Here is a 113,141-nt window from a genome sequence, read left to right as displayed (position 1 = left end):
GATTGAGTGCCCGGGGTTTTGGTGGGTTTAGCCGTGTTTCGGCGGTGACGCGCCGCTTTTCCACAGTCCGGGACAGTGGGGCGGGAGAAGGGCGGGATATGAGATTGGCCGGGGAGCCCGCGCAGAATTTGGCAGGATTTGAGAGAATTGATTTGTGACTGTTATAGACATCCCCAGCAGCGATACAAAACTGGACCTCCCGCCCCTGAAACTCGGCAACATTACGGTGGACACCCCCGTGATTCTTGCCCCCATGGCCGGGATTACCAACACCGCGTTCCGCCGCCTGTGCCGAGAGCACGGTGGCGGCGTTTTCGTGTCCGAAATGGTGACCTCCCGCGCCCTTGTGGAGCGCACCCCGGAGTCCATGCGGCTCATCAGCCACGACGACGATGAGCAAATCCGCTCCGTCCAGCTGTACGGCGTGGATCCCGAAACCGTTGGCAAGGCCGTGCGCATGCTGGTCGAAGAAGACCACGCGGACCACATTGACCTGAACTTTGGTTGCCCCGTGGCGAAGGTGACCCGCCGCGGAGGAGGCGCCGCGCTGCCGTGGAAGCTGGACCTGTTCACCTCGATTGTTCAGACCGCTGTCCGTGAAGCCTCCAAGGGTGGACTGCCGCTGACCATCAAGATGCGTAAAGGCATCGACGAGGACCACCTCACCTACCTTGAAGCTGGCCGCATTGCGCGCGACGCCGGTGTTGCTGCGGTAGCGCTGCACGGACGCACAGCCAACCAGTTCTACTCCGGCCAGGCCGATTGGGACGCCATCGCCCGCCTGCGCGAAGCTCTCCCGGATGTTCCCGTTCTGGGTAACGGCGATATCTGGAGTGCCGAAGACGCGATCGCCATGGTGCGTCAGACCGGCGTCGACGGCGTAGTAGTAGGCCGAGGTTGCCAGGGCCGCCCGTGGTTGTTCGGTGACCTGATGAACGCTTTCGAGGGCAGCGATGCCCGCCATAAGCCCGGAATGGCTGAAGTTTCCGCTGCCGTATACCGTCATGCCGAGTTGCTGGTGGACACCTTCGATGACGAAAATAAGGCCCTCCGCGATATCCGCAAGCACATGGCGTGGTACTTCAAGGGCTATGTGGTGGGCGGAGATCTGCGCGCCAAGTTGTCCTGCGTGCCCACTCTTGAGGTGCTTCGCGAACTGCTGGATCAGTTGGACATGTCAGGGGAGTACCCCGGCGTTGACGCTGAGGGCCCCCGCGGCCGTGCAGGCACGCCCAAGCGCACAGCACTTCCGGCCGGTTGGCTGGATGAGCGCACCTTGAGTGGATCGCAAAAAGTGGAGCTCGTCGGCGCTGAGTTGGACGTCTCCGGCGGCTAATCCCCCGCCGTATCACCCAACATCGATCCGTTAGATAATGTCGCTTAGAAGCTTCTAAGCGACATTATCTAACGGATCGATGTTGGCTGGCGGGGTGGAGGACTGGCCAGCCTGCGGACTTCCGTCCCCGGACCGAGTTGCATTGGCCCTAAACTGGGTTTTATGTCCAATGAATTGCAGTCCGTGTACCTTCCCCACGATCAACAGCGCTGGGTGCCGGAAGCTCCGAAAACAAGTTTCCGCACAGTGTTTGAACGGGACCGGGCGCGAGTGCTGCACTCCTCGGCGCTGCGCCGGCTGGGCGCCAAAACTCAGGTAGTGGCCCCGGACACCGACGACTTTGTCCGCACCCGCCTGACCCACAGCCTGGAAGTAGCCCAGATTGGTCGGGAACTCGGCGGCACGCTGGGCTGCGATCGTGACGTTGTGGACACGGCCTGCTTGGCCCACGATCTCGGCCACCCACCCTTCGGGCACAATGGAGAATCGGTTCTCAACGACCTGGCCCATTCCATTGGCGGCTTCGAAGGCAACGCCCAAACCTTGCGCCTATTGACTCGCCTCGAGTCCAAGGTCTTCACGTCCGACGGCGGTTCGGCCGGCTTAAACCTGACCCGCGCCTCCCTCGACGCCTCAGCGAAATACCCATGGCTGGCCGTGGATGCACCCCTGATCAATGGCCTCCGCACGGGGAAGTTCGGCGCCTACACCGACGATCTTCCCGTGTTCAACTGGCTGCGCGAAGGCGCCCCAGCCGGTAGAACCTGCATCGAGGCACAGGTCATGGACCTCGCCGACGACATCTCCTACTCGGTCCACGACGTCGAAGATGCCATTGTTGCAGGGCATGTGCAGCTCAAATGGCTCGCCAACCAAGACCAGCGCAACCGGGTCCTGGGCTACACCCAACAGTGGTACCTGCCCAACGTGGACGTGGCCGAAATCGATGCCGCACTCAAACGTCTGGAAGCCACGGATGTGTGGGTGCGCCGCGCCGACGGCAGCCGCCGCTCCATGGCTGCGCTGAAGGACATGACCAGCCAACTCATTGGCCGCTTCTGCCAGAGCGCCGTCGCCGCGACCCGTGCCGTGCATGGCACTGGAGCCTTGGCGCGCTACGCCGGCGAGGTAGTGGTGCCGCACGAAACTCTGCTGGAAATCGCCGTCATGAAGGGCCTGGCCACCACCTTCGTCATGACCACCGATCACCGCCAGCCCATCTACCAGCGCCAGCAGGACATCCTCAGTGAATTGGTCGCTGTCCTCAGTGTCACCGGCGACGCGCATCTGGAAACCATGTTTGCCGCCGATTGGCGTGACGCGCACGACGACGCGTCCCGGCTTCGGGTGGTCATCGACCAGATCGCTTCACTGACTGACGTATCGGCGCTTGCGCTGCACGAGCGGCTCGTGGGCACCGAACGGACACTGCTCTAAGACCCCACCGGTTCGGCCCAGCCGGGGCGGGAGATAAGACAGAACGGGTGGCCGGCAGGGTCTGCGAACACCGTTGGCTCGGGCACCGGCTCCAGCGCCACTGCTCCCAGGGCGAGCACTTGGGTCCGGGCCACGGCGAGATCCTCCACCATGACATCCAAGTGCATTTGCTGTGGATACTGCGGATCTGGCCAGCGCGGGGCACGCAGCTCCCGGGCACGCTGAAATGCCAATCCGGAGCTGTGATCGTTCTTGGCCACGACAATAAAGTCGAGGGAACGGTACGTGATGGGTTGGCCGAGCAGCGCCGCATAGAACCTGGCCAAGGCTGCCGGATCGGGACAATCAATCACCAGATGGTGCAGACGGCCGATCATGGGATTCAGGCTAGCACCAGCGTGGCGGCGTGGCGGTGTGGCCACGTGGTTTTTGGCCGGTGCCGGCCACAGGCGCTTCCTGCAGGTGTTTCGTGTCACCGTTTCCGAGGCCTGTAGTTCCTCCACAGCCCCAGCTGGCCGGGCAGCGGCACCCAGTGTCGGGACCCCTGGTCATCGGCGTCGCCAACTCACGTAAACTGGCCCAGTGGCTGGCCTGATTAAACGTGAAGATATTGATGAGGTGCGGAATCGCACCGACCTCAAGGAAATTGTTGACTCTTACGTCACCTTGAAATCGGCGGGGATCGGTTCCTTCAAGGGTCTGTGCCCCTTTCATGACGAGCGCAGCCCCTCCTTCCATGTCCGCCCGCAAATGGGTTATTTCCATTGCTTCGGTTGCCAGGAGAGTGGCGATGTCATCTCCTTCATTCAGAAAATGGATCACATTTCATTTTCTGAGGCAGTGGAAAAACTGGCCGGCCGTATTGGCTACGAGCTGCGCTACGAGGACGGCGGAACCGGACCGCGCCGCGAAGATGTAGGTAAGCGGCAGCGCCTGCTGGACGCCCACAAAATCGCCGGTGAATTCTTCCGCGCCCAACTTCTCACCCCTGCCGCCGCCGCTGGCCGGCAGTTTCTGGATGAGCGCGGCTTTGACCGCGAAGCCGCTGAACGCTTCGGCGTGGGCTTTGCCCCGCAAGGCTGGGACGCCCTCCTCAAACACCTGACGGGCAAGGGTTTCACCCAGGATGAGTTGAAGTTGACCGGCATGTTCTCCGAAGGTCAACGCGGCATTTACGACAGATTCCGCGGCCGCCTGATCTGGCCCATCCGCGACATTGCCGGGGACACTGTGGGCTTTGGTGCCCGTAAACTTTTTGACGATGACCAAGGCCCTAAGTATCTGAACACCCCGGAGACCAGCCTCTACAAGAAGTCGCAGGTGCTGTACGGCATCGATTTGGCGAAGAAGTCCATCGCCTCCAAACGCCAGCTGGTAGTGGTGGAAGGCTACACGGACGTCATGGCCTGTCACCTGGCCGGCGTGGACACCGCCGTGGCCACCTGTGGCACCGCCTTCGGTACCGATCACATCAAGGTCGCCAGGCGACTGCTCTCCGACGACGGGACCGGCGGGGAAGTGGTGTTCACCTTCGACGGCGACGCGGCCGGCCAGAAGGCTGCGCTGAAGGCCTTCGATGAGGACCAACGTTTCACCGCACAGACGTTTGTAGCCGTTGAGCCCTCCGGCGCCGATCCCTGTGAGTTGCGTCAACGAAAGGGCGATGAAGCTGTCCACGCCCTGATCCGCTCACGGCGACCACTCTTTGAATTCGCCATCCGCACCACCTTGGCCAAGTTCGATCTGAGTACGGTTGAGGGCAGGGTCAGTGGCCTACGCGCCTCGGCCCCCGTGGTGGCCTCAATCCGCGACGCCTCCACCCGGATGGGTTACAGCCAGGAACTTGCTGGCTGGCTCGGCATGGCAGATCCCAACGAGGTGCTGCGGGCGGTCAAGGGTGCCGAGCGTCGTGCCCACGCCCAGCCCGGCAGTCAAGGTGCGGGGCAGGGGAACTTCAGGAACGACGTCGCCCGTCATCAGCAGATGCCGGCAGCCGAGGTGGAGCAGGCGCCGCCTACAGTAGCTAGGCCGGATCCGCGAGATCCGCAGGGGCGCATGGAGCGGGAGGCGTTGGAGGTTGTTTTGCAGCATCCTGGGTTCTTGTCCGCGGGGAACTGGCAGCATTTCGCCGCGACGGAATTTGTGGTGCCGGCGTACAAGGCTGTGCAGCAGGGGATTTATCAGGCAGGGGAGTCGCAGGTGGCGTCCTCGCAGTGGCTGGAGGCGGTTCGGGAGCATGTTCCGCCTGAGCTGGGATCGCTGTTGGCTGAGCTGGCGCTGAGCCCGTTGCCGGCCACTCGTGAAGAGACGTTGATGCGATATTGCCGGGATATTTTGCGCCGGCTTTTTGAGCTGCAAATCACACGGCTCAAAGAGGAGCGCTTGGGGGCCCTGCAGCGCATGGATCCGGCTGTTGATCCGGAGAGCTATAACCTGCTCCAGCGCGAGTTAATGGAGCTGGAAACGGCGCGTAGACAGCTTCGTGGGGACGGTTAGGGAGCCTAGAGCGGCCCGATTTCACAACTTGGCAACCCTTTGTTATTGTTGTTCCTGCACGATCCCCTATAGCTCAATTGGCAGAGCGTTCGACTGTTAATCGAAAGGTTCCTGGTTCAAGTCCAGGTGGGGGAGCCAAGACAAAATTGTCTCCGGTCCTATCTGTGGGCCGGAGACAATTATTGTGTTGAGTGTGCGGAAATGATCGGTTTTGATCTAATTTGATTTCAACTGTGAGTTACTGCTAAGATTTACTTGCCGCATTCCCCTATAGCTCAATTGGCAGAGCGTTCGACTGTTAATCGAAAGGTTCCTGGTTCAAGTCCAGGTGGGGGAGCTTTCATAAAAAATCCCCGTACTCCATGTGAGTGCGGGGATTTTTTATTAGCCGCTAGCGCTAACCCCTAACACCTTCTTCCGATCGACATCTTCGAGTCGCCATATCTGGCCCCGAAAATGCGATTAAACGGGCCATATGTGGCGACTCGAGTGCAGGGGTTAGCGGCCAAAATGTGTGTACGGCCCGGGCATGTCAGTGGCTCGTTTCAGTGGCTTCTGCTTCGAAACTGCAGATGATGCGCTGAACCTGTTCGAGACTGCAGAAGACGCGACAAATTCGCGATTTTCATCGCATCATCTGCGTTTTCAAATCTGGGTGGCGTTCTCATATGTGGTGTTCGGTGTTCGCCACGCCGCGCCACGCCACGGCTGGCACAGCATAAAAAGAACCGCAGTCCCCGCCTCAGCAGGGACTGCGGTTCTTTTCGTGGGACTAGATCGCCGGGACCATTCGCGGACGCACAATCACCCAGAGCGCGGTCATCGCCAGCAAGATGGAGCCGCCCATGATGATCGCCATGGGGGTGGCGGTGGCGACGCCGATGAAACCCACGACCGGAGTGATCAGGCCGGCGAAACCAAAGGTTACGGCGCCCAAAAGCGACGCGGCCGTGCCAGCTTGCTTGCTATTGCGCGCCAGACCCATGACCTGGACTGAGGGGAACATGAACCCGGTGGCGCATATGAAGAACCACAGGGGAACAATGACGCCCCACAGACCAAGACCGAGCTGGTCGCCAATAATCATGGCTAAAGCCGCCGCAACTTGAGCCACCGTGGCCCACGCAATGACCCACTGGGGGCCTGTGTGGCGCATGATCCTGGATGCGATTTGGACACCAAGCACCACTCCAACTGAGTTCACCGCGAAGAGGTAGCCATATTGTTGCGGGGTGAAACCGAAGGTGTTTTGGAAAAGGAACGTTGAGGCAGACAGATAGGTGAACAGTGCAGCGAAATTAAACCCGCCCACAAAGAGTGTGCCGACAAAGATTCTGTCGCTGAACACGGCCTTGTAGCGGTCGGCGACAGTCACGCCGTCGGACTTCCGCCTTTCAGGTGGCAGGGTCTCAATGATGAAGACGGAGGCTGCCACAACCACGAGCGCGCCGTACGCGGCCAAGAACCAGAAGATGCCCGGCCAGTCCATGATGCCCAAGAGCTGGGAACCAACCACGGGAGCCAAGATCGGGGCCATGCCGTTGACCAGGGCCATGCGGGAGAGCATGCGTACCAGCTGGTAGCCGCCGAAGAGGTCGCGGACCATGGCCATTGCCACAACACCGCCACCGGCGGCGCCGATGCCCTGGAGGACACGGAAAACGCCCAACATGGTGATGTCGGTGGACATGGCCGCGCCAACAGACGCACCGACATGCAACGCTGTGGCCAGGATCAACGGCATCCGGCGTCCGAATTTGTCGCTGAAAGGGCCCACGACCAGCTGGCCAGCTGCAAAGCCGATCGTCGTTGCGGTCAGGGTCAGCTGGACGGCGGTGGCGCTGACTCCGAACTCCTCGCCGATGATGGGAAATGCGGGGAGATAGAGATCAATGGTGAACGGGCCAAGAGCGGTCAGTAGCCCCAGCACGAGAATATAGATTAGTTTTTGCCTGCGTGACAGGGAGTCGCCGGGGTGAACAGTGCTGGTCAAGTAGAGAATCCTCAAAAATGTGGTGTGCGCGTTGGGTGGGAGAGCGGTGAGAAAGTGCCACCCCCTGAATTATGTTATGCGCTTGTGAAACGGTGCAACTGTGGTCCACTCGGGGCAGATTCGGCCACCTGGGCGGCAGGAAAATCGAGAGCTTTTCCAATCCGTAACGTTGCCGCGGCAGGTGGGCGCCCGCTGCTGGGGTGATGGATGGTAATTTTGTCATTACGGTAGTGCCACCGCGGAGGAGGCGCTACAAAGATTTCGGGTTCGTGACGGTCTTTACCCTTCGACACGAACACACACGATGGAGGCGGACTCAGTGACGGTTGTGGATAAGGATCTGCATATCGCGGCGGACGAAAACTCAAAGGACCACGGTTCTGCCCTGATTGAAGCAGCGAAGACGGCTTCCCGGCTGCTGCCGCGGCAAATAAACGATGAAATTGCTTTGGCCAAGCTGGAGTTGGAACACAAGAAGGCCAAGGTGGGGGGTGTGGCAGTCTTTGCCGCACTGGCTCTGGTGTTCACGGTGTTGCTGGTTATTGCCCTCGTGGTGGCCGCCATCGCTGGCTTGGCCACCGTGGTGCCGCTGTGGCTCTCAGCGCTGATCGTCTGCGGGGCCCTTCTGGTGGTTCTCGGTGTCAGTGCACTCATTGGCTACCTGAAGTTCAAGTCGCTACTGCCGTTGCTGCCCAAACAGGCTTGGCGTGGGATTCGTCACGATATCGGCATCATCAAAGAGGGCCGTGAGTTTGACCCGGCTACTTTGGACCCGGCTGAGCTGAGCAAGGAAGAGAAGAAGGCCGCCGCCGCAGAAGCTGACGCCGCTGCAGCCAAGGAGAAGGCTGAACGCGCTGCCAAGGAAGCCGAGCACGGGCCCAAGGCCAGCGAGAACGAGCTCTTGGCACGCACTGCCGCCCGACGCGAACATCTCTTGGGACTGCGTGAAGAACTCGTCTCCGAGGCCGATGTGAAGAAGCAGGCCACGTACTTGGTGGACACCGCCAAGAATCGTGCGCGGGAGACCATCAATCAGGCCGCCGCCGGTGCGGCCGGCCAGGTAGTCGAAACGGCGAAAGAGCGGTGGAAGCCCTTGGCTGTCTTTGCCGTGTCTGCCACCATTTGTGGACTGCTGCTGCGAAAGTTGTTGAAGAAATAATCCGCGCCCATAGTATGGCGATTCACGGGAGAGGCAGATTCGGTGCTGCGCCAGCAGTCCGAGGTGCTTGTTCCGGGGGAGGTGAGCGACATGGCCGACAGCTCAACAACGCACATTGACTCGTCCAACGCCATTGTCACCATCCCCAACATCATCACGGTAGTCAGATTCCTTGGCACTCCCTTGTTTGTCTGGTTGGTCTTGGCCAAGCAGGAGTATGGCTGGGGAGTCTTTGTGCTGGCCATGATGGGTTGCACCGACTGGATTGATGGCTTTGTTGCGCGCAAACTCAACCAGACCTCGCAGCTGGGCCGGATCATGGATCCGCTGGCCGACAGGGTCGCCCTCGTGGCCGTCACCATCACCTTGGTGCTGGCTAAGATTCTGCCATTGTGGCTGCTATTGCTCTTGGTGATTCCCGACGTCGTTCTGCTGGCGGCAACGCTGTACTTCTTCCGCGGAGACGCGGACCTCAAGGTCACCATGTTGGGGAAGACACGCACGGCTGCGCTCATGGTGGGTACGCCCATGCTGCTGCTGGCCAAAGCCTTGGACTCCGATTTCACGTTTGTGATGGCTTGGGTGATCCTTGCCTCCGGAATGGTCATGCACGTGATTGCCTTCAGCCAGTACATGGTGGCAGTTTTCGCCAAACACCGGGCACTGCATCTGCCGGCTGGCTCGGTTGGCTCGGACGGTTCTGATGGTTCAGACGGTTCTGGCAGTTCAGGCGGTTCAGGCGGTTTAGATGGTTCTGTTGAGGGCCGCCCATGATGTGGGTTGCCGTCTTGTGCGCCGTGGCGGGTGCTTTCTTCCTCGCGTTTGGCGCGCAACGCCAGGGTAGTGCAGTGAAAAACAACACGGGCGGGCTCGCACTGGGCGGGTCCGGTTTTGTGCGCCTGCTGACTAACCCCCGCTGGGTATTGGGTCTGACGCTGCTGGGTATTGGCACAGCCTTGAACGTTGTGGCCCTGACGCTGGGGACCTTGACGGTGGTGCAGCCGATCGGTGCGATAGCTCTGGTGATTACCACCATTGTGAATTCGCGCGATGAAGGGATCCGGCTCAACCGTGCCACGGTGGTTTCTATTACCGCCTGTGTTGCCGGGAGCGCCCTGTTCGTGCTTCTGGCCGTCAATGCGGTCAAGGAGAATACCCACGTCACAACCACTGAAGAACTGACTGTGGTGATGTTGCTAGCTGTGGTTGTCACCATTTTCGGTGGCGCCTTCATCCTGTTCAAACGGCGCCTGAAATCATTTTTCTACATTGTTGGCTCCGGCATGCTCTTCGGATTTGTCGCCGTCTTGACACGTATCATCTCCAAGCAGATCTTCGATCCCAACGGACTGTATCTTCTCAACGTGCAGTGGTATTCGGTGATCGCCATCGCCGCCGCTGGGGGATTGGGCAGCTGGTTCGTGCAGAGCGCGTACGCCAGCGGACCACCTGATTTGGTGATTGCCGGGTTGACTGTCATTGACCCCATAGTGGGAATTGCCATCGGAATTGCCATTTTGGGTGAACTTCATGACGATGTACCCGCCGTGCTGGCGATTGCCATGGCTGGGGCGGCGATCCTTGCTATCGTTGGGGTTATCGCGTTGTCCAGACATCATCCGGATGTGGTGAAGCGGCGTCGAGCTGCAAAGAAATAGCAACGTAAATAATTGAGCCGGCCCGCTGGCCAGTGAAGAATCCACCAGGAGTTTTATCCGTGTCATCAACCCCGAGTGAAAGCGCCCAAAAACCGCTTACCATTTTGATTGCGGCAGATACCTATCCGCCCCACATCAACGGGGCAGCACAGTTCTGTTTCCGCCTAGCGACAGGGATGAAGGCCAGAGGCCATAATGTGCATGTGATGGCATGCCGCGCCGACAGTGGCCCCATGTTTACCGAACAGCGTGCCGAGGCTACTGTGCACAGGCTCCGCTCTCGGTCTGTTCCCACCCATGAGTACTTCCGGATTAGCCTTCCCTGGGAAATCAAGCGAGACATCAAAGCACTCTTTGATGTGATCAAGCCTGATGTGGTGCATGTCCAGAGTCACTACATGATCGGTGAGCACGTTGTGTACGAAGCTGCCCGACGCGGCATCCGAATTGTTGCCACCAATCACTTCATGCCGGAAAACCTCAATCCGTTCCTACCGTTCCCGCAGTGGTTCAAGAACATTGTTGGCAGGGTTTCCTGGCGGGACATGGGCAAGGTCATGAGCCGTGCCGATGTTGTCACAACTCCGACGCCGCTGGCCGCCAAAGCCATGCATGAGCACGCGTTCCTGCGTAAGGTGCTGCCATTGTCCAATGGTATTGAATCGGGCAACTATGAATTGGCCGAGGGCGAAACCATTCCCCGCAACCCCTACCCGACCATCGCCTTCGTCGGTCGCCTGGCTGAGGAAAAACACATCGACGTGCTCATCGATGCCTTGGCCAAGACACCTGCCGATCTGAACCTGCACCTCGTGGTTGTGGGTGGCGGCGAAGTCAAGAACGCGCTCAAGGCTCAGACCGAAAGGCTGGGACTGTCTTCGCGGGTCACCTTTACAGGACTGATCAGCGACGAAGAATTGCGAGAGGTTTACCTCAAAGCCGATCTCTTCGTCATGCCCGGGACCGCAGAACTACAGTCGCTCGTGACGCTGGAAGCCATGAGCGCCTCCACGCCGGTGGTCTTGGCCAACGCCATGGCACTGCCGCACCTAGTGGACGACGGCGTCAACGGCTACTTGTTCACGCCGAACGACAGTGATGACCTGAAAGAAAAGATCACCACCATCATGCGGCTGTCACCGGAAGACCGGGCAGCCATGGGTGCGGCGAGCCACTCGATGGTGGCCCGCCACGGGCTCACCAAGACGCTGGACACCTTCGAAGACATTTATCGTGGCGGAACTTACGAGGATCACGCGGTTTAGCTTCTCATCCTCTAAGATCGTAAGAGTGCTTTTCCCTTGGACCAGATGGTCAACGGGCGAGGCACCTTGCATGGGGCCATAGCTCAGCTGGTTAGAGCGCGGGACTCATAATCCTAAGGTCCTCGGTTCAAGTCCGAGTGGCCCTACATGTAGAGCCGCAGGTCAGAGACTCTTTCGGGAGGAACTGGCCTGCGGCTTTTTCGTTTTGGTGAGAGTTTTGGCCGCTAACCCAGAGTTTTGGTGGGAATCTCGGCTCTGACGCCGCCTCCGTGTTGCCTGTGCCACATCAGATACGGTAAGTTACTCATCAGTAACAAGTTTGGTTTTCCGCCGAACAGCTGGTGTTTACCGATGAGAACAAGCAAAGGAATTTCCGTGCCCAAGGCTGCAGTAGATATTAACAACCTCCCCTACGCCGATGGTGACTTCTATGGATTTGAGCAGCTGCTCTCCGAGAAGGAACGCGGACGCTTGCAGGAACTCCGTGAATTCTTGGCCAAGGAAGTCAAGCCGATTGCCACAGACTGCTGGAACCGCGGTGAATTCCCCATGGAGATCATCCCCAAGTTGGCCCAGTTTGACATGATGAGTCCCGTTCACCGCCAGGGATATTCAAGCCTCTTTGCTGGATTGGCTCATGCAGAATTCACCCGCGCCGACGCCTCGATTGCAACGTTCATGGGCGTCCATGACGGACTGTTCACTGGCTCAATTGAAGCGCTGGCCTCCGAAGAGCAAAAAGCTGCTTGGCTTCCGGACATTTACGCATTGAAGAAAATTGGCGCGTTCGGACTGACCGAACCCCTGGGTGGGTCTGATGTGGCCGGCGGAACCCGAACCACTGCTGTGCGTGACGGCGACAACTGGATCCTCAACGGCGCCAAGCGCTGGATCGGCAACGCTACGTTCTCCGACTGGGTAGTCATTTACGCTCGCGACGTGGCCGATAACCAGGTCAAGGCCTTCATGGTGGACACCACGCTCGAGGGCTACAGTGCCACGAAGATCGAAAATAAGACGGCATTGCGCACCGTCCAGAACGCAGACATTGTTCTAGAGAACGTGGTGGTCCCGCACGATTTCAAGCTGGCTGGTGGCAACAGCTTCCGCGATACCAATAAGGTTCTCAAGGTCACCCGTCTGGCCGTTGCATGGCAGGCAGTCGGTCAGCAGCTGGCCGCCTTTGATGTGACCCGCCGCTACGCCATTGAACGCGAACAATTTGGCCGCCCCATCGCTTCCTTCCAGATGGTGCAGGATCAGCTGGTGAAGATGTTGGGCAACATTGTCGCTTCCACCGGCATGATGGTCCGGCTCTCACAGCTGGAAGACCTTGGTCAGGCTAAAGACGAGCAATCTGCACTCGCCAAAGCCTTCACCACGGCACGCATGCGCGAGACGGTTGCGATGGGTCGCAGCCTCTTCGGCGGCAATGGCATTGTTACCGACTACGAAATCGCCAAGATCTTCGCAGACTCCGAGGCCATCTACTCCTACGAAGGCACCTACGAGATCAACACGTTGGTTGCCGGACGAGCCATCACCGGAATCTCCGCCATCGTATAGCCCGACAGCAGTGTTTATGCGAATTAAATAGAACGCAGAAATAGAACGTAGATGAGTATGGCGCCAGTGAGCAACTGGCGCCATACTCATCTACGTTCCAGTGCGTAAGGAGCCGCAATTGTGCGACGTCTAGTCTGTTGATCATGAGTCGTGCGGCGATGCTCAGTCGATCAATGGCAGCAATACGGATGGGCGCAGATCGAGGATGAACTGAAGGGGATTGAGGTACTGGTCCCCGCGGCGAACGCCCCAGTGGAGGCACGACAGAGTCACGGATCCGTCGCAATGCGTGGGCCCCTCTACATGGCCGATCTCTTGTCCGCGCGTCACGGAGTCACCGGCCTTGAGGGACGTGGTTACGGGCTCAAAACTTAGCCGCAGGCCGTTGTTCACCACGATAGTCACTACTGACCTATTAACTACGACGCCGGCAAAGGTCACTACTCCTGATGCTGGCGCCAGCACCGCTGATCCTTGGGTGGCGGCTAAGTCCACGCCCCGATGGCCCGCCAACCAGGGCTGGGCAGGCGGGTCAAAAGCGTGCACCACCAACGGCTTGCCCACCAGTGGCCAACCCCAGGCGAGGGTTGCCGGGAGGGGAGTGGCCGACGTCGGACTTGAAAGGGGAGCTAGCGAAACGGCCGGAGTGGCTGGCGCGGATCCCGGCAAGAAGACCAGCCCCAGCAATGTGCTGAGAAGAAGTGGCAAGCGGCTGAAGGTGAGGTGCATTTACCTAGCGTGCGCCGAGAGTGGACCCTCCGCGAGGGGAGCATGGGCAAATGTGAGTGGTGCCCCGAAAAAGCGTGCCTGTGGGGGAGTGAAGGTGGTAAGTCGCTAGGGCCGCCTTGTAGTAACATTGACAGAGCAGTGTGCTGTTTGTGCACTGACTACGCGCACCCCACCCTGACGAGGCATCCAAGAATGATCTTGGATCCTGCTGATGGATTGTGCCCATACGGTCCGCCTCACGGCGGTTCATGGAATGCACGATGGGTGCCAGGAGCAAAGGAACCTGACCGGGAAACCGGCGGAACCAAGGCTAAATAACCGTAAATTATCAAAAAGGAGCGTCGGCATGCCCGTCGTAACAATGCGCCAGCTGCTTGACAGCGGCGTCCACTTTGGACACCAGACCCGTCGTTGGAACCCGAAGATGAAGCGATTCATCCTCACGGAGCGCAACGGCATCTACATCATCGACCTGCAGCAGTCACTGTCTTTCATTGACCGCGCATACGAGTTCACGAAGTCCACCGTCGCACACGGCGGAACCGTACTCTTCGTCGGTACCAAGAAGCAAGCTCAGGAAGCCATCGCAGAGCAGGCCACCCGTGTTGGCATGCCTTACGTAAACCAGCGCTGGTTGGGCGGTATGCTCACCAACTTCCAGACGGTTTCCAAGCGTATTGCTCGCATGAAGGAACTCGAAGAGATCAACTTCGAGGACGTTGCTTCCTCGGGCCACACCAAGAAGGAGCTCTTGCTCCTCAAGCGTGAACTGACCAAGCTGCAGACCAACCTCGGTGGTATCCGCAACCTGACCAAGGCACCGTCCTTGCTCTGGGTCGTTGACACCCCGAAGGAACACCTCGCCATCGACGAGGCACACAAGCTGAACATCCCCGTTGTTGCCATCTTGGACTCCAACTGCAACCCTGACGAAGTTGATTTCCCGATCCCGGGTAACGACGACGCCATCCGCTCCGTTGCACTGTTGACCCGCGTTATCGCTGATGCTGTTGCAGAAGGCCTGATCGCCCGCAACAACAAGGCAACCGGCAACACCGAAGCACCGGCTGAGCCCTTGGCTGAGTGGGAGCGCGAACTCCTCGAGGCACCCGCCGCCGAAGCCGCTGTTGAAGCTCCGGCTGAAGCTGCTGAAGAAGCACCGGTCGAGGCTGCTGTTGAAGCACCCGCCGAAGCTGCTGCTGAAGCTGCAACCGAGAAGTAAGAATCTTTTCCCGGTAACTCCGATGGATTCATCCGTCGAAGCTGCCACCTGAGGAACCAGACGCTGGCAGGATCGCACCGCTCACAAGGCAAAGTGGTCCTGCCAGAACTGGCCTAAAACCGATTTACATACTCAAACATTTATTCTGAGGAGTTCATATGGCGAACTACACCGCCGCTGATATTAAGGCTCTGCGCGAGCGCACGGGCGCAGGCATGATGGACGTCAAGAAGGCTCTCGACGAGGCGAACGGCGACGCCGACAAGGCGATGGAGCTCATCCGCATCAAGGGCCTTAAGGGCGCCACTAAGCGCGAAGGCCGCTCAACCGCTGAAGGCCTCGTTGCCGCAGCTGTTGACAACGGTGTTGGCGTCATGGTTGAAGTCAACTGCGAAACTGACTTCGTTGCCAAGGCTGCTCCCTTCATCGAATTCTCCAACAAGGTTCTGGCCACGGCCATCTCCTCCGGTGCAACCGATGTTGAAGCACTGCTGGCCGTTGACGTAGACGGCAAGCCCATGTCCGAGGTCGTCATTGAAGCCGGTGCACTCTTGGGTGAAAAGGTTGCCATCCGCCGCCTTGCACGCGTTGAAGGTGCAACGGTTGACGCTTACCTGCACAAGACCTCCAAGGACCTCCCGGCCCAGGTTGGCGTGCTGTTCGCCGTTGACGGTGACAACCAGGAAGTCGCTCACGACGTAGCCGTGCACATCGCTGCTATGTCCCCGACGTTCCTGACCCGCGACGAAGTTGCTGCTGACGTCGTTGAGAGCGAACGCCGCATCGCCACCGAAACTGCACAGGCAGAAGGCAAGCCTGAAGCGGCCATGACGAAGATCGTTGAGGGTCGTTTGACCGGCTTCTTCAAGGAAATCGTTCTGGTTGACCAGTCCTTCGCCAAGGATGCCAAGAAGAGCGTTGCCGCTGTTCTTTCCGAAGCGGGCGTCAAGCCTGTTGCCTTCGCACGTTTCCGCGTCGGAGCATAATTCTACGTTTCTGAGTTGCACGACTCCGTGCAGCAATCAGGATGTGACGAAGAAGGGGTGGCCGCAAACTGCGGTTGCCCCTTCTTTGCGCCCAAGCATCGGATATGATCTTAGACGCACCCCTACAGTCGACACCGCCCCGGCAGAGTACATCTGCACGAGACATTAAAAGCACAACGGCACGCAGCCGTTGGTGTGAAGTAAACACCTACACCAGCAGCCAAGAATCTGTACCCACGGAAGGCACTATGACCACGAATATTTCGCAGACAGAGCAGAGCAGCGCAGCACCTACAGCGGGGGTGGCCAAACGCCGTCGTGTGCTGTTGAAGCTCTCCGGCGAGGTCTTTGGCGCAGGCAAGCTCGGTGTTGATCCGGAGACCATCCGCGGCATCGCCAAGCAGATTGCCAGCACTGTTGGCCAGGTCGAGGTGGCCATTGTTGTAGGCGGTGGAAATTTCTTCCGGGGCGCCGAACTCTCCGCCTCCGGGATGGACCGCTCCCGCGCGGACTACATGGGCATGCTGGGCACCGTCATGAACTGCCTGGCCCTGCAGGACTTCCTCGAGCAGGCGGGTGTGGATACCCGTGTTCAGAGCGCCATCACCATGGGCCAGGTCGCAGAAGCCTACATCCCACGGCGTGCCATTCGCCACCTCGAGAAGGGCCGCGTGGTCATCTTCGGCGCCGGCGCCGGCTTGCCGTACTTCTCCACCGATACTGTTGCCGCCCAGCGCGCGCTGGAAGTCCACGCCGACGAGGTACTCATGGCCAAGAATGGTGTTGATGGCGTCTATACCGCCGATCCCAAGAAGGACCCCACCGCCGTCAAGCTCGATAGCCTCAGCTATGACGAAGCCATGGCCCGCGACATCCGTGTCATGGACCAGACTGCCTTCAGCTTGTGCAAGGACAACAACGTGAACATGCTGGTCTTCGGCATGGAAGGCGAAGGCAATGTAGCCCGCGCCATTCTCGGTGAAGAACTGGGTACCCGGGTCACCCCGTAAATATCGCTAGACCTGCCCAGTGGCGGGGCGCTGTGGCGCGCCCGTCACGGTAGGATGGGTTCAGAATTGCCGTGGGCATGTGCCGCGGAAAGAAGTAAAGACACTTATTGAGGGAGAGACGCGTGATTGAAGATACCTTGCTCGAGGCTGAGGAAAAGATGGACAAGGCCGTTGAGGTAGCCAAGGAGGAATTCTCTGCGGTGCGCACCGGCCGAGCCAACCCCGCCATGTTCCATAAAGTCATGGTGGAGTACTACGGTTCGCCCACCCCCTTGCAGCAGCTGGCATCCTTCGCAGTGCCGGAAGCTCGCACCTTGCTCATCACACCGTTCGACAAGACGGCGTTGCATGACATTGAGCGCGCACTGAGCTCATCCGAGGTTGGCGCAAACCCCTCCAATGACGGCAATGTCATCCGCATCATGATGCCGGAACTGACGCAGGAACGCCGCAAGGAATACGTCAAGATTGTCCGCACCAAGGGTGAGGATGCCAAGATATCGGTCCGCAACATCCGCCGCAAAGCCAAGGAGCAGCTGGACAAGCTGGTCAAGGATGGCGATGCCGGTGAAGACGAGGGTAACCGCGCCGAAAAGGAATTGGATGCGCTGACCAAGGCCCACACAGACAACATCGATGAGTTGCTTAAGCGCAAGGAAGTCGAGCTTCTCGAGGTCTAATGAAGGACCCAAAGCGCACGCCGGCAGGCTCTGATCAGGAGCCTGCCGCGGCAAAACCGGACGTCCGGCTGGTGCCACCGCCAGCTGACTATCAATTTCCCACGCGGAAAGCGCGCCGTCACGCTGAGCTGACCGGCATGATTCCCATTGTCGTGCCCAAAAATAGCGTGCATGAAGCTCCCGTGGTCGCCGAACCGGTGACTGCGGAGCCTGAAGCAGCGGACCAGGAAAGTTCTGCGCAGGAATCAGTCACGTCATCATTGCAAGAGCAGGCGGAACCAGCAGTAGCCGGAGACGCTCAGGCCAGCACCGATGACAACTCTGATTCCAATGCTGCCAGCAGCACCGATAGCACTGACAGCTCGGACAGCTCGGACAACGCTGATAGTGCGGCTCAGCTCGACGTCGGCGAGTCCGCCCCGGGCAACACCGCCCCGGGCAACACCGCTGCGCCAATGGTCACCGTTCCCCATGTCATCGACGATGACACTCAGGAGGGGCAAGCTGAGGCAGCAGCTCCGGATGAGCTAACTCCCGCTTTGGCTGCCGCCGCTCCTGAGCCGGTATCGGCTTTGCAGGTGACGGGGCTTCCGCTCATACCGGTTCCGGCAGGTCCCATCGCTGCGATGCCTTCCGATGCCACCGCGCTGAAGGCGCCGAGGACTCCCAAAGCAGGACGTGATCTCCCAGCAGCTATCACTGTGGGCGTCATCTTGTTGGTGCTGGTCATCGGCTCGCTGTTGTTCTACCCGGTCGCTTTTGTTGCTCTCGCTACGGTGTTTGCTTGTGCCGGTGTTTGGGAAGTGACCCGTGCAGTGGCCGGTAGGGGGATCAAGGCCCCCCTGACTCCTGTCATGGTGGGAGCTTTGGCGATGCCATCCGCGGCGTACTTTGCCGGTTCTGAGGGGCTGTTGTTCGCCCTCGTTGCCAGCGCTGGAGCCACCGTCTTGTGGCGTTCTTTGGATCCTGAACCGGGTGCTATCAAGAGCATTCTGGCGGGTCTGTTCTCCCTCATGTGGATACCGTTCTTACTCAGCTTCGTCTTCCTCATGTTGCGTTCTGACAATGGCGCCACGCTTGGAATGACGCTGGATCTTGCACATATGAACCCCGGTGTAGTGCAGGTGATCATCATGCTCTTGCTGGTGGTTGCCAATGACACCTTTGGTTACCTAGTGGGTGTGTTGTTTGGCAAGCACCCCATGGCCCCAAAAATCAGTCCGAAAAAGTCCTGGGAAGGGTTCGCCGGATCGTTGGGTGGAGCCACCTTGGTGGCCATTCCTGCGACGGTGTTCTTGCTCGATCAGCACTGGTGGGTAGGCTTGGCTCTGGCCATCGGCATGGTCTTTGCCGGAACCGGAGGAGACTTCGCCGAATCCATGGTGAAGCGAGAACTCGGTGTCAAGGACATGAGTAATCTTCTACCCGGACATGGCGGCGTCATGGATCGGCTGGACTCAATTTTGTTTGCTGCCCCCGTGGCATACGCGATCTTTACTGTTTTAGGCCGGTTCTAACACCAGGTCCCCGTGCCATGCAGCGTGAGTTGCACCTCGTAACGAGACAAGTTCAAGGAATGACTGTGACTGTGGAAGAAAAACCCCGGACCACCTCCAAATTCAAATTGGTGGGTCCCAAGGAAGTTGGCTACAACGTCAAGCAAGTGGACGTGTTCTTAGAACGTGCCCGCGCCTACTTCCTGAACACAGACAGCCACGGCAAGGCCATCACCAGCCACGACGTGCGTACGGCGTCCTTTGACCCGGCCCGAGGCGGCTACAGCGCCCAAGCCGTGGATGCGGCGATGGATCGGATTGAAGACGAATTTGTGCTCCGGGAAAAGGAACTCCTCATCGCAGCCGAGGGCGAAAAAGCCTGGATGATGAAGATCGGCAAAACCGCTTCCGTGCTGAGGGCCCGACTGCACCGCCCCGACGGGGAACGCTTCCGCCGCCCCAGCAGACGAAACGCACAAAGCTACAGCGTCGAAGACGTGGACCTACTATGCCGTGAACTCCTGGTCTACGTGGAAGACAACGGCGAGCTCAGCGTCGATGTAGTTCGACGGGCAGTATTTGCCACAGCAAAGGGCGCCGACGGCTATGAGGAAAGCCAGGTTGACGCGTTCCTGGATCGCGTGGTTGAGCTCATGGCATCGATTGACCCGGTACCAGGGAAGTAACCCACCACCCTCTATGACGCCCCAGCTGGCCAGGACGCTTAAACCGGCCTAAGCCCTGGGACTCTCCTGCGCCAAGGGGCGTTCTGGCACATGCAGTTTGGTCATGAAGCGGGAGACCGATGCGCTGCGCCGGTGCTTGGTTGCTCTGGAGACGATGATGGTGACCAAGAAAGCAGCCGGAACGGTCCACGCGGCGGGTTGGGTTAGAAGATCGCGCCACGGTGAATCTGGATCCACCCGGACACCGGCCACAATCGCTGCACCACACAAGATGCCGCCCGTGGCCATACCGGCAACCGCGCCAGCATCGGTGAGTCCGCGCCACCAGATCCCCAGCAGCAGCAAGGGGCAAATGGTGGACGCTGTGAAGGCAAAAACGAGTCCCACACTGCCTGCCAGGGCCAGCGAATCGGTCATCATGGCAAAGCCAAAAGGTACGACGGCGGCCAGCACGGCCGCGAGCCTAAATCCCCTTACGCTTCCCCCCAGGAGGTCTTGGCTGATGACCCCAGCCAGTGAGACCACCAGTCCTGAGGTGGTGGACAAGAAGGCGGCGAAGGCGCCAGCCACGACCAAGGCAGAAAGCAAGTCACCGGCCATGCCGCCCACCAAGGTGCCAGGCAGCAGCAACACGGTGGCGTCGGGGTAGCCGCCCTCTGCCAGTTCGGGCAGGAACACCCGTCCCAGTACCCCGTAAATGGTGGGGAACAGGTAAAAGAAGGAGAGTAGTCCCAGCACGATCAAGGTTGTGCGGCGGGCTGCTGCGCCGTCGGGGTTGGTATAAAAGCGCACTAGAACGTGCGGTAGGCCGAGGGTGCCAAAGAGCAGAGCAATGAGCAGGGATAGCGTGCGGTAGGTGGAGTCTCCGGTAATGGGACTGGTGGGTGGGAACAGTTCCGTGCCAGCGGGGATGGTGGGTCCGGTGCCGCCGCTGAGCATCAGCAGGATGAAGATGGCGGGGACAGCCAGTGCTGTGAGCTTGAGCCAGTATTGGAAAGCCTGCACGAAAGTGATGGACCGCATGCCACCGGTGACCACCGTCAGGACCACCACCACCACGACTGCTCCGGCGCCAACCCACGAAGGCAGGCCCGTGGTGGTGCGGATGGTTAGGGCCGCCCCATGCAATTGCGGAACGATGTAAAACCAGCCCACCACCACTACCAGAATGCTCGTGACATAACGGGCCGTAGCAGATTCCAGCCTAGCCTCGGCAAAATCTGGGATGGTGTAGGCCCCCGAACGGCGCAGGGGAGCGGCCACGAAAAACAGCAGCATGAGGTAGCCGGCGGTGTAGCCGATGGGAAACCACAGGGCGTCGACCCCGGTCATGACGATGAGTCCGGCGATGCCGAGGAAGCTGGCGGCTGAGAGATATTCCCCGCCAATGGCCGAAGCATTCCACCATGGCTTGACGGTGCGTGATGCTACGTAGAAATCGCTGGTGGTCCGTGAGATTCGCAGCCCATAAAAGCCTATGACGGCGGTTACGACAGAGACGACGATGAGTGCCGTGTAGCCAATGGCAGGATTCATTTTTCCTCCACGAGGTCCCGGTACTGGGCCTCGTTCTTGGTGGCGGCACGGACATACAACCAAGCGCAGATCCCGATGATGGGATACGCGCCCACGCCCAGCAGCAACCACGGTGCGGGAATGCCCAAGATGCGCCAATCTGCGAAGAGCGGCACCCATCGGACCAGTGCCCAACACAGTAAGAGGGACGCCATGAACCCGGCTGTTACAACCAGAGCCAGCCGCAGTTGTGAACGAATCAGCGACTGGACCATGACCTCGCCCACGGCGGACTGTTCGGCAACTTCCTGCGAGACAGATGTTTGGGCGGGGATAGCCCGGGCTTGGGTGCGAGGGGCTGAGACCCGGACACGGCCTTGGGCCGGGGGACGGTTGGGACCGAAACTCATGGTGCAGGCCGTACCCGGGTGGCTTGTAAATGTTCACGCAGAACCGGCACATGACGGCGGCTCACTGGCAAGACGGAGTTGCCCACCAACACAGTGGGCTTTGCCGCGCTGAGTTTCAAAGCGGTCACAAAGGACATGCACACCAAATACGAGCGGTGAATGCGGATAAAACCGGACTCGGCCCAGCGTTGTTCCAAGTCTGCCAACGGCACCCTGATGAGGTAGCTGGCTTCAGCCGTGTGGAGCCGGGCGTAGTCGCCCTGGGCCTGCACAAATTTCACTTCATCGAGCCGGATGATTCGGCTAATGCCACCTTGATCTACCGTGATCATTTCGACTTCTTCTGCGGCGATGGCCGGTTGGGTTACCAGTTCCACGACCCGGTCCACGGTGCGAGTAAGGCGTTCGGTGCGCAGCGGCTTGAGCAGGTAGTCCACTGCCGCCAGCTCGAAAGCTTCCAGAGCCCGGTCGTCGTCGGCCGTTACAAAAACCACTACGGGAGGGTTGCTGCGTTTGCCAATCACTGCCGCTAGCTCCAGCCCGGAGAGGCCAGGCATGTGGATGTCCAGGAACACCGCATCAACGGTGTGCACCGCCAGCAGGTCCAAGGCTTCGGCACCGCTCATGGCTCGATGGATGGTGCCCACACGCGGGTCACGGCCCAAAAGAAACGCCAACTCTTCCACAGCGGGCAGCTCATCATCAGCCACCAGGACATTAATCATGTATCCAAGGGTACGGCTTGGCGCGGCGGAGGAAGGCCTACGCGTCATGGCCGGGCTGGTTCTTGGGTACTGTCATGGTGATCAACATGCCGTGTCCAACGCCGGTGTCGATGGTGAGGCCGTGCTCGTCCCCGTAAACCTGGCGCAGGCGGGTGTCAACATTCCGCAGGCCCACGTGCGTCCCATCATGTCGCCCAGCGAGAACTAGCCGCAGTTGCTCGGGATCCATCCCCACGCCGTCGTCCTCGATGGTGACCTCGGTGTAGGCGCCAAGGTCCCGGGCGCTAATTTGCACCAGCCCCTTGCCGGGCTTGGTCTCAAAGCCGTGCCGGACAGCGTTTTCCACGAGGGGCTGCAGGCTGAGGAAGGGAATGACCGTGCTGAGGACCTCCGGGGCAATCTGCAAGCTGACCTGGAGACGGTCCCCGAAACGGGCGTTTTCCAGCAGCAGGTACCGATCAATGCAGCGGAGCTCTTCGGCAAGGGTGGTGAAGTCCCCGTGCCGGCGGAAGGAATAGCGGGTGAAGTCGGCGAATTCCACCACCAGGTCACGGGCACGTTGCGGATCGGTGTTGATGAAGGAAGCGATGGCGTTGAGGGAGTTGTAAATGAAATGTGGGCTGATCTGGGCGCGCAGGGCTCGTACTTCGGCCTCTGCGAGCAAAGTGCGGGAGGCACTCAACTCGGCCAATTCCAACTGGGCTGAGACCCAGGCGGCGACCTCGTTGGTGGCCCGTACCAGGCCGGCAGTGGGCGATTTTGACAGGATCATGACACACCCCACGGCGCGCGAATCCACCTTGAGAGGGCAGATCACGGCTGCCTTCATATCGCTGTCCGGCGCCAACCCCAGGGCCTTGCGCAGCGCCGGATCCAGCGTTGCCACCTGGGTGCGGCCGTTGCTCAGCGCCTTGGTCACAAGGCCCATGACGACGTCGGAATCAGGTTGCCGGGACGCGGCGCCGGTGCCATCCCAGGCCAGCAGACGGGTGTCGTCGGTCATGGCGAACGCGGCACAGTTCAGCAGTGTGCGCAATTGCTTGCTGGCTTTGAGAGCTCCTGCAGGTTCCAGCCCGTCCCGGAGCTGTTCCCCGGCTGCGGCCGCTGAATGCAGGGCAGTAAACGTGGCGTGCTCAGCCTCCGTGCCCAATTCGCGGTGCGAACGGGAGAGCCGGAATCCGACAGCGGCTACCACTGCGGCAGCGGCTACCACCACGGCGATAGCTGTTATGAGCAGGAGTGTTGATTCGCTCAACAGGGGAGTGGACATGCTGTAAAGAATAGCCGCCACAGCACCATTCAGCGCACTGACAATGCCGTTCACCGCGGCGCCGTGCAAAGCACGCATGAATGTGAGCTGGGGCACTTCATAGTGAAAGAGATCACATCACTCAAGGAGGAATGATGGGTAATTCTGCCCAAGCAAGTCACGAAGGACCCGTGGACTTTATTGCTGAACAGAACTCGGAAGAGTTCAAGCAGCTCAAGAAGTCGCACCGGAACTTTGTCTTCCCCGTAGCCATCGGATTTTTGGTTTGGTACTTCGCCTACGTCCTTTTGGCCGCCTACGCCCATGACTTCATGTCCATCAAGGTCTGGGGCAACATCAACATTGGCCTCATCATGGGTCTGTTCCAGTTCGTCACCACTTTTGGCATCACCACTTGGTATGTCAGCTACGCCAACCGCAAGCTCGATCCCCAGGCTGCGGTCATTCGCACACGCCTGGAACGACAGATCGATGCATCCGGCATGACCAAGGAAGAGGTTTAGTACATGAGCCTGTCCTCAGCACTTCTCAACGTTGCACCACTGGCCAAGTCGCTCAGTGACCAAACGAAAGAGAACTCCTGGATCAACATTTTGATCTTTATTGCCTTTGTTGCCGTCACCATGATTGTGGTGTTCCGGGCCAGTCGCAATAACAACACCGCGGCCGATTACTACGCCGCAGGACGGTCCTTCTCCGGTGGCCAGAACGGTACAGCCATTGCCGGCGACTACCTTTCCGCCGCATCCTTCTTGGGCATTACCGGTGCCATTGCCATCAACGGCTACGACGGCTTCCTCTACTCCATCGGCTTCCTCGTAGCCTGGCTCGTGGCACTTCTTCTCGTTGCCGAGCTGTTGCGCAACACGGGCAAGTTCACCATGGCGGATGTGCTCTCCTTCCGTCTGAAGCAGCGCCCCGTGCGCATCGCCGCGGCAACCACAACCTTGGTGGTTTGCTTCTTCTACCTGCTGGCCCAGATGGCTGGTGCCGGTGGTCTTGTGTCCCTGCTCCTCGGCTTGGACAACTCCAACAAGGCCGGCCAGAACATTGTCATCGCCGTTGTTGGCGTCTTGATGATCGTGTATGTACTGATCGGTGGCATGAAGGGCACCACCTGGGTACAGATCATCAAGGCATTCCTGCTGATCATTGGTGCAGCCATCATGACGATCATCGTCTTGGCTATGCACGGCTTCAACCTCTCCACCCTCATGGATGCGGCAGTTCAGACCTCCATCAATGAAGGCGGTGTAGGTGAAGCACTGCTGAACCCGGGAGCCCAGTACGGTAAGGCTCCGCTGGACTTCATCTCCCTGGCCTTGGCTCTTGTGCTCGGTACCGCGGCTCTGCCGCACGTGCTGATGCGCTTCTACACGGTTCCCACCGCCAAGGAAGCTCGCAAGTCCGTGGTTTGGGCCATCTGGCTCATCGGTGGCTTCTACATCTTCACCTTGGTGCTGGGCTACGGTGCCGGCGCACTCATCGGCAAGGAAGCCATTCTCTCCGCTCCCGGTGGCGTGAATGCTGCGGCTCCGCTGCTGGCATTCGTAATCGGTGGCCCCCTCCTGCTCGGCTTCATCTCCGCTGTTGCCTTCGCAACGATCCTTGCAGTGGTGGCCGGCCTGACCATCACGGCGGCAGCTTCCTTCGCTCACGACATTTACTCCAATGTGATCGTCAAGGGCGAGCCAAAGCCAGAAATGGAAGTCAAGGTTGCCCGACGCACCGTCATCGTGATCGGCCTGGTCGCCATCGGCGGCGGCATCCTGGCCAACGGTCAGAACATCGCGTTCCTGGTTGCCTTGGCCTTCGCCATTGCCGCCTCCGCGAACCTGCCCACCATCGTCTACTCGCTGTTCTGGAAGAAGTTCACCACCAAGGGTGCACTGTGGAGCATGTACGGCGGCCTGGCCTCGGCCATCTTGCTGATCGCCTTCTCACCGGTGGTTTCCGGCAACGAAAAGGCCATGATCTCCGGCGCCGACTTCTCCTGGTTCCCGCTGGCCAACCCCGGCATCATCTCTATCCCACTCGCCTTCTTCCTGGGCTGGTTGGGCACTGTCATGGATAAGAACACCGAGGATCCGCGCATCCAGGCTGAGATGGACGTCCGTTCACTCACCGGTGTTGGAGCCGAAAAGGCTTCCGAGCACTAGCCCTGAGGCACAAGGCCCCGTTCACCGTCACTTTCTCAAGTACGACGGCGGACGGGGCCTTTTGCTGTCATCTCGCCTCGGGCGGCAAGCGAAAGGCGGGAGACTTTTTTAGTGGTGGTGTCCTTGGTCCTTGAGCCGCTGGAGGTTCTCGGGAATCACGTTGCTGTTATGGTCAATGTGGCCCGAACCGCCGGGACCGGAATCGCTGTGCCCCGAATGCGGTACAGCAAGCTCACCGGCCGTGGACGCCGCCATGCCGACGGTGGTCAACGCGGCAACGAACAGCGAGATGGCAAAGAGTGTCCCTACCACTGCAGCCGCCGTACGTGGCGTGGCCGCAGCTGACGAAGATCCGGCGACAGAATTTTTCTGGCCTTGGGGACTGCGTAGTGGGGCATTGAGGGCCCAGCCCAGAACTGCCGTCGCCGCGAGTTCCAGAACCAGCATTGCAGCGATCGTGATGTCAAAGGTACGCTCCGCCACCGGCATCCGCCACAACCCCAGCAACAAGCCGATGAGGTGGATGCCAGCGGCGATCCCCAGGGCAGGGTTCAGGACTTCAGGCCTGATGAGCTTTCCATGTCGCAATGCCAGAAGCCCATAGGCAAGCGCCGCTAGCCCGTACATGGCCGAGAGAACACCGGCTACCCCCAACAAAGGTCCGCCGAGCCCGCTAGCCGAGGGTCCGCCGTCGACCGCTTCACCGAAGCCGGGCAACAAACTAGAGGCTGCCGCACTCGATAAGGCGGCGATTCCCAGCAGAGCCACGCACGTAAACAGCCACGAGGGCTCATTGGCGGTTTTCATGGTTAGGCAGTCGCGGTGGAGGTGGCGCGGTCCTGTGAGAGGCCCACGGCCAGCAGGACGATGGCGCTTCCAAGGTGCAGCACGTTGTCTGCGCCGTTGAGGGCGATGATGTTCAAAGCCGTGCCTGGCAGGAAGAGTCCGGCGATTCCTACCAGCAGGTACACCGAACCCACGGTGGAGTTCATGGTCTTGGCAGCCTTGGAAGAGGCCAGCCCGGCGAACAGAAGTGCGGCCCCAATGGCCAAGTGAATCACGTTGTGCAGCGGATTGACCTCAAAGAAGATCAAATTCCGGCCTTCGGTGGCAAAGAATCCGATGCCGCTGGTGACGAAGAAGCCAAGGATTCCGACCAAAAGATAGACCGCGCCAAAGACGGTGGCCAGCAGCCTGTTCGGTGAAGTGCGCATGATGAATACTCCTTTTTTCGTAGACGAATCGCGATGATGATTCGTCCGTTCCTGATACAGGCTCATGGTGAACCCGTGCCAGTAGTTCGGAGCGGCGGCTGGTGTGGATTGGCGGGCTAGGACTATTTTTTCAAATCCCGTTCCAGCAGCGGCGTCATGCGGAAAGGGACCAACTCCTGCATGGACAGCGAGGTTTCGGTCCGTTCAACCCCGTCACAGGCCAAAATCTTGCCGTTGATCCGGAAGAGATCCTCGGCTCCGGTGGAAACCACCCGCACCAGAAGATCCGCACGGCCACTGAGACCATGGGCTTCCACTACTTCCGGAATCGCTGCTAGGGACGTGGCCAGAGCGCCCAGTTTTTGCTGTTGCACATGGACCGAAATGAACGCCGACAGCGGATAACCCAGCGTGCTGGCGTTGATGCGGTGGTCAAACGGTAGGAACGCTTTGCGCTTCTCCAGCGACGCCATACGGGCCTGGACCGTGTTGCGGGAGAGTCCCAATTGCGCGGCCATGGCAACTACCGTCTGCCGGGAATCGTGGATGAGCGCCAGCAAGATCCGGGCGTCTGTTCCGTCAAGTTCATTAAGATGAGGCATAGTGCGCAGATTAGCACGATAGCCTCGGCCCGCGCTTGGCACTATGCTCAATTATTTTCTTGGTTATTGCGCCGGATGTAGAGCGTGAGTAGGGTCACACTCATAGGGATTTATCCGGTCAGCACGCAAGGAGGCGAGCGCCATGAATGATTCGCGCCATGGGACCCCGGTCCCTGCAGGCATGCATATGCACCAACTCATTACGGCTACGGGGGAGCGCAACAGTGATGAGCTGTTGGATGAGTTTGTCAGCGATATTGACCATGAAGCGCTGCGTGGGTTGTACCGCGACATGCTAGTCATCCGTCGCATCGATTTTGAAGCCACAGCACTCCAGCGCCAAGGGCAGCTGGCCTTGTGGCCGCCCATGCTGGGACAGGAAGCGGCTCAGATTGGCTCCGTCCGTGCACTTGAAACGGAAGATTTCATCTTCCCCACCTACCGCGAAAACGGTGTCGCTTACATCCGTGGCGCCAACCTTGCCGGCATCATGAGCACCTGGCGTGGCAGCGCCAATACCGGCTGGGATCCGCACGAATTCAACATGGCCACCCCGCAAATCATCATTGGCGCCCAGACATTGCACGCCACCGGTTACGCCATGGGAATTGCTATGGAGGGCAAGGAGTCCTTGTCCATCGCCTACTTGGGTGACGGCGCCACGAGCCAGGGCGATGTCCATGAATCCATGGTTTTCGCAGCCAGCTTCCAAGCACCTGTGGTCTTCTTCTGCCAAAACAACCACTGGGCCATCTCCGAACCCGTGGGCCTGCAATCGCACCTCCCGCTGGCCGGCCGCGCCCCCGGCTACGGCATTCCCAGCCTGCAAGTGGACGGCAACGACGTCCTGGCCGTGCTAGCCGCCACTCGCTGGGCCGCCCGCCGCGCCCGCACTGGCGGAGGCCCCAGCTTCATCGAAGCTGTCACCTACCGGATGGGCCCGCACACCACCGCCGATGACCCCACCCGCTACCGCGGCGTCACCGAACTGGAGGAATGGGCCGCCAAGGATCCGCTCTCCCGCCTGCGGACCTACCTTCTTAATGCTGGAATGCTCGACGCCGAAACTGAGGCCGCGATCGCAGCGGAGGCTGACGCTGTGGCCGCCGAGCTACGGGATGGCTGCATCAACCTTGCCGACCCGGAACCCATGAGCTCCTTTGAAAACGTTTATGTAGATCCTCATCCTGTACTCGATCGCCAACGCGAACAGTACCGGCGGTACCTGAGCTCTTTCGAAGGGAGCGCATCATGAGCAAGCTGAGCCTGACCCAGGCCATCAACGCCGGACTTCGCAAGGCGATGGAAGACGATCCCAAGGTGGTTCTTTTAGGGGAAGACATTGGCACCTTGGGTGGAGTCTTCCGCGTCACCGACGGTTTGATGAAGGACTTTGGTTCCCACCGCGTCATCGATACTCCGCTGGCGGAATCGGCCATCATCGGCACTGCCGTGGGCCTGGCCTACCGGGGTTTTAGGCCCGTGTGCGAGATTCAGTTCGACGGTTTCATTTACCCGGGGTTCGATCAGATCGTCTCCCAGGTGGCCAAGCTGCACATGCGTACCCATGGTCAGGTGCGGATGCCGCTGACCATCCGCGTACCTTTTGGTGGCGGCATTGGCTCCCCGGAGCACCACTCGGAATCGCCGGAAGCCTATTTTGTGCACACCTCGGGGCTACGCGTCATCAGTCCCTCCAGTCCGCAGGACGCCTACACCATGCTGCGCCAAGCCATCGCCAGCGATGACCCGGTCCTGTACTTCGAGCCCAAACGTCGCTATCACAGCAAGGGCGAAGTGGACCTGGCTGCACCGCTATCTGCCGCACCCGCCATGGGTTCAGCGCGTGTTGTTTCCGCCGGCACCGATGTCACCTTGCTTGCCTACGGGCCCATGGTGAAAACGGCCATGGATGCTGCCAGTGCAGCGGCCGATGAAGGAATCTCAATCGAGGTCATCGATCTGCGTTCCCTCTCGCCCGTTGACTACCCAACGCTGCTGGAATCAGTGCGACGCACCGGGCGGCTCGTGATTGTTCACGAGGCCGGGCGGACCATGGGACTCGGGGCTGAAGTTGCCGCGACCATCACCGAGCGTTGCTTCAACTACCTGGAAAGTGCGCCGGTTCGCGTCACCGGATTCGATATCCCGTACCCGCCGTCCAAGTTGGAAAAGCACCACCTCCCGGACCTTGACCGGATACTCGACGGCGTAGACCGCGCCTTGGGGCGCACCAACTCACAGACCGGCATGGAGGACTAACATGATCGCTGAATTCAAACTCCCCGACCTGGGCGAGGGCCTCACGGAATCTGAAATTGTCAGCTGGCAGGTGGGTGTAGGGGACACCGTGACGCTGAACCAGGTTCTGGGTGAAGTAGAAACGGCCAAGGCCGTGGTGGAACTGCCCTCGCCTTATGCTGGCGTGGTCACGGCCATCACCCATGAGCCCGGCACCATGGTGGAGGTTGGTGAAGTCATCATCGCCTTCGAGGTGGCTGGTCCGGCAGGTGGTTCCTCACCTGCGAAGGGAACCGAGCCCGAAACCGAGGAAGCCCCGAAGCGGGTACCTACGCTTGTTGGCTATGGTGCTGATCCGGAAACCTCTGCACGTCCTGCGCGGCGGTCACGAGCATTTGCTTCTAACACAGCGACTTCCCATGAGGCGGAGGCCCCGGATGTCCGGATGCAGGCCGATCGGCCCAGGTCCACACCGCCGGTGCGCAAGCTGGCCCGGGATCTCGGGATTGAGCTGGATCTTTTGACAGGGACCGGCGAGAAGGGACTGATCACCCGCGAGGACGTGGTCACCTTCGCCGGGGACAAGTCCCAAGGTGCCGGGAGCCCGGTGGAGGGTCCGGCGTCGTCCGCTCAAGGCCAGGCGCCAAGCCTGCGGGAGGTGCGCACACCCATCAAGGGGGTCCGCAAATTCATGGCGCAGGCCATGGTGGAGAGTGCCTTCACGGCTCCGCACGTCACCGAATTTCTGACAGTCGACGTCACTGCCGGGATGGATTTCCTCGCTAGGCTGCGCACGTTCAAGGAGTTCGACGGCGTCAAGGTCACCCCGCTGACGCTAGCCGCCAAGGCAGTGACACTGGCTATTGCCAGGCAGCCGGCGCTGAACTCGCGGTGGGATCAGGAGCGCGGGGAGGTTGTCACGTACAACTACCTCAACCTGGGCATTGCCGCCGCCACGCCCCGTGGATTACTGGTGCCCAACATCAAGGATGTGCAGGATCTGGGGCTGCGCGCGCTCGCCGTGGCGTTGGGTGACTTGGCGAAGACGGCCAGGGACGGGAAGACCCCACCGACGGATCTGGCGGGCGGCACCTTCTCCATTACCAACATTGGCGTGTTTGGGATTGATGCCGGAACGCCCATCTTGAACCCGGGTGAGGCTGGCATTTTGGCCCTCGGTGCGGTGCGTCGCGTGCCATGGGAACACGAAGGTGGAATTGCCCTGCGGCAGGTTATGACGTTGAGCCTTTCCTTCGATCACCGGCTTGTGGACGGGGCGCAGGGATCACGCTTCCTAGCGGATGTCGGCGCCATGATGGCCGACCCCGCGATGGCGTTGGTTTTGGGCTAAGCCTTTTGGGGTAAGTATTGCAACCTTAGGGCTATGGTTCCGCGGGTAGTCACGGACGTATATTTTAAGTGACCCCCATTGTGGGAGCCAACTCATAAGGAGGTTGGTATCGATGAAGACGTGGAATCGCTGGCAAGATTATGTTGCCGTGATCGCGGGTTTGTTTGCTGCTCTGTCAACACTGTGGACAACTCAGCAGGCCGGATCCATGGTCATGATGATTGGTTGCGGCGTACTGCTGATGGCATCTGGCGTTTGGAACCTGATGAGCCCCGGGCAACCAGTGGGCGAATGGGTGCAGATTGTCCTAGCTGCACTGTTGTTTGTTTCTCCGTGGCTTGTTGGCTACACGGGACACAGCGGTGCCGCCTGGACGTCCTGGATTGCCGGCGGTGTGGCCGTAATTGTTGGGGTGCTCGCTCTGGCGCCAAGCATGCACGGGCATTCCGAAGGTCACCACGGGGGAGTAGCGGCGCACTAATTCTCCGCTAACCCGCAGGTGAGAACCACATGTAAAACCAGCAGCGCCGAGCTTGCTCGGCGCTGCTGGTGGTTGCAGCGGTGCTGGCGGGCGTAGTGCCTCGAATCGCGAAAAAGGACCCGGTCGCTGAGGTCTAAGTAGGCGCCCTGCCCGGTGGGCCGCCCGCGCTAGACCCCGGTCAACCCCGCCCACGCCATGGCTTCGAGTACCGGCCGGGCCGTGGCGTCTTGCTCGCCGTGAATGCGGACGCTGTACGGGGTGGAGTTGATCAGGCCGAAAACCGCATGGGCTTGCAGGCGGCGCACCGTCACTGCCCGCTCGGGGAACAGCCGGCCCAAAACCTCAACCCACAGCTCAACGTAAGCACGCTGCAAGGACCTCACCGCGGATCTGTCGGTAGCGCCCAAGCTGTCAAAGTCTCTGTCCTGGACCCGAATAACGTCAGGTTTGCTCAGTGCGAAGTCAACGTGGAAGGCCACCAGCGCTCGCAAGGAGGCAGCGTCGTCGTGCGTGGCATTGAGAACGGAACGGCCCCCGGTTAGGAGGTCCTCGCTGACCTCCACTAACAGGGCGCCCAGCAGTGCCTGTTTGCCGTCGAAGTGCCGGTAGACGGCGGGTCCGCTGACGCCGGCTGCGGCGCCCAGGTCCTCGATCGAGACGCCATTGAAGCCGCGCTGGGCGAACAAGGTCGCGGCGGATCGCAGCAGCACGGAGCGGCGTTCGGCCTTGGCTTGCGTGCGGGCTGTGGTTGGTTGTGAACTCATGGCTCCCCCTGTGCTGGACATCACAGAATAGAAAGACTAACCTGAAACTCAGTTAGTGGTTATTAACTTAGTGTAACGCTCACGGAGCAGATGAGGGTCGATGGAGACTTTGCAGAGCCAGATAGAGCCCGCCGGAGAGGCGTTCGCTCGTAACGATGCTGGGCAGCGCGCCTTGGTGGCGGAGCTGCGCGAGCGGCTGAGGGTGACGGCTCGCGGCGGTCCGGAGCATTCTCGCCAGCGGCATGTGGCGCGCGGGAAGCTGCTGCCCCGGGACCGGATTGGGCACCTGCTCGATGAAGGCAGCCCGTTCCTGGAGATTTCCCCGCTGGCGGCCCATGATATGTACGACGGCGCGTCCCCCGGTGCCGGTGTCATCGCTGGCATTGGTGTGGTTGAAGGCCGCCACGTCATGGTGGTCTGTAATGACGCCACGGTCAAGGGCGGCACCTACTACCCATTGACGGTGAAGAAGCATCTGCGAGCGCAGGAGATTGCGCTGGAAAACAGGCTGCCCTGCATTTATTTGGTGGACTCAGGAGGCGCGTTCCTGCCCAAACAAGATGAGGTGTTCCCGGACAAGGAACACTTTGGTCGGATCTTCTTCAACCAGGCCCAAATGTCTGCCCGGAAGATTCCGCAGATTGCCGCCGTCATGGGTTCCTGCACGGCGGGCGGCGCGTACATGCCAGCGATGAGCGATGAGAGCGTCATTGTGCGCAACCAGGGCACCATTTTCCTGGGCGGCCCGCCGCTGGTGAAGGCAGCGATTGGTGAGATCGTCACGGCCGAGGAACTCGGTGGAGGTGAGGTGCACGCGGGAATCTCGGGCGTCGTGGACCATCTGGCGGAGAACGACGAGCATGCCCTGTCCATCATCCGCGACATTGTGGCCACGTTGCCGCCCAACCCGGCACCGGCGTGGGCCATACAGGAATCGGTGAGTCCCGCCGTCGACCCGCAAGAGCTCTACGGCGCCGTCCCCACGGATCTGAACACGCCCTACGATATCCGCGAGATCATCGCCCGGATTGTGGATGGCAGCAAGTTCCACGAATTCAAGAAGAATTACGGCACCACACTGGTCACCGGCTTCGCCACACTGCACGGGCACCCCGTGGGCATCGTGGCCAACAACGGCGTGCTGTTCAGCGAATCCGCGCTGAAGGGGGCGCACTTCATTGAACTGTGCGATCAGCGCGGCATTCCCCTGATCTTCCTACAAAACCTCAACGGTTTCATGGTGGGCAAGGATTACGAACACGGCGGCATTGCCAAGCACGGCGCCAAGATGGTCACGGCCGTTGCCACAGCGCGCGTGCCCAAACTGACGGTCATTGTGGGCGGATCCTTCGGCGCCGGCAACTACTCCATGTGCGGGCGCGCCTACAGCCCACGGTTCCTGTGGACCTGGCCGGCCTCGCGCATCTCCGTCATGGGCGGCAATCAGGCTTCCTCGGTACTGGCCACCGTCAAACGTGAGCAGCTGGAAAAACGCGGTGAAGACTGGTCCGCCGAGGCCGAAGCAGAGTTCAAGGCGCCGGTCCTGGCCCAGTATGAGGACCAAGGTAACCCCTATTACGCCACCGCCCGGCTCTGGGACGACGGCGTGATCGACCCCGCCGATACCCGCACCGTTCTAGGCCTGGCCCTTGACGTGTGCGCCCGAACCCCGCTGCCCGAGACCGCCTTCGGCCTCTTCAGAATGTGATGTGAGCTCATGACTTCCCCTGCGACACCTCTAGTTGACACCGCCCCTTTTGATACTGTCCTGGTCGCTAACCGCGGCGAGATTGCCTGCCGCGTCATCCGCACCCTGCGTGAAAAAAGCATCCGCTCGGTTGCCATTTATTCAACGGCCGACGCCGGAGCTCGCCACGTGCGTGAAGCGGACGAAGCCGTGTGCATCGGTCCCGCCGCGGCGTCCGAAAGCTACCTCAGTATTGCGGCCGTCCTCGCCGCCTGCCGTGGCACTGGCGCCCAAGCCGTCCACCCCGGCTACGGCTTCCTGTCCGAAAACCTGGAGTTCGCTCAGGCCTTGGCCGATGCTGGCATCACGTTCATCGGCCCCAACATTGAGGCCCTGAACGTCATGGGCGACAAGATCCGCTCCAAAAACCATGTTGCCGCAGCCGGCGTCCCCGTGGTGCCGGGCATCTCCGAACCCGGGCTCACGGATGCTGACTTGATTGCGGCAGCTCCGGGCATTGGCTACCCGCTGCTCATCAAACCCTCCGCCGGGGGAGGCGGCAAAGGCATGCACAGCGTGTTCACTCCGGAGGAGCTGCCGGCCACGCTGGCCACGGCCCGACGTGTGGCAGCGGCCGCGTTTGGCGATGACACCTTGTTTCTGGAACGTCTGGTGGCCAATCCGCGCCATATAGAGGTGCAGATCCTCGGCGATAATTTTGGCAACGTGGTTCACCTCGGGGAGCGCGAATGCTCGCTGCAGCGCCGCCACCAAAAAGTCATCGAGGAGGCACCCTCGCCCCTGCTCTCAGGGTTGGCGGACGGTGCTGCCATCCGTGCGCGCCTTGGCGCCGCAGCCTGCGATGCGGCAGCCAGTGTCAACTACACGGGTGCCGGGACCGTTGAATTCCTTGTCTCCAATGACAACCCCGGTGAGTTCTTCTTCATGGAGATGAACACCCGCCTACAGGTGGAACACCCCGTCACCGAGATGGTGGCCCGCGTCCGGGGCGAGGCCCTGGACCTGGTGGCGTGGCAGCTGCGCATCGCCGCTGGGGAGAAGCTCGACTTCGGCCAAGCCGATGTCACGCTTGAGGGCCATGCTGTTGAGGCACGCGTCTACGCTGAACAGCCATCCGAAGGATTCCTGCCTGCCACCGGAACCGTGGTGGTGCTGGATGAGTCCGTGACATCGCGTCCTGGCGTCCGAGTGGACTCTTCGCTGGCCCGACGCTTGGAGATCTCGGCGCACTACGATCCCATGCTCTCTAAGGTCATCGCCTGGGGTACCGACAGGGCCGAGTCTCTTGAGCGCCTCGATGCAGCCCTGCGCGACTACGTGGTTCTCGGTGTCCCCACCAATGTTGAATACCTGCGCCTGCTGTTGGCCGATCCCGATGTCCAAGCTGGCCGCCTCGACACCAACATGATCGAACGTAAACTCCCCGACATGGCTTTCCGCACCGTGTCCGCCGACGAGTACGCCGCCGCGGCACTCGTGGCCCGGGCAGGTGATGCCGCGAAGCCCAATGCACTTGGCACGGAGTCGGCGGCATCCCTGTGGGCCCGCACCGACAACTGGCGCATCGGCGATCCCGCACCGTGGCGAATGACGTTCGCGGCACCCGGGCGCACCGGCGTGGTGACGGTCAGCGGGACGGAAGTCAACAGCGGCACCGAAGGTCCCGGCGTCGTCCATGTCACCGGACTGGGTGAGGCAGCACAGGAGGTGCACGGATCGTTCGAGGGCTACAGCGTGGCCATGTCCGGAGACACCGTGTTCCTGGGATCCGGCGGCTGGAGTGTTGCGCTGGAAAGGCTCGACCGGGACCAAGCAACGGCACGTATGCTGGCCGGGCTGGAGCGGACGGACGCCGCGGCCGATCCGCAGCTGCGCAGCCCCATGCCCGGCACCGTCACAGTGGTCAATGCGGCCACGGGCGACCGGGTCGAGGCCGGTGCTGTGCTGCTGGCGGTGGAGGCCATGAAGATGGAACACCAAATCATGGCTCCCATGGCCGGAATAGTGCATATTGCTGTCGCGGTGGGCGGGCTGGTCAAGGCTGACCAAATTGTTGCAAGCATCCAAGAAGATACTCCTGAAGGGGAATGACAGTGCCAAATTTTGAACTCAACGACGAGTACCAGGCCCTCAGCGACATGGTGCGCGAATTTGCTGACACCGTGGTGGCTCCGGTGTCCGCCAAGCACGACGAGGAACACAGCTTCCCCTACGAGGTTGTGGCACAGATGGGCGAGCTGGGCCTGTTCGGGCTGCCGTTCCCGGAAGAATTCGGTGGCATGGGTGGTGACTACTTCGCCCTGTCCCTGGCGCTGGAACAGCTGGGGCGCGTGGACCAGTCGGTGGCCATCACCCTCGAAGCCGGAGTCTCGCTCGGGGCGATGCCCGTGCACCGCTTCGGCACCCAGGCGCAGAAAGAGCAGTGGCTGCCGGAGCTGACCAGCGGTGCGGCGCTCGCAGGCTTTGGCCTGACCGAGCCCGACGCCGGATCTGACGCCGGCGGTACGGCCACCAAGGCTCGGGTCGAGAACGGCGAGTGGGTCATCGACGGTTCCAAGCAGTTCATCACCAACTCCGGCACGTCCATCACCAAGTTCGTCACCGTCACGGCTGTCACCGGCACCTCGGAGCGGCCGGACGGCTCGGTGAAGAAAGAAATCTCCACCATCATCGTGCCCAACGGCACTCCCGGCTTCACGGTGGAAAAGGCCTACAACAAGGTGGGCTGGAACGCCTCCGACACCCACCCGCTCACCTTTGCCGGAGCCCGTGTTCCGGAGGAAAACCTGCTGGGCGAACGTGGCCGCGGCTACGCCAACTTCCTGTCCATCCTGGATGAAGGCCGAATTGCCATCGCAGCACTGGCAACCGGAGCGGCCCAAGGCTGCGTGGATGAGGCAGTCCGTTATGCCAAAGAGCGCAGCGCCTTCGGGCACAACATTGGCCACTACCAGGGCATCTCCTTCAAGATCGCCCGCATGCAGACCCGCGCGCACGTGGCCCGACTGGCCTATTACGACGCCGCCGCACGCATGCTCGCCGGTAAGCCCTTCAAGACCGAAGCCGCCATCGCTAAGATGGTCGCAAGTGAGGCAGCCATGGACAACGCCCGTGACGCCACACAAGTATTCGGCGGCTACGGCTTCATCAATGAATTCTCTGTGGCTCGCCACTACCGCGATTCAAAGATTCTGGAGGTCGGCGAAGGAACCACGGAAGTCCAGCTGATGCTCATCGCCCGCGACTTGGGCCTCTAAGCCACCCGAAAGGCACCCGCCATGATCAACAAAGTAGTTGCATCCCCGGCCGCCGCAATCCACGACATCCACAATGGTGCCTCGCTTGCCGTCGGCGGTTTTGGCCTGTGCGGCATCCCCGTGGCGCTCATCCAAGCACTGCACGACGCCGGAACCTCCGGTTTGGAGACCATTTCCAACAACTGCGGCGTGGACGATTGGGGACTTGGCATCTTGCTCAGCGACGGGCGTATCCGCCGCACCATCTCCTCCTATGTGGGGGAGAACAAGGAATTCGCCCGCCAATTCCTCGCCGGCGAGCTCGAGGTGGAACTGACCCCGCAGGGAACCCTTGCGGAGAAGTTGCGGGCCGGTGGTGCCGGCATCCCCGCCTTCTACACGGCTGCCGGTGTGGGCACCCAGGTGTCTGAGGGTGGCCTGCCCCGAAAGTACGACGGCGCAGGCGGGGTTGCGATTGCCTCGCCGCCCAAGGAGGTGCGCACCTTTGGGACGGACGAGTTTGTGCTGGAGGAATCGCTCACCCCGGACTTTGCGCTGGTGCACGCGTGGAAGGGTGACCGTCACGGGAACCTGGTCTTCCACGCCACGGCCATGAACTTCAACCCGCTGTGCGCCATGGCCGGGAAGATCACCATTGCCGAGGTGGAGGAGCTGGTGGAACCGGGGGAGTTGGATCCCGAACACATCCACGTTCCCGGCATTTTTGTCCAGCGCGTGGTCCACGTACCCGCCGGTTCGCCCGGTAGCGAGAAGCGCATTGAAAAGCGCACCGTGACGGAACCGGCGTCGAACGTCTCAACAACCGCACAGGGAGCGTAACCGTGGCACTGACACGCAATGAACTGGCCGCTCGGGTGGCGCAGGAGCTACACAACGGGCAGTACGTGAATTTAGGGATTGGCATGCCCACGCTGATCCCCAACTACATTCCTGCCGGGGTGGAGGTGGTGCTGCATTCCGAGAATGGGATTTTGGGGACGGGACCCTACCCGGCCGAGTCCGACGTCGACCCTGATCTGATCAATGCCGGCAAGGAAACCGTCACCGTGAACAAGGGTGCCGCGTTCTTTGATTCGGCGCTGTCCTTTGGCATGGTGCGCGGCGGCCACGTGGATGTCGCCGTGTTGGGCGCCATGCAGGTTGCCGCCAACGGGGACCTGGCCAACTGGATGATCCCGGGAAAGATGGTCAAGGGTATGGGTGGTGCCATGGACCTGGTGTTCGGTGCCAAGAAGCTCATTGTCATGATGGAACACACCGATAGGGACGGCTTTCCCAAGATCGTCTCCGAGTGCACCTTGCCGCTGACAGGTAGGAAGTGTGTGGATTTGATCGTCACCGACCTAGCCGTCATTGAGGTGACAGCCGATGGTCTGGTTTTGAAGGAGCTGGCTCCGGATGTCACAGTGGAGCAGATTGTGGCTGCCACGGGAGCCCCGTTGAACTTGGAGATGCATGATGTGGACAACGTATGAGTGAGGGACCCGCAGGCTACCCGAAGGCCCCAGCGGTTCACGCTGCCCCGGTGGCTGGGCCTGTCGAGACCCAGCCCCCCGCCAACCCCAAAGTGGTGCTGCAGCGAGGGCTGTACTTCGAGGAGTTGCAGCTTGGTACGGTGTATCAGCACCGGCCCGGGCGCACCATGACGGAGGCAGATAACGTGCAGTTCACCACCATGACCATGAACACCCAGGCTTTGCACCTGGATGCCGCCTGGAGTGCCGAGCAGCCTTTCGGCCAAAGGCTCATGAACTCCATGTTTACGCTGTCCACCATGGTGGGCCAGTCCGTGGCCCAGCTGACGCAGGGCACCATCGTGGCCCAGCTGGGCATGACCGATATTTCCTTCCCGCACCCGCTGTTTCACGGCGACACCTTGTACACCGAGACTGTGGTGGTGGAAAAGCGGCTTTCGGCATCCCGGCCAGGACAGGGGATTGTGGTGATGGAACATACCGGGCGGAACCAGTCCGGCGTCGTGGTTGGAAAAGCCAGCCGCACAGCACTCTTTTGGCTGTTGCCCACCGAGCAGGATTAGGCTGCCGGCCCGCACCACCCGATTCCATCAAATTTTAGGAGCACACGATTTCTGAGAGCCAGCACTTCACCATGGGCCCCGCCTTGCTGTTCGCCCCTGCGGACCGGCCGGAGCGGTTTGCCAAAGCGGCCGACCGCGCCGATGCCGTGATCATCGACCTCGAGGATGCGGTGGCCCCGGAGGCCAAGGCGCAGGCGAGGGAGCACATGGTTGCCAGCGGGCTGGATCCGGCAACCACCATGGTGCGCATCAACGCCCTGGACACCCCGGACGCCGCCTTGGACCTCGCCGCGTTGGAGCTAAGCCCGTTCCGGACCATCATGGTGGCGAAGGCCGCCGATCCCGACGCCGTCGCGGCGCTCGCGGACTTCACGGTGGTGGCGCTGTGCGAAAGCGCGGCCGGCATCCTCGCGGCGCCCGCCTTGGCGCAGCTGCCGAACGTTGTGGCCCTGATGTGGGGTGCAGAGGACCTGGTGGCCTCCTTGGGTGGAACCTCAAGCCGCTTCACCGCCGGGCCGCGCACCGGAGACTACCGGGCAGTCGCCATGCAGGCGCGCTCGCAGCTGCTGCTGGCGGCCGGGGCTTCCGGGAAGGTTGCGATTGACTCCATCTATGCCGACTTTGCCGACCTCGACGGGCTGGCCGAGGAATCCGAGGACGCGGTGGCCAGCGGCTTTGGCGCGAAGGCGTGCATCCACCCGTCGCAGGTTGCCGTGGTCAGGGACGCGTACCGGCCCTCCGATGCTGCGGTTGCCGCAGCCCGGGAGTTGTTGGCGGCCGCGGACGCAGCGGGCACGGGTGTGTTTGCGTTCAAGGGCCAGATGGTGGACGGTCCAATCCTCCTCCACGCACGGCAAACTATAAGCCGCGCCGGACTGTAGTTCCAACGCTCCCAACTATTGCCCTACAGACGCTAGCGCAGCAATGGTCACTTTTTCCTCATCGCTAGCGCAGCAGTGGTGCTTAAACGCCGGACGCTCTCGCGGGAGATGCGAGAGCGTCCGGGAAAAACACGCCATTGCTGCGAGAGCGTCGGTGAAAAACCAGCCATTGCTGCGATAGCGATGGGAAGGTGGGGCGGTGATTAGACTGCAGCCAAGGCGCCGTCGCGGACGGTCTTCATGGCGTGGGTCCAGGAGATGAGCTGATCGAACATGGGCTCGACCGAAGCGGCCTGCTGCTCGGTGGGCTTGAAGACGGAGAAGTTCTCGAAGTCGGTGAAGAGGGAGAACATGCCGGTCTTCTGCACGTGAGCAACCTGCAGCTCGGAGAGGATGCCGCGCAGGTGCTCCATGGCGCGGACGCCGTATGCGGAGCCGTAGCCGACCATGCCGGCAGCCTTGTTGGCGAACTCTGCGTTCAGGTAGGAGATGGCGTTCGCCAGGGCAGGCTGTACCGAGTGGTTGTACTCGCCAGTGATGAAGATGTAGCCGTCGAACTCGTTCATCTTTGCAGCCCAGACCATGGTGTGTTCGTTCTGGTAGTTCTGGTAGGCGGCCGGGTAAGCCTCATCCAGAATCGGCAGGTTGAAGTCGGCAATGTCAACGAGTTCGTACTCGGCGTCTCCGCGGAGCTTAGCCTGAGCCAGAACCCACTGCGCAACACCGGAGTTGTTGCGGCCCGGGCGGGTTGAACCTGTGACGATGGCGATCTTGGTCATGTGAGATGCTCCTTGTGAGGTGGAGACCCGCACCCATAAGTGGGTGACGTGTCAACTAAAACTTGATGTTTCAATTATTGCGCGAGAAGATTGATGTGTCAACTAACTTTTCAGTGAATGTGAGCAACGCCATGACCGAGCCCCGTTGGCTTAGCGCCGAGGAGCAAATCACCTGGTTGGAGCTGCGTGAATTCAACTCCGGCTTGCCGCGCGCAACCGACAGGCAGCTGCATCAAGAAGCCGGGATGTCAGGCGGCGAGTATGCCGTGCTGGCTGCAGTCTCCGAGGCTCCTGCCGGCGGCGTCCGCTCGGGCGACCTCGCCAGGATTCTCGGGTGGGAAAAATCCCGCGTTTCCCACCTGCTACGCCGCATGGAAGCCAAAGAACTGCTGGAGCGGTGTGCTGTCAGCGCTGACGGACGCGGGCAGGAGATCACGCTGACACCCCAAGGTTGGGACGTTGTCAGGACCGCGGCGCCAGGCCATGTCACCATGGTGCGCGAAATAGTTTTTGACCCCCTCACAGCCGACGAGCAGCTGCAATTACGCAACTCCCTGCGCAAAATCCGCGACGCAGCCATCGAACGCGGCCTCTGGTAGGCCGCGACTAGCTAGGAAACCGGGGCTTGCGAAGCGATCGGCGACCACCAAAGCCCGCATCACGGCGCAAGTGCGGAATACTGGCAGGTATGCAACATCGCAAAGTGATCATCCTCGGCTCAACTGGTTCCATCGGCACGCAGGCGATTGACGTCGTCGACCGTGCCAAACTCCCCGACGGCGCCCCGCGCTTCAGTGTTACGGCCATCAGTGCCGGCGGCGGAAATCTGCAATTGCTGGCCCAGCAGGCCGTGCACCTGCGGGTTTTGGCCGTAGGAACTGCAGCGGACGACGCCGGGACCTTGCGTTCTCTGATTGAGGCAGCTGCCGCCGCCGCTGGCTTGGGTGACTTCACCCCTGAGATCTTCACCGGCCCGGATGCCTCAACCGTTATCGCGGCCTGGGGTGCGGGCTCAGGCGACGGGGCCGACGTCGTGCTTAATGGCATCACCGGATCCATTGGCCTAGCACCAACCCTCGCCGCGCTGGCTACGCCCGCCATTTTGGCGCTGGCCAACAAGGAATCGCTCATTGTGGGTGGAGCGTTGGTCAAGGACGCAGCATCGCCCGGGCAGCTGGTGCCCGTTGATTCGGAGCATTCCGCACTGGCTCAGGCGCTGCGTTCCGGGAGTGCAGGCGAGGTGGACAAGCTCATCGTGACGGCGTCGGGTGGACCGTTCCGTGGCCGCAGCCGGGAAGAGCTCGCCGATGTGACGCCGGCGCAGGCACTCAAGCACCCCACCTGGGACATGGGCATGATGGTCACCACCAACTCGGCAACGCTGGTCAATAAGGGCCTTGAAATTATCGAAGCCCACCTGCTCTTCGATGTTCCGTTGGATCGGATCGAGGCCGTGGTGCATCCCCAATCTGTGGTCCATTCCATGGTGCAGTTCACCGATGGTTCCACCATTGCGCAGGCCTCGCCGCCGGACATGCGCCTCCCCATTGCTTTGGGTATGGGGTGGCCGGATCGGGTTCCCGGCGCCTCTGCTCCGTGTGACTGGAGCAAAGCGGCAACGTGGACTTTTGAGCCACTGGATAACGTGGCGTTTCCCGCCGTCGAACTTGCCAAGGAGGCGGCCCGGCGGGGGAGCACCTGCCCTGCTGTGTACAACGCAGCCAATGAGGAGGCGGTCCATGCCTTCCATGCGGGGCGGATAGGCTTCTTGGACATTGTGGATACTATTGCGCAAGTTCTCAGTGAACACACACCCAGTTCGCAGCTGACGCTCCATACTGTGTTGGAAGCTGAAGTGTGGGCACGTGAACGAGCCAACGAGCTGCTGGCCACTAAGGGCTAAGACACTTATTTGGCCAAGAAATCTTGAACGCAGGAAGTAAATTGTGACTGTATTGCTTTTCATCGGCGGAGTGCTTTTTGTAGCCGTCGGCATTGCCCTTTCCATCGCGCTGCACGAGGTGGGGCACTTGTTGCCTGCCAAGCTGTTCAAGGTCCGGGTCACTCGGTACATGATCGGCTTTGGGCCAACCATCTGGTCGCGGAAAAAGGGCGAAACCGAGTACGGTGTCAAAGCAATTCCGGCTGGTGGCTATGTGGCCATGGTGGGCATGTACCCACCGAATCCCACCGACGGCAGTGTCCGGCCCTCCAGTACAGGCATGTTCCAGACCCTGGCCACCGAGGCCCGCAGCGCAGCCCATGAAGAAGTGGGGCCGGAGGATGCCAACCGGGTCTTCTACAAACTTCCCGTGTGGAAAAAGATCATCATCATGCTCGGCGGACCGTTCATGAACTTGCTCATCGGCGTGATGCTCATGGGTGTATTGCTGATGGGCTTCGGCATGGCCCAGCCGACCACAACCGTCTCGTCGGTCAACGCCTGCCAGGTGGCCTACGGCGAACCCGTGCCCGAAGATTTGACTAACTGCACCAAAACTCCGGCCGCTGCCGCCGGTCTGTTGCCAGGGGATGTCATCACCTCCTTCGACGGCAAAGCGATCACCGATTGGAATTCCTTCACAGAACAAGTAAGGGCTTCGGCAGGCAAAGCGGTGCCGCTGGTGTACGAACGCGCTGGCGAATCCGTTGCCACCACCATCACCCCCGTCCTGACCGCCCGTCCCGTCATAGGCTCCAACGGTCAGGCAGAAGTGGACGCATCGGGAACCGCGGTCACCGTACAGGTTGGCTTCCTCGGCGTTGGGCCGGCCTCAGCCATGGTGCGGCAACCGGCGTCGAGCGTTCTTCCTACGGTGGGGGAGAATATTGTCCAGATTGGCGGGGTTGTCTTCCAGCTGCCGCAGAAGTTGGTGGGCGTGGCTCAGGCAGCGTTCAGTGCAGAACCGCGTGACCCCAATGGGCCCATATCGGTGGTGGGCGTGGGCCGCGTGGCTGGCGAGGTCGCAGCCATGGAGCAGATTCCTTTGAGTTCGCGTGTCGCCACACTGATCAGCCTGATGGCCGGAGTTAACTTGGCGCTGTTCGTCTTCAACTTGATCCCGCTGTTGCCGCTCGACGGCGGACACGTCCTCGGCGCTCTCTACGAAGGTGTTCGGCGTTCTATTGCCAAGGTGTTCAAACGCAAGGATCCCGGACCGTTCGACATCGCCAAGATGCTGCCCGTAACCTACGTGGCTGCCGTGGTGCTGATCGCGATGGGTGCGCTATTGATCTACGCCGACATCGTGAAGCCGGTCAACCTGTTCGGCTAGGCACCTTCTCCGAATAGGAGTGGACGGGGGTGTGGGCGCAGCTTGGTTCCGAACCGAACCGAACTGACCGCCGGCCACAAAGCATCTTAAAATGGTTGATATATACGAAACAAACAATTATGGTTTAGTCATGTTTGTTTTGACCATTGACCAGCGTGGCAGCCGCACGCACGGCGACAGGGTTCCGAAGCTGTTGAGTCTACTTTCTGATTTAGACTCAGCGCTGGAATTTGAGCGTTCCGTGGGCGATGAAATTCAAGGTGTACTCACTGATCCTGAGGTGGTTGTCGAAACCGTTGCGCGGGTGCTCCGCAATCAGGACTGGTACATCGGCATTGGGATTGCTGCTGTTGATCTGCCGCTGCCGGAAAACTCCCGAGAAGCCTCGGGTGATGCTTTCATTGCGGCGCGGGAGGCGGTTGAATCCGCCAAGAAGACGGGGGGACGGGTGCCGCTGTGCGTGCGAACTCCAGTTCCGGCAGCAGCGCAATGGGCTGCCGCGGCGGAAGGAGTCCTCGTTCTCCTTGGAGATGTGGTTCGCAAACGCTCAGATGCCGAGTGGCGGGTCCTTGATGCACTGGATGCCGCACCTGGGTTAGCTCAAAAGGAAATCGCGCAGGGGCTCGAGATCAGTCCCCAGGCTGTCAGTAAAGCAATATACCGCTCGGGCCGACAGGAAGAGCTGGCCGGGCGGCGTGCCGCGGCACTGCTTCTCAGGGAGGCTCAACGGGCCATCAATGTCAGTGGCAGCGGCTAGATTTTAGGTAGGGCAATGTCAACGGGCGTCGCCGACGGTTGCTGATGCGAAGGAGGGTGCATGGAAGCGCTGTGGATAGCTACTGCACTAGTGGTGGCTGTTATGGGTGGGTGGCCCGTGACAGCCGGCATGCTCAAACTCGCCAGGTCCAAGACCGTGCGTGCTGCGGACGCGGCAGAAGCTACGCGCGGAGAACGAACTGAGACTGACGGCCTGGCCCTAACCCGGACCGAAACCCCGGCTAGCGAGGCCATTGAGGTTGAGGTTGAGGCCGTTGAGGCAGAAGCGCAGCCAGCACCACCAGCACCGAAAACGGAAGTGCTCCGTGGCGGCCTGCTGATCGGCTGCCTGGAACGTGCCGCCGTGGCGGTGGCGATCCTCGCCGGACAGCCAGTAGCCATCGCCTATGTGGTGGCCATCAAGGGCTTGGGTAGATATCCGGAACTCAAGGACACGCCAGCGGCAAGTGAGCGGTTCATCATCGGCACCTTGGCCTCAATGTTGTGGGCTGCCAGTGTTGCGGTCCTCGCGAAAGCTCTCCTGTTATAGGGTGAACGCATGTCTATCTTTGCTGTCGAGTATGTTTATGGTCCTGAAGCTGAAGCAGCGCGCGTGGAGCACCGCCCCAAGCACCGCGAATGGTTGTCTGCATTGGCAGAGGCCGATGTGGTTCTCGCATCCGGCCCCTACGCCGATGGGGCAGGCGCCCTGTTGATCTTCCGTGCCGAGAGCCAAGAAGCTGTTCAGGAACTGGTCGCCCAGGATCCAATGACCCTTGGCGGCGGCGTCACCGGATTGAAGATTTCGGGCTGGAACCCGGTGATTGGCAAACTCAGCGGCTACTTGGGATAAACCTCACTGATAACCAACCCCTGCCAGTCAGTGAAAAGCAGTCATCGAGCCTACAATCGAAGGTAGATGCTGCGAGATTCCTTTAGTGACGCCACTCAACGGCGCTACTGCCGCAACATTTGATTCGTTGAACTCCTAGGAGCATATTTTGACCTCCGTCAGTCTCGGCATGCCGCCGTTGCCACCGCCCGTTCTTGCGCCCCGCCGCAAGACCCGGCAAATCAAGGTCGGCCCCGTGGGTGTCGGCTCGGATTCGCCCATAAGCGTGCAGTCCATGACCACCACCCCCACCACTGACATCAACGCGACGTTGCAGCAAATTGCTGAACTGACCGCGTCCGGCTGTGACATTGTCCGTGTGGCCTGCCCTTCACAGGATGATGCGGACGCCTTGCCCATCATTGCCCGTAAATCACAGATACCCGTGATCGCGGACATTCATTTCCAGCCCAAGTATGTCTTTGCGGCGATTGAAGCTGGTTGTGCAGCGGTTCGCGTGAACCCCGGCAACATTCGCAAATTTGATGACCAGGTCAAGGAAATCGCCCGGGCCGCCAAGGACCACGGCACCTCCATCCGCATTGGCGTCAATGCCGGTTCGTTGGAGCCGGGCATCATGAAAAAGTACGGCAAGGCCACACCCGAGGCTCTCGTTGAATCCGCCGTCTGGGAAGCCTCGCTCTTTGAAGAGCACGGCTTCCACGACTTCAAAATCTCCGTCAAACACAATGACCCCGTCATCATGGTGGCCGCCTACGAGATGCTCGCAGAACAGGGCGACTGGCCCTTGCACCTCGGCGTCACCGAGGCCGGCCCCGCTTTCCAGGGCACCATCAAGTCGGCTGTGGCCTTCGGCTCGCTGCTCGCCAAGGGCATCGGGGACACCATCCGCGTTTCTCTCTCCGCTCCGCCGGTTGAGGAGATTAAGGTGGGTAACCAGATTCTGCAGTCGCTGAATCTGCGTCCGCGCAAGCTGGAAATTGTCTCCTGCCCCTCCTGCGGCCGCGCCCAGGTTGATGTGTACAAGTTGGCTGAAGAAGTCACCGCTGGCCTGGAGGGAATGGAAGTTCCCTTGCGCGTCGCCGTCATGGGTTGCGTCGTCAATGGTCCCGGAGAAGCCCGCGAAGCTGACTTGGGTGTTGCCTCCGGAAACGGTAAGGGCCAGATCTTTGTGAAGGGACAAGTCATCAAGACTGTTCCTGAGGATCAAATTGTTGAGACACTCATTGAAGAAGCCATGAAAATTGCCGAAGAGATGGAGTCCGACGCGGATGACACGACTCTCCAGGGCGGTCCCGTGGTCAGCGTCTCCTAGGAGACTCCGCCACGACCCGGTGCGCGTCCTCGGCCACGCCGACACGGACGCGCTCCGGCGCCTGATCGCGCGCGACCGGGTTGCTAACGTGTTCGCGGACTCGCTCATCAACCAGAACAACAGTGCCGTGCCCGGTATTCAAGGGGCCGTCATGTTGGGCTTTTTTATGGACGACGGCGTGAGCTTGGCTGCCGCTTGCTGGGTAGGCTCCAATGTGGTCCCCATAGAGGCCACGGCTGAGCATGCTCAAGCCTTTGGGCGTTGGATTGTGGATCATTGGCAGCCGCATGCCTCAATCTTTGGCCCGGCAGAATCCACCTTGGGCATCATGGAGGTGCTGCAAAAAGCTGGTATTTCAGCCCAAGAGATCAGGGCAAACCAGCCCTTGTTGAGTATTGCAGGCCCACCTCTCGTTGAACCCAATCCGGCTTTGATGGCCAGCCAAAGCGGACAGTTCAACGAAGTCCTCGTCGCGGCCGCGGCGATGTTTGAAGAAGAGGTTGGATACTCGCCGTTCCTAGGCGGCGAGGCCAACTATCGCCGGCGGGTTGCCTGGCTGATCAGCAGCGGATTCTCCTTTAGCGACGTCGAGCCTGAGGGAGAGGTCGTCTTTAAAGCCGATCTTGGCGCCGTGACACAACACGCCACCCAAGTCCAAGGCGTCTGGATGAATCCGCGCTACCGGGGTCGTGGCTTGAGCGCCGGATATATGGCCGCTGTGGTGGTCTTGGCACAAAAGTATGCACCGGTAACAAGCCTCTATGTCAACGACTACAACACTCCGGCCAGGGCGTTGTACGAACGTGTGGGCTTTGAACAGGTCGGCACCTTCGCCACAGTCCTGTTCTAGGCACTACGCCCTCCCCGACCTCACCGCCAAACCCGTCGAGTGTTCACTTGAGGTACTTTTTGCGCCCAAAAATGCCCGTAACCGTGCATTAGCTGCTCACTATCTGCGTACTCGGCAGGTCCTTAGATGTGATGCTGCTCCCATTGGGGCAATCGGTGCGATACGATTATGCAACTTGTTGCGCAAAGGAGTGCATTGATGAACGCTGGCCAGTACCCCCACCTCTTTACCCCTCTTGAATTGGGCTTCACCACCCTGCCCAACCGGGTGCTGATGGGTTCCATGCACGTCGGGCTGGAAGAGCTGCCCGGCGGTTTTGACCGCATGGCGGCGTTCTATGCCGAACGTGCCCGCGGGGGAGTGGCCTTGATGGTCACCGGTGGCATCTCACCCAATGAGGCTGGCCGGCCCATGAAGGGTGGAGCCAAAATTTCCACGCAGGAAGAAGCAGAACAACACAAAGTTGTCACCGCAGCTGTGCACGCCGAGGGTGGAAAAATTGCCCTGCAATTGCTCCATTTTGGCCGCTATGCATCGCACCGTGGCTTGGTCGCGCCCAGTGCGGTGCAGGCACCCATCAGTCCGCTGACCCCACACCCGCTCACGGGCGAGGAAGTGGAGACGACCATTGCGGACTTCGTGAATGCGGCGGCTCTGGCGCAATCGGCCGGGTACGACGGCGTAGAAATCATGGGATCAGAGGGTTACCTGATCAATGAATTCATTGCCAAGCGAACCAATCATCGCAGTGACGAATGGGGCGGGTCCTACGAAAACCGCATCCGCTTCGCCGTGGAGATTGTCCGCCGCGTCCGCGAACGTGTCGGGGAAAACTTCATCATCATCTACCGGCTCTCCATGCTGGATCTCGTTGAAGACGGCTCCACCTTGCCAGAAGTCATCACACTGGCCCAGGCCGTGGAAAAGGCTGGCGCCACTATCATCAACACGGGCATCGGGTGGCATGAAGCCCGCATCCCCACCATCGCCACCTCGGTGCCACGTGCCGGCTACGCGTGGGTGACCAAAAAGGTCATGGGTTCGGTCAAGATTCCCCTCATCACCACCAACCGCATCAACACCCCCGACGTTGCCGAGCAGCTCCTCGCCGACGGCACCGCCGACATGGTCTCCATGGCCCGACCATTCCTCGCCGATGCCTTCTTCATGCGCAAGGCCCGCGATGGTCGCAGCGATGAGATCAACAGCTGCATCGCCTGCAATCAGGCCTGCTTGGACCACACTTTCGTGGGCAAAACATCCTCTTGTTTGGTCAACCCGCGGGCCTGCCATGAAACAGAAATCATCATTGAAGCAACTCCAGCAACCAAGAAGTTCGCCGTAGTCGGTGCCGGTCCGGCCGGTTTGGCCTTCGCCGCAACCGCGGCCCAGCGTGGGCATGAGGTCACGATCATTGAGGGGTCCGGGGAGATTGGTGGACAGTTCAATATTGCCAAGCAGATCCCGGGCAAAGAAGAGTTTCACGAAACCATCCGGTACTTCAACCGTCAGCTTCAGCTGCTGGGCGTGGACGTCGCGCTGAACACGCAAGCCACGGTGGAGCAGCTTCTCAGTGGCGGCTTTGACGAGATCGTGCTGGCCACTGGTGTCACCCCCCGGGTTCCGGAGATCGCCGGGGTGGATCATCCCAGCGTGCTCACGTACCTCGACGTGCTCCGCGACAAGGCCGAGGTGGGCGCCAACGTTGCCATCCTCGGCGCCGGTGGCATCGGCTTCGATGTGGCCGAGTACATCACCGCGGGCGCTCCCAGTGCCACCCTCGTCCCCGAGAAGTTCTACCGGGAGTGGGGTATTGACACCGATTACGCCAACGCCGGCGGCATCACCGACCCCGACCCGGAGAAGCCACTGCGCCGCGTTGGCCTGTTCCAGCGCAAGGAGACCAAGGTTGGGGCGGGGCTGGGCAAGACCACCGGCTGGATCCACCGCACCGCCCTGAAGTACAAGGGTGTGCAGATGGTTCCCGGCGTGGAATACCAAAAGATAGACGACGCCGGACTCCACGTTCGCGTCAACGGCACCGACACGGTCCTCCCCGTAGATACTGTCATTTTGTGCACCGGTCAGGATCCCCGGCGGGAGCTGCAGGAGGGGCTGGAAGCCGCGGGCGCCGTCGTGCATCTTATTGGTGGGGCTGATGTGGCGGCCGAGTTGGACGCCAAGCGGGCCATCGATCAGGGCACGCGTTTGGCTGCGCGGCTCTAGTGTCGCTGACTCACGCAATCCTGACGTCGCTCTTGGAAAAGCCGTGCACGGGGGCCGAATTGGCGCGCCGCTTTGATAAGTCTCTGGGTTACTTTTGGCAGGCCACGCATCAGCAGATTTACCGGGAGCTGGGAAAGATGGAGCGTGATGGCTTGATCAAGGCTCACGGCTTGCCTACTACCCGAGGACAGCAACGCCACTTCGAGGTGCTGACCGGGGGGCGTGATGAGCTGGCCAGCTGGTGTGTGCAAGAGGGGGAGATGCGCCCCATCCGGGATTCCTTGTTGGTGCGGATGAGGGCGGCAGCCGTCCTAGGAACGGTGCAGGAATCCGTGGATGTCACGGATGAAATGCGGCGGCATCTGGGGCTTCATGAGCAGGTGTTGGAACGGTATGAGGCCATTGAGCAGCAGGATTTCCCCGCCGCTCAATCCGGTCAGGCACGGTCCACGGCGGAAGAATTGCAGCTGGCTGTTGTGCGAGCGGGCATCGCATATGAGAAGTCGTGGTTGGCATGGTGCCGGCACTCGCTGGCGGATCTCGGCCAAGAAGCTTAGGGGTTGACGGGCAGCCGGCGGGTGGGGATTATGCGCTGGCAGATTCTTGCTCAGCAGCCTGTGCCTTGATCAGCGCCGCGGTTTCTTCGAGCATAGTGGCCGTCTGGCTGATGACCGGTGAGTAGGAGGAACGCCAGGCGTGTTTGAAAACAAAGGCGTCCGGCCCTTCCCAGCGGAGGCTGCCGCTGATGCGTCGGCTTAGCTCGGAATTGACGCTTACCAGCACCGACCGGACATGTTCGAGTTCCCGGGCAAAATCCCGCAACTCCTCCGGGTCCCCGCCCTGCAGGTTGTTGCTCATTGACTCTCCTGCATTTGATGGTTCGCAAAGTGTATGGACCATGGCATTGTTGCCCGCCGTGGTGACATCTCAAGCCTAGGTCCACCCATGAGTTCGAAGCGATGGGCAGAGGTACCCATGAGCCGGTTTCAGGCTGTTTGTCGGCGCAGTGTCAAGGACGAAAACAGCAGCCCGGCTAGGACAAAACCGGCAATGACCAACAGATCCCGGACCAGCTGGGAGGTTGGATCGCCATTAGCGGCCACCTGTTGCAGCCCGTCAACGGCGTAACTGAGCGGCAGCACATTGGAGGCCGCTTCCAGAACGCTATTCATCTGGTCCCTGGCAACGAATAGTCCGCACAGCAGAATCTGCGGGATCACTACAATCGGCATGAACTGCACGGCTTGGAATTCGGTGGTGGCAAACGCCGAACACAAGAGACCCAACACCACACCCAAAACCGCTGTCAGCACCGAAATTAACACCACCCAGCCGGCGTTGCCAGCAATCTTCATGCCAAAGATCCAGTACGCCGTTCCCGTGGCGACCAGCGCTTGGGCCGTGGCCATGATGGAAAATGCCAGGGCGTAGCCAAAGAGAAGATCGGCCTTGTGAATGGGAGTGGTCAGCAACCGTTCAAGTGTGCCTGAGGTGCGTTCGCGCAACATGGTGATGGAGGTGACGAGGAACATCACCACGAACGGGAAGATGCCCAGCATCATGAGCCCCACCCGGTCAAAAGTGCCGGGCCTGCCGGGCGCCAGCGTTTCGTTTTGGTAGAGCCAATACACCAGCGCCAACAGTACGGCAGGCACCACCAGAATCATGGCGATGCTTCGGGGATCGCCGCGAAGTTGCAGTAGAACCCGCCGGCACGTGGACCACATCAGGGAAACGTTCATGATGCCGTCTTCGCATCGGATTCTGCCGACTGAATCAGCCGCAGAAAGGCCAGTCCCAGATCTTCTGTTTCGCCGTTGTGGCGTAACTGATCCGGAGTTAACTGTGCCAGCAGCATCCCCTCGCGCAGCATTAGCAGCGAATCACAGTGGCTGGCTTCCTCCATAACGTGGCTGGAAATGATGAGCGAGGTGCCCTCGGCAGCCATGCCCACAAACTGTTCCCACAGATCCGCCCGCAACACCGGATCAAGGCCCACCGTGGGTTCATCCAACACCAGCAGCCGGGGTTTGCCCACCAAAGCACAAGCCAAGGAGACCCGGCTGAACTGTCCACCGGATAAACTGCCCGCCTTGCGCTTGGCAAATTCAGAAAGTCCGACGGCGGCCAGTACCGCCTGCGCGTCCGCTCGGCTCCCGCCGTGGACAGATCCGAAATAGCGCACGTTGTCCAGAACACTCAAGTCTTTGTAGACGCTGGCCGCCTGGGTGACGTAGCCGACGTCGTGCCTGTTCTGGGGATCTCCGGCGCGGCGGCCCAGCACGGTGACGGTCCCGGCAGTGATTTTCTGGACCCCCACCAGCGCCCGCATCAGCGTGGTTTTGCCGCTGCCGGACGGGCCGAGGAGCCCGGTGATGCGGCCTTGCGGAATATTGGCGGTGATATTAGCCAGGACTGTTGCTTTCCCGCGGTGCACCCGCAGCCCTTCAATGCTGACGCAAAGGGGGCCCGTGGTGCCAGCAGGATCGGCTGGGACCGGGACCGGGGGAAGGGCCGGCATCGCTGCTCGGTGGGACATCAGTTCCTCCTGGGCTGCCGGTTCGTGGACGTCTGACTTCAAACTAGACCCGCAGTGGTGCTCTGTCCAGCGTCTATCCGCCTACCCGGGGAAGCTGCTGGGGAACGCTCGGGGGCAGCCGCCGGGAAGCCGCCAGCAAGCCAGGTGTGCAACGGGCGCGCCTGAACCGGTAGATTAGTACCTGTTCGTCCTGAATGAGGACGGCGCCCACCCACTTCAAGAAATGGAATATTTCGCGTGGCACTTCGCCTTTCCACCCTCTTTTTACGTACCCTGCGTGAAGATCCCGCAGACGCCGAGGTAGACAGCCACCGGCTGCTTCTGCGCGCCGGCTACATCCGCCGCGCGGCACCTGGCATCTACACGTGGCTCCCGTTGGGCCTGCGCGTGCTGCGCAAGGTTGAAGCCATTGTGCGTGAGGAAATGGACGCGATCGGCGCCCAGGAAGTGCACTTTCCGGCACTGCTGCCCCGTGAACCGTACGAGGCCACCAACCGCTGGCAGGAATACGGTGACAACCTGTTCCGTCTGCAGGACCGCAAGGGCGCCGACTACCTGCTGGCCCCCACACATGAGGAAATGTTCACGCTGCTGGTCAAGGACCTGTACTCCTCGTACAAGGATCTGCCGCTGAGCCTGTACCAAATCCAGAACAAGTACCGCGACGAGGCTCGGCCGCGCGCAGGACTGCTGCGTGGACGCGAATTTATCATGAAGGATTCCTACTCCTTTGACATGGACGACGCCGGACTGGACGCCAGCTACATGGCTCACCGCGGCGCCTACGTGCGTATTTTTGAGCGCCTCGGCTTGGAAATCATCCCCGTCACGGCAACTGCCGGTGCCATGGGCGGTTCCAAGAGCGAAGAGTTCTTGCACCCCATGACCGTAGGTGAAGACACCTTTGTGCGCTCACCCGGCGGTTACGCAGCAAACGTTGAAGCCGTGACCACCGTGGTCCCGGCCGAGATTGACTTCAGCAACGCGCCTGCAGCTCAGGTTCTGGACACCCCGGACACCGCAACCATCGCCACGTTGGTGGCTGCCGCCAACCAGCACGCTCCCCGCGCCGAAGGCGAATGGACGGCCGCTGACACGTTGAAGAACGTGGTTCTAGCTGTTGACCTGCCTACCGGCGAACGCCAGATCGTGGTGGTGGGCTTGCCCGGCGACCGCGATGTTGACCTCAAGCGCATCGAAGCCAACATTGGTGCACACCTGCCCATCGGCGGCGAAGTAGGCGTTGAAGCCGCTGGTGAAGCTGATCTGAAGAAGCATGCTCTGTTGGTCAAGGGTTACATCGGCCCGGGCCTGAGCCTGGACGCCGCTGTGCTCGGCACAGAAGCAGCCACCAAGATCTTGTACCTGGTTGACCCCCGCGTGGTTTCCGGAACCAGCTGGATCACCGGTGCCAACGAAGAAGGCAAGCACGTCTTTGGCCTCGTTGCCGGGCGCGACTTCAGCTGGGACGGCACCGTTGAGGCCGCGCAGGTTCGTGAAGGAGATCCCGCACCTGATGGTTCCGGCCCCCTTGAAGCTGCCCGCGGCATTGAAATGGGCCACATCTTCGCACTTGGCACCAAGTACGCCGAGTCCTTGGGCCTGAAGGTTTTGGACAAGAACGGCAAACTCTCAGTGGTCACCATGGGCTCCTACGGCATCGGCGTTACCCGCGCCGTTGCCGCTCTGGCTGAATCCAACCACGATGACAAGGGCTTGATCTGGCCCGCCCAGGTTGCTCCCGCTGATGTTCATGTTGTGGCTGTCGGCCGTGGCGATGAAATCTTCGAGGCAGCAGCCCAGCTCACCGCCGATCTCGAAGCCAAGGGACTGGACGTCATTTACGATGACCGCCCCAAGGTTTCCCCCGGTGTGAAGTTCGGCGACGCTGAGCTCATCGGTGTCCCCACCATCCTGGCAGTAGGCCGCGGACTGGTGGACGGCGTCGTGGAGATCAAGAACCGCGCCACCGGAGTTGCTGAAAACATCGCCGTTGCCGAGGCCGTGCAGTACATCCTCGACCAGCAGTAACCGTGCTCTGCGAGGGGCCGGGCCCTCAGCCCGGCCCCTTGGTCTGCGTGCCACACTTAGCTTAGGAACCCATGATCTCCGGTTTTGAGAACATCACGATGGCCACCATTTTGTTGATCATTGTGGCTGGTTTTGCTGCCGGCTGGATTGATGCCGTGGTGGGCGGGGGCGGGCTGATTCAGCTCCCGGTCATGTTGATGATCCCCGGAATCACGCCCGTGCAGGCGTTGGCCACCAACAAAATGGGGTCCATCTTCGGGACCGCTACCAGCTCCGTGACGTATTACCGGCGCGTGAAACCGGACATGCGCACAGCCCTGCCCATGGCGGGGGTGGCGCTGGTGGGTAGCGTGGGCGGTGCGGTGGTGGCCGCCAGTTTGCCCGGTTCAGTGTTCAAGCCCATCATTGTTGCTGCGCTGATTGCGGTGCTGCTGTTCACGGCGTTCAAGCCGAGCATGGGTGAGTTGACAGCCCTAAGACATTCCGGCCGCACGCACTACGTTGTCGCCGCATGCATCGGCGGGATCATCGGCTTTTACGACGGCCTGATCGGCCCGGGAACCGGATCCTTCCTCGTCATCGCCATGGTCAGCCTCATGGGCTACGCGTTCCTTGAAGCCAGCGCCAAAGCAAAAATCGTGAATCTGGCCACGAACGCCGGCGCCCTGATGTTCTTCCTCCCGCACGGCTCACTGCTCTGGGGGGTCGGCCTGATTCTGGGCGCGGCCAACATGGCTGGCGGCTACCTCGGAGCACGTACGGCCGTGAAGCAAGGCAGCAAATTCATCCGAATCGTCTTCCTCGCCGTCGTCGCCGTGCTCATCCTCAAACTGGGATTTGACGTGCTCAACGAGAATTTCCTCAACCGCTAGTTCAGATGCTCACCGAAATTTTTAGTGGAGAGCCTTGAGCTCATGCGCACCGGGCAGATCCGGCAATGTCGTGCCAGCCATGGTGCTCGCCACCCAGAGCGAGCGTTTGGCGTCGCCGCTGTGCCCCGCTTCCTCCAAATAGCTCAGCGCATTTTCCACTTCTCGGACCACTGCCCAGCCCGCCACCAAATCCTCGTCCAGCCCAGCTGATTGGGCCAGCTCTGAAGCACGACGCCGGAGCCCGGCTTCGGCGTTTCGGTGCGGCAAATCCTGCAGGCGGTTCCACAGACACGGGGCCACGGCGAATTCTGCGTCACCCACTTGGGCTTGCGGATCGATAGCCACATAGTCATCGGTTCCGGGCTTCGCCAGAATGTTCAGGTAGTGCAGATCTGTGTGGACCAATACCTCATTGCTGCTGCGGCGGGACACTGCTCCCCGGGTTTGGCAGAGCTCCAGCGCGGCTTCGAGCAGCCACCGTGGAAAGGGTTCAGCAAGATCGCTCCAACGCTGGGGGAGTTCGTCACAGTACCTTTCGGCGGTGTCTGCGATGTGCGGAAGGAGACGCCATTCGGGGCGGACGTCGGGACGAATCGCCAAATCCCGGGCTAGACTTCCCCACACCGCGATGGCCTCATCCATGGGGAGATCCAGGAGGGCGCGTGTTTGATCCAGACGTTCCAGCAACAGCGCCCCGCGTGGGGCGTCACTATCCAGTAATGCCACCGCGCCTTGACCGCCCCACAAAGTTAGAGCGAGAGGTTCTAGTGTGGACTCATCATTGGGGAAGGCGAGTTTTAGTGCCGCTTGGGTTCCATCACGGCTCAGTACTGGGACCACCACCGCCGTGTGCCCATACCAAGGCGTGGCTCCGGATGGCAGGTCAACAAGAAGCTGCCACTGTTCAAGGGACTCGTTCAGGAAACCGGGAAGATGCCCCAACCACGCCCTGCCCTCATGGCTCTGGCGGTACCTCCGCAATAGCGGCTCAGGAATCTCTAGGTTGATGCTCACAGCACTGAGCCTAGCGGCTGGCACCTAGGCCAGCCCATCGCCGTCGTACTTTTCAGTGGTGAGCACAGCCAGAACAGCGCTTACAGGGGAGCAACTGATTAGCCCACCAAGCCGCTGGAGCCTAGCAGGGTGCCGATCGCGAAGGTCGCCGCGAGGGCAAGGGCGCCGCCAAGTACCACTCGGACAGCTGCCTTGATGCGGGAGCCCCCGCCGATCATGGCACCGATCCAGCCGGTGATGCCCAGAGCCAGCAGCACGGCAGCGAAGGTCACGGGAACACTGACTGACTCAGGTGGTAGCAAGATTGCCAGCATCGGCAAGATGGCGCCCAGCGTGAAGGCGATGGCTGAAGCGAAGGCCGCATGCCAAGGGTTGGCAACGTCTTCCACATGGAGGTTGAGTTCGGCCGACAAATGTGCGCTGAGGGCATCGTGTTCGCTCAGCTCTTGGGCCACGAGGGTAGCGGTGGCGGGGGAGAGTCCCTTGTTCTGGTAGGCCTGAACCAGTTGGGCCTGGCTCTGTTCAGGCGCATGTTTGAGCGCGGCTTCGGTGGTGGCGATCATGGCTTTCTGGCTGTCGCTCTGGCTGCTGACGGAGACGTACTCACCCAAAGCCATGGAGATAGCTCCGCCCACCAGAGCTGCCATGCCGGCAGTGAGGATTGGGCCTGCGCCTTGGGTGGCTCCAGCAACACCAACGACGACGGCGGCCACGGAAACTATGCCGTCATTGGCGCCGAGCACCCCGGCCCGCAACCAATTCAGGCGCTGTGCGATTTCCCCTGTTTTAGAGAGCTCCCGGGGCAGTACCAGCTCTGGCGTTTGCTTCATGCTTCAAGCAAAGCACTGAGTGAAAATCTCCGCTAGCAAGGAAAGGATGTCCTCGCGAAGGCATGCCTGCCCTCAATTAACGGGCAGGCACTGAAGCGATTACCGGCTCTGGCGCGATGCTCGGTGCGATGCCTGGCAGTGCCTCCACTGATCCGCCCCAAAAGGTGTGTGCCTGGGTGGAGTCCAACAGCCACAAGACGGCCATCTCACGGAGATTGCTGCCGTTGAGAGGAAGTGGGGTGGCCTTGGATTCAGTGGCTACGGATTCAGGAGTAGAAGACGCCGGTGCTGCCGGCTCCGTGGTGTTGGGACTCTGGTCTGCACCCGGAGCGGTACTCAAAGCAGCCAGCTCACCATAGATGCTGCTCAGCTGAGTTTCCAAAATGCTGAGTGCTTGCTTGGGCAAGGTGGTGAAGGTGGAGTCCAGAGTGAAGCCTGCCACGGGTTCTGCCAAGGGGAGGCAGCGAAGGCGCAACTCTGCGTTGAGGAGTTTCAGCTTTTGCCGGTGTCGGGCCAACAATGTTGTGGCCTTGCTAAATTGCGGTTCGGTGAATCGGGTGGAAGCGGCTTGGTAGGCGTAGATAGCTTTCTGCTCGGCCTCGGCGGCGGCACTCAGCGCCGAGTCTACGGTGACACCGGGGCGCGGTTCCAGCGTAGAGGTGCAGGACGGGCCCGAAGCAGAAGGGAAGTCAACTGGTGCTGGCATATGCGCTGAGGTGGGAACGGTGATCCCCGCTACGGACGCCAGCTCGGCAGACTGCAGGAGTTGGCTGGTGCCCACGGAAGCAAAAACACGGCCCATGGAATGATCGGCGCTCAATGCGTTGTTCAGTAGTGCCTCGGCGTTGGCCGAAAGTTCCTGTACTAATCCAGTGATAGTCATCGGGGTTGGCGCTGATGCTGGCCCTGTTGCGGTGGGGGCTTCGGTGGGTAGCCCGTCACTCAGTGCTGAAGCGTGGAGTCCCAAGTTTGTAGCGGTGATGGACAACGCCTTCTGCAATTGGGGTGTGCTACTTGCATCGGCCAAATTGAGGGCCTCACCTTGCAACTTAGTAGTTGCTTCCCAGGCAGCCTGACGCTGCAACTGAGTCGGCGACTGGTCGCCAGCGTTCACCTCCGGCCCTGACAGCACCGTACCCATGGCGACCACGAGGGCTGAAATCACCACAAGAAAAAACAGTCCACGGAAGAAAGTCACGAAGCTATTGCGCTTCCTAGGTGGCTTCCCCGGGTTAGTGCGGCCCGAGTCAGGGGCTGGTTCTTCCGTGGAAGCCGAGCTTTCTGAAGTGAGGCTTCCTGAATCTGTGCCTTCTGCAACTGTCGTTGCAACGGCGGCTGAGGTGGTGTTGTTCTCGTCTTGCTGCTCGGCTAGGCGCCGTTCACGGCGCGATAAGGAGACTGGAGTTACCTCCGCAACGGCTTCAACCGTGGTGCTCGGGGTATCGCCCTCGTCCGCTGCAGCCATGCTGGGCAGTGAGTCCGATGGCGCAGGTTCAGGCTCGGACTCAGGCTCAGGCTCAGACTCTGATTTAGGCTCGGACTCAGGCTCAGGCTCAAGTTTCGGCGCGGACTCAGGCTCAGGCTCAGGTTCCGGCGCGGACTCTGATTTAGGCTCGGACTCAGGCTCGGACTCAAGTTTCGAATCCTCCGGTGATGCAACCAAGGATCCAGACGCCGGGGAAGGGGTATCGGCAGTAGCCGCGGTGTCAACGGACTTTGAATCAACCGGCCTTGACTCAATAACTTCTGACTCGACGGCTTCCGCCTCGACAGCCTCGACAGCTTCGAGAGCCTCGACAGCCTCCGGCTCAGCTAACGCTGACTCAGCCACCTCGAGAGGTGCGGCATCGGTGGCGGGGGACTTCTCGGCGTCGGAGGTGTCCTGTGCCTGAGCTGGGCGCTCAGTCTCGGGAGTTACAGGGGCCGGCACCATCATGCCATTGGCATCAATGACCAGAATGGCTGGAGCCGAAGATGCCACCGAAGCTGGTGCACCAGCAGCTGCCGTGGCGCGGCGGGGAGCCTTACGGGAAGGCTTGCCGGCTGTTCCGGGGGCTCCAGTAGCTGCGGGGGTAGCGGCGTCAAGGGTGGTGTCGGGCTCAGCCGTGGGATTGGGATGGGTCACAACCGTTGATCATCTCATGACTGCCCTGTACAGTGCACACTTTTGCCTACTAGCTGCCCCTCGGCGCTGACCAGTTCTCGTAAGCCGGGTGTACCGTCGCCAAATGCGTCCATACTCACACCTCTACGGTTCAGCGGAGGTGGCGGAAACTCGGTAGTCTGTATATCTACAACATCATCAATAGGGAGGCGTGCGTTTTTATGACGAAGCCGGACAGGCCCAAAATGGCCGCACGCTCAGGGAACACGCCCTCAGCCATGGACTCAATAGCTGAAGCCCAGAGGCTGCACGTGTTTCTCGCCCCCACAGTGGCTGCCGCCGGACTGTTCCTTGAAGAAGTCAAGGTTCACTTTGCTGGCACCCACCGCACAGTTTCAGTGATTGTCGACCTTGTTGACGGCGAAAGCGGCGGTGTGGGCCTTGATGCTATCTCCGCCGTTTCCCGGGTGCTTTCCGACGCCATGGATGCAGACCCCAACGATGACGGCCAAGCCTACGATTTGGAAATCTCCTCCCCTGGAGCCACCCGGCCGATCACAGAGCCGCGCCACTGGCGCCGGGCTCTGGGTCGCATGGTCAAGGTCAACGCCGTCGATCGGGAAAACTTCATGGGTCGCGTCTTAGACGTGGACGATGAGGGTGTTTTGTTCAAGCCCGAACTGCCGGTCAAAAAGGGTATGAAACCCAAGCAGGGTGAACCGGAAAAAGTATTGTTTTCAGCCATTCGCCGTGGTGTTGTGGAACTGGAATTTGCTCGCCTGGATGAGGCAGAGCTGGACTTAGAATTTGAAGCGACCGGCGGCAACGCCGTCGATGGAGAGGGAAGCTGACTATGGACATAGATATGAGTGCGCTGCGGGAGTTGGAGCGCCAAAGGGAAATCCCCGTGGATGTGCTGATCCCCACCATTGAGCAGGCGCTGCTGATGGCCTACCACAAGTCACCGGGCTGCCACGATATGGCCCGTGCCGAGATTGACCGCAAGAGCGGGCACGTCACCATTTGGGCTGCCGAGCTCGACGACGACGGCGCCGCCATTGGCGAATTCGACGACACGCCCAAGGGCTTTGGTCGCATTGCTGCCAGCACGGCACGCCAGATCATCCTGCAGCGTCTTCGCGACGCCGAGGATGACAATGTGGTCGGCGAATACCGCGGCAAAGAAGGTGAACTGGTCTCCGGTCAGATCCAGCAGGGCAACAACCCCAACATGATCCAGATCGATCTGGGTGCTGTTGAGGGTGTGCTGCCACCGAACGAGCAGGTTCCCGGCGAAAGCTACCGCCACGGAAATCGCATCCGCACGTTCGTGGTGGATGTTCACCGCGGCACCAAGGGCCCCGCAATCACCTTGTCCCGTTCACACCCGGGCCTGGTACGCAAGCTCTTTGAAATGGAAGTTCCCGAGATCGCTGATGGCACCGTAGAAATCGTTGCCTTGGCCCGTGAAGCTGGCCACCGCACCAAGATTGCCGTGCAGGCCAACAAAGCCGGCGTCAATGCCAAGGGCTCTTGCATCGGAGAGATGGGTTCGCGTGTGCGGGCCGTCATGACCGAGCTCAACGACGAGAAGATCGACATCGTCGACTTCAATGAGGATCCGGCAACTTTCATCGCCAATTCACTGTCCCCGTCGAAGGTGATTTCAGTCACCATTATTGATGAGGCTGCGCGCTCAGCACGGGTTGTGGTCCCTGATTATCAGCTGTCCTTGGCTATCGGCAAGGAAGGCCAGAATGCACGTCTGGCGGCCAAGCTCACAGGCTGGCGCATCGACATCGTCTCTGACGCGGCCGCGGTTTAGGTAAGAGGTCAGACCGCGCGGTAGAATGAAGAGAACCGGGCCTGATTTGGCCCCGACACCCAAATAGCGTGAAGGCATAGCAGAATTGACTCAGAAAGCAGTGGCAGCGCACAGCGATGCGACTGACTCTAAGTTTGCTGTGCGGACATGCATTGGGTGCCGGAAAACTTCAGACCGGCTCCAGCTAGTGCGTCTGGTGAGGTCACGCAACACTTCTGGTGAATTGGAAGCGTTGGTTGATGTGGCTCGGCGCATGCCTGGACGGGGAGCGTGGCTGCACCCTAACCTTGAATGTTGGAACTTAGCGATCAAACGTCGCGCCGTTGGCAGGGCCCTTCCTGGGGTCACTAAACTGTCCGACGTCGAGGCATTTGCGCAACACAATTTGCCACCTTCGGCAGAGTAAGTAAGTTACGAACCAATTGTCCCTTTTGTGAAAGCGGGTCAGAAAACCGATGGAAACCCGATGAGTACCCAGCGATGAGTGCCCAAAAATGAGCAATTTCATGTGCTCTCACGCCGCCCGTTCCGACATGGAGCGGCGCAGTAAGAATTAAGCGGTTCGTACCTGTCCGGTGCGGGCCGAGACAGGAGAAATGTGGCCAAGGCCCGCGTACACGAGCTTGCAAAAGAGCTCGGCATCACCTCAAAAGAAGCAGTAAGTAAACTGCAGGAAATGGGCGAATTCGTTCGCTCAGCATCCTCCACCATTGAGGCCCCCGTTGTGAAGAAACTTCGCGACGCATTCCCCCAGGCGGCCCCGGTTGCAGAAGCTGCCCCGGCAGCAGCACCGAAGGCGGAGGCAGCTCCCAAGGCTGACGCCCCCAAGGCATCCGCAACACCCGGAGCAGCTGTGCCCGGCCCCAAGGCCGCTGCAAAGCCCGGCGCCAAGGCAACACCGGCAGCACCTGCTGCACCTGTTGCTGAAGCTACCCCGGCAGCTCCGGCTACCCCGGCCGCTCCGGCAGCTCCGGCTCCCGTTGAGGCTGCGGCAGCAACCCCGGCACCGAAGGCCGCACCGGCTCCGAAGGCTGCAACACCCGGCGCCCCGCGCCCCGGTAACAACCCCTTCGCAACCTCACAGGGCATGCCCCGCTCCGGTGCACGCACCGAGCGTTCGGACAACCGTGGGAACGACAACCGTGGAAACGACAATCGTGGAAGCGACAACCGTGGCGAAGGCCGCGGCGGCGACAACCGTGCCCCGCGTCCCGCAGGTGCCGGTGCTCCTCGCCCCGGAAACAACCCGTTTGCACCCTCTCAGGGCATGCCCCGACCGGGTACTCCTCGCAGCACCGAAGCCGGCGCTGCAGGACCCCGTCCCGGTGGTCCCCGTCCGCCTGCAGGGGCACCCCGTCCGGGCGCTCCGCGTCCGGCAGGTGCTGCTGGTGCAGGTGGCCCCCGTCCCGGCGCTCCGCGTCCCGGTGGTCCCCGCCCCACTCCCGGCATGATGCCCAACCGCACCGAGCGCCCCGCTGCGCCCGGCCGCGGTAACGACCGTCCGGGTGCTCCCGGCCGTGGACGTCCGGGTGCTCCCGGCGCAACCCCCGGAGCAACTCCAGGCGGCGCTCCCGCCGGCGGTGGCTTCGGCAAGGGTGGCCGCGGTCGCGGTGGTACCCAGGGTGCCTTCGGTAAGGGCGGCGCAGGCCGTGGCAAGCAGCGCAAGTCGAAGCGTGCCAAGCGCCAAGAGCTAGAGCAGATGAGTGCTCCTTCACTTGGTGGCGTATCGGTTCCCCGCGGTAACGGAGAAACCGTGGTGCGTTTGCGCCGCGGTGCCTCCATCACCGACTTCGCTGACAAGATTGAGGCCAACCCGGCCGCACTGGTGACGGTGCTGTTCCACCTCGGTGAAATGGCAACTGCTACCCAGTCATTGGATGAAGACACCTTTGCACTGTTGGGTGTTGAGCTGGGCTACAAGGTCCAGGTCGTTTCCCCCGAGGACGAAGAGCGCGAACTGCTCAGCAGCTTCGACATCGACTTTGAAGCCGAGCTGGAATCAGAAGGCGACGAAGACCTCGAGGTTCGTCCTCCGGTGGTCACCGTCATGGGTCACGTTGACCATGGTAAGACCCGCCTGCTCGATGCCATCCGGAAGTCGGACGTTGTTGCCGACGAGCACGGTGGCATCACCCAGCACATCGGTGCTTACCAGATCGTCCACGAGCATGAAGGCATCGATCGCAGCATCACCTTCATTGACACCCCCGGTCACGAGGCGTTCACCGCCATGCGTGCCCGTGGTGCCAAGGTCACTGACATCGCCATCTTGGTGGTTGCAGCGGACGACGGCGTCATGCCCCAGACGGTGGAAGCGCTCAACCACGCACAGGCCGCCAACGTGCCGATCGTGGTTGCCGTGAACAAGATTGACAAGGATTCAGCCAACCCGGAGAAGATCCGTGGCCAGCTGACCGAGTACGGTCTGGTTCCGGAAGAATACGGTGGCGACACCATGTTCGTTGACGTCTCTGCACGCAACAACATCAACATCGAGGAACTCCTCGAAGCTGTGCTGTTGACCGCTGACGCCGCTCTGGACATGCGCGCCAACCCGAACAAGGACGCTCGAGGCATCGCCATCGAAGCGAACCTGGATAAGGGCCGCGGTTCCGTGGCAACTGTTCTGGTTCAGTCCGGAACCTTGCACGTCGGTGACACGATCGTTGCCGGTACCGCACACGGCCGTGTTCGTGCCATGTTCGATGAGAACGGTGACGTCATCTCTGAAGCCGGACCTTCACGTCCGGTCCAGGTTCTGGGTCTGTCCAACGTTCCCCGTGCAGGTGACACGTTCTTCGTTACAGGCGATGAGCGAACTGCCCGCCAGATCGCTGAAAAGCGTGAAGCAGCGGACCGTAACGCAGCCTTGGCTAAGCGTCGCAAGCGCATCAGTCTGGAAGACTTCGACCAGGCCGTTGCTGACGGCAAGGTTGACACCCTTAACCTCATCCTCAAGGGTGACGTGTCCGGTGCCGTTGAGGCACTGGAAGACTCGTTGCTCAAGATCGATGTTGGCGAAGGCGTGCAGCTGCGCGTCATCCACCGCGGTGTGGGTGCCATCACGCAGAACGACGTCAACCTGGCCACTGTGGATAACGCGATCATCATCGGCTTCAACGTCAAGCCTGCTGAGCGTGTTGCTGAACTGGCCGACCGTGAAGGCGTGGACATGCGCTTCTACTCGGTCATCTACGGCGCCATCGATGACATTGAGCTGGCTCTCAAGGGCATGCTCAAGCCTGAGTACGAAGAGGCTCAGTTGGGCACCGCGGAAATCCGCGAAGTGTTCAGCTCCTCCAAGCACGGCAACATCGCCGGCTCGATCGTACGTTCCGGTATCATCCGCCGTAACTCCAAGGCCCGTGTGCTCCGTGACGGCAAGATCATCGGTGACAACCTCACCATTGACTCGCTCAAGCGTTTCAAGGATGACGCAACCGAAGTCCGTACCGACTTCGAGTGTGGTATCGGTTTGGGATCGTTCAACGATCTGCAGCCCGAGGACATCATCCAGACGTTCGAAATGCGCGAGAAGCCCCGCGTCTAACACTGCATAGCCGGTTGGGTGTCCACTTGGGCACCCAACCGGCTTTGTTTTCCCTAAGATGGTTTCACGACCGTCTCACGTCTTAGAAGTTTGAAGGAGAACATCATGGCTGATTCAGCCCGCGCGTCCAAGTTGGCGCAGCGCATCAAGGTTGTGGTGGCCGAGGGTCTTCGCTCCAGGGTCAAGGACCCCCGTGTCGAGGGCATCACTGTCACCGATGCACGCGTCACCAACGATCTTCAGCACGCCACCATTTACTACACGGTTTTCGGTGACGAGACCGCAAGCTCCGAAGCCAAGATCGGTTTGGAGCGCGCCAAGGGCGTGCTGCGTGCCGAGGTCGGCAAGAACATCACCGTGCGCCTGACGCCCACGTTGGAGTTCATTGCCGATGTCATCCCCGAGAACGCCTCCAATCTGGAAGCGCTCCTGCGGGTAGCCAAGGAACGCGACGCGAAGCTTGCGGAGATCTCCGCCAACGCGGAGTTCGCTGGCGAAGCTGATCCGTACAAGAAGGATGAGGAAGAAGAAGACGCTTAGTCTTCGCTCTCTCCACATTTTTTAGGCACGACGGCGGCCGGTCACCTTTGTAGAAAAGGTGACCGGCCGCCGTCGTACTTTATTCTCTTTGCGCTACTGACTGCGCCATTCTAGTGACTACGCTGCCTAGCGCAGGCGCATGGTGACCAGGCTGCCCCCTGTCTCTGCCAAAGCGTTGGTCACCGCCGCGAGTGTCTTCCCGCTGATCGCCACATCGGAGACCATCGGGGCTGGGAGCACGGTAGTCACCTTTCCGTTCCTAATAACGCTCACGCCGTCGCCCATGAGCTGGGCCACGTAGACGTTGTTGTTGCGGTCAACGGCGATGCCTGTGGGTGCGGAGAGGTTCTGCGCGAGCAGCTGGGTCTTTCCGCTGTGCAGATTCATCCGGTAGGCCTTGCCAACGCCTAGGGACTCGCCGGGCACTCCTGGCAGCACGGTGTAGTACAGCCACTGGCCACTGATTTCAATATCAGTGGGCACGGCTTGGGCGTAGTATTTCAGGCCCATCATGCAGTCCGGAACCACCATGCCCACCTCGGCAGCAACGGCCACTACAGCGGCATCGATGGTGATGGGCTCGGCAGGCACCGCCTTGACGAGCTTGACATTGCCGCGCTTGTTCACAAACAAGATGGCGTTGGCTCCGGCATCGCCCACATACACGCCATTATTAGCCGGTGCTGAGGAATACGGGTGCGAGAACAGTTCACCCAGCGACTGCATGTACGGGGCCTGGCTCAGACATTCGGGAGCGGCGTCACGAACACCGTAAACGGTGTTGCCGTCTGGATTGTGAGTTCCTTCAAAGACGCTCAGGTCCACAATCTGGGTGCTATTGCCCCGTTTGTCGAGCTTCATCAGTCGGGCTGGCAGCAATTCTCCGCCAGGTTCAGGGCCGGCACCTTGATCGTTGTTGAAGTAGTAGGTGGTTCCATCGCCGTAGGACACACCAGCAATTTCTTGTCCCGGGGCGCTGACCAGAACACTCTTGACACCCTTGGCGGAGATACTGCTGAGTTGACCGGCAAAGGATTCAGCTACCAAGTAACTGTCGCGTGGGCCGAAAGCCACCCTGAGGGGACTGATCAGCTGGGAAGCCACCTCGTTGACGGGGGAGGGGTGGCGGTTCCCATGGCCTGAGCCGTGGTGTCCGCCAGAATGGTTTCCAGAATTGTTGCCGGGGTAGTGGCCGGAGTTATTTCCGGAGTGGGCCAGAGCAGGCCCGGCAGTCATGGATATGGCAAAAACGCATGCGGCTGCAACAGCCACAAATCTTGACCTCATAATTAACCCTTGGAAAGGGCCCTGTGATGAAGGGCTGGGGAAAAAACTGGTGCCGTGGCCATGAAGAAGTCATGAATCCACAACATGCCTGCCTTCTCAGGCGAACAGGATCTTTGCCCCCAGCGTCATCATTCCGCGTGGCTCGTCGGGTCACCGTGGACCAACAATGAGTGTCTCAACCCTAGATCTCCCGCTCTGACACGGTCAACAAACAGTTTTTGCTGTCCTGCACCAACGGTAAACAACAAAGGGCGCCTCCCGCGGGGGAAACGCCCTTTACTCAAGTTGTTCGAACTGGAATAGCTGAACAAGCCGCGATGGCTTGAGGAGCTGCTACTTGCCCCAGGTGATGGGGTTTTTGTTGTACTCGTTATCGGAGTACTTCTCGTAGCTGTAGGAAGAGCTGGAGTAGCTGGCCGAGGTTACGGCGTCACCGGAGGGTGCCAAGAACACGCTGCAGGAGCTCTTGGTGGAACCGACCACGTAGCTGAAGGTGTCATCCTTGCCTTCGGTCTCAAAGGAGCCGGACTTGCAGTCGCCCAATGTACCGAACACGATGAGCTTCTGGGCCTTGGTGCCGTCCTTGAGGTGGGCATCCAGGTACGCATCCGACATGCCCGCGGAAGGCTTGGACAGTGAGGTCAGCTTGGATTCGAAGAACACGTAGTAAGGAGTCTGGCCGGCAAACTTCGCGGCGCCTTCCAACTTGGCCAAGTCAGCAGGATCGCCAGGGACGATCTTGGTGACGGTGGTGTCAAAGGTGGCTTCCTTGTACTTCTCGTCGCCCTGCTTGCCCGAGTTGCTGCGAGTCTTGGCGATTTCGCCGAATTTCAGTGCGGTTCCGGGAGGGGTGAGCTCGCCGGCGGCAACAGGTTCCTTCGCGGCTTCCGAGGTAGCTTCCTTGCTGGGCTCGGCGGACGCTTCAGCGGACTCCGTCTTCTTAGAGTCGTCGCCGCCGCGCTCGGCGATAGCGGCGTCCTTGGCAGATGATCCCGAGCTTTGCTGGGCGCTGCTCTCCACCGGCTCCTGCGGAGTGTCATTGCCGCCGCCGAGGCAACCCGTCAGGGCCATCATCAAAGCCGCGCTGACGCCCAGGGCTGTGATGGATCGTTTGTACATGCTCGAGGCGTGCTTGGCCATGATTCTCCGTCTTAAAAAGTGTAAGAGTGATGTGCTGCGTAATTACTAATGCGAATTACTACTGCGAATAGCGTATCCACAAGGGCACGGTCCCCGCGATGGGGACAACTCACCATGCGGGGCTACCACCACGGCGGAGGGCGCAGAGCGGATATACTTCAAAGCGTGCTTTCTGGACTGGTAATTGTAGATAAACCGCAGGGATGGACCAGCCACGATGTGGTTGGCCGGATGCGAAGGCTCGCAGGGACCCGAAAAGTAGGTCATGCGGGCACCTTAGACCCTATGGCTACGGGAGTTTTGGTGGTGGGCGTCAACAAAGCCACCCGCCTGCTGACGTACATCGTAGGAACCTCCAAAACGTACGAGGCCACCATCCGGCTCGGTGTCGCCACAGTCACCGACGACGCCGAGGGTGAGGTTACTCACACCATCTCCGCTCATGGGGTCACTGATGAAGCCATCGAGGCGGGCATTGCACCACTGCGCGGACCCATTGAACAAGTTCCCAGCAGCGTCAGTGCCATCAAGGTCAACGGCGAGCGGGCCTATGCTCGGGTGCGCTCAGGAGAAGACGTCAAGCTGGCCGCCCGCCCCGTCACCATTCACGAATTCAAGGTCCTAGAGATCCGCCGCGGCACCCATGAGACGGACGACGGCGTTGCTTGGGTTGACGTCGATGTCACCGTGAGCTGCTCCTCGGGTACCTATATCCGCGCCTTGGCTAGGGACCTGGGCAATGGCCTCGGAGTAGGTGGTCACCTGACGGCGTTACGGCGCAGCAGTGTGGGCCCGTACACCTTGGACCAGGCCCGGACTGTGGAGGAGCTGGCGGAGGACTTGCGCATCCTGGACATTGCCGACGCCGCCAGGGCTCTCATGCCCGTCCGTGAACTCACAGCCGATGAAGCCATCGAGCTGTCCTTTGGCAGGCGCATCCCTGCCAGTGCCGATGGCCTCCACACCGTCGCCGCACCGGCGGCCGCCTTCGCACCCGATGGCACCTTGATTGCTTTGCTGGCGGACGCCGGCAAATATGCCAAGCCTGTTCTAGTCTTCCCGCCGGACCCAGCACCTGAATCGTCTTCGGAGCTGAACAAATGACTCTGGACCCCTGGCTGATTAGTGGCATGGTGGTGGGCCTGGCCTCCACCATCGTGTGCATCGTTGCTGCGGTGATGAAAAAGAAACCGAACGATGTCACGTTGCTGGCTCTGGCCGCCGTCGAACTTTTCATTATTATTTACGCCATCGCAGCAGCTATCCGCCTGTTCAGCGGGGAGACGCTGGCCGGTGCAGGGTGGGAGTTCTGGGGCTACGTCTTCACGGTGGCCATGCTGCCGGTGGCCGCCTTCTATTGGGCCATGGTGGAGCGCACCCATTGGTCGAACTACGTTATGGGCGCCGTGGGCATCACCTCGGTGGTCATGCTGGCCCGCATGGGACAGATCTGGTACGGGACCTCCGTACCCGCGCAAGCGCTTAACCCCCTCTTAGGACTATGAATATGCGCCTCACCGGCAAGACCACCAAGGCCGGCACTGCCACGAGTGCTGAACAGATTCCGCACGGCCGAACCTCTGGTCCTGGCCGACTGCTGATCGCTGTGTACGGAATTTTTGCTCTGTCGGCAACGGCCCGGGCAAGCTTTCAGATCGCCACGGCTTTTGACGAGGCACCGTTGGCTTACTCGCTCTCCGCGTTTGCTGCCGTGGTGTACATCGTGGCGACTATTTCCTTGGCTAAGCCGGGTGCCACCTGGGCCAAGGTTGCCACGATCGCCATCTGTATTGAATTGATCGGTGTGCTGGTGGTGGGTGCCTTGAGTTTCTTGGACCCAGCCGACTTTGAGCATGCCAGTGTCTGGAGCAAGTTTGGCCAGGGCTACGGCTACATCCCGCTGTTGCTGCCCATCATCGGGCTAATCTGGCTCTACCGTAACCGCGAAGTGAAGTGAGCTCACACAAAAGCGTGGCTACCAACCCCGTCCTAAGTGATGGCGTTACTACACTGCGCCGTTTTAGTGCCGCGGATGCTGACGCTTTTGCGGCGATCCACCGGGATCCGCTAAACATTGCGTGGACCGGATCTGTGGCCAGTATGGATCATGCAGCGGCCCTAGGTTTCATTGAGGGGCACATTGCGGACGGCTGGCAAGCCGGCACCAACTTGCGCTTCGCCATCGTTGAGGTTCTTCGCGGTACCCCTGAAGTGGTGGGGACATTGAGCCTGCAGGACATCTTTTCCACTGAGCTTGGAGGATCGGCCCATGTCGGCATCAAGATGTTGCCAACAGGCCGTGGCACCGGAGCTGCGCAGCGAGCCATGGAGTTGTTGTGTGGCTACGCCTTCGGAAATCTAGGGCTGAGCCACCTTCATTGGGCCTGCACAGCAGGGAACCGGGGGAGCACCTCCTTGGCGCTCCGCAGCGGATTCACCTTGGCGGCCCAGATCCCCGGCTACGGTCAGGTAGGCGGCGAAGTAGCCGACGGCTTGGTCTACACCCAGAGCGCTGAGTCCTGGAACAAGCGTGAGCTGCGCCTAGAACCAGTGGTCCCTGTGCTCAGTGGCGAGAAAGTTCTCCTGCGTGCCCTGACGCTGGCCGATGCGCCGGCGCTGGTGGAGAACTGCCGAGACCTTGAAGCGGTTCGGTGGACAACGGTACCGCTGAACTATTCCCTAGAGCACGCCGAATACTTCATCAAGAACATCACCGTCGATGGTTGGCGTCAGGGCCATACGCTGACCTTTGCTGTGGCGGACGCGGTCACAGACCAGCTACTTGGCACCGTTGATTTGCAATGTAAGAACCCCGGCGTGGCCTCGATCGGTATTAATATGGGCGCCCCGGCCCGAGGCGGCGGTGCTTCAGAAGCGGCCGTACGTCTACTCCTTGAGTACGCTTTCGATCAGCTCAATCTCAGCTTTGTCCACTGGCACGCCATGGTGCCGAACTGGGCCAGCCGCAAGCTGGCCTGGAAGCTGGGTTTCACCTTTGATGGGGAACTCCGCGGCGCCTATAACGATCGTGGCACGCCGGCAGATAGCTGGGTGCTCTCGCTAGCAGCGGGGGATCCGCAGACACCCCAACAACCGTGGACCGGAGCAGTAGCTGCTAAAGGGTAATCTTGAAGTTGCTTGAGACATCTGTGATTGATTCGCGCACAACCGCCATGGGCCAAATACCTAATGAATGAGGAAACGTAGTGCAGATTTGGAACTCATTAGAGGAAGTTCCCCAGGACTTTGGCCCCTGTGTGGTCACCCTGGGCAACTTCGATGGGCTCCACCGTGGGCACCAGGAGGTACTTGCCCAGGTGCGTGCCGCAGCGCAAGCACGTGGTGCCAAGTCGGTGGCGTTGACGTTCGATCCGCACCCGGCCCTCATTCACCGCCCGGAATCGGCACCTGAACAAATCATGGGGCTGGCGGACAAGCTGGCGGCCATGGCCAAGCTGGGTCTGGACGGGGTGCTGGTTATGCCCTACACGCTGGAATTTGCGGCACAAACCCCCGAAGAATTTGTCCGCAACGTCTTCGTTGACGGACTGCGAGCTTGTGCCGTGGTGGTGGGCCACGATGTCCGCTTTGGCAAAGGCAATACGGGGGATCTATCCACCATGGTGGACTTGGGTACCCAACTCGGATTCGACGTCGTGGTTGTCAATGATGAAGGACACGACCGCCGCTGGTCCTCCACCTGGGTGCGTGAGGCGCTGCACAATGGCGAGGTAGATACCGCTGGGGAGGTTTTGGGCCGGGCACACACCATGAGTGGGGAAGTAGTCCATGGCGCCGCCCGCGGACGGGAACTGGGATTTCCGACGGCGAACCTCTCACCGGACGCGTGCGGCATCATCCCCTCCGACGGTGTCTACGCCGGCTGGTTGACCGATGCGCACGGACACCGCTGGCCTGCCGCAATTTCCGTAGGCTCAAATCCCACCTTCGTGGGGGTCAGCCGCCAAGTTGAGGCCTATGTCATTGACCGGCCCGAAGAGCCGCTCGAGGCGTTCAACCTCTACGGCCAGCACGTGGTGGTGGAGTTTGTGCAGCGTCTGCGCGGCATGGTCGCCTACACCGGGCCCGAGGCGCTCATTGAACAGATGCATCAGGATGTGGATCAGGCCCGCGAGATCTTGGCTTGAGTGATTAGTCACCTCGCTTCGACATTAGGGCGCTCTCTGCACTAAACTGAAAGGTGGAATCCGGCTGCAGTCCGTGGTGGCTGGAATTTCCTGTGTGTGGCCCAGTCATGGGCTTCGTTGCAGTTATTTGTTCACGGCACATTCAAGGAGTTACTTGTGGCATTAGACGCCGCTGTAAAGCAAGAAATCATGCAGGCTTTCGCAACCAGCGAAGGCGACACCGGTTCACCTGAGGTTCAGGTTGCAATGCTCTCGCGTCGCATCTCTGACCTCACGGAGCACCTGAAGATGCACAAGCATGACCACCACACCCGCCGCGGCCTCATGGCCCTGGTTGGTCGCCGTCGTCGCCTGCTTGCGTACCTGAAGGACACCGACATCGCCCGCTACCGTACGCTCATCGAGCGCCTCGGCCTGCGCCGCTAGTCTGCGATCCAAGGCGGCCTTCCCATGCCACGACGCTTGCGTCATTGCTTCGGGAGGGCCGCCTTTCACAGTGTTTATAAGGTTTTCAAGGTTCGCAAGAATAAATAACCACTGTGAGAAACGTGCCAGCCCGCAAAAGCTGGCGCAGTAGTGCAATAGTTGTTAATTGCAGTACAAAACCCCTGATCTACAAGGCACAAGACGACGCATTCACGCATTCGCGGTCCTCGGTAGTGGCCTCCGGGAAGAAACTCTCAATGAAGTTTCATACCCGTGGGCCTCGATCGAAGACCGGGTGTTGTACAGAGAGCCACAGCAGTATCCGGTGGTGTCCTGGGAAGAACGCGGCACTGTTCCTTGGCAGGGGTTCATTAGGATCATCTACGAAGGAAATGGAGGTGACTCTCATATGGAGGGTCCCGAGATTCAGTATTCAGAAGCCGTCATTGACAACGGCCGTTATGGCAAGCGAGTTATCCGCTTCGAAACCGGACGCCTTGCCCAGCAGGCAGCAGGTGCTGCCATGGTTTACATTGACGAAGACACCGTTCTGCTGTCGGCCACCACGGCCGGCAAGCACCCGCGCGAAGGCTTTGACTTCTTCCCGCTGACAGTTGATGTGGAAGAGCGTATGTATGCTGCTGGCCGCATCCCGGGCAGCTTCTTCCGCCGCGAAGGCCGCCCCTCGACGGAAGCCATCTTGGCTTGCCGTTTGATGGACCGCCCGCTGCGCCCGGCATTCGTCAAGGGTCTGCGCAACGAAGTACAGATCGTTGTGACCGTCCTGGCCATCAACCCCGACGTGCTCTACGACGTGGTAGCTATCAACGCTTCCTCCATGTCCACCCAGCTCTCCGGCTTGCCGTTCTCCGGCCCGATTGGTGGCGTCCGCGTTGCTCTGATCGACGACGGCCAGGGCCCCCAGTGGGTTGCCTTCCCGAAGCACTCCGAGCTGGAAAACGCCGTGTTCAACATGGTTGTTGCCGGCCGCATTGCCGGTGACGACGTTGCCATCATGATGGTGGAAGCTGAAGCAACCGACAACTCCTGGAAGCTCATCAAAGAACAGGGCCACCAGGCTCCTACCGAAGAGATCGTTTCCGAGGGCCTCGAGGCTGCCAAACCGTTCATCAAGGCACTGTGTGAGGCTCAGGCTGATTTGGCTGCTCGCGCCGCCAAGCCTACGGTTGAATTCCCGATCTTCCTGGACTTCCAGGACGACGTGTACGACGCCGTTGAGAAGGCTGCCGCTACCAAGCTCGCAGCCGTGTTCTCGATCGCCGACAAGCAGGAGCGCGACAACGCCTCTGACGCTTTGAAGGACGAGACCGTTGCTGCCTTGGCTGGCAACTTCGAAGGCCGCGAGAAGGAACTCTCCGCAGCTTTCCGCGCCGTCACCAAGCACGTCATCCGCCAGCGCATCCTCACCGAGCAGGTTCGCATCGACGGCCGTGGCCTGACGGACATCCGCCAGCTCACCGCCGAGGTTGAGGTCCTGCCTCGCGTACACGGTTCGGCTATCTTCGAACGCGGCGAGACCCAGATCCTGGGTGTCACCACGTTGAACATGCTCAAGATGGAACAGCAGATTGACTCGCTGAGCCCGGTAACGCGCAAGCGCTACATGCACAACTACAACTTCCCGCCGTACTCCACCGGTGAAACCGGCCGCGTGGGTTCGCCCAAGCGCCGCGAAATCGGTCACGGTGCCCTGGCTGAACGCGCCATCATGCCCGTTCTGCCAACGCGTGAAGAGTTCCCTTACGCCATCCGCCAGGTCTCCGAGGCACTGAGCTCCAACGGCTCCACCTCCATGGGTTCCGTTTGCGCCTCGACCCTGTCGCTGCTCAACGCCGGTGTTCCCTTGAAGGCGCCTGTTGCAGGTATCGCCATGGGCTTGGTTTCCGACCAGGTTGACGGCCAGACCCGCTACGCAGCCTTGACCGATATCCTCGGCGCCGAAGATGCTTTCGGCGACATGGACTTCAAGGTTGCCGGTACCTCCGAGTTCGTCACAGCTATCCAGCTGGACACCAAGCTCGACGGTATCCCGGCCTCCGTTTTGGCTGCTGCCCTGAAGCAGGCACGCGAAGCACGCCTGCATATCCTCAGCGTTCTGACCAGCGCCATTGACGTTCCGGATGAGCTCTCCGAGTTCGCTCCCCGCGTCATTGCGGTCAAGATCCCCGTGGATAAGATCGGCGAGGTCATTGGGCCCAAGGGCAAGATGATCAACCAGATCCAGGAAGACACCGGCGCCGACATCTCCATTGAAGATGACGGCACCGTGTACATCGGTGCAACGAACGGCCCGTCAGCTGACGCCGCTCGTTCAGCGATCAACGCCATCGCCAACCCTCAGGTTCCTGAAATTGGCGAGCGTTACCTGGGCACAGTTGTTAAGACCACCACGTTCGGTGCGTTCATTTCGCTCACACCGGGCAAGGATGGTCTGTTGCACATCTCCGAGCTCCGCAAGCTGGCCGATGGCAAGCGCGTGGACAACGTTGATGACGTAGTTTCCGTTGGCCAGAAGATCCAGGTGGAAATCACCAAGATCGATGACCGCGGCAAGCTCTCACTCTCACCGGTTGTTGCCGGCGACGAGGACGCCGCTGAAGAAGCAGCTACCGAAGGTGCTGCTGAATAATTCATGGCGATCACCCTTTTGCCGCTTCTTAGCGCTGCTGACGGCCACAATGGCAGTGACTCCACCGTAATTTCCGGACAGCTCGGCGGCGCCGTTGTGCGCCGCTCGGTCCTGCCCGGTGGTGTGCGGGTCCTGACTGAGTCCATGCCCGGACAGCGCAGTGCGACAATCGGGTTCTGGGTTGGTGTTGGCTCTCGGGATGAAACCGAGGGCCAACACGGCTCAACCCATTTCCTTGAACACCTGCTGTTCAAGGGCACCAAGCGCCGGACCGCGCTGGAAATTGCGTCCGCTTTCGACGAGGTGGGCGGAGAGTCCAACGCTGCCACCGCCAAGGAAAGCACCTGCTACTACGCACGTGTACTTGATACTGATTTACCCATGGCCATTGATGTCATAGCCGATATGGTCACCTCTGCCGTGATTGATCCGGCAGAGCTCGAGCAAGAGCGCGACGTCATCTTGGAGGAAATCGCCATGGATGGCGATGACCCCATGGATGTTGCGCACGAAAAATTTGTTGCCGCAGTGCTGGGCGAGCATGCACTGGGCCGTCCCATCGGAGGTACCCCGGAGGCCATCAAGGCTGTTCCGCGGGCTTCGGTGTGGGACCACTACCAAAAGCATTACCGCCCCGAGACGCTGGTCATCACAGCGGCTGGCGGGCTGGACCACGACACCGTGTGTGCGTTGGTGCTGGATGCGTTGCGCACCGCTGGCTGGTCTCTGGATGCGGGAGTGGTCCCCGTGCCACGGCGCTCCAGCGATCCCGTTTCAGTTTCCGGCACAGCCGGTCTGCACGTGATAAACCGCCAGGTTGAACAGGCCAACATCATCCTGGGCTGCCCGTCCCTGCGTGCCACGGATCCGCGCCGCTTCGTTATGAGCGTCCTGAACTCTATTCTTGGCGGCGGCATGTCTTCACGGCTGTTCCAAGAAATTCGGGAAAAGCGCGGCCTGGTCTACTCCACATACTCCTTCGCCTCCTCCTACGCCGACACCGGCTATTTTGGCATGTATGCCGGCTGCGCCCCCGCCAAGGTGGGACAGGTCATCGGACTGCTGGAAGCCGAGCTGGAGAAGCTGGCCGAACATGGTGTCTCCGACGAAGAACTGAAGAAGGCCCTAGGTCAGCTCTCCGGCGGCATTGTGCTCGCCCTCGAGGACAGCGGATCACGCATGTCCCGTCTGGGTCGAGCCGAGCTCGTCACGGGCGAATACCTAGACATCGACGAATCTCTAGCCCGCATCCGTGAAGTTACCGCCGCTGAAGTTCAGGACCTGGCCCGCGAGTTGGCCGCTGCGCCCCGCACCATGACAGTGGTGGGCCCCTTCGAGGAAACTGAGACCTTCGGCCTCTGATTTTTGTCTCCGCGCAAAAATGCCGCCGTTCCTGTCTCTTGGCTCCTAGCGCTGGCGGGTCCGCCCTCGTGAGTGCTGGCCGACCCACTGAACCTGCGCACCGTTAAGACGTAATGGCACGCAACTCTTGGAGTTGAGCGCCATTACGTCTTAACGGTGCGCAGCTTCAAAGTCCGGATGGCCCCGTCGCGTCTATCCGCCGGCGAAAGGCGGGAGCACATCGACGACGTCGCCCGGGGACAGTGCCAAACTCAGGTCTCGGGTGGAGACCTCGTTCAGCAGGAAGCTGCAGCGGGTCAGGATTTCGGCCAGCGGGGGAGTATGGTTGGAGGCCGACACCGGGAAGCTCGCCACGAGCAGCTCGGACAAGTCAGCCAATGTGAACGGCGCGGTGCCTGCCAATGTAGCTAGGTCTACGCGCTGTTCCTCGACACCTGTGGCTGCTGCGGCTGCGGCAAAGAATCGTATGTGCATGCTCATCCTCCAATAGCACTCATGCTGCGGTCCGGCTGGACAAAGTCTGCATCTCCCAGACCCGGGTGTCCCATGCCGTGAGCTTTTGGCTTCGCCCACATGGCATCCTGCCAGCGGGCGGTGACGGCATCGTCGTCGTTCTTGGAATCACCAGCGCGCAGCAGCTCCAGCAGATCAACTTCGGTCCGGGAGAACAAGCAGCTCATGACCTTGCCCTCGGCCGTGATGCGGGTGCGGCGGCAGTCGGCGCAGAACGGTTCGGTGACCGAGGCGATGATGCCCACGGTGCCCAGCAACTGCGTTGACCCGGGGCGGCGGACCTCGAAGCGTTCAGCAGGTGCACCGTCTCGGGCACGCGGATCTGGTGTCAGTTCAAAGTCGGTGGCGATCAGGGTGCGGATTTCGGCGGCGGTGATCATGCCATCGCGCGTCCAACCGTGATCGGCGTCGAGAGGCATTTGTTCGATGAAACGCAGTTCGTAGCCGCGCTCAAGGGACCATTGCAGTAACTCCGCGGCGGTGGTGTCATTGATTCCGCGCAACAGTACGGCGTTGATCTTAATGGGTTTCAGCCCTGCTGCCGCAGCCGCCTCGATGCCGGCCTTGACCTGGTCAAGGAACGGGCGGCGGGTCAGCTGCAGGAAAGCATCGTGGCGAAGGGTGTCCATGGAGACGTTGAGCCGCGTCAGCCCGGCGTCGGCCAGTGCCTGTGCTTTCTTGGCTAGGCCTACGCCGTTGGTGGTTAGCGAGATGGGTAAGTCAGGGTGGTTCTCTCGCAGCGCTGCAATGATCTGTACCAGATCGGCCCGCACTAGCGGCTCGCCGCCGGTCAACCGCAGCTCGCGCACACCGAGCCGGTTCACGCCCAGACCTACGAGGCGAACGATTTCCTCGGCCGTCAGCAGCTTGTCTTTTTTGAGCCATTCCAGGCCGGCTTCAGGCATGCAGTACGTGCAGCGCAAATTGCATTTGTCCGTGAGGGACAAGCGCATGTCCGTGGCCACGCGGCCGAATTGGTCTAACAGGCCCGTTTCGGTGCCGCCGGGGCGGGGCACACCAAGTCCGGGCGAAACGGGGCGAAGTTCCGGCATGCCCAGTGCCACAGCTTTGGTATCCATTCCTTAACGCTACGCCATTATTGGGTTTTCGGGGCTTACGCCGTTACGGCCAGCCATGTCAGCTTCGTAAACCTGAGGAAAGGTGTGCTCCGCCGTGTCTGGCAGCCTGGCCGAGGGCCAGCTCGACGAATGACTTGGAGACCTCGATATTGCGCAAGATCTTGTCTTTACGCCGGCCGTCAGGAAGGGCCATCGCGGCAGCAATGTCCTCGCGGCGCCACGGCAGAACTTTGCGGTTTCCCCCGGCAGCACGCCATTGGCGGCACCACTTTGGTCCTAGGCACGCTGGCCACCAAGCGATGGAGAGCATCAAAGGTGCCATGGCAGTCCAAAAAGGTACGGTCCACATCAACACCCTCGCCTCTTCCATGTTCAGCGCCTCAAAGACCAAGGAAGGCATCACGGTGAGGAGTACCAGAGCAGAGCAAAGCAATGAGAAAGAGAAGTACGTTGTTGGCCGATGCTTGAGTCTGGGGATGGCTGGAGGTGCCACCGTCCATGAACGCCAGTTGCCACGGAGCGCCATGCAGGCCGGGATGACCAAGGCAACAAGTACCACCGAGAGTAGCGGGACACCGATCAGGAGGGCGTCGTCGAGCAGCCAGCTCATGGATCCGGGCAACGGAGGCAAAGCAGACAAGGGGGCCAAAACCGCGAGCGCTTTCGGTCGGAGGGAAGGTTCAAGACTAACAAACGCTCTTGGCCAACAGCGCGTGGAAGCCACTTTGCCGCCAACACAGTGCCGCCAACACTGGGTCGCCAACACAGTGCAGGACATGGAAGGTGGCCTCGCATAGGCCTCGCATAGGCCTCGCATAGGACTCGCCTAGGATGGTGGAACAGCGGTGCCACACGGCGCCCGCCGAAAGGAAACCATGCGCAGAACCCTTGCTGAACACCAACGAGCCGTTGAGCAACTGCTGCGGGAGGCCTGGGAGCTCTTGCCACAGTCCGTGCTGGCTGGTGCCTCGCTTCTGGGCGAGGGCCCGGTGCCCAGCCCCGCCATAGAGTTACTGCCTGTAGGAGAGTCCCGGGGGCGAGTGTTGGCGAGCGAGCTGGTGGCGCCCCTGGACTTACCCCCTTTCCCTAATTCGCAGATGGATGGTTATGCCATCCAGGTCACTGACGCCATCGATGATCAGTCGAATACCGTTGATTTGGACAAATCAACCACATACTTGGTGGCGGAAACCATCGCCGCCGGTGCCGTGCCTGCCCGGCTGGAAGCTGGCTTCGCCGCACCCATCATGACCGGGGCCATGATGCCAGCGGGTGCCAATGCCGTGGTGCCGATTGAGAAGGCCCTGCCTGCACAGTTTGCCGCACCGTGGGAGAAAGTAGCCTTGCCGCCCACGGCTGTCGGAAGCTATGTCAGGGTGCAAGGCAGTGACATCCAGTCCGGAAGCACAGTCATAACTGCTGGAACGCTCCTTAACTCTGCGCACGTGGGCCTTGCTGCTGCTCTAGGTTTGACCGAACTGCCCGTACGCCGCAGGCTCAAGGCGCTGCTGATCAGTACCGGCGATGAAGTGTTGGCTCCAGGCGATCCCGCTGCCGCTGATGGGCTGCCCCTTGGGAAGATCTTTGACGCGAATCAGGCGATGCTCAAAGCCGCATTGGAGCAGGCCCAGGTTGAGGTTTTCCGTCCTGAGCGAGTCAGCGACGATCCTGCCAAGTTGTGGCAACTCATGGATGCCTCGACGCGGTCGACCGGGGACGACGGCGCAGCGGTGCCGGCCTATGATCTATTGATCACCGTGGGTGGCATCAGCGCAGGTGCCTTTGAAGTAGTCCGGCAAGCAATCGACCTTGCCGGAAGCAGTGCCGCAGTGGACTTTCTTTCTGTAGCCATGCAACCGGGAGGGCCTCAAGGGCTGGGAACAGTGAACGGCGTCCCGTTTATTGGGTTCCCCGGCAATCCTGTCAGTTCCTTCGTCTCCTTGGAGATGTACCTGCGGCCTGCACTCTCGGCAATCGTGGGAGTTCCGGCACCGCGCCAGCGCGTGGTCGCTGCGCTGGAAACCGCCATGAGTTCGCCAGCCGGAAAACACCAGCTCCGGCGCGGGATCTATTCGGGTCCCGAATATGAATCTTCCCCATCCGTGCGTCAAGTGGGCGGTGAATCATCACATTTGCTGGGGGCCCTAGCGAACGCCAACGCCCTGATTCATATCCCAGCAGGTGTCACTGAACTGCAGGCTGGCGCAAAAGTGGAAGTATGGCTGTTGTGACTACACCCGAAAATTCTTCCCTGACACACCTGACACACCTGCGCCAGGACGGCACCGCCGCCATGGTGGATGTCTCCGAGAAAGCAGTGACCACCCGCGAAGCAACTGCCACCGGAACCGTGAGCACCACGCCCGAGGTCATGGCTCTGTTGGGCGCTGGCGGACTGCCCAAGGGTGACGCTCTTGCCGTGGCCCGCGTTGCTGGCATCATGGCTGCCAAGAAAACACCGGATCTGATCGCGCTCTGCCATCCACTGCCCATCTCCAAAGTCACTGTCGATTTCGAGCTGGGGGACACTGCCGTCACGGTGCTGGCCACCGTGAAAACCCGTGGCGTAACAGGGGTGGAAATGGAGGCTCTGACAGCTGTGTCCGTGGCCGCACTCAACGTCTACGACATGATCAAGGCCGTGGACAAACATGCCGTCATCTCCGGCATCCAGGTTCTGGCCAAGAGTGGCGGAAAAAGCGGCAGCTGGGCTGTGGACGCAACAGCAGCAGACCCAGCAGCAGCCACATCCGAATCAGCGGCACCTTCACGAGGAGACCTAGCATGAGTGCCTGCGAACCCGGCACCTCACAGGGAACAGCCGCCGTGATCATTGCCTCCACCCGGGCAGCACTGGGCGCTTACGAAGACACCACCGGTCCGGTCATTGTCGACTGGCTGCGCGAACATGGCTTCGAGGCCATGGAACCCATTGTGGTGCCGGACGGTACCCCGGTAGGAGCGGCGCTGCGGGCCGTGCTCACGCAACATCCCGCCGTCGTGCTGACCAGCGGGGGGACAGGTCTGAGCGCAGACGATCTGACTCCGGAGATGACCCTGCCGCTGCTCGAGCGCGAGATTCCGGGCATCATGGAGGCCATGCGCGCCGCCGGACTGGCCAAGACGCCCATGGCGGCGCTGAGCCGGGGCCACGCCGGGATCGCCGGAACCACCTTGATTGTGAACTTGCCGGGATCGCCGTCGGGCGTCATGGACGGACTGGCCGTGCTGGATCCGATCATCGTGCATGTGTGCGATCAGATAGCGGGCCGTCATGGACACTAACGTGCAGATCGTGGCCGCGCTGCTCAGCGCCGAACCCATCTCGGTGGACGCCGCTATCGCCGCCGTCGAATCCGACACCGCAGGCGCCGTGGTCAGCTTCAGCGGCGTGGTGCGAAACCACGACGGCGGAGCATCCGTTGAGCGCTTGAGCTACACAGCCCATCCACTCGCCAAAAAAGTGCTCGGTGAGGTGGTGGCCTCCCTGATCGAGGCCGTCAGCGACCCCGACGGGCACCCCGTCCGCATTTGGGTGGCACACCGCGTGGGACCGCTGGAGATCGGCGAACCCGCCTTGGTGTGCGCCGTAGCGTCTTCGCACCGCGCCGAAGCCTTCGAGCTGTGCTCGGCATTGGTGGAGCGGATCAAGGCTGAGGTGCCCATTTGGAAGGAACAGTTCTTCAGCGACGGTTCGGTGGAATGGGTCGGCGCCGGGAAGGTCCCCGGCGAAGGCGACCCGGGAGAAAACACGGAGCCAGGCGCGGATCAGGGCTCCGGCAAAAACCAGTAGGCTTAAAGCTATGAGTGAAATGCTGAAGGTGGCCGTGCTCGGCGCCAAGGGACGAATGGGAACGGCTGCCGTTGCGGCCATCGACGCCGCACCGGATATGGAATTGGTAGCGGCGTTGGGTCGGTCCGATTCCCTAGACGTGCTGTTGGAACGCGGTGCGCAGCTGATAGTTGACCTAACGGTGCCCGATTCCACCGAGGCGAATGTGCACTTTGCCGTTGCGCACGGCATCCACGCCGTGGTCGGCACTACCGGTTGGGACGCCACCAGGCTCGCAGCGTTGGAATCCCTGCTGACGCAGCACCCGGAAACCGGCGTGCTGATCGCCCCCAACTTTGCGCTGGGCTCTGTGCTGGCCAGCTACTTTGCCGCCAAGGCCGCCAAGTACTTTGACTCGGTGGAGATCATTGAATTGCACCACCCCCGCAAGGTCGACGCGCCCTCGGGCACGGCGTTGCGCACGGCCCAGCTGATCGCCGCCGCCCGCCGCGAGGCCGGCGTTCCGGGCGCCCCTGACGCCACTGAAACCGAGCTCGACGGCGCTCGTGGCGCCTCGGTGGATGGCGTGCCCGTGCACAGCGTCCGCCTCGCCGGCTTGGTGGCCCACCAGGAAGTGCTCTTCGGCAGCCACGGTGAGGGCCTGACCATTCGTCACGATTCCTACAACCACGAATCGTTCATGCCCGGCGTGCTGCTCGGTGTCCGCACCGTGGGCACCCGCCCCGGACTCACCGTAGGCCTTGACGGCTACCTAGACCTCGAAGGCTAGGACCATGGCAGAGACAACGAATTCCAGCGCGAAGGCACCGAAAATGAAAATTTCCAAGACCAAGATCTGGGTGGCATTGATCGCCCTGCTGCTGGTGTTTTACATGGTGGTCATGCTCCAGCGCGCCGTCCTGCTGCTGGGTGACTCCGACTGGGTCGCCAAGCTGATGGGTGCCGCCTACCTGGTCATCCCGTTCGTGGCAGCCTGGGCGCTGATCGCCGAGATTATGTTTGGCGCCCGCACCGAGAAGATGGCCGGCATTTTGGAAGCCGAAGGTGGCTTGCCCGAGGACAATCTGCCCAGGTCACCCGGTGGCCGGATTGACCGGGCCGCCGCTGACGCGGAGTTCGGCAAGTACAAGCTCGAGGCCGAGGCTGCGCCGGAGGACTGGCGCTCTTGGTTCCGGCTGTCCTGCGCCTACGATGCCGCCGGTGACCGCAAGCGCGCCCGCAAATCCATGCGTGACGCCATCGCACTGTTCAAACAGGCTTAAGCCGTGCCTATTGCGCATAACCCGCACGACGGCGTCGAACTCGCCTTTGACGTGGTGGGGGAGGGCACACCCCTGCTGCTGGTCCACGGAAGCGCGCTGAGCAAGGCTATTTGGCGCGGATTCGGCTACACCAAGGCGTTCCGCGATCAGTACCAGGTCATCACCATGGACCTGCGTGGGCACGGCCGCAGCGCCAAACCGGCCACGCCGGACGCGTACCGCATGGAAACTCTGGTGGCGGACGCCCTCGCGGTCCTGGACGCCGTTGGCGCGCAACAGGCCCATTACGGCGGCTACTCGGTGGGTGCGCGCATGGCCTTTTCGCTGGCCGTCACGGCCCCGGAACGGCTGCGCTCCGTCACCTCGCTGGGCGGCAGCTACCAGATTGAGACCGGCAGTATTGGGCGGCTGTTCTTTCCCGAGTACGACGGCGCTCTCGCCTCGGGCGGCATGCCCGCCTTTGTTGAGGGTTGGGAAGCGCGGATCGGGCGCCCGCTGGATGCCCAGACCAAGGCTGCCTTCCTGGCCAACGACGCCGCGGCCCTGCGTGCCTACTTCGCTCAGACACAGGCTGACGCTGCAGTTCCCGAGGACGCCCTGGCGGCCATCACCACCCCGGCTTTGCTGATGGCCGGAACCGCGGACACCGGACGGTTTGCCGATTCGCAACGTGCTGCCAGCCTGATGGCCCAGGCCCGCTTCGTGGAACTGCCCGGCCGCAATCACGGCAACACTCTTTTTCCAGCGCAAGCCGTGCTTGATGAATGGTTGCCGTTCCTAGAATCCCTGCGCTAGGAATAACAGGTTTAGCGGTGCCGGCGGCGACGTCGTGTTGCCTGCGTTGGTGGACGCCGTTGCGTGAAAACAGCAAGTAGCGGGTAACGTTTTAGCTATGTCTGCCTCAAAGATTTCACTTCGCCCGTTTGGAACCTTGGTGCCCGCGATGGTCACCCCTTTCACCGTCGATGGTGAAGTGGATTATCAAGCAGCCGGGGAACTGGCCAACAAGCTCGTGGACGACGGCTGCGACGGCATCCTGGTCACCGGCACAACAGGTGAAACCTCCACCCTGACCGATGAAGAAAACCTTGGCATGTTCCAGGCCGTCATCGACGCCGTGGGCGGGCGCGCCCGCGTGATCGCCGGCACCGGAACCAATGACACCCGCCACTCGATCAGCCTGTCCCAGCGCGCGGCCAAGCTGGACATCGACGGACTGCTCTTGGTGACCCCGTACTACAACAAGCCCAGCCAAGCCGGCATTCAAGCCCACTTTGAAGCCATTGCCAGCTCCACCGATCTTCCCGTGATGCTCTACGACATCCCCGGCCGCGCCGGTGTCCCCATCACCACCGAAACCATCATCAAGCTGGCCGATCACCCACAGATCACTGCCCTGAAGGACGCCAAGGCAGACTTCACCGAAACCAGCCGGGTCCTGGCCAACACGGACCTCGATGTGTACTCGGGCGACGACGGACTGACGCTGCCGCTCATGGCTGCTGGCGCCGTCGGACTTGTCAGTGTGAGTGCCCACGTGGCGCCCCAGCAGTTCCGCGCGCTCATTGATGCTGCCGCCGCAGGGGACTTTGTCACGGCACGCGCCATTCACTTCGCGCTGGATCCGGTTATCCGGGCCACCATGGGCCATGTTCAGGGCGCCGTGGCCGTCAAACAAATTCTTAAGTGGCAGGGAATCCTGTCCAACTCGGTTGTCCGTCTGCCCCTCCTGGAGCCAGGCGTTGCCGAGATCGCACTGATCAAGGCTGACCTTGCGGAAGCTGGAATGGAACTCTAAACATGACCCAAATTGCTGAGCCGGGCCTGCGGACCCCGCCGGAATTAGCTCCGGGGACCCTGCGGATTGTGCCGCTGGGCGGCATCGGCGAGATCGGCCGGAACATGACCGTCTTTGAGATGGACGGCAAGCTGCTCATCGTTGACTGCGGTGTGCTCTTCCCCGAAGAGGACCAGCCCGGCGTCGATGTCATTCTGCCGGACTTCTCCTACATCAAGGACCGGCTCGACGATGTAGTGGGCGTGGTTCTCACGCACGGCCACGAAGACCACATTGGTGCCGTCCCGTACCTTTTGCGTCTGCGCAATGACATTCCCCTGATCGGCTCGCAGCTGACGCTGGCGTTTGTTGAGGCGAAGCTCATGGAGCACCGCATCAAGCCGTACACGCTGACCGTCAAGGAAGAACAGGTGGAACAGCTCGGCCCGTTCCAGTGCGAGTTCATTGCCGTCAACCACTCCATTCCGGACGCGCTGGCCGTCTTCATCCGCACGGCGGGCGGCTCCGTGCTGCACACCGGCGACTTCAAGATGGACCAGCTGCCGCTCGATGGCCGCATCACCGACCTGCGCCACTTTGCCCGGCTGGGCGAAGAAGGCGTGGATTTGTTCCTCGTGGACTCCACCAACGCCGACGTGCCCGGCTTCACCACCAGTGAGGCAGAGATTGGGCCCACCTTGGAGGCCTTGTTCGGCAAAGCTGACAAGCGCATCATCGTGGCCAGTTTCTCCTCCCACGTACACCGCGTGCAACAGGTCCTCAACGCCGCTGTCCTGCACGGGCGCAAGGTAGCTTTTGTGGGCCGCTCCATGGTCCGCAATATGGGCATTGCCGAAAAGCTGGGCTACCTGCACGTGCCGGCCGATGTTGTGGTGGACCTGAAGAACGTGGACAACTTGCCCGATAACCAGGTGGTGCTGATGTCCACCGGTTCACAGGGTGAGCCCATGGCCGCATTGTCCCGCATGGCGAACGGGGACCACAAGGTTTCCGTGGGCCACGGCGACACCGTCATCCTGGCGTCATCACTGATCCCGGGCAACGAAAATGCCGTGTTCCGGATCATCAACGGCCTGCTCAAGCGCGGCGCCGACGTGATCCACAAGGGCACCGCCAAGGTGCACGTCTCGGGCCACGCCGCTGCCGGTGAGCTGCTGTACTGCTACAACATTCTGACGCCGAAGAACGTCATGCCGGTGCACGGAGAAACCCGCCACCTGATCGCCAACGCCAAGATCGCCATCTCCTCCGGCGTGCCGGCCGAAAACGTACTGCTCACCGAAGACGGCTCCGTGATCGATTTGCGGGACGGCGTGGCCCAGATTGTGGGCCAGGTGGAATGCGGCTTTGTCTATGTGGATGGCCACAGCGTTGGCGAGATCACCGATGCCGATCTGAAGGACCGCCGCGTCCTGGGCGATGAAGGCTTCATCTCCATCATCACCGTGGTCAACCGCGCCACCGGCAAGATTGTCTCCGGCCCGGACATCCACGCCCGTGGTGTTGCCGAGGACGATTCCGTCTTTGACGAGATCAAGCCCAAGATCGCCGCAGCGTTGGAAGAAGCCGTTATGGCCAGCACCGATCACACCGCGCATCAGCTCCAGCAAGTGGTTCGTCGCGTGATTGGCACCTGGGTCAATCGGAAGTTGCGCCGCCGCCCCATGATCATCCCGGTGGTCCTGGAGGCTTAGCCTGGAATGTGCCTCAGTGGTCCGCAGTAGGATTTCCCTGCTGCGGGCCACTTTGCGTATGCGCACTTTCTTCACGTACGACGCCGGATACTCTCACCTTGCGCTGCCATCGGGTGTGGGGTGGGTATAAACCACGCAGTTAAACCACACAGTTAAACCACACGGTGGTTGTGGACCCGGCGCGTCGCTGTGCCTGCCACCACGGCCGGTTCGAGGGGCAAATTCGTGTTGTTCCGGGCCGTGGCAGGTACCGTTAGAGGCATGGCGACTCGTTCTACACCCACCCGTCCGTCCTCTGGTCAGAAGGGCGGCGCATCTTCGCGCGCCCCCAAGACCAGCAAGATGCCCGTGCCCCGCAACAAATCAACCGCTGCCGAGCCAGAGGTTCACTTGGTGTGGCCTGTGCGCATGGTTGTGGCATTCTGGCAGGGTTTCGGCCACCTGGTGGGCGGCGCTGTCCGTCGGATGGGCACGGACAAGAGCCAAATGCCCGCAGAGGAACGCCGAGATGGCTCGGGTCTGTTGTTCTTTTTGCTGGCCGTACTCATTGCCACCTTTGAATGGTGGGGCTTGGGCGGCCCTGTCGCTGACGGCGTACGTGGCATCTTCCAGGGCACCTTTGGCTGGTTCGCAGCATTGCTCCCGCCGATGTTCTTGATCTTCTCGGTGCTGGTCTTCCGCCAGCCCAGCAATATGTCCACCAATAACAGGGTGGCTCTGGGCTTCGCCATCATGACCTTAGCCGGCTGTGCCCTGGCGCATGTGGTCGCCGGGAACCCCGACATTGCTGACGGCTTTGACGGCCTCAGCGCTGCAGGCGGCATGGTGGGTGCTCTCAGCGGTAGCCTCGTCGCGAAACTGGGCAACATCACCGCCATTATTTTCTTCTCCCTCGTGGCATTCGCCAGCGTCCTTGTCCTGACGAATACCCCAGTACGGCACATTCCGGCCCGCCTGCGTGGAGTCTACGAACAGCTCATGGGTACCGCCCCGGCCACTGCACCACGCGGCGACGGGCACGATCAAAGCTACCTGTACGAAAATGACGGGCAAGCCGCTGCCAAGAAGCCTCGCAGTCTGCGAGCCCGCCAGAAGGCGGCCAAGACAGCCGAGGAAGAAGCGGAGCTGCTCGGTATTGAAGCTTTCGACACCCCGCTCATCGCGGCCGATGACAGCGAGACCGAGGAGCCGGCGTCGTCCGCTCCTGCGCTCCGCCCCGGAGTCCGCCGGCCCACACGGGATCAGCTGGCGGCCGATAAGATCAAGGCCCGCCAAGGGCTGCCCACCTCCTCTGACGTGTTTGACGCGCAGCAGGAAAATGCCGAACCGGTCACCGAGGCAATCGGCGTCGTTGCCGATAACTCGCCGCGTGAACCACGTGCTGGCGCACCGGCCGCCGGGGGAGTGTATGACGTCGATGCGGCGGTGGCACGTGCCATTCCCGCCCCGCCGATGGCGCCGCCAACGCCCATCCCGGCACGTTCGGAACAGCTCCAGCTCTCCGGCGATGTCACCTACACGCTGCCCGATTCGGAATACTTGCCAGCCGGACCTCCCGGCAAAGATGCCACGGCCGCCAATGACGCCGTGGTGGATGCGCTGACCAACACTTTGCAGCAGTTCAATGTTGATGCTGCCGTCACCGGTTTCAGCCGCGGACCCACCGTGACCCGCTACGAAATTGAGCTGGCGCCGGGCACCAAGGTGGAAAAGGTCACAGCACTGAGCAAGAACATTTCTTACGCCGTGGCGTCCTCCGATGTGCGTATCCTCAGCCCCATCCCGGGCAAGAGTGCCATTGGTATTGAGATCCCCAACGCCGATAAGGAAATTGTTGTCCTGGGCGATGTGCTGCGTTCAGCCAATGCCCGCCGCACCGAACACCCCATGGTTATGGGTGTGGGCAAGGACGTTGAGGGTGGCTTTGTGGTGGCCAACCTGGCCAAGATGCCGCACTTGCTGGTGGCCGGTGCTACCGGTGCTGGTAAGTCGTCTTTTGTGAACTCCATGATCGTTTCCATCCTGATGCGTGCCACACCGGATGAGGTGCGCATGGTCATGGTGGACCCCAAGCGCGTGGAATTGACGGCGTATGAGGGTGTGCCGCACCTGATCACTCCCATCATCACCAATCCGAAGAAGGCCGCCGAAGCCCTGCAGTGGGTAGTGCGCGAAATGGATACGCGTTACGACGATCTGGCCAACTTCGGCTTCAAGCACATTGACGAGTTCAACAAAGCCGTCAAGGCTGGCAACGTCCATCCGCCCGAAGGGTCCAAGCGCGTGGTTCGGCCCTACCCGTACCTGCTGGTGATTGTGGACGAGCTCGCCGACCTCATGATGGTGGCTCCGCGCGATGTGGAAGATTCCATTGTGCGTATCACCCAGCTGGCCCGTGCCGCCGGTATCCACTTGGTCCTTGCCACCCAGCGTCCTTCCGTGGATGTGGTGACGGGTCTGATCAAGGCGAACGTGCCCTCGCGTATGGCGTTTGCCACCTCCTCCGTCACCGACTCCCGCGTGGTCTTGGATCAGCCCGGTGCTGAGAAGTTGCTGGGTCAAGGTGACGCATTGTTCCTGCCCATGGGCAAGTCCAAGCCCGTACGTGTGCAGGGTGCGTGGGTTACCGAGGCTGAAATCAAGGCAGTGGTGGATCACGTCAAGGGCCAGCTCAAGGCCACCTATCGCGACGTCATTGCCACCGAGGCGCCCAAGAAGGTCATCGAGGATGACATTGGCGATGACATGGATCTGCTGCTGCAGGCCACCGAACTGGTGGTCACCACACAGTTCGGCTCCACCTCCATGTTGCAGCGCAAGCTCCGCGTGGGCTTCGCCAAGGCTGGCCGCCTCATGGACCTGCTGGAGTCCCGTGGCGTGGTGGGACCCTCAGAGGGTTCCAAGGCCCGCGATGTGCTGGTCAAGCCGGACGATCTCGCCGAAACCCTGGCCGCCATCCGCGGTGACGGACCGCTGGAAGGAGGGGCCGGCGTCGAACCTTCATCGGGTGGGCCCACTCCCGCCCTGGATCCTATGACCGCGGCACTGGCCGAGAACGCCAACGCCAACCATGGTTGGGGTGGTGACCTGGTAGCTGATGATCTGGCCAGTCGCCCCCAAGCTGTGGAGTACAACGACGGTGATGACGATGAAGAAGGTGGCGAGGACGCATGGTCGTTGACCGGACGCTAAGCAAAGTCTCGGCAGCCCAAGCTAATGTTCCGGCCGAGAATACTGCGCAAGCTCACTTTGCCGATAGCCTTGCACTGTGAGTGAAACGGTGGCGCCGCGCCCTTCGAATTGGAACCTTCCCAACGCTTTGACGCTCTTTCGCATTGTCATGGTGCCCTTCTTCGTCTGGGCTTTCATCGCCGACGACGGCCAGTACGGACCTTTGCGCTGGCTGGCCGTCGGCCTGTTTGTGGTGGCCATTTATACTGACAAGCTCGACGGCGACATCGCCCGGGCGCGCGGGCTCATCACGAGCTTCGGCAAGATTGCCGATCCCATAGCCGATAAATTGCTGATTGGCTCGGCCCTGATCATGCTCTCGGCCGTGGGTGAGCTGTGGTGGTGGGTCACCATAGTCATGCTGGTGCGTGAAATCGGTATTACCCTGTTGCGCTTTGTGGTGATCCGATATGGTGTCATGGCCGCCTCCAAGGGCGGCAAGCTCAAGACCGTCCTGCAGACGGTAGCCATCTTCTTCTATCTGCTTCCCGTCACCCCGGCACACGACTGGCTGAGTATTATTGCGCTCGTGGTCATGCTGGTGGCCTTGGCCGTCACGGTTGTCACGGGCGTGGACTACCTCGTCAAGGCCGGACAGTTGGTCCGGTCGGGGCGCGGGAACAACGGGGGCAACGGCGCTACCCGCAATGGGGCACAGGGCTAAGGACGCTCCATGGACTCACTCGTAGCCGCATTCGTGCCCAGTGGATTGGCCGCCCTCGTGGCCAGTGCCATTGCGAAAAACGTCACGGTAGGCACAGCGGAATCACTCACAGCTGGAATGGTGGCCGCAACCATCGCAGAGGTTCCTGGTGCCTCTGCCATGCTGCAAGGTGGGGTGATCGCCTACCAGAATTCGGTCAAGGAGAAGCAGCTCGGGGTTTCAGCGGCGCTCTTGGCCAGTAGGGGAGCCGTGGATCCCGAAGTGGCCTGCGGTATGGCATTGGGCGCCTGTCTTGCAGTGGGGGCACGGTTAGGAATCTCCACCACCGGCGTGGCTGGGCCTGAACCGCACCAAGGCAAAGCAGTGGGCTTGGTCTATATTGGGGTGGCCCTTGACGGGGTGGCCCATGCTCAAGAATTCCACTTTGACGGAGACCGGGAAGCTATCCGAGTGCAGGCCACCCAGGCTGCCTTGACGCTCGTGGCTGAAGCAGTTAAAGCTGCTCGGGAACAAAAGTTGTAACCAGATAGTTAGTCATGATGAACGCTAAATGCTCCCTTTCCCTCTAGGATGGGAACACCAAGCGGGCAAAGGGGTTTCCAGTGGACCATTCACTGGGGAAGCCCAACCCATTGAACTGCAGTGAATAATCTAGGAGTTAGGCGATACCGATGGTGAAACAACCCGTATCCGTAAACGGCGTGGTGCGCTGGCGGGATGTGGGTTTGGCGGACGCAAAACCACATCAGCAGAAGGAACGCAAAATGGTGGTACTACGCCACGAAATTGGCGACGTTCTGCGAGATGTACGTCAACGTCAAGGCCGCACTCTCCGCGAAGTCTCACACAATGCACGCGTCTCACTGGGCTATTTGAGTGAAGTCGAGCGCGGACAAAAAGAAGCATCCTCAGAGTTGCTCTCTTCCATTTGTTCCGCCCTGGACGTTCCCTTGTCACTCATGCTCCGTGAAGTGAGCGACCGTCTGGCCATTGCCGAAGGCGTGGCTGTCCCGGACACTGTTCCCCAGGAATTTGCTGCACGCTATGGCAGAGACCTGAACGAGGAACTCTCCGACGAACTCAACAAGGGCTTGATGTCCAACGTCTAGCATTCCAAGGGCATCAGTCCTGTGCAGCGTCTACTAACAAGCAATAAAAAACCGGCCCCATCTACGGTGAGGGCCGGTTTTTTATTGCTGAAAATTCTGCTCTTCGGGTTTCGGGCTAGCGACCGGGGGTTAGCGACCGTAGTCGGCGTTGAGCTTCTCAAGCAGCCGGGCCAGATCGGTGAGATCGCGCTCATCCCATCCAGCCAACTGCTCATGGAAGGCCAGTTGGCGTCCGGCGTGCAGCGAGTTCATCTTCGCTAGGCCGGCGGGAGTTAAATTAATGAGTTGGGCACGCCCGTCAAGCCGGTCTGCTTCCTTAGCCACCAGTCCAAGGGAAACCAGGAAAGTAACCTGGCGGCTGACCGAGGGTTTGCCGACGCCAATCCGTTTTGCCAACTCCGTCAGACGCATCCCACCCTGACGCATCAGGACGGACAAGAGACCGTAAGCTGCTGGTTCCAAATCTGGGTGGACGCTTCGTGTCAGCTGGTGGTTGATGGCTCGGGCCCTGCGCGAGAAGAGGCTTAGTTGGGAATCAAGAAGCTCTATGGCAGCGACCTTGGCGCTGCTCGCAGGTGTGCCGGGCGCGGCAGGACTTGTCATGGATCAATTCTAAGTGAGCCACCCCTGTGCAACGGTCTGCCGCAGGAGGCTGTCGTGCGAGAATGGGGGAGTGAGAGTTAGCGAATTTTGGCGTTTGATGGATGAAGAATTTAGTCCCTCCTATTCACGGGTGCTTGCCCGGGATCTGGTTTTAGCTGGGGTAGGGGGGAACACCGCAAGTGAGGCGTTACGTGCCGGATTCGACCCCAAGGAAATCTGGCACGAGGTGTGCAAGATGCAAGATGTGCCTCCCTCGCGATGGCTAGGCAGGGACGTAGCGCCCAAGAGCTAGTGGTGCCCAGGCACTCGAGGGGGCTCTAGATTTGCTTTGCGTCTCGGACGTTTCCGGTACTTCGACAAACGAGGACCTAGCGACACGCCCTGAAATGTTCGAATACTTATTCTATTTTCTTTATACTGGTTTAGTGCCGTCCTGTGGAGGAAACAAAAAAGTTCTCCACAATTTTGGGCTTGAGCGCCGGTGACAGCAGACAATGTCAGACCCTTGAACTAGCGTTTTAGGTATGGAGAAAAGCCTGCAGAGCCATGGGCTTGGCAGGATGCCGGGAAACCGGTGAAGAACCACAAAGTGTCCAGGCTATTGAGTCAGGGCACTGAGCACTGACCGTATCAACCACAGACCGTGAATGGCGCCCAATGCGCAGTTCAAGGGGCCGGAAACGGCGCACAGGAAAGACCGAGGTGAATCATGGCCGCTCCCGCAGACCGTGACAAAGCGCTGGCAGCAGCATTGGCTCAAATTGATAAGCAATTTGGCAAGGGCTCCGTCATGCGCTTGGGTGATGACATCCGTGCACCCATTGAAGTGATCCCCACCGGATCCATCGCCTTGGATGTGGCTCTGGGTATAGGTGGCCTGCCTCGCGGACGAGTTGTTGAGATCTATGGGCCGGAGTCTTCCGGTAAGACCACCCTGGCTCTTCACGCGGTGGCTAGCGCCCAAAAGCTTGGCGGTCTTGCCGCATTTATCGATGCTGAGCACGCCCTAGATCCCGACTACGCCGCCAAGCTCGGTGTCGACACTGATGCCTTGCTGGTGTCCCAGCCGGATACCGGTGAGCAAGCCTTGGAAATCATGGACATGCTCATTGGTTCAGGGTCTTTGGATGTCATTGTCATTGACTCCGTGGCAGCCTTGGTGCCGCGCGCGGAAATTGAAGGCGACATGGGCGACAGCCACGTCGGCCTCCAGGCACGGTTGATGAGCCAGGCGCTCCGGAAGATTACCGGACGCCTGAGCCAGACAAAAACCACCGCCATTTTCATCAACCAGTTGCGTGAAAAGATCGGTGTGTTCTTTGGTAGCCCGGAGACCACCACGGGTGGAAAGGCGCTGAAGTTCTACGCCTCCATCCGTATCGATGTACGCCGCATCCAGACCTTGAAGGAAGGTGCGGACGCCGTTGGTAACCGCACCAAGGCCAAGGTTGTCAAGAATAAGATGGCCCCGCCCTTCAAAATCGCCGAATTCGACATCATTTACGGTGTGGGTATTTCGCGTGAAGGCGGCATCATTGACATGGGTGTGGAGCACGGCATCATCCGCAAGTCCGGTTCTTGGTACACCTACGATGGCGACCAGCTGGGTCAGGGTATGGAAAACTCACGTCGATTCTTGAAAGACAACCCGGAACTCACCGATGAACTGGAGCGTTTGATCAAGGCCAAGCTCGGTGTTGGGGTCATTGCTCCCACCGAAGATGAGGAAGCCCCCAAGCTTAAAGCAGTGGACGGCTTCTAGGCCGAGATGAATTCCGTACCTCGCGGCTCGGATCCGGCAGTTGACGCCAACCCGGCGTCAACTGCCAGATCCATTGTGTTGCGCCAACTCTCACACTCTGCCAAGAGTCGCTTCCAGCTCAGCCAAAAACTGGCCGAACGGGAGATCCCTGCGGATGTTGCCGAAGCAGTGCTGGACCGCTTCGAGGTGGTCAAGCTTATTGACGACGCCGAGTTCGCCCAAGAATGGGTCCGCACCCGGTCACTGTACAAATCACTGGCCCGTGGTGCGTTACGGCGTGAATTGGCAGAGAAGGGCATTGCTGAAGATCTCATTGACGAGGCCCTTGCACAGGTTGATGACGATACGGAGCGGGAACAGGCTCGTGATCTGGTGCAGCGCAAGGTCCGTCCGTCCATGAATCTAGGGGACCGGACCGAACGGGATAAATACACCCGTCGGTGGGTTGCCATGCTGGCGAGGAAAGGCTTCAACCCGTCCAACGCCTTCGCAATTGTCGGCGAAGTGATTGATGAAAGTTTGATAGCAGAATGATGGAAGCCTGAGCTGAAAGCTGCTGCAGCTAGGGGAGCTGGTGTCTTTTTCTGCATGAAAGCTCCGGTACCCGCTATGCTGGCGACATATGCGTACTCAACTTCCACCCCTGAGTAGATTCCTTGCTGGCACCGTGACGGCAGGGATTTTTCTCGTCTACGGAGTCACGATGGGGCCCGCACTTGCGCAAGACGCGCCGCCGTCGGGCTTCCCTACATGGGCTGAAGTCCAAGCTGCCAAGGGCGATGCGGCAGCTACAGCCGCGGCGGTGTCCAAGATTGGGCAGTTGCTGGACTCACTGGAAAACGAGGCCGGCACCTTGGGCACAGCCGCCGTTGACGCAGGGGCCAATTATGCCCTGACTGAACGCAAACTAGACGCCGCCGCTGCGGAGGTGAGCGTCTTGAGTGAGCAGGCCAGCCGCGCTGCTGAGGAGGCCGCGAAACACAAAAAAGACGCCGTTGCCATCGCCGTGCAAAGCTACAAGAACGGTGGCACCGATCTAGGCTTTTTTGCCACCATGGCCGCACTAGAAACACCGGAAAGTCTCAACGGTGTGGAACTGCTGCAACAAGTGGGGGAGCAGGCAGCCCAAAAACAGGCCAGGGCTCAACAATCACAGGCGGCAGCGACTGCCCTCGAGAAGACCCGCCAAGCAGCGCAGGACGCACAAGCGCTACTCGCTGCCGAAGCGCTGGTATCTAGGGACGCCGCCGTTGCCGCCCAAAATGCCGTGGTGGCTCAGTTGGATGCAAAAAAGGAGCAAAGCGCCACGCTCACGGCCCAGTTGGCTACTCTCAACAACACCACCGCAGCCAAAGAAGCGCAGTACAGGCAGGGGCAGGAAGCACTGGCCGCCTACAACGAGGCACAGGAAGCTAAACGCCAAGCGGCCGCGGCGGCCGAAGCCGCCCGACAAGCCGAAGCTGATCGCAAAGCAGAGGCCGCACAACAAAACCCAGCGGCCACCCACCCGGCGCCGCGGCCTGGCAATCCGAATCCGGCGCCCCAACCCGCTGCTCCTAAGCCTGTTGTGCCCAAACCTGTTGCCCCGCCGGTAGAGACCAACCCTGGGGGTTATATTCCTGTAGAGGTTCTACTGCCCAATATCCCTGGCGGTGCCGTCAACGATCCAGCTGGGGCCAAGGCCTACGCGTCGTCGCGATTGGGCGCTTATGGATGGGCGCAGAGCGAATTTCAGTGCCTGAACCTGCTATGGGAACGGGAATCGAATTGGCGTACCAACGCCACCAACCCTTACAGCGGCGCCTATGGCATTGCCCAGTCGCTGCCCCCAGGGAAGTACGCTTCCGCCGGATCAGACTGGCTGACCAACTACCGCACCCAGATCGAATGGGGCATGGGGTACATCAAGAACCGTTACGTTTCACCGTGCGGAGCATGGAACCACTCCCAAAGCGTCGGCTGGTACTGATCCCCACTCGCTGGCGCGCCAGTGGAGCCGTTTAGCTGTTCCGCGACGGTTGGTCTTAAGCTGGATGGGTGAGCCTGATCCCAAATAGCGTAGATCCTTCCGCCAGCCCCGTAAGCACAGTAGTCCCAGCCAGCCATCCCCGCACCTATCAGGTACGCACGTATGGCTGCCAGATGAACGTCCATGACTCAGAGCGCATGGCAGGGCTGTTGGAAACAGCAGGAATGGTGGCCGTTGAAGAAGCCGGTCCGGCACGCATTATTGACGCCAACGGTGATGCTGTTCCCGATGTGGTGGTTTTCAACACCTGCGCGGTCCGCGAGAACGCTGACAATAAGCTCTATGGCAACTTGGGAATGCTCGCGCACATCAAGGAAACCAACCCCGGTATGCAGATTGCCGTGGGCGGCTGCTTAGCGCAAAAGGATCGCGACACCATCCAAAAGCGGGCACCCTGGGTGGACGTTGTCTTCGGTACACACAATGTGGGTGCCCTGCCCGTTCTGCTAGAGCGTGCCCGGCACAACGCCGATGCACAATTGGAGATCCTCGAGTCCCTCGAAGTGTTCCCCTCGACCCTGCCCACCCGCCGCGATTCGGTGTACTCGGGCTGGGTCAGCATCTCCGTCGGCTGCAACAACACCTGCACCTTCTGCATTGTGCCTTCACTGCGCGGCAAGGAACGCGACCGCCGCCCCGGGGAAATCTTGGCCGAGATCCAGGCACTGGTCGACGACGGCGCCATCGAAGTCACGCTACTGGGCCAAAATGTGAACTCCTACGGCGTCGAATTCGGAGACAAACTAGCCTTTGGCAAATTGCTGCGCGCCTGCGGCGAGATCAAGGGCTTGGAACGGCTCCGCTTCACCAGCCCGCACCCAGCCGCATTCACCGACGATGTGATTGCCGCCATGGCCGAAACTCCCAACGTCATGCCGCAGCTGCACATGCCGCTGCAATCCGGATCCGATAAGGTCCTCAAGGACATGCGCCGCTCGTACCGGTCAGCTAAGTTCTTAGGAATTCTGGACCGTGTGCGCGAACAGATCCCGCACGCCGCCATCTCTACTGACATCATTGTCGGCTTCCCTGGTGAAACCGAGGAAGACTTCCAAGCCACGCTCGACGTCGTTGAAAAGTCGCGCTTCGCCACCGCTTTCACCTACCAATATTCCAAACGCCCCGGCACTCCGGCCGCGGATCTGCCAGATCAGTTGCCCAAGGAAATTGTTCAGGAACGCTTCTTGCGTTTGACAGCACTCCAGGACCGGATCTGTGCCGAGGAAAACGCTTTGCAGATTGGTCGCAAGGTGGAGGTCATGGTGACGGCCACTTCCGGACGCAAGGCCGCGGAGACCAATCGCTTGTCCGGGCGTGCCCGGGATCAACGGCTGGTCCACTTCAGTGTCCCCGAGGGCGCCCAGGCCCCGCGCCCCGGCGATCTGGTTACCGTCACCATTACCGATGCTGCAGCCTTCCACCTCGTGGCTGACCCGGATCTGGCCAATTACCAGCTGCGCCGCTCACGTGCCGGCGATGCCTGGGATTTGGCCCAAGCCGAATCATGCGGCGTCCCCACCGCGTCGGGAACTTCCGACGCCGTCCGGCCCAAGGTAAGCCTGGGCATGCCGACGCTTCCGGTTCGTTCAGCATGACCCCAGCACCGGAGGCTTCTGCGAACGCCCCTGTGGTGGCAGCGCCGGAGATGCTTCCAGTGGTGGCTATTGTTGGCCCCACGGGCTCAGGGAAATCGGAGCTGGCCCTAGCACTGGCGGAGCGTTTCGATGGCGAGGCCATTAACGCAGACTCGATGCAGTTTTACCGGGGTATGGACATTGGTACGGCCAAACTTCCCCTGGCAGAACGGCGCGGCATCCCGCACCATCTGATGGATTTCCTCAGCGTCAAAGAGGACACCACGGTGGCTGCCTTCCAGCAGCTGGCCCGTGCCGCCATTGCGGACATCCGATCACGGGGTAAGCTGCCCATTCTGGTGGGTGGTTCCGGTCTGTACAACCGGGCGGCATTGGATGTCTTGGAATTCCCCGGCACCGAGCCCACCGTCAGAGCAGCCCTCGAGGCTGAACTGGAGAGCGATGGCTTGGCCACCCTCCTGCACCGACTCAACGAGGTGGACCCAGTCTCCGCTGCCCGTATCAACGACGGTAAACGCGCGGTGCGGGCCCTGGAAGTACACGCGATTACGGGCCGGCCTTTCAGTTCCTTCATGCCCGATCGCCAATATGTGGTCCCCACCGTGCAGATCGGGCTCAACGGCGACCGTGCCCAGCTGCACCAGCGTTTAGGTACACGGGTTCACAAGATGGTGGATGCTGGCCTGCTCGATGAAGTCGCGGCACTCATTCCCGAAGGACTGCGGGAGGGGCGCACCGCACACAAAGCACTCGGCTATCAGCAGTTCCTGCGCGTTATTGACGGCGAATCCACTGTGGAGCGGGCCAGCGAAGAAACCATTGTGGCCACGCGCCAATTCGCTCGTCGCCAGCTCACCTGGTTCCGGGCCGATCCGCGTGTGCAGTGGCTGGATTGGTCCCAGCCGGACCTCGTTGAGGCGGCAGCGGCACTCGTCGCGGCGGCCAGCCTAGCTAGCCCAGCCAGCCCAGCTAGCCCAGCCAACAGCTGAGTAAAGCCCGCGCATAGAAAGCCAAGTACCGGCGTCGTGCGTGGGGTGCTTTAGAGTTATTCCATGACTGCAACTATCACCTCCCTGACAGGCCTGCGCTTTGGAAAAGGCCACGGCACCGGCAACGACTTTGTGCTCGTGGCCGATCCCGGGGGTGAGCGTGAACTGGTGCCAGAACAGGTTGCCAGGCTCTGCGATCGGCGCCGTGGACTGGGCGCAGATGGCCTGATCCGTGCCGTCCGCTCCGAGAATATCCCCGAAGGAACGGCGCTGCTGGAGGAAAATCCGGGCGCCGAATGGTTCATGGATTACTACAACGGCGACGGTTCCATCTCGGAGATGTGCGGCAATGGGGTGCGAGTGTTCGTGCACTTCCTCGTGACACAGGGCCTCGTGGAGCTGGGCGCCGGTGAAGAGCTCGTGATCGGCACCCGGGCCGGCGTCAAGGTGGTGGCTCGCACTGCAGACGGGTACCGCGCGGACATGGGCCCCTGGGGTTTCATTCACCCCGAGCAGGCCCTGAGCGGCAGCGACTCGCTAGTCGAGACGGCCGGGCTGGCCGTGGCACGCCCTGCCCTGTCCGTCACCATGGGCAACCCGCACACGGTGGTGGCGCTGGCGGATTTGAGTGAGATGGCAGCAGCCAACCTCACCGTGGCGCCCGCCGTCACCCCGGAGCCCCCGCACGGGACCAATGTGGAGTTTGCGGTGCCTGCCGAGCCTTTGGTGACGGACGACGTCGGACGCATCAGTATGCGTGTTCACGAACGTGGAGTGGGGGAGACTCTCTCCTGCGGGACCGGTGCCTGTGCTGCGGCAGCCGCCACCCGTTTTTGGGCCGGTGACCAGGCCCCGGACAACTGGGCCGTAGCAGTGCCCGGCGGCATCGTCGGCGTGCGTTTCTTCCCCGGGCCCGATGGTCGCGAGCATGTGGAGCTAAGTGGGCCCGCCGTCATCGTGGCAGAAGGTGTTTTTGCCGACGGGCTGAGCGCCTAAGGCTTGGTGCGGGTCACCTTCAGAATCCTGAAGGCCTTATTCGTGGAATCGCGAGCCACCGTAAAGCCGGCATCAGGGAACTGCTCGCTAAGTTCGGCGGTCAGCCAGCGCTGTAACGAATCAGCGCCCAAGTTCTTTTGCACCACAAGGTAGGCCGTGCCGTTGTGGGCCAAGCGGGGCAGCCACATCAGCAGGATCGAGTGCAGCTCGGCCTTGCCCACGCGGATGGGCGGATTGGACCAGATCGTCGTGAAACGCAGGTCTGCATCAACGGCGTCGGGAGTTGACGCTTTGACGTTGGCCAGTCCCAGAGCCTTGGCGTTGTCCTGGGTCAGCTCGATGGAACGCTCATTGACGTCCACTGCGTACACCGTTGCTGCAGGGGAGCGCAGCGCCAAGGTGAGGGCAATGGGTCCCCAGCCGCAGCCGATGTCCAAAAGGTTGCCGGCAGTGGCCGGTGGTGGTGCTTCATTGAGCAAGATGGTGGTGCCTTTGTCCACACCATCGGGGCTGAAGATGCCCCCGGCTGTGTGGAGGTTGCGCTCCTCGCCAGCCAAAACCACGCGAAGTGGCCGGCGTTTCATCGGCGTGGACGGTTGTGAACTGAAATAGTGATCTGCACCCTGAGTACCCATAGTCATGCCAGATTAGTGCCCAACGACCGCTTTGTGTATCTAGGCGCGCCTAAGCGCAGCACATGCACACGTGTGATTATCCACAAGCCAAGAACCTCAAAAGGTGTGAGTGTCGGTGGCTCGGACTACGATTGAGGGTAACAGCCTATAAGGAGAATATGTCCCACGCATCTGCACACAATGGTTCCGACGGCAACGAGCTGCCCCGTGACGGGGAGAACACGGCACCTTCACAGGGCCACAGCACGGGGGAGGAGTCCCTTTCTGCCGCGGAGATTGAAGCCGTGATTGACCGGATTTTGGCCAAGGACGCGGCCGCTTCTCGTGCCACGCGTGCGGATGAGGGCATTGAGGCCCAAGATCCGTTCGGTGGGGCCCCTGCCACCAGGCCGCTTGAAGGACGGGCGCAAGCCGTGTCCACCCTGAATTTCCAGCACAGCCTCTCTGATGGTGATCAGAGCGAGTTGGCTGACCGCAACGCGCTGCGCCGTCAGGCAAGCCTGTCCACTGAGCTCGAAGACGTCAGCGAAGTCGAATACCGCCAGTTGCGCCTTGAACGCGTAGTGCTCGCTGGTCTGTGGTCCTCTGGCACCATGGCCGATGCCGAGAACTCGCTGCGAGAGCTGGCTGCTCTGGCTGAAACGGCAGGATCGGAAGTCCTGGACGGTTTGGTGCAGCGCAGGGCCAAGCCTGATCCGGCAACGTTCTTGGGACAGGGCAAGGCCCAGGAACTCAAGGAGATGGTGCACGCCACCGGCGCAGACACCGTGGTCATTGACGGTGACCTCTCACCGTCCCAGCGGCGCACGCTTGAAGAGGTTGTCAAGGTTAAGGTTATTGACCGGACTGCACTGATTCTGGATATTTTTGCCCAGCATGCCCAATCCCGTGAAGGCCGGGCTCAAGTTGAACTGGCCCAGATGGAATACCTTTTGCCACGACTGCGTGGCTGGGGTGAATCCATGTCTCGTCAGGCTGGTGGCCGGGTGGGTGCTGCAGGTGGCGGTATTGGTTCCCGTGGTCCCGGTGAAACAAAGATGGAACTGGACCGACGCAAGATCCGCACCCGCATGGCGAAACTGCGCCGCGAGATCGCAGCAATGGCTCCTGCCCGGGAAACCAAACGCGCCAACCGCAAACGCAACAATGTGCCTTCAGTGGCCATTGCCGGCTACACCAATGCTGGCAAGTCCTCGCTGCTGAACCGTCTCACTGATGCGGGCGTGCTCGTGGAGAACGCACTGTTCGCAACACTGGATCCAACGGTCCGTAAAACCGAGACTTCTGACGGCTTGGGCTACACCTTGGTTGACACTGTCGGGTTTGTCCGCGCACTGCCCACCCAACTGGTGGAAGCCTTCCGCTCCACTTTGGAGGAAGTCGCCGACGCGGATCTGATCCTGCACATTGTCGATGCTTCCCACCCAGACCCGGAGGGGCAGATCTCTGCGGTTCGCTCGGTGTTTGCCGAAGTCGAGGCACTGCAGATCCCGGAAATCATCATCCTGAACAAGGTAGATATCGCCGATCCCTTTGTGGTGGAGCGTCTTCGCCAGCGTGAGTCCCGCTCTGTGGTGGTCTCGGCCAGGACAGGACAAGGCATCGAGGAGTTGCTCGAAGCCATCAAGGAAGGGATTCCGCACCCCAGCGTCGTGCTGACATTGCTGGTCCCTTATGACCGTGGCGATGTGCTGAACAAATTGCATCGCAGCGATGCTGAGATCATCAGTCTGGAACATGGAGAGCAGGGCACCTTGGCTCAGGTTCGTGTCCGTGAAGACTTGGCTGCAGAGGTTGAACCGTTTGTCCAGCATGCCTGATAGTGAACTTTCGCAGCAGGCACTGGACCTTTTGGATCGGGCCGTTGACGCCATGGGCGGGCAACGCCGCGATGGCCAGCATGAAATGGTACGCCGGGTAGTTGCCGCTCTTGAGAGCGGGGACCACCTGCTGGTTCAGGCGGGCACGGGGACCGGAAAGTCCCTCGCCTACCTGATACCACTGATCGTCAACTCCCTGACCAGCGACAAGCCTGCGGTGATTGCCACCGCCACCCTTGCCCTCCAAGCACAGATCGTGGGCAGGGACGTACCTAGGTTGTTGGCTACCCTGAAACCGATGTTGCCGCGGGCCATTGACGTTGCTTTAGTCAAGGGCCGCAGCAACTATGTGTGCCGGCAAAAACTGGCAGGTGGTTTCCCTACCGAAGACACCGGCGAGGGCGCCCTTTTTAGTCTTGGCGAAGACAACGTGGCTCACCCTCCCAGTGCCACCTCCGGGCCCACCTCACAGCTCGGCAAGGAAGTGGTGCGTCTGCGCGAATGGGCGCAGGAAACAGACACCGGCGACAGGGACGAGATTGTTCCGGGAGTGACGGACAAAGCCTGGCGGCAGGTCTCTGTAACCTCCATGGAATGTCTGGGCGCCCAGAAGTGCCCGATGGCTACCGAGTGCTTCTCGGAGCTGGCCCGTGCCCGCGGAGCAGAGGCTGACATTGTGGTCACCAACCACGCCATGCTGGCCATCAGTGCCTTTGAAGGCATCGCCGTGCTTCCCGACTATGACGTGGTGGTGGTCGATGAAGCACATGAGCTCCAGGATCGCGTAACAGGCGCGGTCACCGGGCAACTCTCTGTGCAGATGGTGCAGGCGGCGGCGTCAAGCACGCGCAAGCACACCGCTGTTTCCGTGGACGCCTTGCAGGCCAGCGCCGCGGCACTGGACCTTGCCTTAGCTGGTGTTCCCGAGGGGCTATTCCCACAGGGGCTCAACGAGGTGCAATCTCAAGCTGTGGAGCAATTGCGTGACGCGGTACGTGCCGCCTTGTCCGATTCTAAGCCTGAGGGTAATGCTGCCGCCGACGGCGGGCGTTCGATTGCCCGATCCAGGCTCAATCTGATCTTCGATTTGTGCGAGCGTCTGCTGGTTGCCAATGATGCCCGTGAGGTGGTGTGGGCCTCGCGGCCGGGTTCCTTCGCACCGGGCAAGGGCTATCAGAAGGCGGATGAAAATGAGCCGGCAGTGCTCAACATCGCACCCTTGAGCGTGGCGATGAAATTGCGGGAGGGCTTGTTTGCCGATCGGACGGTAGTGCTCACCTCGGCCACTCTTGCTATTGGCGAGTCCTTCCAAGCCACAGCTGGCGGGCTCGGTCTTTTGGGGCCCAGCGCTCCCACTTGGACGGGGGCCGATGTCGGTTCGCCGTTCGACTACCCCAAACAAGGCATGCTCTATGTCGCCGCCCATCTGCAGAAACCCGGCTTCGGGATGTCCGCTGAGCAATTAGATGAATTGGAAGCGCTCATCACCGCCGCCGGTGGCGGAACCTTGGCTCTGTTCTCTTCGCGGCGTGCTGCAGAAGACGCAGCCGAGAAGCTCCGCAAAAAGCTCAAGGTGAAGATCCTGTGCCAGGGGGACTCCTCCATGTCCGGGCTCATTAAACAGTTCGCCGATGAACCGGACACCTGCCTGTTCGGTACCATGTCGCTCTGGCAAGGTGTTGATGTGCAAGGAGCCTCCTGCCGTCTGGTGGTGATAGATAGGATCCCGTTCCCGCGCCCGGATGATCCGCTGGTCACTGCCCGCGCCCGTGCCGTGGCGCAAAGTGGCGGCGACGGATTTATTGCCATCTCTGCCACCCATGCAGCGGTGCGCCTCGCGCAGGGGGTGGGCCGGTTGATCCGTTCCAGCCAAGACCGGGGCGTGGTTGCTGTACTTGATTCCCGTCTGGCCAATGCCAGCTACGGCGGTTTCCTGCGTGCCGCTCTACCGCCTTTCTGGTCCACTAAGGACAGAACCGTGGCGTTGGGCGCGCTGAAGCGGCTCTCCGGCAAGTAGTGCCACCCACGAAGGCAGGGTTACGGGCTGGATTTGAAAACGCAGATGATGCCATGAAAATCGCGGATTTGTCGCGTCTTCTGCAGTCTCGAACTGGTTAAGCGCGTCATCTGCTGTTTGGAAGCAGAAGCCACTGACACTCCGGGCTGTACACACATTTTGGCTGCCACACACGAAGGCACCCCATCAGCTCATGAGCTGACGGGGTGCCTTCGTACTTCTTCGGCACGCGCCAACGGCGGCCGGCTATCGGTTTTTTCGTTAGAGACTTCGGTTAGAGGCTTCGCAGCACCGAGACGACCTTGCCCATGATGGTGGCATGGTCGCCCAGAATCGGCTCATAGCGAGTGTTCTGTGGCAGGAGCCAGGTGTGACCGTCACGCTGACGGAACGTCTTGACGGTCGCCTCATCCTCGAGCAATGCCGCCACAATGTCGCCGTTGTTGGCTGTTGGCTGTTGACGCACAACAACCCAGTCGCCGTCGCAGATGGCGGCGTCGATCATGGAATCACCCTGGACCCTGAGCATGAACAATTCACCGCTGCCCACGATCTGCCGCGGCAAAGGCATGATGTCATCCACTGACTGATCAGCCAAGATGGGGCCACCTGCTGCGATGCGGCCCACGAGAGGCACAAAAGCGGTGTCCGAAGAACTGCTCAGCTCGGCAAAGTTCAGACCGTTCGAACTGCGCAGAGTCTTCGGTGCGCTAACGCCTTCGATTTCGACAACTCCGCTGTCCAATACCAGCGGGATGAGAACTTCCATGGCGCGGGGACGCTTGGGATCACGGCGCAAATAGCCGTGGCGCTCCAACTGGGTCAGCTGATGAGTGACGCTGGAAAGGCTAGCCAGCCCCACGGAATCGCCAATTTCGCGCATTGAGGGCGGGTAGCCCTTGTCGGCAATGCACCGTTGGATGCACTCGAGAATTTTCTTCTGCCTTACCGTCAGGCCCTTCATTCCAGCGCGGCTGGGTGCTTGGGGAATGCGGTGCGGCGGGTCTGGAAGCGCCATGGTTCCGTCGGTCCTTTCGTGGCTGCCCTGAACAATGTCAGTGCCTGCTGGTGGACTGCATCTAGCGGCCAATCCTTGTTCTGCAAGTTTAAGCCACGAAGAGACGAATTTCAAACATTTGTTCTATTTGCTCTTGGCAAGTGTCGTCTATAGATGCTAAAACTGTACTAGTAGCAAATTAGAACATACGTTCTATCGAAGATGTTGAGTGTGGAATCTTGGTCCGATGGCTGCAGTTGGCCCCTGGGCAGTGGATTCACGGTGAAAGGACCAGAAGTCATGAACGCATTGCTTATCTCCCACGCATCCTTTGGCGTGTCCCTGCCCGGCCCTGCACCGACCATGGATCGTGCTGCCCAACATGGAGCTGTTCGATCAGGGGAAGTGAAGATCGGTGGAGCAGATTGTGGCACAGCGGACTTCGCTGGCAGCACTCGGCTCAGCTTGACCCGTCGTGGTCGGTTGGTGTTCTTCGGCATCCCGACTCTCGCTGTCGCGGCGCTGATCTTGTTTGTCTCCTTTGCCATCATGGCCGGATCTCTCGCGAGTCCGGCAAACGCGGCCGCTGAGGTGAAGGCGGTCAACATGGCCGACTACGCCGTCGCCGTGACGGTCTTGCAGGGCGACAGCTTGTGGAGCATTGCCGGTGCTGCCGATCCCACCCGCGATGTACGCCATGTGGTTCGCGAAATCGTTGCACTGAACGATCTGGGCACCGGTGTCCTGCAGGCAGGTCAGCGGCTTTACGTTCCCATCCCGAAGTAGCGCTCCTGCAGGTGATGGTGTCCGCATTGTGTCGCCGTTTCGAACTTTTCCACGGCAAGCAAATATGCTGGAGGGCATGGACCAGTTTGAACGCCTAAGTCAATTGCCGCTTCGTGACGACTTGCGTGGACAGCACCCCTACGGTGCACCTCAGCTTGATGTTCCGGTGCTGCTGAATGTTAATGAAAACACCTTTGGTGTTCCGGCCGATGCCAAGGAAGCAATCCTTGCAGCAGTGGCCGAAGAGCTAAATGGTCTCAACCGCTACCCGGACAGAGAATTCACCGTTCTGCGCCAAGAGCTGGCGGCTTATCTTGGCCACGGCTTGAGTGAAGATAATCTTTGGGCGGCCAATGGATCCAATGAAGTGCTCCAGCAGTTACTGCAGGCATTCGGAGGTCCGGGCCGCACCGTCATGGGATTCCCTCCCACATATTCCATGTATCCGCTACTCGCCAGCGGAACCGGGACAGGCTACATCGCTGGTGTTCGCGCCCAGGACTACAGTCTTTCTGCGGAATCTGCCGCCGAGCAGGTTCGCCAGCATGCTCCGAACCTCGTGTTCCTCTGCTCGCCCAACAATCCCACCGGAACGGCTTTGGGCCTGGACGTTGTGGAAGCCGTCTATGCAGCCGGCGAGGCATCTCAAACAGTGGTTATTGTTGACGAGGCCTACGCAGAATTTGCCCACACAGGAACCGAGAGTGCTCTGAGCTTGCTCGAGGGGCGGCCTCGACTGGTGGTCTCACGCACCATGAGCAAGGCCTTCGCCTTAGCAGGGGCACGACTGGGATACCTGGCTGCTGCGCCGGAAGTCACCGACGCCCTGCGTCTGGTCCGCCTGCCCTACCACCTCTCCGCCATTACCCAAGCAACAGCTGTGGCAGCCCTACGGCACTCCACCTCACTGCTAGCCAATGTCGAACAGATCAAAGTCCAGCGGGACCGGATCGTCAAGGAGCTCATTGCTCTAGGGCTTAGCCCGGCGCCGTCCGATTCAAACTTTGTCTTCTTTGGTGGACTTGAGAATCCGCATGCGGTCTGGGAAGCCTTGCTGGCCGACGGCGTACTCATTCGCGACGTTGGAATTCCGGGCCACTTGCGTGTCACGGCAGGTACGGAAGCCGAGACCACAGCTTTCCTTGAAGGACTGCGCGCCTTCCTTGCCGCCTGAGGACGCTTTTTAATTCTGTGAGGAGGATCCGCCGTCGAACATGGCTGGTTCCTTCTCGCCAGGGGAGAGGTTTGGGTATAACCATGTCTTCTCTCCTAAACTGGTAGCACTACACCAATTCGTTTACGCGCCCGTCCCTGCCCGGCAACTGCCGGCTGCGAAGGCGCACCACAACAAAGGACTGCCGCAATGACTCAGAACAGCCCGAATCCCGGCCAGGGACGCACTGCCCGCCTGGAGCGTGCCACGAGCGAGTCAAGCGTCATGGTGGAGATCAACCTCGACGGCACCGGCGTGTCAAACATTGACACCTCCGTGCCCTTTTACGATCACATGCTCACGGCTTTGTCCAAGCACTCCCTGATCGACATGAACATCAAGGCCACTGGCGATACCCACATCGATGCCCACCACACGGTAGAAGACGTGGCCATCTCCTTGGGTGAAGTCCTCAAGGAGGCCCTAGGGAACAAGGCCGGGATCCGCCGCTTCGGCGAAGCCACGGTCCCCTTGGATGAAGCCCTCGCGAACGCCGTGGTTGATCTTTCCGGCCGTCCTTACTTGGTACATGGTGGCGAGCCTGCCGGACAGGAATACCACCTGATCGGTGGTCACTTCACTGGCTCGCTTACCCGCCACGTCTTTGAAGCCATCACCTTGCATGCTCAGATCTGCCTGCACATGACAGTCATTGCTGGCCGCGATCCGCACCACATCGTCGAAGCGCAGTTCAAGGCCTTCGCCCGGGCACTGCGCTCGGCCGTTGAAGCCGATCCCCGCGTCACCGGCATTCCGTCCACGAAGGGCCTTTTGTGAGTTCGGCAGCTACCGAGTCAGCAGTAAGCAACACGGCAGGTAGTGACAAGCCCACGGTCACGGTGCTGGACTATGGATCGGGCAACGTCCGTTCAGCCGTCCGCGCGCTGGAACGTGCCGGGGCAGTGGTAACGCTCAGTGCTAAACCCGAGGATGTTCTCAACGCCGACGGCTTGGTTGTCCCTGGCGTGGGCGCCTTTGGTTCGGTCATGGACGAGCTCAAGGCCGTTGATGCGCTGCGCATGATCGGCCGCCGCGTTGCCGGTGGCCGGGCAGTGCTGGGCATCTGCGTCGGTATGCAGGTCCTCTTCGACGCCGGAGTAGAACACGGCACCCACCGCGAAGGCATGGGGGAGTGGCCGGGGACTGTGGAGCTATTGCCGGCCCCCGTGGTCCCGCACATGGGGTGGAATACCGTCACAGCAGCTGAAGGCTCCATGCTTTTTGAAGGCGTTGAATCTGAGCGCTTCTACTTTGTGCATTCTTATGGTGTGCAGAAGTGGGACTTTGAGGTATTGCAGCCCAAAATGCGTCCGCCCATGGTGACTTGGTCCGAGCACGGTGCCCCGTTCATCGCGGCCGTTGAAAACGGCCCGCTCTGCGCAACACAGTTCCATCCGGAAAAGTCCGGTGACGCAGGAGCCCGCATGCTGCGTAACTGGGTCAATTCCCTGACTAAGGCGGCTCGCTGATGTACTCGTTGTTGTTGATGGCACTGGCAGGCTTGCTGATCGGTGGAGCCTATACGTTCTACCAGCAGAAAACCCCGCGCTGGATCCCCATCAGCTTTGCCGCGTTGGCCGCCATGTCTCTCATAGCCGCCTACATGTTCACGCTCTAGCTTGATGCTCGTCTAGTTTCACGCTCGTCAAGTTTCACGCAGTAACCCGCGGCTACGCCGCAGCTTTCTTCCTGTAGTTTCCACCCGTAGGACAAACAACGTTGAGGACCCCATGACCACCCCCATTTTGGAATTGCTGCCCGCTGTCGACGTTGTGGACGGCCAGGCCGTGCGCTTGGTGCAGGGCGAGGCTGGTTCGGAAACGAGTTACGGCTCCCCGCTCGACGCCGCCATGAAGTGGCAGAACGACGGCGCCGAATGGGTTCACCTCGTGGACCTTGACGCGGCCTTTGGTCGCGGCTCAAACACGGAACTGCTGCGCGAAATGGTGCAGGTCCTGGACGTCAAGGTCGAGCTCTCCGGTGGGCTGCGCGATGACGCAACGCTGGAAGCCGCCCTGGAATTGGGTGTGGGCCGTGTAAATCTGGGCACGGCTGCGCTGGAGAACCCGGAGTGGACCGCCAAGGTCATTGACCGCTTTGGTGACAAAATCGCCGTCGGACTTGATGTTCGCGGCACCACCTTGGCAGGCCGCGGCTGGACCAAGGAAGGCGGGGACATCTGGGAGGTCCTGGCTCGCCTTGAAGATGCCGGCTGCGCACGATACGTGGTCACCGATGTCACCAAGGACGGCACCTTGCGCGGCCCCAACGTAGAACTGCTGCGCGAAATGTGCACCCGCACCTCAAAGCCTGTGGTGGCGTCGGGCGGAATTTCCAGCCTCGAGGACCTGCGCGTTTTGCGCGAATTGGTCGGCGAAGGTGTTGAGGGTGCCATCGTTGGCAAGGCTCTGTACTCCGGCGCATTCACGCTCCCGCAGGCCCTTGACGTTGCAGGCCGTCGCTAAATCATGACCGAGATGCCCAAGAAGCATCTGCCCGGACACATCGCAGCAGCTCTGGCCGGGGCTGGCGGCAGCACCGATTCTGCTGGACAGCCCTGGGCGGGCCGCGATCTTCCTGCGCAGGAAAAGTACCACAACTTTGACACCGACGACGGCGCCATGGACGCCGGGTTTGCGGCCGCCCTCGCGGCGCTAGCCTCCGGTGACGGCAGCGAAGCGCAGGTAGTTGCCTCCCTCGCCACCGCCCGGGTGTTCATTCCGATCGTGGCGCAGCTGGCGGAACAGACAGTAGGTGAAAACGGTCTGGTCTCGGATAAGGAATCGGACATGGCTCTGGTGACAGTGCAAGGTCCCGATGGCCGCCGGGCCCTCCCTGTTTTTTCCAATGCCGAAGCTCTCACACGGTGGCATCCCGAAGCGCGACCGGTTGCTGTTTATGCGGCGCGGGCAGCGTTGTCTGCGGTGGCCGAGGAAGCACAACTGCTGGTGGTAGACCCTGGCTCGGAGCGGCCCTTTGTGGTCCGCCGCCCGGCAATGTGGTCGCTGGCGCAACAGCAACAGTGGGAGCCCAGCTACGGGGATGCAGCGGTTGAGCGCGTTCTGCGCGAGTCTGTGTCGGCCCTTGGTAACACAGCCGTTGTGGACATTTCTGCCAGCGCCGGTCAGGGCATACAATCCCAGTGGTACCCAAAAGCTGAACCGTCGGCACTGTTGGTCTCCGGCGGTGGAGTGGGCCCAGAACTCTGTGTCACCATCACCTTATTGCCCGGGCTGGACCAAGCCGCGGTAAACGGTGTGCTCGCTGCGCTGCAAGCGTCCTGGGCGGCGAATGAGTACTTTGCTCAGGCAGTGGATTCAATTCATGTTCGCCTACGGCATCCCCACATTCAGGACAACCTCATCGCATGGTAGCCTCGGCGCTCTCTTGTGATGGATCACGAAAGAGAGCCCCCAGGTGAACTTTGCCGCCTACCGTGAAATACTCGCGGTCGGACCCGTGCGCAGGCTGCTGATTGTAGCCATGTTTGCGCGCATCCCGCATGCAGCTGCAGGTGTGCTGTTGACTCTGCATGTGGTTGAAACGATGCAGCTTAGCTATGCCTCAGCAGGCCTTGTTGCAGCGGCCATCACCATCGGCATGGCGTTCGGCGCCCCGTGGCGCGGTCGACTCGTGGACGTCTATGGACTGCGTAAGGCACTCCTGCCGTCAGTAGTTGCCGAAGTAGTGGTGTGGAGCCTGGCTCCATTCCTGAGCTTCCAGCTTCTGGTAGTGGCTGCCGTCATTGGCGGCATCTTCGCCGTTCCGATCTTCTCTGTGGTGCGTCAAGCACTCAGCGTGATGGTGCCCCAAGAGCAGCGGCGCACCGCCTACGCACTGGATTCCATGGGCGCTGAAATCACGTTCATGATCGGGCCCGCCGCCGGAGTCTTGCTAGCAACCACCATTCACACGGTGGTGGGCCTAGTCATCATCGGTGTCACCGCGTCCATGGCCGGAGTCTTTCTGATGGTGTTCAACCCGCCCACAAGAACTGGCCAAAAAGGATCCTTCGTTTCCGTCGGTGTGGTTGAGGCGCATCCTCTGGATGCAGTTGAGGACCGCGAAGCACCAGACCTCTCGGGCAAGAGCGCGCTGGTCCGATTGTGGGGTGGGACTCGGCACAATCTGCGCTGGGTCAATATTGCGGTACTGGCCATTTTGGGCACCTCCCTGGGCGCCGGGCTGGTCTTGGCTGGAACCAATGTGGGAATGGTCGCGGTCATGCGCGAAAATGAAGTCGTCGGCGATCTTGGGATCGTGTTCATCTTCTGGTGTGGTGCCTCGATCGTTGGTGGCATTCTCTACGGCGCCCTCAAGCGCTCCGTCAATCCCCTGTGGCTGCTGATGGCCATGGCGATCCTGATCATCCCAATGGGGTTTGCCACCAATGCTTGGACGCTGGGACTGTTATCGATTCTTCCTGGTCTACTGTGTGCTCCGGTCTTGACCTCAAGTGCCGAACACATTGCCGATCTGGTTTCAGAACGCCGCCGCGGTGAAGCTATGGGTTGGTACGGCTCGTCCATGACGATCGGTAGCGCCATGGGTTCTCCTTTTGCAGGGGCCATGATCGATGGCATCGGTCCCTGGGCTGGCTTTGCCATCATCGGTTTGGTCTGTGGCGTCTTGTCGATCATCGGATTGGTGAGCATGGCTATCTGGCGCCGCCGTAAGCCACTAATAACTGACACAAAATCGACGGAATCAAAGCAGACAGATAACTTTGATGACCTTCTAGGTGAGCCGGACCCGGTGTAGCTGCCCTAAATCTTCCTTTAAGCACCGCGAACGGTGAGTAGATGACAATGTTTGTGGGTGACATTGCTAACTACTCATCGTTCGCGGTGAAGATGAAGCTGATAGTAGAGCGCGCGAGCGGGTGGGGCCTAGTTGACGGCGCCAGTGAACTTCTCGCCCGGTCCCTTGCCCGGTGCATCCGGGAACTCTGAGGCTTCACGGAAAGCGAGCTGCAGTGAACGCAGACCATCGCGCAACGGTCCGGCATGCTGGCTACCAATTTCCGGTGCTGCAGCTGTGACGAAGCCGGCTAGCGCGGTGATGAGCTTGCGAGCCTCGTCTAGGTCCTTGAGCTCCTCAGCGTCCGGGCCTGCAGCCAGACCGCACTTGACCGCTGCTGCGCTCATGAGGTGAACGGCCGCCGTGGTGATGACCTCAATGGCAGGGACTTCGGCGATATCACGCACTACGGAAGCTGCCTGACTATCACTCAGGGCCTCTTCGGGGGCGGGCTGGAAGGTGTTACGTGTGTCCGAATTATTATCTGAGCTACTCATACTGCTAAGCTTGTCATAGACCGACGCGATGCTGTTATTTCGCCAGCTCTCCAGAGGATCCGCAATTGGGTTTTCTGTGGGATGGGGAATGTACTACAATCGTGTTTGCAAGTGGAGTCCTCTCCCACCTTTCGACCCAGTAATGGAGTTGTCTGGTTTAGGTTGGCGCTTTCCGTAGTACGGAGAGCCAGGCTGTTCCCGTTATAGGGGACTGCAAGCCAATCCCTCGAGGCCTCCATTGCATCAGCAAATTGGGGGCCTTCTTCGTTGCTGATGGTACTCACACTTTTCAAGCAACAGGAGCCACACATTAGCGAGCCACGCATCAATGATCGAATCCGCGTCCCCGAGGTGCGGTTGGTTGGGCCAGCAGGCGAACAGGTAGGTGTCGTCCGCATTGAAGACGCCCTCCGTTTAGCAGCAGAGTCCGACTTGGATCTGGTTGAGGTCGCACCGACGGCTAAGCCGCCGGTGTGCAAACTGATGGACTTCGGCAAGTACAAGTACGAAGCCGCCGTCAAGGCTCGTGAAGCCCGCAAGAACCAGACCAAC

General features: G+C 60.7%; 110 protein-coding genes and 3 tRNA genes (1 of these 113 only partly in view). 86 read left to right on the top strand and 27 right to left on the bottom strand.

Annotated elements, in window-relative coordinates; genetic code table 11:
- Nucleotides 1–154 precede the first annotated feature (154 nt).
- The gene (gene dusB / locus AB0P14_RS00810; RefSeq protein WP_363836598.1) at nt 155–1,336 is read left to right on the top strand and encodes a tRNA dihydrouridine synthase DusB; all 1,182 of its coding nucleotides are present in this window, start codon (nt 155–157) and stop codon (nt 1,334–1,336) included.
- 162 nt (nt 1,337–1,498) lie between these two features.
- Nucleotides 1,499–2,773, top strand: coding sequence for a deoxyguanosinetriphosphate triphosphohydrolase (locus tag AB0P14_RS00805; protein ID WP_363836596.1), 1,275 nt, complete (start codon nt 1,499–1,501; stop codon nt 2,771–2,773).
- Here AB0P14_RS00805 and AB0P14_RS00800 read toward each other — a convergent pair.
- Nucleotides 2,770–3,150, bottom strand: a complete 381-nt coding sequence (locus AB0P14_RS00800) for a VOC family protein (RefSeq protein ID WP_363836594.1) — start codon at nt 3,148–3,150, stop codon at nt 2,770–2,772. The genes AB0P14_RS00805 and AB0P14_RS00800 overlap by 4 nt on opposite strands.
- A gap of 205 nt (nt 3,151–3,355) precedes the next feature.
- Here AB0P14_RS00800 and dnaG point away from each other — a divergent pair, with 205 nt between their 5' ends.
- The 3 genes from dnaG to AB0P14_RS00785 all read left to right on the top strand — a co-directional run bounded on the left by dnaG (nt 3,356) and on the right by AB0P14_RS00785 (nt 5,606).
- A complete protein-coding gene (gene dnaG / locus AB0P14_RS00795; RefSeq protein ID WP_363836592.1) occupies nt 3,356–5,269 on the top strand; it encodes a DNA primase in 1,914 nt (637 codons plus the stop codon).
- Nucleotides 5,270–5,331: 62 nt separating this feature from the next.
- Nucleotides 5,332–5,407 (top strand) — tRNA-Asn (locus AB0P14_RS00790).
- Nucleotides 5,408–5,533: 126 nt separating this feature from the next.
- Nucleotides 5,534–5,606, top strand: a tRNA-Asn gene (locus tag AB0P14_RS00785).
- A gap of 435 nt (nt 5,607–6,041) precedes the next feature.
- On the opposite strand, the gene AB0P14_RS00780 is transcribed toward AB0P14_RS00785, so the two are convergent.
- A complete protein-coding gene (locus AB0P14_RS00780) occupies nt 6,042–7,262 on the bottom strand; it encodes a multidrug effflux MFS transporter (protein ID WP_363836591.1) in 1,221 nt (406 codons plus the stop codon).
- Between the two features lie 319 nt (nt 7,263–7,581).
- On the opposite strand from AB0P14_RS00780, the gene AB0P14_RS00775 reads away from it, so the two are divergent.
- The 6 genes from AB0P14_RS00775 (at nt 7,582) to AB0P14_RS00750 (ending at nt 12,910) form a co-directional block, all read left to right on the top strand.
- Nucleotides 7,582–8,421 carry a phage holin family protein gene (locus AB0P14_RS00775; RefSeq protein ID WP_363836589.1) on the top strand — a complete coding sequence of 280 codons (840 nt, stop codon included), beginning with the start codon at nt 7,582–7,584 and terminating at the stop codon, nt 8,419–8,421.
- A 90-nt stretch (nt 8,422–8,511) separates the two neighbouring features.
- A complete protein-coding gene (locus AB0P14_RS00770) occupies nt 8,512–9,195 on the top strand; it encodes a CDP-alcohol phosphatidyltransferase family protein (protein WP_363836588.1) in 684 nt (227 codons plus the stop codon).
- Nucleotides 9,192–10,079 carry a DMT family transporter gene (locus AB0P14_RS00765; protein ID WP_363836586.1) on the top strand — a complete coding sequence of 296 codons (888 nt, stop codon included), beginning with the start codon at nt 9,192–9,194 and terminating at the stop codon, nt 10,077–10,079. The genes AB0P14_RS00770 and AB0P14_RS00765 overlap by 4 nt, the downstream gene beginning before the upstream one ends.
- 59 nt (nt 10,080–10,138) lie before the next feature.
- Nucleotides 10,139–11,344, top strand: coding sequence for a glycosyltransferase (locus tag AB0P14_RS00760; protein ID WP_363836585.1), 1,206 nt, complete (start codon nt 10,139–10,141; stop codon nt 11,342–11,344).
- 72 nt (nt 11,345–11,416) lie between these two features.
- Nucleotides 11,417–11,490, top strand: a tRNA-Ile gene (locus tag AB0P14_RS00755).
- Between the two features lie 205 nt (nt 11,491–11,695).
- Complete coding sequence (locus tag AB0P14_RS00750) at nt 11,696–12,910, top strand: acyl-CoA dehydrogenase family protein (RefSeq protein WP_363836583.1); 1,215 nt, start codon at nt 11,696–11,698, stop codon at nt 12,908–12,910.
- A gap of 162 nt (nt 12,911–13,072) precedes the next feature.
- Here AB0P14_RS00750 and AB0P14_RS00745 read toward each other — a convergent pair whose 3' ends face one another.
- Complete coding sequence (locus AB0P14_RS00745) at nt 13,073–13,639, bottom strand: peptidoglycan DD-metalloendopeptidase family protein (protein ID WP_363836581.1); 567 nt, start codon at nt 13,637–13,639, stop codon at nt 13,073–13,075.
- A 346-nt stretch (nt 13,640–13,985) separates the two neighbouring features.
- Here AB0P14_RS00745 and rpsB point away from each other — a divergent pair, with 346 nt between their 5' ends.
- The 6 genes from rpsB (at nt 13,986) to AB0P14_RS00715 (ending at nt 19,719) form a co-directional block, all read left to right on the top strand.
- A complete protein-coding gene (gene rpsB / locus AB0P14_RS00740; RefSeq protein ID WP_363836580.1) occupies nt 13,986–14,861 on the top strand; it encodes a 30S ribosomal protein S2 in 876 nt (291 codons plus the stop codon).
- 158 nt (nt 14,862–15,019) lie between these two features.
- Nucleotides 15,020–15,847 carry a translation elongation factor Ts gene (gene tsf / locus AB0P14_RS00735; protein ID WP_363836578.1) on the top strand — a complete coding sequence of 276 codons (828 nt, stop codon included), beginning with the start codon at nt 15,020–15,022 and terminating at the stop codon, nt 15,845–15,847.
- Nucleotides 15,848–16,095: 248 nt separating this feature from the next.
- A complete protein-coding gene (gene pyrH / locus AB0P14_RS00730) occupies nt 16,096–16,857 on the top strand; it encodes a UMP kinase (protein WP_363836577.1) in 762 nt (253 codons plus the stop codon).
- A 122-nt stretch (nt 16,858–16,979) separates the two neighbouring features.
- On the top strand, nt 16,980–17,537 hold the full coding sequence (gene frr / locus AB0P14_RS00725; RefSeq protein WP_363836575.1) for a ribosome recycling factor: 558 nt from the start codon (nt 16,980–16,982) through the stop codon (nt 17,535–17,537).
- Between the two features lie 137 nt (nt 17,538–17,674).
- Nucleotides 17,675–19,054, top strand: coding sequence for a phosphatidate cytidylyltransferase (locus AB0P14_RS00720; RefSeq protein WP_363836574.1), 1,380 nt, complete (start codon nt 17,675–17,677; stop codon nt 19,052–19,054).
- Between the two features lie 71 nt (nt 19,055–19,125).
- The gene (locus AB0P14_RS00715) at nt 19,126–19,719 is read left to right on the top strand and encodes a DivIVA domain-containing protein (RefSeq protein WP_363838101.1); all 594 of its coding nucleotides are present in this window, start codon (nt 19,126–19,128) and stop codon (nt 19,717–19,719) included.
- Between the two features lie 48 nt (nt 19,720–19,767).
- Here AB0P14_RS00715 and AB0P14_RS00710 read toward each other — a convergent pair whose 3' ends face one another.
- The 4 genes from AB0P14_RS00710 to AB0P14_RS00695 are packed head-to-tail and all read right to left on the bottom strand — an operon-like array spanning nt 19,768 to nt 23,639.
- Nucleotides 19,768–21,255, bottom strand: a complete 1,488-nt coding sequence (locus AB0P14_RS00710) for a cation acetate symporter (protein WP_363836572.1) — start codon at nt 21,253–21,255, stop codon at nt 19,768–19,770.
- Nucleotides 21,252–21,644, bottom strand: a complete 393-nt coding sequence (locus AB0P14_RS00705; protein WP_363836570.1) for a hypothetical protein — start codon at nt 21,642–21,644, stop codon at nt 21,252–21,254. Before AB0P14_RS00705 ends, AB0P14_RS00710 begins: the two co-directional genes overlap by 4 nt.
- Nucleotides 21,641–22,369, bottom strand: a complete 729-nt coding sequence (locus AB0P14_RS00700; RefSeq protein ID WP_363836568.1) for a LytTR family DNA-binding domain-containing protein — start codon at nt 22,367–22,369, stop codon at nt 21,641–21,643. Before AB0P14_RS00700 ends, AB0P14_RS00705 begins: the two co-directional genes overlap by 4 nt.
- 37 nt (nt 22,370–22,406) lie before the next feature.
- Complete coding sequence (locus tag AB0P14_RS00695) at nt 22,407–23,639, bottom strand: histidine kinase (RefSeq protein WP_363838098.1); 1,233 nt, start codon at nt 23,637–23,639, stop codon at nt 22,407–22,409.
- A 134-nt stretch (nt 23,640–23,773) separates the two neighbouring features.
- Between AB0P14_RS00695 and AB0P14_RS00690 the strand changes: the two genes are divergently transcribed.
- Entirely contained in the window at nt 23,774–24,142 is a 369-nt protein-coding gene (locus AB0P14_RS00690; protein WP_363836567.1) for a DUF485 domain-containing protein, read from the top strand.
- A gap of 3 nt (nt 24,143–24,145) precedes the next feature.
- Nucleotides 24,146–25,798, top strand: a complete 1,653-nt coding sequence (locus tag AB0P14_RS00685; protein WP_363836565.1) for a sodium/solute symporter — start codon at nt 24,146–24,148, stop codon at nt 25,796–25,798.
- 108 nt (nt 25,799–25,906) lie between these two features.
- Here AB0P14_RS00685 and AB0P14_RS00680 read toward each other — a convergent pair whose 3' ends face one another.
- The 3 genes from AB0P14_RS00680 to AB0P14_RS00670 form a co-directional block, all read right to left on the bottom strand.
- Nucleotides 25,907–26,605: a hypothetical protein gene (locus AB0P14_RS00680; protein WP_363836563.1), complete on the bottom strand. Its 699-nt coding sequence runs from the start codon at nt 26,603–26,605 to the stop codon at nt 25,907–25,909.
- A 2-nt stretch (nt 26,606–26,607) separates the two neighbouring features.
- The gene (locus AB0P14_RS00675; protein ID WP_363836562.1) at nt 26,608–27,012 is read right to left on the bottom strand and encodes a DUF4383 domain-containing protein; all 405 of its coding nucleotides are present in this window, start codon (nt 27,010–27,012) and stop codon (nt 26,608–26,610) included.
- A 122-nt stretch (nt 27,013–27,134) separates the two neighbouring features.
- On the bottom strand, nt 27,135–27,614 hold the full coding sequence (locus tag AB0P14_RS00670) for an Lrp/AsnC family transcriptional regulator (protein ID WP_363836560.1): 480 nt from the start codon (nt 27,612–27,614) through the stop codon (nt 27,135–27,137).
- Between the two features lie 142 nt (nt 27,615–27,756).
- Here AB0P14_RS00670 and pdhA point away from each other — a divergent pair, with 142 nt between their 5' ends.
- The 4 genes from pdhA to AB0P14_RS00650 all read left to right on the top strand — a co-directional run bounded on the left by pdhA (nt 27,757) and on the right by AB0P14_RS00650 (nt 31,687).
- Complete coding sequence (pdhA, locus tag AB0P14_RS00665) at nt 27,757–28,869, top strand: pyruvate dehydrogenase (acetyl-transferring) E1 component subunit alpha (protein ID WP_363836558.1); 1,113 nt, start codon at nt 27,757–27,759, stop codon at nt 28,867–28,869.
- Nucleotides 28,866–29,876, top strand: coding sequence for an alpha-ketoacid dehydrogenase subunit beta (locus tag AB0P14_RS00660; RefSeq protein ID WP_363836557.1), 1,011 nt, complete (start codon nt 28,866–28,868; stop codon nt 29,874–29,876). The genes pdhA and AB0P14_RS00660 overlap by 4 nt, the downstream gene beginning before the upstream one ends.
- A 1-nt stretch (nt 29,877) precedes the next feature.
- Nucleotides 29,878–31,206 carry a dihydrolipoamide acetyltransferase family protein gene (locus AB0P14_RS00655; protein WP_363836555.1) on the top strand — a complete coding sequence of 443 codons (1,329 nt, stop codon included), beginning with the start codon at nt 29,878–29,880 and terminating at the stop codon, nt 31,204–31,206.
- Between the two features lie 112 nt (nt 31,207–31,318).
- Nucleotides 31,319–31,687 carry an SPW repeat protein gene (locus AB0P14_RS00650; protein ID WP_363836553.1) on the top strand — a complete coding sequence of 123 codons (369 nt, stop codon included), beginning with the start codon at nt 31,319–31,321 and terminating at the stop codon, nt 31,685–31,687.
- Nucleotides 31,688–31,854: 167 nt separating this feature from the next.
- Here AB0P14_RS00650 and AB0P14_RS00645 read toward each other — a convergent pair whose 3' ends face one another.
- The gene (locus AB0P14_RS00645; RefSeq protein WP_363836552.1) at nt 31,855–32,451 is read right to left on the bottom strand and encodes a TetR/AcrR family transcriptional regulator; all 597 of its coding nucleotides are present in this window, start codon (nt 32,449–32,451) and stop codon (nt 31,855–31,857) included.
- 100 nt (nt 32,452–32,551) lie between these two features.
- On the opposite strand from AB0P14_RS00645, the gene AB0P14_RS00640 reads away from it, so the two are divergent.
- The 7 genes from AB0P14_RS00640 (at nt 32,552) to AB0P14_RS00610 (ending at nt 40,335) form a co-directional block, all read left to right on the top strand.
- Nucleotides 32,552–34,159, top strand: a complete 1,608-nt coding sequence (locus AB0P14_RS00640) for a carboxyl transferase domain-containing protein (protein ID WP_363836550.1) — start codon at nt 32,552–32,554, stop codon at nt 34,157–34,159.
- A gap of 9 nt (nt 34,160–34,168) precedes the next feature.
- Nucleotides 34,169–36,250, top strand: a complete 2,082-nt coding sequence (locus AB0P14_RS00635; protein ID WP_363836548.1) for a biotin carboxylase N-terminal domain-containing protein — start codon at nt 34,169–34,171, stop codon at nt 36,248–36,250.
- A 2-nt stretch (nt 36,251–36,252) separates the two neighbouring features.
- Nucleotides 36,253–37,416: an acyl-CoA dehydrogenase family protein gene (locus tag AB0P14_RS00630; protein ID WP_363836546.1), complete on the top strand. Its 1,164-nt coding sequence runs from the start codon at nt 36,253–36,255 to the stop codon at nt 37,414–37,416.
- A 21-nt stretch (nt 37,417–37,437) separates the two neighbouring features.
- The gene (locus AB0P14_RS00625) at nt 37,438–38,235 is read left to right on the top strand and encodes a CoA transferase subunit A (protein WP_363836544.1); all 798 of its coding nucleotides are present in this window, start codon (nt 37,438–37,440) and stop codon (nt 38,233–38,235) included.
- A gap of 2 nt (nt 38,236–38,237) precedes the next feature.
- Entirely contained in the window at nt 38,238–38,891 is a 654-nt protein-coding gene (locus AB0P14_RS00620; RefSeq protein WP_363836542.1) for a CoA transferase subunit B, read from the top strand.
- Entirely contained in the window at nt 38,888–39,454 is a 567-nt protein-coding gene (locus AB0P14_RS00615; RefSeq protein WP_363836541.1) for a MaoC family dehydratase, read from the top strand. The genes AB0P14_RS00620 and AB0P14_RS00615 overlap by 4 nt, the downstream gene beginning before the upstream one ends.
- A gap of 71 nt (nt 39,455–39,525) precedes the next feature.
- A complete protein-coding gene (locus tag AB0P14_RS00610) occupies nt 39,526–40,335 on the top strand; it encodes a CoA ester lyase (RefSeq protein WP_363836539.1) in 810 nt (269 codons plus the stop codon).
- A gap of 203 nt (nt 40,336–40,538) precedes the next feature.
- Here the strand turns inward: AB0P14_RS00610 and AB0P14_RS00605 are convergent, their stop codons facing one another.
- The gene (locus tag AB0P14_RS00605; RefSeq protein ID WP_363836537.1) at nt 40,539–41,114 is read right to left on the bottom strand and encodes an NAD(P)H-dependent oxidoreductase; all 576 of its coding nucleotides are present in this window, start codon (nt 41,112–41,114) and stop codon (nt 40,539–40,541) included.
- A 95-nt stretch (nt 41,115–41,209) separates the two neighbouring features.
- On the opposite strand from AB0P14_RS00605, the gene AB0P14_RS00600 reads away from it, so the two are divergent.
- From AB0P14_RS00600 to AB0P14_RS00555, 10 genes are all read left to right on the top strand, one after another.
- Nucleotides 41,210–41,713: a MarR family winged helix-turn-helix transcriptional regulator gene (locus AB0P14_RS00600; protein WP_363836535.1), complete on the top strand. Its 504-nt coding sequence runs from the start codon at nt 41,210–41,212 to the stop codon at nt 41,711–41,713.
- Between the two features lie 89 nt (nt 41,714–41,802).
- Entirely contained in the window at nt 41,803–43,017 is a 1,215-nt protein-coding gene (gene dxr / locus AB0P14_RS00595) for a 1-deoxy-D-xylulose-5-phosphate reductoisomerase (RefSeq protein ID WP_363836533.1), read from the top strand.
- Between the two features lie 40 nt (nt 43,018–43,057).
- Nucleotides 43,058–44,389, top strand: a complete 1,332-nt coding sequence (locus AB0P14_RS00590) for a site-2 protease family protein (RefSeq protein ID WP_363838096.1) — start codon at nt 43,058–43,060, stop codon at nt 44,387–44,389.
- Between the two features lie 130 nt (nt 44,390–44,519).
- Nucleotides 44,520–45,146, top strand: a complete 627-nt coding sequence (locus AB0P14_RS00585) for a helix-turn-helix domain-containing protein (protein WP_363836531.1) — start codon at nt 44,520–44,522, stop codon at nt 45,144–45,146.
- A gap of 60 nt (nt 45,147–45,206) precedes the next feature.
- On the top strand, nt 45,207–45,695 hold the full coding sequence (locus AB0P14_RS00580; protein WP_363836530.1) for a hypothetical protein: 489 nt from the start codon (nt 45,207–45,209) through the stop codon (nt 45,693–45,695).
- A 9-nt stretch (nt 45,696–45,704) separates the two neighbouring features.
- Nucleotides 45,705–45,998: a YciI family protein gene (locus AB0P14_RS00575; RefSeq protein WP_363836528.1), complete on the top strand. Its 294-nt coding sequence runs from the start codon at nt 45,705–45,707 to the stop codon at nt 45,996–45,998.
- A 148-nt stretch (nt 45,999–46,146) separates the two neighbouring features.
- Entirely contained in the window at nt 46,147–47,313 is a 1,167-nt protein-coding gene (gene ispG / locus AB0P14_RS00570; RefSeq protein ID WP_363836526.1) for a flavodoxin-dependent (E)-4-hydroxy-3-methylbut-2-enyl-diphosphate synthase, read from the top strand.
- Nucleotides 47,270–48,163: a GNAT family N-acetyltransferase gene (locus AB0P14_RS00565; protein ID WP_363836524.1), complete on the top strand. Its 894-nt coding sequence runs from the start codon at nt 47,270–47,272 to the stop codon at nt 48,161–48,163. The genes ispG and AB0P14_RS00565 overlap by 44 nt, the downstream gene beginning before the upstream one ends.
- A 198-nt stretch (nt 48,164–48,361) precedes the next feature.
- On the top strand, nt 48,362–50,389 hold the full coding sequence (locus AB0P14_RS00560) for an NADPH-dependent 2,4-dienoyl-CoA reductase (RefSeq protein ID WP_363836523.1): 2,028 nt from the start codon (nt 48,362–48,364) through the stop codon (nt 50,387–50,389).
- Nucleotides 50,389–50,946 (top strand): PadR family transcriptional regulator, encoded by a 558-nt coding sequence (locus tag AB0P14_RS00555; protein WP_363836521.1) that lies wholly within the window; start codon nt 50,389–50,391, stop codon nt 50,944–50,946. Before AB0P14_RS00560 ends, AB0P14_RS00555 begins: the two co-directional genes overlap by 1 nt.
- Before the next feature lie 28 nt (nt 50,947–50,974).
- On the opposite strand, the gene AB0P14_RS00550 is transcribed toward AB0P14_RS00555, so the two are convergent.
- The 3 genes from AB0P14_RS00550 to AB0P14_RS00540 all read right to left on the bottom strand — a co-directional run bounded on the left by AB0P14_RS00550 (nt 50,975) and on the right by AB0P14_RS00540 (nt 52,928).
- A complete protein-coding gene (locus tag AB0P14_RS00550; RefSeq protein ID WP_363836519.1) occupies nt 50,975–51,247 on the bottom strand; it encodes a hypothetical protein in 273 nt (90 codons plus the stop codon).
- Nucleotides 51,248–51,375: 128 nt separating this feature from the next.
- Entirely contained in the window at nt 51,376–52,131 is a 756-nt protein-coding gene (locus AB0P14_RS00545; protein ID WP_363836517.1) for an ABC transporter permease, read from the bottom strand.
- The gene (locus AB0P14_RS00540) at nt 52,128–52,928 is read right to left on the bottom strand and encodes an ABC transporter ATP-binding protein (RefSeq protein ID WP_363836515.1); all 801 of its coding nucleotides are present in this window, start codon (nt 52,926–52,928) and stop codon (nt 52,128–52,130) included. Before AB0P14_RS00540 ends, AB0P14_RS00545 begins: the two co-directional genes overlap by 4 nt.
- A gap of 237 nt (nt 52,929–53,165) precedes the next feature.
- Between AB0P14_RS00540 and AB0P14_RS00535 the strand changes: the two genes are divergently transcribed.
- Both AB0P14_RS00535 and AB0P14_RS00530 read left to right on the top strand, forming a co-directional pair.
- Nucleotides 53,166–54,959: a proline--tRNA ligase gene (locus AB0P14_RS00535; RefSeq protein ID WP_363836514.1), complete on the top strand. Its 1,794-nt coding sequence runs from the start codon at nt 53,166–53,168 to the stop codon at nt 54,957–54,959.
- A 71-nt stretch (nt 54,960–55,030) separates the two neighbouring features.
- Nucleotides 55,031–55,831, top strand: a complete 801-nt coding sequence (locus AB0P14_RS00530) for a TSUP family transporter (RefSeq protein ID WP_363836512.1) — start codon at nt 55,031–55,033, stop codon at nt 55,829–55,831.
- Between the two features lie 21 nt (nt 55,832–55,852).
- On the opposite strand, the gene AB0P14_RS00525 is transcribed toward AB0P14_RS00530, so the two are convergent.
- The 3 genes from AB0P14_RS00525 to AB0P14_RS00515 form a co-directional block, all read right to left on the bottom strand.
- Complete coding sequence (locus tag AB0P14_RS00525; RefSeq protein WP_363836510.1) at nt 55,853–56,845, bottom strand: aminoglycoside phosphotransferase family protein; 993 nt, start codon at nt 56,843–56,845, stop codon at nt 55,853–55,855.
- Nucleotides 56,846–56,943: 98 nt separating this feature from the next.
- Nucleotides 56,944–57,675 carry a VIT family protein gene (locus AB0P14_RS00520; protein WP_363836508.1) on the bottom strand — a complete coding sequence of 244 codons (732 nt, stop codon included), beginning with the start codon at nt 57,673–57,675 and terminating at the stop codon, nt 56,944–56,946.
- Between the two features lie 76 nt (nt 57,676–57,751).
- Nucleotides 57,752–59,800 carry a DUF4439 domain-containing protein gene (locus tag AB0P14_RS00515; protein WP_363836507.1) on the bottom strand — a complete coding sequence of 683 codons (2,049 nt, stop codon included), beginning with the start codon at nt 59,798–59,800 and terminating at the stop codon, nt 57,752–57,754.
- Nucleotides 59,801–60,057: 257 nt separating this feature from the next.
- On the opposite strand from AB0P14_RS00515, the gene AB0P14_RS00510 reads away from it, so the two are divergent.
- The 5 genes from AB0P14_RS00510 to rbfA all read left to right on the top strand — a co-directional run bounded on the left by AB0P14_RS00510 (nt 60,058) and on the right by rbfA (nt 65,694).
- Nucleotides 60,058–60,630, top strand: coding sequence for a ribosome maturation factor RimP (locus AB0P14_RS00510; RefSeq protein ID WP_363836505.1), 573 nt, complete (start codon nt 60,058–60,060; stop codon nt 60,628–60,630).
- Nucleotides 60,631–60,632: 2 nt separating this feature from the next.
- Complete coding sequence (nusA, locus tag AB0P14_RS00505) at nt 60,633–61,604, top strand: transcription termination factor NusA (protein ID WP_363836503.1); 972 nt, start codon at nt 60,633–60,635, stop codon at nt 61,602–61,604.
- Nucleotides 61,605–61,704: 100 nt separating this feature from the next.
- A complete protein-coding gene (locus AB0P14_RS00500) occupies nt 61,705–62,010 on the top strand; it encodes a YlxR family protein (protein ID WP_363838093.1) in 306 nt (101 codons plus the stop codon).
- A 192-nt stretch (nt 62,011–62,202) separates the two neighbouring features.
- Complete coding sequence (infB, locus tag AB0P14_RS00495; RefSeq protein WP_363836502.1) at nt 62,203–65,154, top strand: translation initiation factor IF-2; 2,952 nt, start codon at nt 62,203–62,205, stop codon at nt 65,152–65,154.
- 105 nt (nt 65,155–65,259) lie between these two features.
- Nucleotides 65,260–65,694: a 30S ribosome-binding factor RbfA gene (gene rbfA, locus AB0P14_RS00490; RefSeq protein WP_363836500.1), complete on the top strand. Its 435-nt coding sequence runs from the start codon at nt 65,260–65,262 to the stop codon at nt 65,692–65,694.
- 126 nt (nt 65,695–65,820) lie between these two features.
- Here rbfA and AB0P14_RS00485 read toward each other — a convergent pair whose 3' ends face one another.
- Both AB0P14_RS00485 and AB0P14_RS00480 read right to left on the bottom strand, forming a co-directional pair.
- Entirely contained in the window at nt 65,821–66,981 is a 1,161-nt protein-coding gene (locus AB0P14_RS00485; RefSeq protein WP_363836499.1) for a ScyD/ScyE family protein, read from the bottom strand.
- 333 nt (nt 66,982–67,314) lie between these two features.
- Complete coding sequence (locus tag AB0P14_RS00480; protein WP_363836497.1) at nt 67,315–68,121, bottom strand: hypothetical protein; 807 nt, start codon at nt 68,119–68,121, stop codon at nt 67,315–67,317.
- 165 nt (nt 68,122–68,286) lie between these two features.
- On the opposite strand from AB0P14_RS00480, the gene truB reads away from it, so the two are divergent.
- The 8 genes from truB (at nt 68,287) to AB0P14_RS00440 (ending at nt 76,707) form a co-directional block, all read left to right on the top strand.
- Complete coding sequence (gene truB / locus AB0P14_RS00475; RefSeq protein WP_363836496.1) at nt 68,287–69,225, top strand: tRNA pseudouridine(55) synthase TruB; 939 nt, start codon at nt 68,287–68,289, stop codon at nt 69,223–69,225.
- The gene (locus tag AB0P14_RS00470; protein WP_363836495.1) at nt 69,222–69,626 is read left to right on the top strand and encodes a hypothetical protein; all 405 of its coding nucleotides are present in this window, start codon (nt 69,222–69,224) and stop codon (nt 69,624–69,626) included. The genes truB and AB0P14_RS00470 overlap by 4 nt, the downstream gene beginning before the upstream one ends.
- A 2-nt stretch (nt 69,627–69,628) precedes the next feature.
- Complete coding sequence (locus tag AB0P14_RS00465) at nt 69,629–70,078, top strand: hypothetical protein (protein ID WP_363838090.1); 450 nt, start codon at nt 69,629–69,631, stop codon at nt 70,076–70,078.
- Nucleotides 70,079–70,092: 14 nt separating this feature from the next.
- Complete coding sequence (locus tag AB0P14_RS00460) at nt 70,093–71,247, top strand: GNAT family protein (RefSeq protein WP_363836493.1); 1,155 nt, start codon at nt 70,093–70,095, stop codon at nt 71,245–71,247.
- An 80-nt stretch (nt 71,248–71,327) separates the two neighbouring features.
- Nucleotides 71,328–72,269: a bifunctional riboflavin kinase/FAD synthetase gene (locus tag AB0P14_RS00455; RefSeq protein ID WP_363836491.1), complete on the top strand. Its 942-nt coding sequence runs from the start codon at nt 71,328–71,330 to the stop codon at nt 72,267–72,269.
- 156 nt (nt 72,270–72,425) lie between these two features.
- Nucleotides 72,426–72,695, top strand: a complete 270-nt coding sequence (rpsO, locus tag AB0P14_RS00450; protein ID WP_363836490.1) for a 30S ribosomal protein S15 — start codon at nt 72,426–72,428, stop codon at nt 72,693–72,695.
- Between the two features lie 409 nt (nt 72,696–73,104).
- On the top strand, nt 73,105–75,345 hold the full coding sequence (locus AB0P14_RS00445; RefSeq protein WP_363838087.1) for a polyribonucleotide nucleotidyltransferase: 2,241 nt from the start codon (nt 73,105–73,107) through the stop codon (nt 75,343–75,345).
- Nucleotides 75,346–75,348: 3 nt separating this feature from the next.
- On the top strand, nt 75,349–76,707 hold the full coding sequence (locus AB0P14_RS00440; protein WP_363836489.1) for a pitrilysin family protein: 1,359 nt from the start codon (nt 75,349–75,351) through the stop codon (nt 76,705–76,707).
- A 192-nt stretch (nt 76,708–76,899) separates the two neighbouring features.
- Here the strand turns inward: AB0P14_RS00440 and AB0P14_RS00435 are convergent, their stop codons facing one another.
- The 3 genes from AB0P14_RS00435 to AB0P14_RS00425 are packed head-to-tail and all read right to left on the bottom strand — an operon-like array spanning nt 76,900 to nt 78,909.
- Nucleotides 76,900–77,181 carry a MoaD/ThiS family protein gene (locus tag AB0P14_RS00435; RefSeq protein ID WP_363836487.1) on the bottom strand — a complete coding sequence of 94 codons (282 nt, stop codon included), beginning with the start codon at nt 77,179–77,181 and terminating at the stop codon, nt 76,900–76,902.
- A 2-nt stretch (nt 77,182–77,183) separates the two neighbouring features.
- Nucleotides 77,184–78,299: a GTP 3',8-cyclase MoaA gene (moaA, locus tag AB0P14_RS00430; RefSeq protein ID WP_363836486.1), complete on the bottom strand. Its 1,116-nt coding sequence runs from the start codon at nt 78,297–78,299 to the stop codon at nt 77,184–77,186.
- 58 nt (nt 78,300–78,357) lie between these two features.
- Nucleotides 78,358–78,909 (bottom strand): hypothetical protein, encoded by a 552-nt coding sequence (locus AB0P14_RS00425; protein WP_363836484.1) that lies wholly within the window; start codon nt 78,907–78,909, stop codon nt 78,358–78,360.
- 265 nt (nt 78,910–79,174) lie between these two features.
- Between AB0P14_RS00425 and glp the strand changes: the two genes are divergently transcribed.
- The 13 genes from glp to AB0P14_RS00360 all read left to right on the top strand — a co-directional run bounded on the left by glp (nt 79,175) and on the right by AB0P14_RS00360 (nt 91,850).
- The gene (gene glp / locus AB0P14_RS00420; protein WP_363836483.1) at nt 79,175–80,530 is read left to right on the top strand and encodes a gephyrin-like molybdotransferase Glp; all 1,356 of its coding nucleotides are present in this window, start codon (nt 79,175–79,177) and stop codon (nt 80,528–80,530) included.
- Nucleotides 80,518–81,087 (top strand): cyclic pyranopterin monophosphate synthase MoaC, encoded by a 570-nt coding sequence (gene moaC, locus AB0P14_RS00415; RefSeq protein WP_363836481.1) that lies wholly within the window; start codon nt 80,518–80,520, stop codon nt 81,085–81,087. Before glp ends, moaC begins: the two co-directional genes overlap by 13 nt.
- Nucleotides 81,084–81,584, top strand: a complete 501-nt coding sequence (locus tag AB0P14_RS00410) for a MogA/MoaB family molybdenum cofactor biosynthesis protein (protein WP_363836479.1) — start codon at nt 81,084–81,086, stop codon at nt 81,582–81,584. Before moaC ends, AB0P14_RS00410 begins: the two co-directional genes overlap by 4 nt.
- Nucleotides 81,574–82,092 (top strand): molybdenum cofactor biosynthesis protein MoaE, encoded by a 519-nt coding sequence (locus tag AB0P14_RS00405; protein ID WP_363836477.1) that lies wholly within the window; start codon nt 81,574–81,576, stop codon nt 82,090–82,092. Before AB0P14_RS00410 ends, AB0P14_RS00405 begins: the two co-directional genes overlap by 11 nt.
- Before the next feature lie 10 nt (nt 82,093–82,102).
- Nucleotides 82,103–82,861, top strand: a complete 759-nt coding sequence (gene dapB / locus AB0P14_RS00400) for a 4-hydroxy-tetrahydrodipicolinate reductase (RefSeq protein WP_363836475.1) — start codon at nt 82,103–82,105, stop codon at nt 82,859–82,861.
- 4 nt (nt 82,862–82,865) lie between these two features.
- A complete protein-coding gene (locus tag AB0P14_RS00395) occupies nt 82,866–83,354 on the top strand; it encodes a hypothetical protein (protein WP_363836473.1) in 489 nt (162 codons plus the stop codon).
- 3 nt (nt 83,355–83,357) lie between these two features.
- The gene (locus AB0P14_RS00390; protein WP_363836471.1) at nt 83,358–84,149 is read left to right on the top strand and encodes an alpha/beta hydrolase; all 792 of its coding nucleotides are present in this window, start codon (nt 83,358–83,360) and stop codon (nt 84,147–84,149) included.
- A 97-nt stretch (nt 84,150–84,246) separates the two neighbouring features.
- Nucleotides 84,247–85,152 (top strand): 4-hydroxy-tetrahydrodipicolinate synthase, encoded by a 906-nt coding sequence (gene dapA / locus AB0P14_RS00385; RefSeq protein ID WP_363836469.1) that lies wholly within the window; start codon nt 84,247–84,249, stop codon nt 85,150–85,152.
- A gap of 2 nt (nt 85,153–85,154) precedes the next feature.
- Nucleotides 85,155–86,846: a ribonuclease J gene (locus AB0P14_RS00380; RefSeq protein ID WP_363836467.1), complete on the top strand. Its 1,692-nt coding sequence runs from the start codon at nt 85,155–85,157 to the stop codon at nt 86,844–86,846.
- Between the two features lie 261 nt (nt 86,847–87,107).
- Nucleotides 87,108–90,038, top strand: coding sequence for a DNA translocase FtsK (locus tag AB0P14_RS00375; RefSeq protein WP_363836465.1), 2,931 nt, complete (start codon nt 87,108–87,110; stop codon nt 90,036–90,038).
- Between the two features lie 76 nt (nt 90,039–90,114).
- Complete coding sequence (gene pgsA, locus AB0P14_RS00370; protein WP_363836464.1) at nt 90,115–90,741, top strand: CDP-diacylglycerol--glycerol-3-phosphate 3-phosphatidyltransferase; 627 nt, start codon at nt 90,115–90,117, stop codon at nt 90,739–90,741.
- Between the two features lie 9 nt (nt 90,742–90,750).
- Nucleotides 90,751–91,263, top strand: a complete 513-nt coding sequence (locus tag AB0P14_RS00365; RefSeq protein WP_363836462.1) for a CinA family protein — start codon at nt 90,751–90,753, stop codon at nt 91,261–91,263.
- A gap of 149 nt (nt 91,264–91,412) precedes the next feature.
- Nucleotides 91,413–91,850, top strand: coding sequence for a helix-turn-helix transcriptional regulator (locus AB0P14_RS00360; protein ID WP_363836460.1), 438 nt, complete (start codon nt 91,413–91,415; stop codon nt 91,848–91,850).
- A 129-nt stretch (nt 91,851–91,979) separates the two neighbouring features.
- On the opposite strand, the gene AB0P14_RS00355 is transcribed toward AB0P14_RS00360, so the two are convergent.
- Entirely contained in the window at nt 91,980–92,453 is a 474-nt protein-coding gene (locus AB0P14_RS00355) for a MarR family transcriptional regulator (protein WP_363836458.1), read from the bottom strand.
- Nucleotides 92,454–92,466: 13 nt separating this feature from the next.
- Here AB0P14_RS00355 and AB0P14_RS00350 point away from each other — a divergent pair, with 13 nt between their 5' ends.
- From AB0P14_RS00350 to dapF, 7 genes are all read left to right on the top strand, one after another.
- Nucleotides 92,467–92,745 (top strand): DUF3046 domain-containing protein, encoded by a 279-nt coding sequence (locus AB0P14_RS00350; protein ID WP_363836456.1) that lies wholly within the window; start codon nt 92,467–92,469, stop codon nt 92,743–92,745.
- A 417-nt stretch (nt 92,746–93,162) separates the two neighbouring features.
- Nucleotides 93,163–94,215 carry a recombinase RecA gene (gene recA, locus AB0P14_RS00345; protein ID WP_363836454.1) on the top strand — a complete coding sequence of 351 codons (1,053 nt, stop codon included), beginning with the start codon at nt 93,163–93,165 and terminating at the stop codon, nt 94,213–94,215.
- Between the two features lie 6 nt (nt 94,216–94,221).
- On the top strand, nt 94,222–94,749 hold the full coding sequence (locus tag AB0P14_RS00340) for a regulatory protein RecX (protein WP_363836452.1): 528 nt from the start codon (nt 94,222–94,224) through the stop codon (nt 94,747–94,749).
- 88 nt (nt 94,750–94,837) lie between these two features.
- Nucleotides 94,838–96,184 (top strand): lytic transglycosylase domain-containing protein, encoded by a 1,347-nt coding sequence (locus AB0P14_RS00335; protein ID WP_363836450.1) that lies wholly within the window; start codon nt 94,838–94,840, stop codon nt 96,182–96,184.
- Between the two features lie 77 nt (nt 96,185–96,261).
- Entirely contained in the window at nt 96,262–97,839 is a 1,578-nt protein-coding gene (gene miaB / locus AB0P14_RS00330) for a tRNA (N6-isopentenyl adenosine(37)-C2)-methylthiotransferase MiaB (RefSeq protein ID WP_363838085.1), read from the top strand.
- A complete protein-coding gene (miaA, locus tag AB0P14_RS00325; protein WP_363836448.1) occupies nt 97,836–98,828 on the top strand; it encodes a tRNA (adenosine(37)-N6)-dimethylallyltransferase MiaA in 993 nt (330 codons plus the stop codon). Before miaB ends, miaA begins: the two co-directional genes overlap by 4 nt.
- A 63-nt stretch (nt 98,829–98,891) precedes the next feature.
- A complete protein-coding gene (gene dapF, locus AB0P14_RS00320) occupies nt 98,892–99,824 on the top strand; it encodes a diaminopimelate epimerase (RefSeq protein ID WP_363836446.1) in 933 nt (310 codons plus the stop codon).
- Here dapF and AB0P14_RS00315 read toward each other — a convergent pair.
- Nucleotides 99,821–100,459: a methyltransferase gene (locus AB0P14_RS00315; RefSeq protein WP_363838082.1), complete on the bottom strand. Its 639-nt coding sequence runs from the start codon at nt 100,457–100,459 to the stop codon at nt 99,821–99,823. The two genes, dapF and AB0P14_RS00315, sit on opposite strands and share 4 nt — an antisense overlap.
- Nucleotides 100,460–100,617: 158 nt before the next feature.
- On the opposite strand from AB0P14_RS00315, the gene hflX reads away from it, so the two are divergent.
- Nucleotides 100,618–102,279: a GTPase HflX gene (hflX, locus tag AB0P14_RS00310; protein WP_363836445.1), complete on the top strand. Its 1,662-nt coding sequence runs from the start codon at nt 100,618–100,620 to the stop codon at nt 102,277–102,279.
- The gene (locus AB0P14_RS00305) at nt 102,272–104,296 is read left to right on the top strand and encodes an ATP-dependent DNA helicase (protein ID WP_363836443.1); all 2,025 of its coding nucleotides are present in this window, start codon (nt 102,272–102,274) and stop codon (nt 104,294–104,296) included. Before hflX ends, AB0P14_RS00305 begins: the two co-directional genes overlap by 8 nt.
- A 274-nt stretch (nt 104,297–104,570) precedes the next feature.
- Here the strand turns inward: AB0P14_RS00305 and lexA are convergent, their stop codons facing one another.
- Nucleotides 104,571–105,260, bottom strand: a complete 690-nt coding sequence (gene lexA, locus AB0P14_RS00300) for a transcriptional repressor LexA (protein ID WP_363838079.1) — start codon at nt 105,258–105,260, stop codon at nt 104,571–104,573.
- A gap of 333 nt (nt 105,261–105,593) precedes the next feature.
- On the opposite strand from lexA, the gene AB0P14_RS00295 reads away from it, so the two are divergent.
- From AB0P14_RS00295 to AB0P14_RS00260, 8 genes are all read left to right on the top strand, one after another.
- Nucleotides 105,594–106,079, top strand: a complete 486-nt coding sequence (locus AB0P14_RS00295; protein WP_363836441.1) for a LysM peptidoglycan-binding domain-containing protein — start codon at nt 105,594–105,596, stop codon at nt 106,077–106,079.
- A 76-nt stretch (nt 106,080–106,155) separates the two neighbouring features.
- Complete coding sequence (locus AB0P14_RS00290) at nt 106,156–107,253, top strand: histidinol-phosphate transaminase (protein WP_363836439.1); 1,098 nt, start codon at nt 106,156–106,158, stop codon at nt 107,251–107,253.
- 189 nt (nt 107,254–107,442) lie between these two features.
- A complete protein-coding gene (gene hisB, locus AB0P14_RS00285; RefSeq protein ID WP_363836438.1) occupies nt 107,443–108,069 on the top strand; it encodes an imidazoleglycerol-phosphate dehydratase HisB in 627 nt (208 codons plus the stop codon).
- The gene (gene hisH, locus AB0P14_RS00280) at nt 108,066–108,761 is read left to right on the top strand and encodes an imidazole glycerol phosphate synthase subunit HisH (protein WP_363836436.1); all 696 of its coding nucleotides are present in this window, start codon (nt 108,066–108,068) and stop codon (nt 108,759–108,761) included. The genes hisB and hisH overlap by 4 nt, the downstream gene beginning before the upstream one ends.
- Entirely contained in the window at nt 108,761–108,910 is a 150-nt protein-coding gene (locus tag AB0P14_RS00275) for a hypothetical protein (RefSeq protein ID WP_363836434.1), read from the top strand. Before hisH ends, AB0P14_RS00275 begins: the two co-directional genes overlap by 1 nt.
- A gap of 112 nt (nt 108,911–109,022) precedes the next feature.
- Nucleotides 109,023–109,757: a bifunctional 1-(5-phosphoribosyl)-5-((5-phosphoribosylamino)methylideneamino)imidazole-4-carboxamide isomerase/phosphoribosylanthranilate isomerase PriA gene (priA, locus tag AB0P14_RS00270; protein ID WP_363836433.1), complete on the top strand. Its 735-nt coding sequence runs from the start codon at nt 109,023–109,025 to the stop codon at nt 109,755–109,757.
- 3 nt (nt 109,758–109,760) lie between these two features.
- A complete protein-coding gene (locus AB0P14_RS00265; RefSeq protein ID WP_363836431.1) occupies nt 109,761–110,666 on the top strand; it encodes an SseB family protein in 906 nt (301 codons plus the stop codon).
- A 43-nt stretch (nt 110,667–110,709) separates the two neighbouring features.
- Entirely contained in the window at nt 110,710–112,053 is a 1,344-nt protein-coding gene (locus AB0P14_RS00260) for an MFS transporter (RefSeq protein WP_363836429.1), read from the top strand.
- A gap of 128 nt (nt 112,054–112,181) precedes the next feature.
- Here the strand turns inward: AB0P14_RS00260 and AB0P14_RS00255 are convergent, their stop codons facing one another.
- Nucleotides 112,182–112,589 carry a DUF1844 domain-containing protein gene (locus tag AB0P14_RS00255; RefSeq protein WP_363836427.1) on the bottom strand — a complete coding sequence of 136 codons (408 nt, stop codon included), beginning with the start codon at nt 112,587–112,589 and terminating at the stop codon, nt 112,182–112,184.
- Between the two features lie 273 nt (nt 112,590–112,862).
- On the opposite strand from AB0P14_RS00255, the gene infC reads away from it, so the two are divergent.
- On the top strand, nt 112,863–113,141 hold the start of the coding sequence (infC, locus tag AB0P14_RS00250) for a translation initiation factor IF-3 (RefSeq protein WP_363836425.1). It continues 879 nt past the right edge of the window; 279 of the gene's 1,158 nt are visible here — the first part of the coding sequence; its start codon is at nt 112,863–112,865; its stop codon lies off the right edge, out of view.

The sequence above is a fragment of the Specibacter sp. NPDC078709 genome (assembly GCF_040686795.1).
Taxonomy (GTDB): domain Bacteria; phylum Actinomycetota; class Actinomycetes; order Actinomycetales; family Micrococcaceae; genus Specibacter.
This window is presented reverse-complemented; position numbering and strand designations above follow the sequence as displayed.

Bases quoted from the DNA above. Each gene is read 5' to 3' on its own strand.
- AB0P14_RS00770 (WP_363836588.1), top strand. From the start codon at position 8,512: ATGGCCGACAGCTCAACAACGCACATTGACTCGTCCAACGCCATTGTC.
- AB0P14_RS00675 (WP_363836562.1), bottom strand. From the start codon at position 27,012: ATGCGCACTTCACCGAACAGGCTGCTGGCCACCGTCTTTGGCGCGGTC.
- AB0P14_RS00685 (WP_363836565.1), top strand. From the start codon at position 24,146: ATGAGCCTGTCCTCAGCACTTCTCAACGTTGCACCACTGGCCAAGTCG.
- dapF (WP_363836446.1), top strand. From the start codon at position 98,892: ATGACTGCAACTATCACCTCCCTGACAGGCCTGCGCTTTGGAAAAGGC.
- lexA (WP_363838079.1), bottom strand. From the start codon at position 105,260: ATGAAGGGCCTGACGGTAAGGCAGAAGAAAATTCTCGAGTGCATCCAA.
- rbfA (WP_363836500.1), top strand. From the start codon at position 65,260: ATGGCTGATTCAGCCCGCGCGTCCAAGTTGGCGCAGCGCATCAAGGTT.
- AB0P14_RS00355 (WP_363836458.1), bottom strand. From the start codon at position 92,453: ATGACAAGTCCTGCCGCGCCCGGCACACCTGCGAGCAGCGCCAAGGTC.
- hisB (WP_363836438.1), top strand. From the start codon at position 107,443: ATGACTCAGAACAGCCCGAATCCCGGCCAGGGACGCACTGCCCGCCTG.
- AB0P14_RS00375 (WP_363836465.1), top strand. From the start codon at position 87,108: ATGGCGACTCGTTCTACACCCACCCGTCCGTCCTCTGGTCAGAAGGGC.
- AB0P14_RS00610 (WP_363836539.1), top strand. From the start codon at position 39,526: ATGGGCCCCGCCTTGCTGTTCGCCCCTGCGGACCGGCCGGAGCGGTTT.
- AB0P14_RS00660 (WP_363836557.1), top strand. From the start codon at position 28,866: ATGAGCAAGCTGAGCCTGACCCAGGCCATCAACGCCGGACTTCGCAAG.
- rpsB (WP_363836580.1), top strand. From the start codon at position 13,986: ATGCCCGTCGTAACAATGCGCCAGCTGCTTGACAGCGGCGTCCACTTT.
- AB0P14_RS00295 (WP_363836441.1), top strand. From the start codon at position 105,594: ATGAACGCATTGCTTATCTCCCACGCATCCTTTGGCGTGTCCCTGCCC.
- AB0P14_RS00645 (WP_363836552.1), bottom strand. From the start codon at position 32,451: ATGAGTTCACAACCAACCACAGCCCGCACGCAAGCCAAGGCCGAACGC.
- AB0P14_RS00305 (WP_363836443.1), top strand. From the start codon at position 102,272: ATGCCTGATAGTGAACTTTCGCAGCAGGCACTGGACCTTTTGGATCGG.
- AB0P14_RS00360 (WP_363836460.1), top strand. From the start codon at position 91,413: ATGGTGAAACAACCCGTATCCGTAAACGGCGTGGTGCGCTGGCGGGAT.
- AB0P14_RS00470 (WP_363836495.1), top strand. From the start codon at position 69,222: ATGACTCTGGACCCCTGGCTGATTAGTGGCATGGTGGTGGGCCTGGCC.
- AB0P14_RS00670 (WP_363836560.1), bottom strand. From the start codon at position 27,614: ATGCCTCATCTTAATGAACTTGACGGAACAGACGCCCGGATCTTGCTG.
- moaA (WP_363836486.1), bottom strand. From the start codon at position 78,299: ATGGATACCAAAGCTGTGGCACTGGGCATGCCGGAACTTCGCCCCGTT.
- recA (WP_363836454.1), top strand. From the start codon at position 93,163: ATGGCCGCTCCCGCAGACCGTGACAAAGCGCTGGCAGCAGCATTGGCT.
- AB0P14_RS00575 (WP_363836528.1), top strand. From the start codon at position 45,705: ATGTCTATCTTTGCTGTCGAGTATGTTTATGGTCCTGAAGCTGAAGCA.
- AB0P14_RS00530 (WP_363836512.1), top strand. From the start codon at position 55,031: ATGATCTCCGGTTTTGAGAACATCACGATGGCCACCATTTTGTTGATC.
- AB0P14_RS00585 (WP_363836531.1), top strand. From the start codon at position 44,520: ATGTTTGTTTTGACCATTGACCAGCGTGGCAGCCGCACGCACGGCGAC.
- AB0P14_RS00410 (WP_363836479.1), top strand. From the start codon at position 81,084: ATGAGTGCCTGCGAACCCGGCACCTCACAGGGAACAGCCGCCGTGATC.
- AB0P14_RS00765 (WP_363836586.1), top strand. From the start codon at position 9,192: ATGATGTGGGTTGCCGTCTTGTGCGCCGTGGCGGGTGCTTTCTTCCTC.
- AB0P14_RS00720 (WP_363836574.1), top strand. From the start codon at position 17,675: ATGATTCCCATTGTCGTGCCCAAAAATAGCGTGCATGAAGCTCCCGTG.
- AB0P14_RS00435 (WP_363836487.1), bottom strand. From the start codon at position 77,181: ATGCACATACGATTCTTTGCCGCAGCCGCAGCAGCCACAGGTGTCGAG.
- AB0P14_RS00255 (WP_363836427.1), bottom strand. From the start codon at position 112,589: ATGAGTAGCTCAGATAATAATTCGGACACACGTAACACCTTCCAGCCC.
- glp (WP_363836483.1), top strand. From the start codon at position 79,175: ATGCGCAGAACCCTTGCTGAACACCAACGAGCCGTTGAGCAACTGCTG.
- AB0P14_RS00445 (WP_363838087.1), top strand. From the start codon at position 73,105: ATGGAGGGTCCCGAGATTCAGTATTCAGAAGCCGTCATTGACAACGGC.
- AB0P14_RS00650 (WP_363836553.1), top strand. From the start codon at position 31,319: ATGAAGACGTGGAATCGCTGGCAAGATTATGTTGCCGTGATCGCGGGT.
- AB0P14_RS00580 (WP_363836530.1), top strand. From the start codon at position 45,207: ATGGAAGCGCTGTGGATAGCTACTGCACTAGTGGTGGCTGTTATGGGT.
- AB0P14_RS00265 (WP_363836431.1), top strand. From the start codon at position 109,761: ATGACCGAGATGCCCAAGAAGCATCTGCCCGGACACATCGCAGCAGCT.
- AB0P14_RS00655 (WP_363836555.1), top strand. From the start codon at position 29,878: ATGATCGCTGAATTCAAACTCCCCGACCTGGGCGAGGGCCTCACGGAA.
- AB0P14_RS00275 (WP_363836434.1), top strand. From the start codon at position 108,761: ATGTACTCGTTGTTGTTGATGGCACTGGCAGGCTTGCTGATCGGTGGA.
- pyrH (WP_363836577.1), top strand. From the start codon at position 16,096: ATGACCACGAATATTTCGCAGACAGAGCAGAGCAGCGCAGCACCTACA.
- AB0P14_RS00680 (WP_363836563.1), bottom strand. From the start codon at position 26,605: ATGAAAACCGCCAATGAGCCCTCGTGGCTGTTTACGTGCGTGGCTCTG.
- AB0P14_RS00335 (WP_363836450.1), top strand. From the start codon at position 94,838: ATGCGTACTCAACTTCCACCCCTGAGTAGATTCCTTGCTGGCACCGTG.
- AB0P14_RS00615 (WP_363836541.1), top strand. From the start codon at position 38,888: ATGAGTGAGGGACCCGCAGGCTACCCGAAGGCCCCAGCGGTTCACGCT.
- AB0P14_RS00545 (WP_363836517.1), bottom strand. From the start codon at position 52,131: ATGAACGTTTCCCTGATGTGGTCCACGTGCCGGCGGGTTCTACTGCAA.
- AB0P14_RS00290 (WP_363836439.1), top strand. From the start codon at position 106,156: ATGGACCAGTTTGAACGCCTAAGTCAATTGCCGCTTCGTGACGACTTG.
- AB0P14_RS00485 (WP_363836499.1), bottom strand. From the start codon at position 66,981: ATGAGGTCAAGATTTGTGGCTGTTGCAGCCGCATGCGTTTTTGCCATA.
- moaC (WP_363836481.1), top strand. From the start codon at position 80,518: ATGGCTGTTGTGACTACACCCGAAAATTCTTCCCTGACACACCTGACA.
- AB0P14_RS00690 (WP_363836567.1), top strand. From the start codon at position 23,774: ATGGGTAATTCTGCCCAAGCAAGTCACGAAGGACCCGTGGACTTTATT.
- AB0P14_RS00800 (WP_363836594.1), bottom strand. From the start codon at position 3,150: ATGATCGGCCGTCTGCACCATCTGGTGATTGATTGTCCCGATCCGGCA.
- AB0P14_RS00605 (WP_363836537.1), bottom strand. From the start codon at position 41,114: ATGACCAAGATCGCCATCGTCACAGGTTCAACCCGCCCGGGCCGCAAC.
- dxr (WP_363836533.1), top strand. From the start codon at position 41,803: ATGCAACATCGCAAAGTGATCATCCTCGGCTCAACTGGTTCCATCGGC.
- AB0P14_RS00565 (WP_363836524.1), top strand. From the start codon at position 47,270: ATGACACGACTCTCCAGGGCGGTCCCGTGGTCAGCGTCTCCTAGGAGA.
- AB0P14_RS00365 (WP_363836462.1), top strand. From the start codon at position 90,751: ATGGACTCACTCGTAGCCGCATTCGTGCCCAGTGGATTGGCCGCCCTC.
- AB0P14_RS00520 (WP_363836508.1), bottom strand. From the start codon at position 57,675: ATGAAGCAAACGCCAGAGCTGGTACTGCCCCGGGAGCTCTCTAAAACA.
- AB0P14_RS00750 (WP_363836583.1), top strand. From the start codon at position 11,696: ATGAGAACAAGCAAAGGAATTTCCGTGCCCAAGGCTGCAGTAGATATT.
- AB0P14_RS00480 (WP_363836497.1), bottom strand. From the start codon at position 68,121: ATGGCCAAGCACGCCTCGAGCATGTACAAACGATCCATCACAGCCCTG.
- AB0P14_RS00550 (WP_363836519.1), bottom strand. From the start codon at position 51,247: ATGAGCAACAACCTGCAGGGCGGGGACCCGGAGGAGTTGCGGGATTTT.
- AB0P14_RS00805 (WP_363836596.1), top strand. From the start codon at position 1,499: ATGTCCAATGAATTGCAGTCCGTGTACCTTCCCCACGATCAACAGCGC.
- AB0P14_RS00625 (WP_363836544.1), top strand. From the start codon at position 37,438: ATGATCAACAAAGTAGTTGCATCCCCGGCCGCCGCAATCCACGACATC.
- nusA (WP_363836503.1), top strand. From the start codon at position 60,633: ATGGACATAGATATGAGTGCGCTGCGGGAGTTGGAGCGCCAAAGGGAA.
- AB0P14_RS00635 (WP_363836548.1), top strand. From the start codon at position 34,169: ATGACTTCCCCTGCGACACCTCTAGTTGACACCGCCCCTTTTGATACT.
- AB0P14_RS00710 (WP_363836572.1), bottom strand. From the start codon at position 21,255: ATGAATCCTGCCATTGGCTACACGGCACTCATCGTCGTCTCTGTCGTA.
- dapA (WP_363836469.1), top strand. From the start codon at position 84,247: ATGTCTGCCTCAAAGATTTCACTTCGCCCGTTTGGAACCTTGGTGCCC.
- AB0P14_RS00700 (WP_363836568.1), bottom strand. From the start codon at position 22,369: ATGATTAATGTCCTGGTGGCTGATGATGAGCTGCCCGCTGTGGAAGAG.
- AB0P14_RS00425 (WP_363836484.1), bottom strand. From the start codon at position 78,909: ATGAGCTGGCTGCTCGACGACGCCCTCCTGATCGGTGTCCCGCTACTC.
- priA (WP_363836433.1), top strand. From the start codon at position 109,023: ATGACCACCCCCATTTTGGAATTGCTGCCCGCTGTCGACGTTGTGGAC.
- AB0P14_RS00560 (WP_363836523.1), top strand. From the start codon at position 48,362: ATGAACGCTGGCCAGTACCCCCACCTCTTTACCCCTCTTGAATTGGGC.
- dapB (WP_363836475.1), top strand. From the start codon at position 82,103: ATGAGTGAAATGCTGAAGGTGGCCGTGCTCGGCGCCAAGGGACGAATG.
- AB0P14_RS00380 (WP_363836467.1), top strand. From the start codon at position 85,155: ATGACCCAAATTGCTGAGCCGGGCCTGCGGACCCCGCCGGAATTAGCT.
- AB0P14_RS00745 (WP_363836581.1), bottom strand. From the start codon at position 13,639: ATGCACCTCACCTTCAGCCGCTTGCCACTTCTTCTCAGCACATTGCTG.
- AB0P14_RS00705 (WP_363836570.1), bottom strand. From the start codon at position 21,644: ATGAGTTTCGGTCCCAACCGTCCCCCGGCCCAAGGCCGTGTCCGGGTC.
- miaA (WP_363836448.1), top strand. From the start codon at position 97,836: ATGACCCCAGCACCGGAGGCTTCTGCGAACGCCCCTGTGGTGGCAGCG.
- AB0P14_RS00440 (WP_363836489.1), top strand. From the start codon at position 75,349: ATGGCGATCACCCTTTTGCCGCTTCTTAGCGCTGCTGACGGCCACAAT.
- AB0P14_RS00510 (WP_363836505.1), top strand. From the start codon at position 60,058: ATGGACTCAATAGCTGAAGCCCAGAGGCTGCACGTGTTTCTCGCCCCC.
- AB0P14_RS00405 (WP_363836477.1), top strand. From the start codon at position 81,574: ATGGACACTAACGTGCAGATCGTGGCCGCGCTGCTCAGCGCCGAACCC.
- AB0P14_RS00695 (WP_363838098.1), bottom strand. From the start codon at position 23,639: ATGTCCACTCCCCTGTTGAGCGAATCAACACTCCTGCTCATAACAGCT.
- AB0P14_RS00465 (WP_363838090.1), top strand. From the start codon at position 69,629: ATGCGCCTCACCGGCAAGACCACCAAGGCCGGCACTGCCACGAGTGCT.
- AB0P14_RS00315 (WP_363838082.1), bottom strand. From the start codon at position 100,459: ATGGGTACTCAGGGTGCAGATCACTATTTCAGTTCACAACCGTCCACG.
- pdhA (WP_363836558.1), top strand. From the start codon at position 27,757: ATGAATGATTCGCGCCATGGGACCCCGGTCCCTGCAGGCATGCATATG.
- AB0P14_RS00540 (WP_363836515.1), bottom strand. From the start codon at position 52,928: ATGTCCCACCGAGCAGCGATGCCGGCCCTTCCCCCGGTCCCGGTCCCA.
- tsf (WP_363836578.1), top strand. From the start codon at position 15,020: ATGGCGAACTACACCGCCGCTGATATTAAGGCTCTGCGCGAGCGCACG.
- hflX (WP_363836445.1), top strand. From the start codon at position 100,618: ATGTCCCACGCATCTGCACACAATGGTTCCGACGGCAACGAGCTGCCC.
- AB0P14_RS00395 (WP_363836473.1), top strand. From the start codon at position 82,866: ATGGCAGAGACAACGAATTCCAGCGCGAAGGCACCGAAAATGAAAATT.
- AB0P14_RS00340 (WP_363836452.1), top strand. From the start codon at position 94,222: ATGAATTCCGTACCTCGCGGCTCGGATCCGGCAGTTGACGCCAACCCG.
- AB0P14_RS00640 (WP_363836550.1), top strand. From the start codon at position 32,552: ATGGAGACTTTGCAGAGCCAGATAGAGCCCGCCGGAGAGGCGTTCGCT.